This window comes from Pseudomonas sp. FA117 (assembly GCF_057370475.1).
This window is the reverse complement of the sequence record NZ_CM170675.1, coordinates 1,980,916-2,093,010: the sequence shown is the minus strand read 5'-3', so window position 1 is coordinate 2,093,010 and position 112,095 is coordinate 1,980,916. Positions and strand designations below refer to the sequence as shown.

Here is a 112,095-nt window from a genome sequence, read left to right as displayed (position 1 = left end):
TTCCAGTTGATCACTTCATGGTGAAAGCGCTTGCAGCCACGGCAGACGGTATCACCGTAGACAGTTGAGCAAAGGCCGACGCAAGGGGTCTTGATGGACTGGCTGGACATGGAAAAACAACGGCTTGGCGGTGGAACACGGCTTCATGTTAGCCCTTTGTCTAACCGCGGTCACTCGTTAAAGTCATCGTCGGCAACTTACCTTCCGTGTTTTTTTGCCGTAGAATCATTCGGCCTTTTCAAGGCAACAATGTCCGTTGGAAGCTGTTTTCAAAGCGTCACGAGCACAGTTCATCCGGTAGAACGGTGTTGGCCAAGGCCATGCTCCCCGCATGGCCCGCGCCAACCCCTCATCAACGCTCCGTTCTACAGGCGTAAAACTTTGAAAGCAGCTTCTGTAAGGATTCTCTGCGACCCTGGCTGGACGGCTCAAAAAGCCGTGATCCGCGCATGGGTGCAGGGAATGCTGGATGAGCGTCCCGGACTCCCTTTAGGGACCACTGATGAGGGTAATAACTGTGCTTGAAGCCTACCGCAAACACATCGAAGAGCGTGCCGCCCTGGGTATCGTGCCCCAGCCGCTGAACGCCGAACAAACTGCAGGCCTGGTCGAGCTGCTGAAAAACCCGCCGGCCGGCGAAGAAGCCTTCCTCGTAGACCTGATCACCAACCGCGTTCCGCCAGGGGTCGACGAAGCTGCCTACGTCAAGGCCGCTTTCCTCTCCGCCGTTGCCAAGGGCGAAACCAAGTCGCCGCTGATCGACCGCAAGCACGCCACCGAGCTGCTGGGCACCATGCAGGGCGGCTACAACATCGAGACGCTGGTCGCGCTGCTGGACGACGCCGAACTGGGCGCCGTCGCGGGCGAGCAACTCAAGCACACCCTGCTGATGTTCGACGCCTTCCACGACGTGGCTGAAAAAGCCAAGGCCGGCAACGTGCACGCCAAGGCCGTGCTGGAATCCTGGGCTGCCGGCGAGTGGTTCACCTCGCGTCCGGCCATCGCCGAGAAGTACACCCTGACCGTGTTCAAGGTGCCGGGCGAAACCAACACCGACGACCTGTCCCCTGCCCCGGACGCCTGGTCGCGCCCCGACATCCCGCTGCACGCCCTGGCCATGCTGAAGATGGCCCGCGATGGCATCGAGCCTTCGCAGCCTGGCTCGGTCGGCCCGCTGGCGCAGATCGAAGCGGTCAAGGCCAAGGGCTTCCCGGTCGCCTACGTCGGTGACGTGGTCGGTACCGGCTCCTCGCGCAAATCCGCGACCAACTCGGTGCTGTGGTTCTTCGGCGACGACATCCCGTACGTGCCGAACAAGCGCGCCGGTGGTTTCTGCTTCGGCACCAAGATCGCCCCGATCTTCTACAACACCATGGAAGACGCCGGCGCCCTGCCGATCGAATTCGACTGCACCAACCTGGCCATGGGCGATGTCATCGACGTCTACCCGTTCAAGGGTGAAGTCAAGCGTCACGACAGCGGCGAGCTGGTCACTACCTTCGCCCTGAAAACCGAAGTGCTGCTGGACGAAGTCCGCGCAGGCGGCCGTATCCCGCTGATCGTTGGCCGTGGCCTGACCGAAAAGGCCCGCGCCGAACTGGGCCTGGGTGCTTCTGACCTGTTCAAGAAGCCGGAGCAGCCTGCCGACACCGGCAAGGGCTTCACCCTGGCGCAGAAGATGGTCGGTCGTGCCTGCGGCCTGCCGGAAGGCCAGGGCGTGCGCCCGGGCGCCTACTGCGAACCGAAGATGACCACCGTCGGCTCCCAGGACACCACCGGCCCGATGACCCGCGACGAGCTGAAGGACCTGGCGTGCCTGGGCTTCTCCGCCGACCTGGTCATGCAGTCGTTCTGCCACACCGCCGCCTACCCGAAACCGATCGACGTCACCACCCACCACACCCTGCCGGATTTCATCCGCACCCGTGGCGGCGTGTCCCTGCGTCCAGGCGACGGCATCATCCACAGCTGGCTGAACCGCATGCTGCTGCCTGATACCGTCGGCACCGGCGGCGACTCGCACACCCGCTTCCCGATCGGCATCTCGTTCCCGGCCGGTTCCGGCCTGGTCGCCTTCGCCGCAGCCACCGGCGTCATGCCGCTGGACATGCCGGAGTCGGTACTGGTGCGCTTCAAGGGCAAGCTGCAGCCAGGCATCACCCTGCGTGACCTGGTCCACGCCATCCCTTACTACGCCATCCAGAAGGGCCTGCTGACCGTCGAGAAGAAGGGCAAGAAGAACGCCTTCTCCGGCCGCATCCTGGAAATCGAAGGCCTGGACGAGCTGACCGTCGAGCAGGCGTTCGAGCTGTCCGACGCCTCGGCCGAGCGTTCGGCTGCCGGTTGCACCATCAAGCTGCCGGAAAAGGCCATCGCCGAATACCTGCAGTCGAACATCACCCTGCTGCGCTGGATGATCAGCGAAGGCTACGGCGACGCCCGTACCATGGAGCGCCGTGCGCAAGCCATGGAAGCCTGGCTGGCCAACCCCGAGCTGCTGTCGGCCGACGCCGACGCCGAATACGCCGAGATCATCGAAATCGACCTGGCCGACGTCAAGGAGCCTGTGCTCTGCGCGCCGAACGACCCGGACGACGCCCGCCTGCTGTCGCAGGTACAAGGCGAGAAGATCGACGAAGTGTTCATCGGTTCGTGCATGACCAACATCGGCCACTTCCGCGCAGCTGGCAAGCTGCTGGACAAGGTCAAGGGTGGCATCCCAACCCGTCTGTGGCTGGCACCTCCAACCAAGATGGACGCCCACCAGCTGACCGAGGAAGGCTACTACGGCATCTACGGCAAGGCCGGCGCGCGCATGGAAATGCCAGGCTGCTCGCTGTGCATGGGTAACCAGGCACGTGTGCAGACCGGTTCGACCGTGGTCTCCACCTCGACCCGCAACTTCCCGAACCGCCTGGGCGATGCCACCAACGTCTACCTGGCGTCGGCGGAGCTGGCTGCAGTCGCGTCGATCCTCGGCAAGCTGCCGACCGTCGAAGAGTACCTGCAGTACGCCAAGGATATCGACAGCATGGCTGCCGACGTCTACCGCTACCTGAGCTTCGACCAGATCGCCGAGTTCCGCGAAGCAGCGGCCAACGCCAAGATCCCTGTGGTCCAAGCGTAAGTCGAGCAGTCGGTTGTAAATGAAAAGCCCCGGTAGAAATACCGGGGCTTTTTCATTTCCGAAAGGGTCTGCGTGCAGCAGCAGGTTTGGGTCTAGAAGCTGTCGCCAGGCACCCGCACCCACCCTTCCATCAATACCCGCGCGCTGCGGCTCATGATGGCCTTGGTCACGCTCCACTGCCCACCCGCCTGCTGCGCCTCGGCGCCCACACGCAGGGTGCCGGACGGATGCCCGAAACGCACCGCGCTACGCTCACCACCACCTGCGGCCAGGTTGACCAGCGTCCCGGGAATTGCCGCTGCCGTACCAATGGCCACCGCTGCGGTGCCCATCATGGCGTGGTGCAACTTGCCCATCGACAACGCCCGCACTACCAGGTCGATATCGCTGGCCGCCACGGCCTTGCCGCTGGACGCGGTGTACGAGGTCGCGGGAGCGACGAAGGCGACCTTCGGCGTATGCTGGCGACCAGCGGCCTGGTCGATGTGCTCGATCAGCCCCATACGGACGGCGCCATGGGCGCGAATGGTCTCGAAACGCGCCAATGCGGCGGCATCGCTGTTGATCGCGTCCTGGAGTTCGGTACCGGTGTAGCCGATGTCGGCTGCATTGACGAAGATGGTCGGGATGCCGGCATTGATCAGGGTCGCCTTGAACGTGCCGACACCCGGCACCTCGAGGTCGTCAACCAGGTTGCCGGTAGGAAACATCGCCCCGCCGCCATCACCGTCTTCATCCGCTGCAGGATCGAGGAACTCCAGCTGCACCTCGGCTGCCGGGAAGGTCACCCCATCGAGCTCGAAGTCGCCGGTTTCCTGCACCTCGCCTTCGCTGATCGGCACATGGGCGATGATGGTCTTGCCGATATTGGCCTGCCAGATGCGCACGGTCGCCATGCCATTGCGCGGAACGCGCGCCGGGTCCACCAGCCCGCTGGCGATGGCGAACGAGCCAACGGCCGCCGACAGGTTGCCGCAGTTGCCGCTCCAGTCGACGAAGGCCTTGTCGATGGCGACCTGGCCGAACAGGTAGTCGACGTCATGGTCGGCCTTGCTGCTCGACGACAGGATCACCGTCTTGCTGGTGCTGGACGTTGCACCGCCCATGCCGTCGATCTGCTTGGCGTAGGGGTCGGGGCTGCCGATCACCCGCAACAGCAGGGCATCGCGTGCAGGGCCTGGCACCTGGGCACGCTCGGGCAGGTCTTGCAGGCGGAAGAACACGCCTTTGCTGGTGCCACCGCGGATGTAGGTGGCGGGGATTTTCACTTGCGCTACAGATGCCATGGGGTATTTATCCTTCAAGGCCGACGCCCCTGTGGGAGCGGGCTTGCCCCGCGATAGTGCCAGAACAGACAGCGATGTCGCTCCTGCTGACGCCATCGCGGGGCAAGCCCGCTCCTACAGGCTAAAGGCGGGGTTCAGGTCATCAGGCCGTCGCTTCGAGGAAGTCCTGGGCAAAGCGCTGCAGCACTCCGCCCGCCTCGTAGATCGACACTTCTTCAGCGGTATCCAGGCGACAGGTCACCGGCACCTCCAGACGTTCACCGTTGCGACGGTTCACCACCAGCGTCAAGGTCGCCCGCGGCGTGCGCGCACCGACCACGTCGTAGGTCTCGCTGCCGTCCAGGCCCAGGGTCACCCGCGTGGTGCCCGGGTGGAACTCCAGCGGCAGCACACCCATGCCGATCAGGTTGGTGCGGTGGATACGCTCGAAACCCTCGGCGACGATCGCCTCGACACCGGCAAGGCGCACGCCCTTGGCCGCCCAATCCCGCGACGAGCCCTGGCCGTAGTCGGCCCCGGCGACGATGATCAGCGGCTGCTTGCGCTGCATGTAGGTCTCGATCGCTTCCCACATGCGCGTCACCTTGCCTTCCGGCTCGATGCGCGCCAGCGAACCCTGCTTCACGCTGCCGTCTTCCTTGCGCACCATCTCGTTGAACAGCTTGGGGTTGGCGAAGGTGGCGCGCTGGGCGGTGAGGTGATCGCCGCGATGGGTAGCGTAGGAGTTGAAGTCCTCCTCCGGCAGGCCCATCTTCGCCAGGTACTCGCCGGCAGCGCTGTCGAGCATGATGGCGTTCGATGGCGACAGGTGGTCGGTGGTGATGTTGTCCGGCAGTACCGCCAACGGGCGCATGCCGCGCAGGGTGCGCTCACCGGCCAGGGCGCCTTCCCAGTAAGGGGGGCGACGAATATAGGTGCTCATCGGGCGCCATTCGTACAGCGGCGCGACCTTCGGCCCCTTGTCTTCCTCGATGGTGAACATCGGGATGTAGACCTGGCGGAACTGCTCGGGCTTGACCGAGGCACGCACCACCGCGTCGATCTCCTCGTCGCTCGGCCAGATATCCTTCAGACGGATCTCCTTGCCATCGACCACGCCCAGCACATCCTTCTCGATATCGAAGCGGATGGTTCCGGCGATGGCGTAGGCCACCACCAGCGGCGGCGAGGCCAGGAACGCCTGTTTGGCGTAGGGATGGATACGCCCGTCGAAGTTGCGGTTGCCCGACAGCACGGCGGTGGCGTACAGGTCGCGGTCGATGATCTCCTGCTGGATCACCGGGTCCAGTGCGCCGGACATGCCGTTGCAGGTGGTGCAGGCGAAGGCGACGATACCGAAGCCCAGGTGCTCGAGTTCCTGCTCCAGGCCCGCTTCCTTGAGGTACAACTGCACCGCCTTGGAGCCGGGCGCCAGCGAGGACTTGACCCAGGGTTTGCGCATCAGGCCGAGCCGGTTGGCATTGCGCGCCAGCAGGCCGGCGGCGATCACGTTGCGCGGGTTGCTGGTGTTGGTGCAACTGGTGATGGCAGCAATGATCACCGCACCGTCGGGCATCTGCCCCGGCACTTCTTCCCAGGCCCCGGCAATCCCCTTGGCCGCCAGGTCGCTGGTCGCCACGCGGGCGTGCGGGTTGGAAGGCCCGGCCATGTTGCGCACCACGCTCGACAGGTCGAAGGTCAGCGTACGCTCGTATTCGGCCTTGACCAGGCTGTCGGCCCACAGGCCGGCGACCTTGGCGTAGGTCTCGACCAGTTGTACCTGTTGATCGTCGCGACCGGTCAGGCGCAGGTAATCGATGGTCTGCTGGTCGATGGCGAACATCGCCGCAGTGGCGCCGTATTCCGGGGCCATGTTGGAGATGGTCGCGCGGTCGCCGAGGGTCAGCGCACGGGCGCCTTGGCCATGGAATTCGAGGTAGGCACCGACCACTTTCTGCTTGCGCAGGAACTCGGTCAGGGCCAGCACCAGGTCGGTGGCGGTGATGTTCGGTGCCAGGCGACCCGTCAGCTCGACTCCGACGATTTCCGGCAAACGCATCCACGAAGCCCGACCGAGCATGACGTTCTCGGCCTCCAGGCCTCCCACGCCGATGGCGATCACGCCCAGGGCGTCGACGTGCGGGGTGTGGCTGTCGGTGCCGACGCAGGTGTCCGGGTAGGCCACGCCATGGTCGGCGTGGATCACCGGCGACATTTTCTCCAGGTTGATCTGGTGCATGATGCCGTTGCCCGGCTGGATCACGTCGACGTTCTTGAACGCCTGCTTGGTCCAGTTGATGAAGTGGAAACGGTCTTCGTTGCGACGGTCTTCGATGGCACGGTTCTTCTCGAACGCCTGCGGATCGAAACCGCCACACTCCACGGCCAGCGAGTGGTCGACGATCAACTGCACCGGCACCACTGGATTGACCTGGGCCGGATCGCCACCCTTGTCTGCGATGGCATCGCGCAGGCCGGCCAGGTCGACCAGGGCGGTCTGGCCGAGGATGTCATGGCACACCACGCGCGCCGGGAACCAGGGGAAGTCGAGGTCGCGCTTGCGCTCGATCAGCTGCGCCAGCGAGGCATCGAGGGTTGCAGGGTCGCAGCGGCGCACCAGGTTTTCGGCCAGCACGCGGGAGGTATAGGGCAGCCCGTCGTAGGCGCCGGGCTTGATCGCCTCGACGGCCGCACGGGTGTCGAAATAGTCCAGGGCAGTGCCTGGCAGGTTCTTGCGGTATGCGGTGTTCATCATGAGTCAGGCTCGCTCACAGGATTGGGAAGGTTTCACCGCCCCTGTGGGAGCGGGCTTGCCCGCGAATGCGTCAGCAGGTGCGAAGCGGTTACCCGCACGAACGCATTCGCGGGCAAGCCCGCTCCCACAGGGAAACGGGTTGCCTCTCTCTATTTCATTCAGCGCTGCTCGATCGGCACGAACTGGCGCTGCTCGACGCCGGTGTACTCGGCGCTCGGGCGGATGATGCGGTTGTTGGCGCGCTGCTCGAACACGTGCGCGGCCCAGCCGGTCAGGCGCGAGCAGACGAAGATCGGGGTGAACAGCTTGGTCGGGATGCCCATGAAGTGGTACGCCGAGGCGTGGTAGAAGTCGGCGTTGGGGAACAGGCGCTTCTGCTCCCACATGGTCTTGTCGATGGCTTCGGACACCGGATACAGCACAGTGTCGCCCACTTCGTCGGCCAGTTGCTTCGACCAGCCCTTGATCACCTCGTTGCGCGGGTCGGACTCCTTGTAGATCGCATGGCCGAAGCCCATGATCTTGTCCTTGCGCTCGAGCATGCGCAGCAGCTCGGCACTGGCTTCCTGCGGGCTCTGGAAGCGCTCGATCAGCTCCATCGCCGCCTCGTTGGCACCGCCGTGCAGCGGCCCGCGCAGCGAGCCGATGGCGGCGGTAACGCACGAGTACAGGTCCGACAGGGTCGAGGCGCAGACCCGCGCAGTGAAGGTCGAGGCGTTGAATTCGTGCTCGGCGTAGAGAATCAGCGAGACGTTCATCACCTTCACATGCAGCTCGCTCGGCTTCTTGCCGTGCAGCAGGTGCAGGAAGTGGCCACCGAGGGTGTCTTCGTCGCTGGAGCAGTCGATGCGCACGCCGTGATGGGTGAAGCGGTACCAGTAGCACATCACCGCCGGGAACAGCGCCAGCAGGCGATCGGTCTTGTCGCGCTGGGCTTCGAAGGTCAGCTCCGGTTCCAGGGTGCCGAGTACCGAGCAGCCGGTGCGCATAACGTCCATCGGGTGCGCATCACGCGGGATGCGTTCGAGCACTTCCTTGAGCGCTTGTGGCAGGTCGCGCAGGCCCTTGAGCTTGTGCTTGTAGTCGGCAAGCTCGGCCTTGCTCGGCAGCTCGCCGTAGAGCAGCAGGTAGGCGACTTCCTCGAACTCGGCAGCGGCGGCCAGGTCACGCACGTCGTAGCCGCGGTAGGTCAGGCCGGCGCCGGCCTGGCCGACGGTCGACAGCGCGGTCTGCCCGGCCACCTGGCCACGCAGGCCGGCGCCACTGAGTACTTTTGCTTCGGCCATGGTGTTTCTCCTTTCTTGAATTTGTTATGAAGTCGTTCTGGCTAATCTGCTGGGGCCGGCACCGCTGGAATGGCCTACCCCTTCTTCTGCGCAAACAACGCATCGAGGCTCTGCTCGAAGGCGTGATAACCAATGGCATCGTAGAGCTCCATGCGAGTCTGCATGGTGTCGATGACGTTCTTCTGCGTGCCGTCACGGCGCAGCGCGGTGTACACGTTCTCGGCCGCCTTGTTCATGGCGCGGAACGCCGACAGCGGGTACAGCACCAGCGACACGTCGACCGAGGCCAGCTCTTCGGTGGTGTACAGCGGCGTGGCACCGAACTCGGTGATGTTGGCCAGGATCGGTGCCTTCACCCGGTCGGCGAAGGTCTTGTACATCTGCAATTCGGTGATGGCTTCGGGGAAGATCATGTCGGCGCCGGCTTCGATGCACGCGGCGGCGCGGTCGAGGGCTGCGTTCAGCCCCTCCACCGCCAGCGCGTCGGTACGCGCCATGATCACGAAGCTGTCGTCGGTGCGGGCATCGACTGCCGCCTTGATGCGGTCGACCATCTCCTGCTGCGAGACGATCTCCTTGTTCGGCCGGTGACCGCAGCGCTTGGCGCCGACCTGGTCCTCGATGTGGATCGCCGCGGCGCCGAACTTGCACATCGAACGCACGGTACGAGCCACGTTGAACGCCGAGGCGCCGAAACCGGTGTCGACATCCACCAGCAACGGCAGGTCGCACACGTCGGTGATCCGGCGCACGTCGGTCAGCACATCGTCCAGCCCGCTGATGCCCAGGTCCGGCAGGCCCAGGGAGCCGGCAGCCACGCCACCACCGGACAGGTAGATGGCCTTGAAGCCGGCGCGCTTGGCCAGCAGCGCATGGTTGGCGTTGATGGCGCCGACCACTTGCAGCGGATGTTCGGCGGCAACGGCGTCGCGAAAACGCTGTCCGGGGGTGCTCTTCACAGTCATGACTCACCTCGTGGGCTATTGTTGTGGGCGTCCTGGTAGTGACGCTCGATATTGCGCTTGGATGCCCCGATATGACGGCGCATCAGGAGTTCGGCCAGCTCACCGTCACGGTCGGCGATGGCATCGAGAATGCGGTGGTGTTCGGCGAAGGCCTGGCGTGGTCGGTTGGGCGTGGCCGAGAACTGGATGCGGTACATGCGCACCAGCTGGTACAGCTCGCCGCAGAGCATCTTGACCAGGGTCTGGTTGCCGCTGCCCTGGATGATCCGGTAGTGAAAGTCGAAATCGCCTTCCTGCTGGTAGTAGCCCAGCCCGGCCTGAAACGCGGCATCGCGCTCGTGGGTGTCGAGCACCTGGCGCAGTTCGTCGATCTGGGCCAGGCTCATGCGCTCGGCAGCCAGCCTGCAGGCCATGCCTTCGAGCGACTCGCGGATTTCGTACAACTCGATCAGCTCTGCATGGTTCAGCGACACCACCCGTGCCCCGACATGCGGCACGCGCACCAGCAGGCGCTGGCCCTCCAGCCGATGGATCGCCTCGCGCAGCGGCCCGCGGCTGATGCCGTAGGTACGCGCCAGCTCAGGTTCGGAAATCTTGCTGCCCGGGGCGATATCACCCTTGACGATGGCCGCCTGGATGCGCCGGAAGACATTCTCTGAAAGGGTTTCGGATTCATCTGCAACCGGTGCGAGGGCCTGAGAGGCTTCCAGCATGATTGTCGACACCTCGTAAATGGATAGCGCCAAAACTAGCCAAGCAGAGGCGAATAGTCAAAGACAAAAACAATATTGTCGACAATTGTCTAATAACGAACTTACCCCACCGGGTTGCGGTCAGATCGCAGCGCGCTGGCGTCAAGACGTCGGCGTGATAGAATGCCGCGCTTCCCAAGGATTACGGATAGTGTGCCTGTCATCATTTCATGCTGTTGACAGATGAACGAGGCGCTTGCGCCCTGCCCCGAACACAGACAGCACCGCGCCAGGACTATGAAACCCACGTTTTCTTCACTGTTGTTCAGCCTCGCCTTGCTGCCGGCGTTTGGCCATGCGGCCGAAAAGACCGTGTACGGCCTGAACGAATACGCCCGCCTGGGCGATCTTGACCTGGAGGTGGCGGCCAAGCTCGACACCGGCGCCAAGACCGCCTCGCTCAGTGCCCGCGACATCAAGCGGTTCAAGCGCAACGGCGAAAGCTGGGTGCGCTTCTACCTGGCCATCGACGCCGCCCACCAGCACCCCATCGAACGCCCGCTGGCTCGCGTCAGCAAGATCAAGCGACGCGCCGGCGACTACGACCCGGACGAAGGCAAGGCCTACACCGCCCGCCCGGTGATCGAACTGGACATCTGCATGGGCCAGGCCCTGCGCACCATCGAAGTCAACCTCACCGACCGCAGCGCCTTCCAGTTCCCGCTGCTGATCGGTTCCGAGGCGCTCAAGCACTTCGACGCGCTGGTCGACCCCAGCCTCAAATACGCGGCCGGCAAACCTGCCTGTGCCACCGAAGCTCCCAAAGTAGAGTAATTCCGATGCGCTCTCTTACCCTGCACCTGAAAGTCCTGATCACCGTCCTGGTGCTGCTGGGCGTGACGGTCACCTGCTACCAGATCTTCATCCTCGGCATCCCGGTGACCGAAGACGAGACCGACGACCTGTGGAACATCGACGCCAAGGTCGAGTTCGTCGCCAGTCCCAAGGACCCGGTGAAGATCCAGATGTTCGTGCCGCCGCTGAACCGCGACTACGTGAGCCTGAACGAGAGCTTCATCTCCAACAACTACGGCGTCAGCGTCAACCGCGCCGACGGCAACCGCAAGGTGACCTGGTCGGCGCGTCGCGCCAGCGGCAACCAGACCCTGTACTACCGCCTGGTCCTGACCAAGCGCTACAGCACCGAAAAAGCCAAGATCAAGGGCCCGACCTTCCGCGACAGCCTGGCCGTCGAAGGCCCCGAGAAGATCGCCGCCGAAGCCCTGATGGCACCTATCCGCCAGCATTCGGCCGACGTCGAGACCTTCGTCAGCGAAACCATCAAGCGCGTCAACAACGCCAACGACGACAACGCCAAGCTGCTGCTGGCCGGCGACAACTCGCCGATGAAGAAAGCCCAGGTCATCGACCTGCTGCTGTCGATCGCCCACGTGCCGATGGAAAAGGTCCACACCATTCGCCTGGTGGCCGACACCCCGCAAAATCCCGAACTGTGGCTGCGCAGCTTCAACGGTAACGACTGGCTGTACTTCAACCCCGAAACCGGCGAACAGGGCCTGCCCAACGACCGCCTGCTGTGGTGGACCGGCGACGACAACCTGATCACCGTCGATGGCGGCAAGAAGGCCACCGTCACCTTCAGCATGAACAACAGCGAGATGAACGCCATCCGCCTGGCCAAGCTGACCGACGAGAACACCGACGCCGACTTCCTCGAATACTCGCTGTACAGCCTGCCGCTGCAGACCCAGCAGACCTTCATGATCATGGTCATGATCCCGATCGGGGTGCTGGTCATCCTGGTGCTGCGCAACCTGATCGGCATCCAGACCCTCGGCACCTTCACCCCGGTGCTGATCGCCCTGGCCTTCCGCGAGACGCAGCTGGGCTTCGGCATCATCCTGTTCACGGTGATCACCGCGCTGGGCCTGTCGCTGCGTTCCTACCTCGAGCACCTGAAGCTGCAGATGCTGCCGCGCCTGTCGGTGGTACTGACCTTCGTGGTGGTGCTGATCGCCGCGATCAGCCTGTTCAGCCACAAGCTTGGGCTCGAGCGCGGGCTGTCGGTGGCGCTGTTCCCGATGGTGATCCTGACCATGACCATCGAGCGCCTGTCGATCACCTGGGAAGAACGTGGCGGTGGCCATGCGATGAAAGTCGCCGTCGGCACCCTGTTCGCTGCCTCGCTGGCGCACCTGCTGATGACCGTGCCTGAAGCGGTGTACTTCGTCTTCACCTTCCCGGCCGTGCTGCTGATCCTGGTGGGCTTCATGCTGGCGATGGGTCGCTACCGCGGCTACCGCCTGACCGAGCTCGTGCGCTTCAAGGCATTCCTGAAGAAGGCTGACGCCTGATGTTCGGACTGATCAAGACGTGGAAAGCCCTGGAGGCCCGGGGCATCATGGGTATCAACCGGCGTAACGCGGACTACGTCCTGAAGTACAACAAGCGCCACCTGTACCCGATCGTCGACGACAAGATCATCACCAAGGAGCGCGCGCTGGCCGCCGGCATCCATGTGCCGGAGATGTACGGCATCATCGAGACCGAGAAAGAGATCGAGAAACTCGACGAGATCATCGGCGGGCGCAGCGACTTCGTCATCAAGCCGGCCCAGGGCGCCGGCGGCGACGGCATCCTGGTGGTCGCCGACCGCTTCGAGGACCGCTACCGCACCGTCTCGGGCAAGATCATCAGCCATGAGGAAATCGAGCACCAGGTCTCGAGCATCCTCACCGGCCTGTATTCGCTCGGCGGGCATCGCGACCGCGCGCTGATCGAGTACCGCGTCACCCCGGACCAGATCTTCAAGAGCATCAGCTACGAAGGCGTGCCCGACATCCGCATCATCGTGCTGATGGGCTACCCGGTAATGGCCATGCTGCGCCTGCCGACCCGCCAATCCGGCGGCAAGGCCAACCTGCACCAGGGCGCGATCGGCGTCGGCGTGGACCTCGCCACCGGCGTCACCCTGCGCGGTACCTGGCTCAACCGCATCATCAGCAAGCACCCGGACACCACCAACGCGGTGGACGGCGTGCAACTGCCGAACTGGGACGGCTTCATGAAGCTGGCCGCCAGTTGCTACGAGCTGTGCGGGCTGGGCTACATCGGCGTGGACATGGTCCTGGACCAGGACAAGGGCCCGCTGATCCTGGAGCTCAACGCCCGCCCCGGCCTGAACATCCAGATCGCCAACGACTGCGGGCTGACCCAGCGCACCCATGCCATCGAAGCGCACATCGAGGCACTGGCCAAGGACGGCATCAGCGAAGATGCCGAAACCCGCGTGCGCGTCACCCAAAGCCTGTTCGGCCACGTCGTCCAGCAGTGATTGCAACACAGGCCGCACCTTGCAGGGGCGGCCTGCTCCAACTGGTGCTAGGCACTTTTCCTACAGCGGCCTACAATCGCCGTCCTTGATTTTCATCGCCGTCCATTCCGATGCCGACCTGTACGCTGCACGCCCTGCCCTACCAGCCCGACCCTGCGCACTATTTCGACCGCCTGCGCCAGGCCCCCGGCGCCATCCTGCTCGACAGCGCCCGACCGGTTGCCGAACGCGGGCGCTTCGACCTGTTCAGCGCCTGGCCATTGCAGCAATTGCAGGCGCAGGACGGCGAAAGCGGTGAAGGCTATCTGCAGCGTCTGCGCCTGGCGCTGGCCGACCTGGGCGACGCCGCGCTGCCCGAGGGTAGCGAGCTGCCCTTCGCCGGCGGCCTGATCGGCTACCTGAGCTACGACTTCGGCCGACGCCTTGAGCAATTGGCGCAACTGGCTGTCGATGACCTGAAACTGCCCGATGCACAGCTGGGCCTGTATGCCTGGGCTGCGATCACCGATCATCAGTTGCGCACCTCCCAGTTGGTGTTCCACCCCGCCCTGGCGCCAGCCGAGCGCCAGCGCCTGATCCAGCTGTTCGAAGCCGAGCACGCGCCCTGCCGCCACGATTTCCGCTTGCTTGCGCCAATGCGCGGCGACCTGGCGCCCGAGCAGTACCGCAGCGCGTTCGACCGGGTGCAAAGCTATATCCAGGCCGGCGACTGCTACCAGATCAACCTCACCCAGCGCTTCCGCGCGCCGTGCCAGGGCGATCCGTGGCGAGCCTACCAGGCCCTGCGCGCGGCCTGTCCGACACCCTTCTCCGGGTTCCAGCAACTGGCCGATGGCAGCGCGCTGCTGAGCTTCTCGCCCGAGCGCTTCGTTCATGTCAGCCAGGGCCGCGTGGAAACCCGCCCGATCAAGGGCACCCGCCCGCGCGCTGCCGACCCGGCCGAGGATGCGCGCAATGCCGCCGAACTGCAGGCCAGCACGAAGGACCGCTCAGAGAACCTGATGATCGTCGACCTGCTGCGCAACGACCTGGGCCGCAGCTGCGAGACCGGCTCGGTGAAGGTGCCGGAGCTGTTCAGCCTGGAGAGCTATCCGAACGTGCACCACCTGGTCAGCAGCGTCACCGGTCTCCTGGCCCGCGGCAAGGATGCGCTGGACCTGGTCGCCGGCAGCTTTCCCGGAGGCTCGATCACCGGCGCCCCGAAGATCCGCGCCATGCAGATCATCGACGAGCTGGAACCGACCCGCCGCGCCCTGTATTGCGGCTCGCTGCTGTACCTCGACGTGCGCGGCGAGATGGACAGCTCCATCGCCATCCGCAGCCTGCTGGTCAAGGACGGTCAGGTCAGTTGCTGGGGCGGCGGCGCGGTGGTGGCCGACTCGCAGTGGGAAGCCGAATACGAGGAATCGATCGCCAAGGTGCGGGTGCTGATGGAAACCTTGCAGGGTTTGTAGCCGGTGAACCCTGCTTGCAGCCCGTCTACCCTGCCATTTTTTGTTACCATCGACCCACTACGAGCGCACAGCGCCATACACACGATGGAAACCGCCTGATGAGCCAACCCTTCGACGTCGCCGCCCTGGCCGCGACCTATGCCAGCAAGTCCCCGCAGGACATTCTCAAGCTCGCCTTCGAACACTTCGGCGACGACCTGTGGATTTCCTTCAGTGGTGCCGAGGACGTGGTGCTGGTGGACATGGCCTGGAAGCTGAACAAGCAGGTCAAGGTGTTCAGCCTCGACACCGGCCGCCTGCACCCGGAAACCTACCGCTTCATCGATCAGGTTCGCGAACAGTACAAGCTGCCGATCGAGATCCTCAGCCCGGATCGCGCCAAGCTCGACCCGTTCGTCAAGGACAAGGGTCTGTTCAGCTTCTACAAGGACGGCCACGGCGAGTGCTGCGGGATCCGCAAGATCGAGCCGCTGCGCCGCAAACTGGCCACCGTCAGCGCCTGGGCCACTGGCCAGCGCCGTGACCAGAGCCCCGGCACGCGCAGCCAGGTCGCGGCCCTGGAAATCGACTCGGCGTTCTCCACCCCCGAGCGCACCCTGTACAAGTTCAACCCCCTGGCGCAGATGACCAGCGCCGAAGTCTGGGGTTATATCCGCATGCTCGAACTGCCGTACAACAGCCTGCACGAGCGCGGCTTCATCAGCATCGGTTGCGAGCCCTGCACCCGCCCGGTGCTGCCGAACCAGCACGAGCGCGAGGGGCGCTGGTGGTGGGAAGAGTCGACGCAGAAGGAATGCGGGCTGCACGCTGGCAACCTGATCAGCAAGGCCTGAAAACAAACGGGGCAAGCCCGCGCCCACACAAGACCTGCAGGCGCGGGCTCGCCCCGCGATGGGCCGCAACGCGGCCCCTGTTTCATGCCAACTCAGTGCACGGGCAACTCAACCCCTTCGAACAGCTCTTCGAGCTCCTGCTTGTTGTGGCACTGAATGGCCTTGGCCATCACTTCGCGGGTCAGGTGCGGGGCGAACTTCTCGATGAAGTCGCACATGAAGCCGCGCAGGAAGGTACCGCGGCGGAAGCCGATCTTGGTGATGCTGGCTTCGAACAGCTCGCTCGCATCCAGACACACCAGGTCACTGTCGAGCCTGGTATCGACCGCCATCTTCGCGACGATGCCCACGCCCAGACCCAGGCGCACATAGGTCTTGATCACGTCGGCGTCTGCGGCAGTGAAGACCACTTTCGGGGTCAGGCCACGATGGTTGAAGGCCTCATCGAGCTTGGAGCGGCCGGTGAAGCCGAACACGTAGGTCACGATCGGGTATTCGGCGACCGCTTCCAGGGTCAGCTTCGGCAGCTTGGTCAGCGGATGGCCCTGGGGCACCACCACGCAGCGATTCCACTTGTAGCACGGCATCATGATCAGGTCGCCGAACAGCTCCAGCGCCTCGGTGGCGATGGCGAAGTCGACGGTGCCATCGGCGGCCATCTCGGCGATCTGCATCGGCGAGCCCTGGTGCATGTGCAGGGACACTTCCGGGTACTGCTTGATGAAGTTGCTGATCACCGGCGGCAGCGCATAGCGGGCCTGGGTGTGGGTGGTGGCGATGGACAGCGTGCCCTTCTTCTCGTTGGAGAATTCCTGGGCGATCTGCTTGATGCTCTCGACCTTGCGCAGGATCTCGCCTGCAGTGGTGATGATGCGCTCGCCGGCCGGGGTGACGCGGGTCAGGTGCTTGCCGCTGCGGGCGAAAACCTCGACGCCCAGTTCGTCTTCCAGAAGGCGGATCTGCTTGCTGATCCCCGGCTGGGAGGTGTACAGGCTCTGCGCAGTCGCGGAGACGTTGAGGTCATGGTGCGCTACTTCCCAGATATAGCGCAGTTGTTGAAGCTTCATAGGTTTCCCTCAAATCAGCGGTAGGTCACCGGCTGCTGGCAGCGACGATTTATAACTATATTAGTGGTTAGAGAAATAAATCTAGAACTATTTTGTTACGCATCAGGGAAAAGACCTACTGCCAGGTTCAGCCTTTCCTACGCCCTAAATGCTGCGCCAACGGCACCATGTACACCGGCACCGGCGATAGCTGCAGCAACCGCACCGCCGTGCGCCCAATCGGCACGTCGACCCCCGCCCCTTCGGCATGGCTGCCGAAAATCAGCAGGTCGACGGCAAGGCGCTGGGCCTGTTCGAGGATCACCTGCGCCGGATCGCCCTGGCGCACGCGCACGGCCTTGATCACCGCCAGGTCGGCCTCCTCGCCCAGTTCGTCGCGAAAGTTTTCCAGTACCTGCTGCTCGATGTTGGCCATCACCGTATTGACCCCCTGGGAGTGCAAGCGGTCGAGGGTCTGTTCGTCGAGGTAGCTCTGCAGCAGCGATTCGGCGAACTGACCCATGGGTTCGACGGCGTGGATGACATACAGCTCGGCATTGAAGGTGCGCGCCAGGGCCAGGGCGTGCTGCATGACGAAGGGCGCGTAGACGCCGAGATCGGTGGCGTACAGCATGGAACGGATCATTCGGCCTCCTCGACTGCCGCGGGGGCAGAGCAAGCTACAGCTTAGCAGCGCCTTGCAGCGCCGCTTCGCCGTCTGGCGCAGACCGTATCACTGCACGCGATTGTGCCGGTCGATGAACGACAGCGCCTGGTACAGCGCCTCGATCTTCGGCAACCGGCAACCGGCCTCACGGGCCTGTGCCAGCGGTTCGCCATAGATCGCCTGCAATTCGAGCGGCCTCCGATGCGCATGGTCGTGGTACATGCTCGGACAGTAGTCGGGCATCTGCTCGGTGATGCGCAACAGATGTTCGGCATAGCCCTCCGGCAGCTCATGCCCACAGGCACGCGCGCCCTCCACCACCTCGGCCATCAGCCCGCGAATCAGCTCGCGGCTGTCCGGGTCGGCCATCAGCGGTGTGGTGCTGGCCTGCAACAGCACCGACAAGCCGTTGTAAGGCACGTTCCAGACCAGCTTCTGCCAGCGCGCCTGGCCAAGGTTGTCCATCGCTTGCGAGTCCACGCCTGCGGCGTGGAACAACCCGGCGCCCTCGGCGACGATGGCCGCACCGCAGTCATCGGTCGGGCCGCTGTGATACCCCAGGTTGACCGCACCGAGCGCCTGGTGGCGGATCACCCCGGGCGCCTGGCGGTTCACGCAGATGAAGCACAGCCCGCCGAGCAAGTGCATGTCGTCACGCAGCGCAGGGCGCAGCTGCTCCTCGACGCCCAGGCCGTTCTGCAGCAACACCACCCGCGCGCCGGGCGCGGCGGCCTGGACGATGAGCGGGGCAAGTTCGGCGTTGCCGGTGGCCTTGGTGCCGATCAGCAACCAGTCGCACGGCGGCATGTCGCTGGCCGAGGCGTAGGCCTGCACCTTCATGTGCTGCGAGCCATGCACGGCGCTGTCTAGGGTCAGGCCGTGCTCCTGCACCACGGCATAGTCGCCGCGCAGCAGAAAGTGCACATCGAAGCCGGCGCGCGCCAGCATCAGCCCGTAGAAACCACCAATCGCACCGCTGCCGATGATACCGATGCGTGTGTTGCGAGGATCCATACCGCTCTCCTGTCGAAGCGATGACTGTCTGTCCGGTTTTTTAACAGCGAATCAGCCGGTTTGCGATCCTTCACTATACTCAGGCGAAGAAGGTCAAATAATCGACACGGAGTCGAGCATGTGCGGATTTCTGCCTCACCCCGACGGGATCCCGGTCGAACTCAACCTGCGCCCGTCTCCCAGCCTGTTTCGCCGCCTGCATACCCTGGGGCTTGGCGGCATCGCTTGCAACCATCCGCGCGCCTATCGTCGCGGAACCGCAGTGGACGTGCTGATGCCCTCGCTCGGTGCGCAGGCCCGCTACCCCGGCTATGTCGCCTGGTGCCAGCCTCTGGACGACGGCTACCGGATCGGCGTGGCGTTCACCGACGACCAGGCCCTGTTCGGTGCCCGCATGGGTGAACAGGTGTGCCACATCCATCACTACTGCCAGCTTCACCAGCAGAGCGACCTGCAGGGTGAGCAGGCGCAGCAGTTGGCCCGGCAGTGGATCACCCTGCACGGCGCCGAGTTTTCCCAGGCCGCGTTGCTGGGCGAAGACAGCGGCTTGCCCTGCCCGCTCCCCGGCATGCTGCGCGACCCCTGCCTGACCATCGGCCTGCAGGGCAAGGCGCGCACGCCCAGGGCAGCTTTTCAGCGCTGACGCGGCCCTGCCCATTGTCGCGCCCGGTGTAACGCGCTAAGGTTCGGCTCCCCCTGCGAACAATCTGCTGCTGGGCCGCACGGGGTTTGCTGGCGGCCGGCACCCGTGACCTGACGAGTAACACGATGGCTGATTTACCGATCGATGACCTCAACGTTGCCTCCAACGAGACCCTGATCACCCCCGATCAGCTGAAGAAAGAGATTCCCCTCAGCGCCAAGGCCCTGCAGACCGTGACTGCCGGCCGCGAAGTGGTGCGCAACATTCTCGACGGCAAGGACCATCGCCTGTTCGTCGTGATCGGCCCCTGTTCCATCCACGACATCAAGGCCGCCCACGAGTACGCCGAGCGCCTCAAGGTGCTGGCCGAAGAAGTCTCCGACACCCTCTACCTGGTCATGCGCGTGTACTTCGAGAAGCCGCGTACCACCGTAGGCTGGAAGGGCCTGATCAATGATCCGTACCTGGACGACTCGTTCAAGATCCAGGACGGCCTGCACATCGGCCGCCAACTGCTGCTGGACCTCGCGGAAAAAGGCCTGCCCACCGCCACCGAGGCCCTCGACCCGATCTCCCCGCAGTACCTGCAGGACCTGATCAGCTGGTCGGCCATCGGCGCACGCACCACCGAATCCCAGACCCACCGCGAAATGGCCTCGGGCCTGTCTTCGGCAGTCGGCTTCAAGAACGGTACCGACGGCGGCCTGACCGTGGCGATCAATGCCCTGCAGTCGGTGTCCAAGCCCCATCGCTTCCTGGGCATCAACCAGGAGGGCGGCGTGTCGATCGTCACCACCAAGGGTAACGCCTACGGCCACGTGGTACTGCGCGGTGGCAACGGCAAGCCCAACTACGACTCGGTCAGCGTTGCCCTGTGCGAACAGGACCTGGCCAAGGCCAGGATCAAGGCCAACATCATGGTCGACTGCAGCCACGCCAACTCCAACAAGGATCCGGCCCTGCAGCCACTGGTGATGGAGAACGTCGCCAACCAGATCCTCGAGGGCAACCAGTCGATCATCGGCCTGATGGTCGAAAGCCACCTGAACTGGGGCTGCCAGGCCATTCCGAAAAACCTCGAAGACCTGCAGTACGGGGTTTCGGTGACCGACGCCTGCATCGACTGGGCCGCCACCGAGAAAAGCCTGCGCAGCATGCACGCCAAGCTCAGGGACGTACTGCCCAAGCGCCAGCGCGGCTGATACGCACAGCAACGAAAACGCCGGGCAGATGCCCGGCGTTTTCGTTTGCAGGAAGGCGGATCAGGCCTTGGTCGAGTGGCGCTGCTGGCGCTCCATGTAGCGCTCGACGTAGGAGCACGACGCAATCACCGTGTAGCCCATCTGCTCGGCGTACTCCAGGGCCTTCTCGGTCAGGGCGGCGGCGATACCGCGGCCACGCAGGGCATTGGGGACGAAGGTGCGATAGATGTCCAGCGTCTGCTTGCCCAGGTCCATGTACGTCAGGTAGGCACGATGACCGTCCACGTTGGTCTCGAACTGATGACCGGCCTGGTCATGGTGGATGGTCAGCGCTTCACTCATCACTACTCCTCGCAGGTCTTCTGGCAGACCTTTGCCTTGACCGATGGTTTATCCGGCGCAGGATCCTCGAACGCCACTCATGCCCCTTGGACCTTGGCCCATCTGCAATCGTTCGACGCCCGGGACACCCAAATAGTAGGCGCGCGATGCGGGATTGCTCAAGGTGCACATGGCGAAAAACCATGAAAGCGGCGTGGGCAGCAGGTGTCGGCCGACACCAAACAGCCCGCCGGATGTTCTAGTGGTTAAGACGCCCGAAGACCCTGAAAGTCACCCTTAGTTCAACAAAAAGTTCCCTTTCCACAACCGCTTGCGTCCAGCCACCCGGGCGTTCACAGTTTCTTTACAAACCCCGCCACACGCGGGCCGTGGCAACATTTTTTTTGCAGTTCTTGCGCTCTGTCAGTTTACTTACTACAAGTAATGGGTACTATGTACGCCGGCCAGTTTCTCTTTTCCGAGAGATGGCTATTTAATAGAAAGTCCTTGAAGGGGAACACGATGAACAACGTTCTGAAATTCTCTGCTCTGGCTCTGGCCGCAGTTCTGGCTACCGGTTGCAGCAGCGTATCCAAAGAAACCGAAGCTCGTCTGACTGCGACTGAAGACGCAGCAGCTCGCGCTCAAGCCCGTGCTGACGAAGCCTACCGTAAGGCTGACGACGCTCTGGCAGCCGCTCAGAAGGCTCAGCAGACCGCTGACGAAGCCAACGAGCGCGCTCTGCGTATGCTGGACAAAGCCAGCCGCAAATAATAATCCTCACGGATTGTTATCGAGCCGACCCACTTGTGGGTCGGCTTTTTTATTGCCCGCAAACGCCCTGCCCCGCGTTTGAGCTGATGGCCAAAAGCAAAAGGCCTGCACGATGGCAGGCCTTGGCACTTGCACGGACAGCGGTTTACTGCAGTTCGGGCGGAATGCTCGAGACCATCGGCGCAGCGCCCTGGCCATTGACCGGCACGGCGATCTCGACCGGCATGCCATCTTCGGCTGCCACCACGTCACGCACCATGTCCCAGTTCATGCGCAGGTTGTTGGCCAGGTCTTCACGCTTGAGCAGCGCATTGATGACCGCAGTGTGCTTGTCGACCACCGACGGGTTGCCGTGGTCGTCCAGCGGGGTGTGCGCTTCGAGATAGACCTTGCCACCGCTCACGCCAAACTTGTACGGCTCGTTGATGATGCGCACCGGCGTGCCGACCGGAACCATCTTCGACAGTGCCACCACGTTGTTGTTGAGCATGCGGAAGCAGCCATGGCTGGTGCGCATGCCGATACCGAACTTCTTGTTCGAGCCGTGGATCAGGTAGCCCGGCAGGCCGAGCGTGAACTTGAACGGCCCCAGCGGGTTGTCCGGGCCTGCCGGCACCACGGTGGGCAGGATGTCGCCGTCGGCGGCATGTTCGGCGCGGATCGAGGCCGGCGGGGTCCAGGTCGGGTTCGGGGTCTTGGCGGTGACCTTGGTGTTGGCGATCGGCGAGCCCCAGCCTTCACGGCCGATGCCCAGCGGGAAGGTGTATACCACGCTCTCGCCTTTCGGGTAGTAGTAAAGGCGGTACTCGGCGAGGTTGATGACGATGCCCTCGCGCGGCCCCGGCGGCAGGATGTAGCGCGTGGGCAGGATGATCTCGGTACCGGCGCCCGGCAGCCAGGGGTCGACGCCCGGGTTGGCGGCGATCATCTCCAGGTAGCCCAGGTCGTTGGCGGTGCCGATGTCGGCGAAGGTGTCTTCGTACTTGGCCTTGATCGTCCGGACCTGGCCGACGACGTCTTCGCCGGGCGGTGGCAATGGCAGTTCCAGCGCGACGGCGGGACCGGTCAGCAGCAGGGCGGCCAGGGACAGGCAACGGGTGACGGCGGGAAAGCGCGGCAACATCCGGTAAATCCTTCGAAAGAGGGGTTCAAGACATACGATTGTACACCCGCCCGTCTACCAACGGGAGGCACCGGCAGGCGTTGCAAGCGTTTCAAATGATGAAAGGTGAGTTCAGAGTTCCGGCCACACCGGGCGGGTACCGCGACGCTGGGCATCGAGGATGGCCCGGCACAGCGGGCACAGGCGCTCGTCGCGGTATACTGCACGCTCGACCGACGACCAGCGCGGCTGCGCCGGCAGCAGGCCGCCGCACAGCGTGCGGTCGACCGGCGCGCCCAGTTCGAGCTGGCGCGCGGCAAGATGGACACGGACTTCCTGGCAGGCGAACAGGTCGAGCTGTTCATCGGGCTCGATCAGTTGATAGGCGTACAGGGACCAGGCGGGGCGCGGCATCGGGGGCACTCGAAACGGGGGGCGCAACATTAGCCGAAAGCGGCCCCCGATAAAAGCGTCAGAGCAAGGGTTTTATGGTCGGCCAGGCATTGTCGAGCAAGCGTTGCTGGGCACCCTGGGCCGGATGGATGCCATCGGCCTGCATCATTTCCGTCACCCCGCCGATGCCCTCGAGAAAGAACGGCACCAGCGCCACCTGCTTCTCGTGCGCCAGCTGCTCGTAGACCTGGGCGAACGCTGTGGTGTAGCGCACCCCGTAGTTCGGTGGCAGGCGCATGCCCAGCAACACCACCTTGGCCCCGGCCTCGCGGGAGCGGTCGATCATCGACGCAAGATTTTGTTGCAATTGCTGCGGAGGCTGCCCGCGCAGCCCGTCGTTGCCACCGAGTTCCAGTACCACCAGGTCGGGCTTGTGCGCTGCAAGCAGCGCCGGCAGCCGCGCCTGGCCGCCTGCACTGGTATCGCCGCTGATCGAGGCATTGACCACCTGGTCGGCGAAACCCTCGTCCTTCAGGCGCTGCTGCAGCAGTGTCACCCAACCCTGGCGGGTATCCAGGCCAAAACCGGCGCTGATACTATCGCCAACGACCAGCAATGTTCCCGCCGCCGCGCCCTGGGCCAGGCAACACAGGGCCAGACCGGCACTCAACCACCACATTCGCATCGGATTCTCCATGGGCCCCAGCATTCTCGTTGCGCAGAACCTTAGCAAAGTGGTCCCCAGCGCGGAAGGCGACCTCACCATCCTCCACCCGCTCTCCCTCGATCTCGACCAGGGCGACAGCCTGGCCATCGTCGGCGCCTCCGGCTCCGGCAAGTCGACCCTGCTCGGCCTGCTCGCCGGCCTCGACCGCCCCAGCGCCGGCAGCGTGGTGCTCGCCGGCCACGACCTCGGCCCGCTGGACGAAGACCAGCGCGCCCGGGTGCGGGCCGAGCACGTCGGCTTCGTGTTCCAGTCGTTCCAGCTGCTCGACAGCCTCAACGCCCTGGAAAACGTCATGCTGCCGCTGGAGCTCGACGGTCGCCGTGACGCCCGCGAACAGGCGCGCAACTTGCTGGAGCGCGTGGGCCTGGGCCAGCGCCTGAGCCATACCCCACGCCAGCTCTCCGGGGGCGAACAACAACGGGTGGCGATTGCCCGCGCCTTCGCCGCGCACCCGGCCGTGCTGTTCGCCGACGAACCCACCGGCAACCTCGACAGCCACACCGGCGAGCGCATCAGCGACTTGTTGTTCGAATTGAACAAGGAACGCGGCACCACCCTGGTGCTGGTGACCCATGACGAGCGGCTGGCCAAGCGCTGCCGTCGCCTGATCCGCCTGGACGCCGGACGCCTGGTGGCGCCCCTGGAGCCATGATGACCCGCCTGCCGTTCACGCGCCTGTGTGCCCTGGCCCTGCGCCAACTGCTGCGCGATGCCCGCGCCAGCGAAGTGCGGGTACTGTTCTTTGCCCTGCTGGTGGCGGTCGCCGCCAGCACCGCCATCGGTTACTTCGGCGCCCGCCTCAACGGCGCCATGCAACTGCGGGCCAGTGAATTCCTCGCCGCCGACCTGGTGCTGCAGGGCTCGTCCGCGGCGCAGCCGGCGCAGATCGACGCGGGCACCTCGCGCGGCCTGACCCACGCCCGCGCGGTGGAGTTCACCAGCGTGGTGGCCGCCGACGCCGGTATCCAGCTCTCGAGCATCAAGGCCGTCGACCCGGCCTACCCACTGCGCGGGCAACTGCGCAGCGCCGAAACCCCTTACGGCACTGAAACGCCCGGCGGCGGCCCTGCACCCGGCCAAGCCTGGGTCGAGCCGCGCCTGCTGGCGGCGTTGGGGCTCGCGCTGGGCGACAGCATCGACGTCGGCATGAAGACGCTGCGCATGACTCGCGTACTGACCTACGAACCGGACCGCGCCGGCAACTTCTACAGCCTCACCCCGCGGGTGCTGATGAACATCGCCGACCTGGACGCCACCGGGGTGATCCAGCCAGGCAGCCGGGTCACCTACCGCGACCTCTGGCGGGGCGAGCCCGATGCCCTGGCCCAGTACCGCCAGGCAGTGGAGAAGGACCTTGCCGCCAATCAGCGGCTGCTCGACACCCGCGACGGCAACCGCCAGATCGGCGGCGCACTGGGGCGCGCCGAACGCTACCTGAACATGGCCAGCCTGGTTGCGGTATTGCTGGCTGGGGTGGCCGTGGCGCTGTCGGCCAGCCGCTATGCCGCCCGTCGCCTGGACGCCAGCGCCCTGCTGCGCTGCCTGGGTTTGTCGCGCCACCAGGCGCTGGGCCTGTACTCGCTGCAACTGGCGATGCTGGGGCTGGTGGCGGCACTGGCCGGCGCCCTGCTTGGCTGGCTCGCGCAACTGGGGCTGTTCGCCCTGCTCGAAGGGCTGCTGCCGAGCACCGTGCCACCTGGCGGGATCGCCCCGGCGCTGGCCGGGATCGGCACCGGGCTGGTGGCGCTGGCCGGATTCGCCCTGCCGCCGCTGGCAGCGCTGGGCCGCGTGCCGCCCCTGCGCGTGCTGCGCCGCGACCTGCTGCCGGTGCCGCCGAGCAGTTGGCTGGTCTACGGCGCCGCGCTGTTCGCCCTGGGCCTGATCATGTGGCGGCTGAGCCTCGACCTGCTGCTGACCTTCGCCCTGCTGGGCGGCGGCCTGATCGCCGCACTGCTGCTCGGAGGCCTGCTGCTGCTCGGCCTGCGCAGCCTGCGCCGCCTGCTGGTGGGCTCACCGCTGCCGTGGCGCCTGGGGCTGGGCCAACTGCTGCGCCACCCGCTGGCCGCTGCCGGCCAGGCCCTGGCCTTCGGCCTGATCCTGCTGGCCATGGCGCTGGTCGCGTTGCTGCGCGCCGAACTGCTGGACAACTGGCAGGCACAGCTGCCCAAGGATGCGCCCAACCACTTCGCCCTGAACATCCTGCCAGACGAGCGCGAACCTTTTGCCCAGCGCCTGCGGGAGGTCAATGCCACCTCGGCACCGTTGTACCCGGTGATTCCCGGTCGCCTCACCCACATCAACGACCAGCCGGTGCAACAACTGGTGAGCAAGGAGTCTACCGGCGATCGCGCCGTACAGCGCGACCTGAGCCTGACCTGGGCCGCCGAACTGCCCCAGGGCAATGCCTTGAGCGAAGGCCAGTGGTGGCAGTCTGCGCCGCCAGCCGACGGGCCACCGGCGGTATCGGTAGAAGCGGAACTGGCCGCCAGCCTCAAGCTGAAGCTGGGCGACCTGCTGACCTTCGATATCGGCGGCGAGCACCGCCAGGCGCGGGTCAGCAGCCTGCGCAGCGTGCACTGGGACAGCTTCCAGCCGAACTTCTACATGATCTTCCAGCCCGGCACCTTGCAGGGCCTGCCGGCCACCTACCTGACCAGCTTCTACCTCGCACCCGGGCATGACACCGACGTCGTTGCCTTGTCCAGAGCGTTCCCGGCAGTGACCATCCTCCAGGTCGATGCGCTGCTGGGGCAACTGCGCAGCATCCTTGCCCAGGTCACCCTGGCGGTGGAGTACGTGCTGCTGTTCGTGCTCGCGGCGGGTCTTGCAGTGTTGTTCGCCGGCCTGCAGGCGACCCTGGACGAACGCATCCGCCAGGGCGCGTTACTGCGTGCCCTCGGTGCCGGCCGGGCGCTGCTGGTCAAGGCCCGGCGCATCGAGTTCGGCCTGCTCGGCGCGGCCAGCGGGCTGCTGGCTGCGCTGGGCTGCGAGCTGATCACCTGGGCGTTGTACCGCTATGCCTTCGACCTGCACTGGGCGCCGCACCCCTGGCTGCTGGCGCTGCCGTTGCTGGGGGCGATCCTGGTCGGCGGCGCCGGTGTGTTCGGCACCCGTCGAGCACTCAATGCGACGCCACTGAGCGTGCTGCGCGAGACCTGACCCGACGGCGCCAGCTCGCCGTGCCGACCAGCACGGTGAGCAGCACCATCGGCGCTCCCACCAGCGCGCCCAGTGCCGTCACATCCAGATGCGCCCAGTGACTGGCGAACAGGCCGTAGGCTGCACCACTGATCATCTGCACGAAGAAGAACTGCCCGGTAGACAACCCGATGTCCTGCTGCACACAGCGCAACAGCCCGGCCTGGGCCGCAGGAATGACCATGCCGGTGCTCAGCAGGATCGCCATCATCGGCACCACGAACGCTTGCGCCACCGGCCCTGCCAAGTGCAGCGCCAGCCACAGCCCCAGCCAGCCGGCAGTACCGACACCCGCGCCCACCGCCAGGATCAGTTCCAGGTCATGCCTGCGGCTCAGGCGTCGGGCGAGGAAACTGCCGGTGACATAACCCAGCGCACAGGTTGCGATCAGTGCGCCGTATTCGAATGGGCTGAAACCCAGCAGCACCTGGAAGGCATGGGACGATGAAGACAAAAAGCCGAAGTAGCTCATCCATACCAGGCTGATGCAGGCGGCATGAAAGACGAAGGCAGCGTTGCCCAGATTGCGCCCGTACACCCGCAACACCAGGCCTGGGGTAACGCCCTGCCCTGTGCCCGGCAGGCTGGGTACCAGACGCCAGAACAGCAGCAGCACGAGCAGGTTGAACAACCCCACCAGCCCCAGTATCCCGCGCCAGCCCAGCTGCGGCAGCAGTGCCCCGCCCAGCAACGGCGCCAGGCATGGGGTGACGGCAATGGCCGAGGCCAGGGTGGTGAGGATGCCCATTCGCTCGCGCTCGGCAAACACTTCGCGCACCACCAGGCGCGTCGTCACCGTGCCGACACAGCCGCCCAATGCCTGCAGCAGGCGGCCGATCATGAAGGGGGCGAACGAGGTCGCGCTGGCTGCAAGCCCGGTGCCGAACGCCGCCAGCAACAGACCGCCCAGTTGCACCGTCCGCGGGCCGAAGCGATCGCACAAGAGCCCGGCCAGCATCATCGACAGCGCATAGCCGAGCATGTACATCACCAGGGTGTTCTGCACCTGGTCCAGACCGACCTGCAACTGCTCGGCCAGTTGCGCCGAGGCCGGCACCATGATGCCAAGCCCGACCTGTGGCACCACTACGGCGGCCAGCAAGGCCGCAGACAATCCGCGCCGGGTCATGGCAGCACCCGCAAAAAAATGAAAAGCCCTCGGACAGGCGAACCCTGCCCCACCGCAACGCACATGATTCGATGTTCCTTTGAATGAAGGTCAACAAAGCCTGAAGACACGACGCAGAGGCCCTGCGTCATGCGATTGAGGTTAGGGACGGCGCTGCATAAGATGAAGGCCCATTAGGCCTTCCCGGGTATGGACCACTATGGCCAGAGGCAAACAAGCCATTGCCCTCGACCTCGCCCTGCCGTTCGAACTGTCCGCCGGCAGCGCCATCGGCAAGCACCGCCTGCTGCATGGTTTTCTCCAGGACCTGATGCTCGGCGGCCACCTGGCGCCCGGCAGCCTGCTGCCTTCGACCCGCACCCTGGCCCAGCGCTGGGGCGTGGCGCGCGGGACGCTGGAGGCGGTGTTCGAACAGCTCAAGCTGGAGGGTTTCATCGAGCGACGCCAGGGCGCAGGCTCGCAGGTCGCCCGGCAGTTGCCCGACACGCTGATCGCCGCCAGCACCGCCCCCGTGCCAGCACCTGCGCCTGGCCCCCTGGCCGACCCGCAGTCGGTGGAGGCACAGGTTCAGGCGCACGTGCCCTTCGTCGCCCGCGTTGCAGACCCCGCTCTGCTGGGGCAAGGCCTCTTCCCAATGCGCCTGGAAGGCCCGGACCTGCTCGAAAGCCTTCCCGCCCAGGGCGACCTGCGTCTGCGCCAGGCCATCGCCGCTCACCTGAGGCTCTACCGCGGCATCGATTGCGACGCCGACGATATCCTCGTGACCCACGGCATTCGCCACACCCTCGACCTGTTCAGCCGGGTACTGCCCAGGCACCTCGCAGTGGCCCTGGAAGACCCGGGCTACGCCTGGGCCAGGCGCATCTTCGAACGCTCGGGCCACAGGCTGTACAGCACGCCACTCGACGCCCAGGGTTTGCGGGTGGACCGCCTTGGCGACTGCCAGGCGCCCGGCGCCGTGCATGTGACCCCCGCCCACCAGGCCCCGCTGGGCATCTGCATGGGCGTCGAACGCCGCCAGGCCCTGCTCGACTGGGCCCAGGCCCAGGACGCGCTGATCATCGAGGACGACTACGACAGCGAGTACAACTATGCGAGCGCGCCGCTGCCGGCGATCAAGTCGATCGATCGCCATGACCGCGTGCTGTTCTGCGGCAGTTTCAACAAGACACTGTTCAGCAACCTGCGCCTGGGTTTCGCCGTGGTCCCGCGGCGGCTGCGCAGCGCCATGCTCGACACCTTGACGCTCTCCGGCCAGGCGCCCGGCGCCCTCGGCCAGCGGGCACTGCAGCAGATGCTCGACAACGGCCAGTATGCGCGACACCTGCGCATTGCCCGCCAGACCTACCAGCAGCGCCGCGACCTGCTGATCGAGCGGCTGCGCCGCGTCACCGAGGCGAGGATCAGCGGCGAACAGTCAGGGCTGCACTTCATGCTCTGGTTGCCGGCGGGCTGCGACGAAGGGCTTTTCTGTCAGCAGGCTCGTGAACACGGCCTGATGCTGCAGCCGCTTGGGCTGTTCAGCCGCGAACATGCCTGGCCGCCGGCGGTGCTGGTGGGTTACGCCTCGTTGACCGAGGCGCAGATCGCAGTGGCGGGTGACAAACTGGCGCGGCTGTACCAGGCAGCGGTTACTGGGCGCCGTAGTGAATGCGATTGATGTACCAGGTCGCTTCGCCGGTCGGCGTGTGCACCAGCACCTCGTCGCCCTCCTGTTTCTTCAGCAGCGCACGGGCCATGGGCGAGTCGATGGAAATGTAGTCGTTGCGACCGTAGATCTCGTCGTAGCCGACGATGCGAAACGTCAGCGTCTCGCCGTCATCGTTCTCGATCTCGACCCAGGCGCCGAAGAACACCTTGCCTTCCTGCTCCGGTGAATAGGCGACCACCTTCACGTCTTCGAGACGCTTGCGCAGGTAGCGGACACGGCGGTCGATCTCGCGCAGCAGCTTCTTGTTGTACTGGTAGTCGGCATTCTCGCTGCGATCCCCCAGCGACGCGGCCCAGGTCACCTTCTGAGTGATCTCGGGGCGATAGACGCGCCACAGGTGGTCGAGCTCCTTCTTCAGGGCCTCATGACCTTCGCTGGTGATGATGTTGGTACTCAAACCGCTCGCTCTCCTCGGTGCAGCCGCAGCAGGCACCTTGGGCCTGCCGGGTCACCGAGCTTAACCAAAAACACCCCGCTCAGCGACGAGTGATCAGGCCCTGGCGGGCGATGCGGGTCAACTGGCCGATGATTTCGCCGGCGTCCTCGCCGGTCGGAGCCTGGATCACCGCCAGATCGAAGCGATCGTTGGCGTACTGGGCAAGGTTGCAGGCCGCTTCGGTGAACTGGATGAGGAAGGCGCGGGCCTGGCCCTTGCGGCGGGAGAAACCGTCGAGATGGCGCAGGAGCGTGGGTTGATGCTGGCCACCGAGCAGGATGCGCGGGGTACGGGAGGCCTGGTCGGCAGGCAGTGGGGTCAGGCAGACACTGGTACGTGGGCAACTCATGGTGGTATCTCTGCGCCTCGCAAGTCCCGCTGGGCAGCGGTGGGAGGCGTCACCGAACCAGCGCTTTAGCGGTATTTCGGATTGCCCGGGGGCCTCTCCTGCGCCCCGCAAGTAGCTGTTTAAATCGGCGCAAGCGGTATCGTAGAGCGTCGAACGGCAAGCTGCAAGTGGCATTCACTTGCAGCTTGCCGCAGCGCGGTTGCAGTCAGATGTCAGCGGGCGATCAGGCGATCCAGCGACAGCCGCCCTGCCCCTTCGACCAGCACCGCCAGGGTGCCGGCCAGCAGCGCCAGGGCGAACTCGTAGCCGTTGTTGGACATGAACAGGCCGTTGCCGATGTGCACCGAGAAGATCGCCACCACCAGGGTCACGCTCAGTGCCAGCGCCGCAGGACGGGCCAGCAGACCGAGCACCAGGGCCAGGCCGCCGAAGAATTCGGCGCTGCCCGAGAGCAGGGCCATCAGGTAGCCCGGTGCCAGGCCGATGCTTTCCATCCACTGGCCAGTGCCTTCCAGGCCATAGCCGCCGAACAGGCCGAACAGTTTCTGCGAGCCATGGGCCATGAAGATCAGGCCGACCAGGATCCGGATGATGCTCAGGCCGAAACCGGCGCGGGTGGCGAACAGGGCGATGAGGGAGGGATTCATGTGGCGAACTTCCTTGAAGTGTTGGGTTGGGATGGGCGCCATCTTAATCAATCCATCAGATAAGAAAATCGCAAAAATCCCGCCAAACAAATCAACAAATTCGATCGATTATCGTTTTGCCACCCGCTCGAGCGTCGTGCGCTCGCGATTGAACGCCAGGAAGTACTTGTTGACGCTGTTGACGAAGTTCACTGGCCCCATGCCCACCTGCTCCATGGCGATGCGCTCGGTCTGGAAGAACCACTGGTTGCCGTTCAAGCCGCGCCGGCGCGCCTCGGCACGCATGGCCTGGACCCGCTCCGGGCCCAGGTTGTAGGCGGCGAGGATGAAGGCCATGCGTTCACGCTCGTTGAGCTGCGGGCTGGCGAAGAACTTGCGACGGATCAGCGCCAGGTAGCGCGCGCTGGCCTGGACATTGCCATCGACCGTGGCCGTGTTGCTCACCCCCACCCGTTGCGCGGCCGACGGGGTGATCTGCATCAGCCCGTGGGCGCCGCCGGTGCCACGGGCCTTGGGGTCGAGGGTCGACTCCTTGAACGCCAGCGCAGCGAGGTTCAGCCAGTCGATCTGCTGGTCGGCTGCATGCTTCTGCAGCACGGCACGCACCGACTCCAGGCGCTGGCGATCCTGGCGGGCCAGCGGGTTGTGCACGCGGTACTGGCGTCGATAGATGCGCTCGAAGGCGGCGTCCTGGTTGTCCGGTGCCCGGTAGCCGGCCAGAAAGCGGTCGACGCTGGCCAGCAGCTGCCCGGCATCCTTGCGCACGTACCAGCGCATCGCCTGCGGCTGGGCCAGGCGCAACTGGGTGTCCAGGCGCAACTTGGGCATCACCCGCGCCCAGCGCTGGGCGATGGGGCGCTCCACCACGGTCAGGTGATAGATACCGGCCTGGACCATCTCCAGCACATCCTCTATCGCCAGGGTCGGATCGACCCATTCGATCTTCACCAGCGGGCGCTTGCGCAGCGCCAGTTGCTGGTTGATCTGCTCGATCACCGCACCTGCCGCACTGGCCGTGGTCAGCGCGATGGTGCGTCCGGACAGTTGCTCGACCCGATTGAACGCCCGCTCCCCCTTGCGCCCGACCAGCAGCAGCGGCACCTGGTCGAGCACCGGGGCACTGACCCCGACGCCCTGCACCAGCCCGGCATCGAGCAATTCACCGGGGGCGGCAAGATCGCCCTCGCCGCGCTGCAGCGCACCGATCAGTTGCTCCTTGGCACGCGGCACGATCTGCAGGTCGATCTCCTGGCCATCGGCAACCCTGGCGTTGAGAAAGTGCTCCAGCGCCCGCAAGCGGTAGTACTCGACGCCGACCGGCTCACCCTTGACCTCGCCGGAGCTGTTGCGGCTCTGGTTGACCAGCACCCGCAACACCTTGCTGGCGCGGATCTGCGGCAGATCGCGGGTCTGGCTCGCAGGTACGTGCTGCAAGGGGCCGGCTTCGCGGGCGATGGCGGGGGTTGCGGCGATCAGCCCGAGCACCAGCAGGGTCGTCAGCAGGGTTCGCAGCATGAAAAGGGTCCGGAAGCGGTTGACGGTAACCACACACCGGAGGTGGCGTGTGACAAATGACGGCAAGAGACCATGGCAAACGTTTGAAGTTCTTGGATTTTTCGCGAACTTGCGGTTTTTGCTATGCTGGCCGCCCCGCGGCACGAGGTAGCACCATGCAACTGATCGATATCGGCGTCAACCTGACCAACAGCAGCTTCCACGACCAGCAGGCGGCAATCGTCGAACGCGCGCTGGACGCTGGCGTGGTGCAGATGGTGCTGACCGGCACCAGCCTTGGCGTCAGCGAGGACGCCCTTGCGTTGTGCCAGCGCCTGGATGAAGGTGGCCAGCACCTGTTCAGCACCGCCGGCGTGCACCCGCACGATGCCAGCAGTTGGCAATCGGCCAACGAGGCTGCCCTGCGCGACCTGCTGACCCAGCCCCGAGTGCTCGCCGTGGGCGAGTGCGGGCTGGACTTCAACCGCGACTTCTCCCCGCGCCCAGACCAGGAAAAGGCCCTCGAGGCCCAACTGGCCCTGGCCGTGGCACTGCAATTGCCGGTGTTCCTGCACGAACGTGACGCCAGCGATCGACTACTGGCGATCCTCAAGGACTACCGCGACCAACTGCCGGCCGCCGTGGTGCACTGCTTCACCGGCGAGCGCCAGGCGCTGTTCGCCTATCTCGACCTCGACCTGCACATCGGCATCACCGGCTGGATCTGCGACGAGCGACGTGGGACGCACTTGCACCCGCTGGTAGGCAATATCCCCAAGGGCCGACTGATGCTCGAAAGCGATGCGCCCTACTTGCTACCGCGCAGCCTGCGGCCAAAACCGAAGAGCGGACGCAACGAACCGGCGTTCCTGCTTGAAGTGCTGCGCGAAGTCGCCCTGCACCGGGGCGAAAGCCTCGAAGAATGCGCCCGGCACACGACGGCCACGGCCAGGGATTTCTTCAAGCTCCCTTGACCCATGTCATGAAGGCTTAGCGCGTGAGCGGACACAATGATGGCACCTTGCCAATAATGTTTCCGCTCAACTCAGAGAAGACCTACCATGGGTGCCTGGCTTAGCAATATTTCCCTGAAGTACAAGTTCTGGGCCGTCAATGCGGTGGCCTTCGTCACCACCTTGTTGCTGGTGCTCTACGCCGTCTACCTCGAACAGCAGGCCCGTGTCGAAGCGGCCCAGGCGCAGGCCGTGGCCCAGGCCGAACTGCTGGCGCAATGGCCCGCCACGCAAGCCGTCCCTCGCCTGCCACACATGATCACCTGGCAGGATGGCCAGACCCCGAGCTTTGCCGGTGAGCCGCTCGACGCCCTGCGCGAGGGCCAGGGCTGGATAACCCTGCCGGCGGCCTGGCTGCTGGGCAGCGACCCGCTGCGCGGCGCCCAGGTGCTGCGCCACGGCAACCAGCACATTGCCGTGCTGGCCCAGGCACCGAGCCTGCGCCAGGTGTTCATCGAGCGCTTCAGCAACTATGCGGTGTGCGTGCTGATCCTGATGCTGGCGATGCTCGGCGCCTCGCAGCTGTTGATCCGCTTCCTGCTCAGCCAACTCAACACCCTCAAGGATGTGATGCTGCACGTGGAGCGGACTGGCGACCTGTCGGCCCGCGTGCCACTGGCCTGCGGCGACGAGGTCGGGCAAATGGCCGGTGCGTTCAACGCCATGCAGACCACCTACCACCGGGTGGTCAGCACCGTGGCCCACACCGCTGCCCAGCTCGACTCGGGGGCCGCGCGCCTGGCGGCAAGCATGGACGAAGTGCGCCACGGCATGATCGGCCAGCAGAGCGAGACCGACCAGGCCGCCACGGCGATCAACGAGATGTCTGCCACAGTGCATCACATCGCCCAGCACGCCGGCGCCACCCGCGACCTGTCGCAGAGCGCCGACAGCCTTGCCGGCAGCGGCCAGGAGGTGGTCAGCCGGGTGCAGGACTCGATTGCCGGGCTGTCCACCGGCGTGCAGCAGACCGCCGAGATGATCCGCCAGCTGGCCGACGACAGCCAGAAGATCAACGGCGTGGTCGGGGTGATTCACAGCATCGCCGAGCAGACCAACCTGCTCGCCCTCAATGCCGCCATCGAAGCCGCCCGCGCCGGCGACCTGGGTCGCGGTTTCGCCGTGGTCGCCGACGAGGTGCGCAACCTGGCCAAGCGCGTGCAGAACTCCACCAACGAGATCACCACCATGGTTTCCGCGCTGCAGGACGGCACCCGTGACGCCGTGGAATACATGCAGGAGAGCTCGTACAAGGCCGACGACTGTGTCAGGCAGGCTCGCGAAGCCGGGGATGCACTGGCCGAGATCACCAGCGCGGTGGCGCAGATGCGCGAAAGCAACACACAGATCGCCGTGGCCGCCGAGCAGCAGAGCCAGGTCGCCGAAGAGATGAACCGCGCAGTGGTGAGTATCCGCGACGTCACCGAGCAAACCGTTCAGCAGACCGTGGGGTCGGCCACCACCAGCAACGAGCTGGCGACCCTGGCCGGCGAGCTGAACAAGGCCATCGGCCAGCTCAAGCTATAGTCGCCATTGACAGCCTCGATTGGCCCCCGCCCGGGGGCCGCACTAAGCTTTGCACATGACCGAGAGGAATCGTCCATGAGCAAACGTCTGCCGAACCTGCCCGCCTGGCAATGGCGCGGCTATCACCACAATCACCGGCACCCGGCCAACCTGGTGCTGCACCTGATCGCCGTACCGCTGTTCATCCTCGGCGCCCTGCTGGTGCTCTCGGGCCTGTTCTCGCTGGATATCACCCAACTGGCCGTGGGCGTGATCGCCCTGATCGCCGGGCTTGGCCTGCAGCGTCAGGGGCATCGACTGGAAGCCGAGCAGCCTGAACCGTTCAGCGACCGGCAGGACGCAGTGAAACGCCTACTGACCGAACAGTTCATCACCTTCCCGCGTTTCGTTCTGAGCGGTGGCTGGTGGCGGGCTTGGCGCGAGCGCCACAAGCACCGGCCCTGACGGCCTCAGGCAAATACCGTCACGGTCTGGCGGCTCAGCGCCAGCAAGTCCCCCTTGGCCGACCACAACCCCGCCGCTGCGTGCCCGTACCCATCGCGGGCGTGCTCGGTTTCGACACAGTACTGGCACCAATCCAGCGTGGTCAGGTCGGCCATCGGCTGAACGAACTCGATGGTCCAGGTCAGCGTACTGCCTGCCGCCGGCTGCCTGAGGAAAGGCATCAGGCTCGGCGGCCAGGCATCGACCAACGCCAGCAGATGCGTGACGTCCAGCGGTTGTTCCGGCACATCGCGCAGACGCACCCAGCCACCCATCAGCCGTGACTGGTTGCCACTGAAGGGCAGGCCACCGACAGCCCAGCGCAAGGCCACATGGCGCATGAATTCAGGCGTGACGCCGGGGATGTGCGGCAACTCCGGTTCTGAATCGTCCAGGGCCTTCAGCTCGGGCGCAGGCTTGGCCTGCACCTGCACCACCGATGAACGCCCGGCGCCAAAGCTACCCTGCACCAGCGTCACCACCTGCCCATCCTGTATCGCCCGCCCCAGCAAGGTGCTCACCGCCTTGCCCTCGCGCAGCACCTCGACTTCGAAGCGGATCGGCACATCCGGCGCCGCCGGGCCGACAAAGCTGATCGCCAGCGAGCGCACCGGGCGCCCGTCACTGATCTTCTGACGCATCGTCTCGTACACCAGCGCCGCCATCAGGCCACCAAACGAGGCGCGGCCCTGGGCCCAGCCAGGCGGAATACAGACCGATGCAGGGTTGCTGCGCACGGCCTCGAGCAGTTGGTTGAAAGTCATGGGAATCCTTGGCCTCTGTCTGCAACGGGGGACAAGGCGCATGGTAACCAGCGGGCTGCACCAGGGCAGCCCGCATATCGGTCATTTGCAGGGGTTATCGGCGCGACAGGGCCTTGCGCAGCGCTTCCAGGGTGATGTCGGCCTGGCCTTCGGCTCGCTGCAGCTCGGCTTCCCAGGCGTGCTTGCACGGCGCCAGGTCGGCTTGCGACGGCACCTGCAGCAGCCACTGCAGGCGGTCGTGCCAGTCGCCCAGGTCGCCCTGGGCCTTCTTCAGCAGGCGCTGCAGCTTCTTGCAGGCATGGCCGAGCTGCGGATAGGCCTCATCACCGTAACGCACGCGCTTGATCAGCAAGCGCAGGCGATGACGATCGTGGGCCGGGTCGTCGATGGCCGCTTCCAGCTTGCGCCACTGCTTGTGCAGGCGCTTGTCGATACGCGCATCGAGGTCGTGGGCCAGGCCTTCACGGTGGGAGGCGCGCAGGAACAATGGGAAGGAATCGAGAATCGCCAGCACACGTGTCAGCTGCGCGCTTACGGCGACGCCGGCGAAAGTCGCCGCCCTGCCCTGCAGCCGGCGCTGGCCGGCTTCTTCGTAACCGGCCTGGATCAGTTGCGCGGCCAGCACCTCGCGGTCACGCAAGGGGGTGGTCAGAGTACCGAGCGACTTCGCCGCCTCCTCCAGTTGCCCGACACCGGGTAGATCGCGCAGGGGCCGCAACAGGCTGCGCAGGCGTCGCAGGCTGGTGCGCAGGTCATGCAGGGCTTCGCTGTCGGTGTCGGCAGCGAGCCGCTCCCGACAGGCCAGCAGACGCACCTGCAGGCCGAGCACCTGGGCTATTACATGATCGAGCATCGCGGACATTTCACCCTCCTTGGTCAACGACCGGCGCGCGATTCACGGATATAGAAACGCGCGCGCTCGGCCTTGCTGCTGCAACCTTCGAACGCTTCGAACTGCTGCTGGGTCTTGGCGCCGGTCAGCAACGACAGCGCCTTGGAATAGCTCACGGTGCCGGCGAATCCTTCAGCCTTGGCGAGGTCGAGTTCCTTCCATGCGGCATCCAGCTGGGTCGCGCAGCTGTCGCGGTAGGCCGTCTTGCCTGCGCAGCCCGCCAGGGCCAGGGCAATCAGGGGAAGGCAGATCCAGGCTTTCATCGGGTATTACCTCAAGAAGGGAAAACAGTCGCTGATTCGACGAGCGGCAACGGGAAAAGTGCCATCCTCAGGGTAGCCCAGCGCGCTCCGACATTGAAGCACAGGCCTCGATGGGTGCATTGTTGCAGCAAGCGCGAAATACCCTGGGGGAAAAGTATGAGCAAGCGTGTCGCACTGGTGCTGGGTTCGGGCGGTGCCCGGGGGTATGCGCACATTGGCGTGATCGAGGAAATCGAGCGGCGCGGCTATGAGATCGCCTGCATCGCCGGCTGCTCGATGGGCGCGGTGATCGGTGGCATCTATGCGGCCGGCAAGCTGGACGAATACCGGCGCTGGATCGAAAGCCTGGACTACCTCGACGTGCTGCGCCTGGTGGATGTGAGCTTCCGCCTGGGGGCCATCCGCGGCGACAAGGTGTTCGGGCAGATCCGCAAGATCGTCGGCGAAATCAACATCGAGCAGTTGCGCATCCCCTACACCGCCGTTGCGACCGACCTCACCAACCAGCAGGAGATCTGGTTCCAGGAAGGCTGCCTGCACCAGGCCATGCGCGCCTCGGCAGCCATCCCCAGCCTGTTCACCCCGGTGATGCAGGGCAACCGCATGCTGGTCGATGGCGGCATCCTCAACCCCTTGCCGATCGTTCCTGTGGTGTCGAGCCACTGCGACATGATCATCGCGGTCAACCTCAACGCCACCAACCAGAAGCAGTACCAGCTACCGGTGATCGAACGCCCGGCGGCGTTCAGGATGCGCTTCGAGTCGGTGATCAGTTCACTGGGTTCGCGCATGCCGTTTCGTCGCAAGCCGGCCGAGCAGCTGATGCGTATCGAGCAGGAAATCGTTGCCGAACGCATGAGCCAGAGCAACCCCTGGCTGGCCGAACCGGCCGACCCCGAGAGCCAGCAGCCCGCTGCGGCGCCGGAGCGCGAGGGTGCGCCGAAGTCGGCGACCGGCTCGTTCATCGTCGACAACGTCGGGCCGGCGTCATTGCTCGACCTGATCAACCAGAGCTTCGAGGTGATGCAGACTTCGCTGGCGCAGTACAAGATCGCCGGGTATCCGCCGGATGTGCTGATCAACGTTCCCAAGCGGGTGTGCCGGTTCTTCGAGTTCTACAAGGCACCGGAGCTGATCGCGCTAGGGCGGGAGATTGCCCGCGACACGCTGGACAGCCATGAAGGAGAGCGGCGTTAGGCAGGGGCATCGGTGGTGACTTCTTCGCGGGCAAGCCTGCTCCCGCTGGGAGTTGGCTGGCGAAAAAGACCTGGAGATATGTCGGAAACGAAACAGGCCGCATGAGCGGCCTGTTTCGTCACGATCACAGCACTCAGTAGCGAGTGATGTCAGCGCTGGCTTCCAGTTGCTTGCGCAAGGCCGCGAAGTCCTGCTGGCCGGCACGCGAAGCGAGGTAGCGGCGAATCTGCACCTTCTCTTCGTCGGAGGCGGCAGCGCCTTCGTTGACGCCCTTGAGCTGCAGCACCACCAGGCTACCGTCGCCCAGGACCACGCTGGAGTACACCGGCTTGTCCTTGGACTCGGGCTTGGTCATGCGGAACGCCGCCTGCAGTTCAGCCGGGTCGATGCCTTCCTGGCTGCGGGTCACCGCTTCCTGCACCTTCCACTTCTGCCCTTCTTGATCGGCACCCTTGGCGACCGAACCGTCGCGCAGGCCAGCGATCAGCTTGTCAGCCTTGACCTTGAGTTCGGCAGTCGCCTTCTCCTTGGCCAGGTGCTCGCTGATGTTCTTCGAGACGGTCTCGAGCGCCAGTTGCTCAGGCTTGCGGTGCTCCTTGACGCGCAGTACCACCACGGTCTCGGGGTCCAGCTCCAGTGCGGTGCTGTTGGCCCCTTCGTCCATGACTTCCTCGCTGAACGCGGCCTGGATCACCGAACGGTTGGCGGTGATGCCTTCGCCACCTTCGCGACCGAACGGTGCCGAGGTCTGCACCTTCAGGCCCAGTTCCTGGGCAGGCTGCGCCAGGTCGGAGGCTTCGAAGGCGGAGTCTTCCAGCTGCTTGGTGACTTCGACGAACTTCTGCTCCACCTGCTGGGTTTTCAGCTCGTGGGTCAGCTTGTCCTTCAGGCTGGCGAAGGTCGGTACCTCAGGGGCCTCGACGCCCAGCAGCTTGATCAGGTGATAGCCGTACTCGGTACGCACCGGTGCCGAGACCTGGTCCTTGTTCAGCTTGTACAGGGCATCCTCGAAGGCCGGGTCGTAGACGCCGGGCCCTGCGAAGCCCAGGTCGCCGCCACTGGCAGCCGAACCCGGATCCTGGGAGAACTCCTTGGCCAGCTTGGCGAAGTCTTCACCCTTGGCCAGGCGCTGCTGGATTTCCTCGATGCGGGCCTTGGCCTGCGCATCGTCGGTCTTGCCGTTGACTTCGATCAGGATGTGCGCGGCACGACGCTGTTCGGCGAGGTTGGCGATTTCCTTCTCGTACAGGGCCTTGAGCTCGTCTTCGTTGACCGACACCTGGTCGAAGAACGACGCTTTCTTCAGCTCGATGTAATCGATGACCACCTGGTCGGGGGTCATGAATTCCTTGGCGTGCTGGTCGTAGTGGGCCTTGATCTCTTCGTCGCTCACCTTGACTGCCGCCGGGTTGGCCTTGAAGGTCAGCGAAGCGAAGTCACGGGTCTGGTTTTCCAGACGGGCGAAAGCGTCGACCTGTTTGTCGGTGACGAAGCTGCTGCCGGCCAGGCCCGTGCGCAGTTGGCCAATGAGCATTTCCTGGGCGAGCATCTCGCGGAATTGCATGCGGCCGTAGCCCATCTGGCGAATGACGGCATCGAAGCGCTCGGCGCTGAACTTGCCGTCGACCTGGAATTCCGGAGTCTGCAGGATCAGCTGATCCAGCGCGGCCTCGGAGAATGCGAACTTGGCGTCTTCGGCGCCCTGCAACAGCAGCTTGCGATCGATCAGCCCCTTGAGCGCGGCTTCACGCAGCATCTTCTCGTCCAGCATTGCCGGATCGAAATCCTTGCCCAGCTGTTGCATCAGCTGGCGGCGCTGCATGTCGACGGCCTGGCTCAGCTCGTTCTGGCTGATGGTCTGGCCGTTGACCTTGGCGGCATCCTGGCTATGGGTGGCGGCCTGGAAGATGGCCTCGAACCCGGTCAGTGCCATCAGCACGACGATGAGGCCAATGATGGTCTTGGCAATCCAACCCTGTGAATTGTCCCTGATATTCTGCAGCATGCGTCCCCCAGAAACGGTCGTACCACTGCATCGACAACCGCGGAGAGTGGGTAGAATCCTGATAAAAGAAAGGCGCATCCGAGGATGCGCCTTTTCTTAGCAAACGTGGCAGGCGGGAACGTTTGCGGCCCCCGCCGCTACGTGCTCGGACCTGGCCAGGCCGGGTCCGGCTGAAAGAGACGACTTAGTTGACGGCGTCTTTCAGGCCTTTGCCAGCTTTGAAGCCTGGAACCTTGGCAGCAGCGATCTTGATCGCCTTGCCGGTTTGCGGGTTACGGCCGGTGCGCTCTGCACGCTCCTTGACGGAGAAGGTACCGAAGCCAACCAGAACGACGTCGTCGCCTGCTTTCAGGGCGCCGGTCACGGAGTCGATCACAGCGTCCAGAGCCTTGCCGGCGGCAGCCTTGGAAATGTCAGCCGATACAGCGATAGCGTCAATCAGTTCCGACTTGTTCACTCTAAGTCCCCTTATATCTCTATTGAGTTTGTTTCTAAGTATGTAATGAAGCTTATGAAACGATCATTGGGAGGCCTGTTGACACTGGCGTGCCGCTTTATAGCAAGGCCCCGAAAAATCTGTCAACCAACGGCCCCCAATGAGATACGAACTAGTGCGTGCTAATTCTTTCCTTAGCATCGCCGTCGCGCTTCTCTTCTTTCGCGACAATCTCCGGAGCCACATCTGGCAAGGGCTCCGGGGCGTATTGCAGCGCAATTTGCAGGACCTCGTCAATCCATTTAACCGGTTTGATCTGCAGATCCTGTTTTATATTTTCAGGAATCTCCTTGAGGTCACGCACATTTTCCTCGGGAATGATCACCGTCTTGATCCCGCCACGGTGCGCTGCCAGCAGTTTTTCCTTCAGCCCGCCGATGGCCAGCACCTGCCCGCGCAGGGTGATCTCGCCGGTCATCGCCACGTCGGCGCGTACCGGAATCTGCGTCAGGGCCGAGACCAGCGCGGTGCACATGCCGATACCGGCGCTCGGGCCATCCTTGGGCGTGGCGCCCTCGGGCATGTGGATGTGCACGTCGTGCTTCTCGTGGAAGTCGGCGGCGATCCCCAGGCTGCGCGCGCGGCTGCGCACCACGGTTTGCGCGGCGGTGATCGACTCGACCATGACGTCGCCGAGCGACCCGGTCTTGATCAACTGGCCCTTGCCCGGAATGACCACCGCCTCGATGGTCAGCAGCTCGCCGCCCACCTGGGTCCAGGCAAGGCCGGTAACCTGGCCGATCTGGTCCTGGGTCTCGGCCAGGCCGTAGCGGAACTTGCGCACGCCCAGCAGGTGCTCGAGCTGCTCGCCGGTGACCTTGACCTTCACCTGTTTCTGGCCAGCGTGCTCCTTGACCACCTTGCGGCAGACCTTGGCGATCTGGCGCTCCAGGCCACGCACACCGGCTTCGCGGGTGTAGTAGCGGATGATGTCGCGGATCGCCGTGACATCGACTTCCAGCTCGTCTTTCTTCAGGCCGTTGGCCTTGACCTGCTTGGGCACCAGGTACTTGACCGCGATGTTGACCTTCTCGTCCTCGGTGTAGCCCGGCAGGCGGATGATTTCCATCCGGTCGAGCAGCGCCGGCGGGATGTTCATCGAGTTCGAGGTGCACAGGAACATCACGTCCGAGAGGTCGTAGTCGACTTCCAGGTAGTGATCGTTGAAGTTGTGGTTCTGTTCGGGGTCGAGCACCTCGAGCAGCGCCGAAGCCGGATCGCCACGCATGTCGCTGCCCATCTTGTCGATCTCGTCGAGCAGGAACAGTGGGTTGCGCACGCCGACCTTGGTCATCTTCTGGATCAGGCGACCCGGCATCGAACCGATGTAGGTGCGCCGGTGGCCGCGGATCTCGGCCTCGTCACGCACGCCACCGAGGGCCATGCGCACGAACTTGCGGTTGGTGGCCGCGGCGATCGACTCGGCCAGCGAGGTCTTGCCCACGCCGGGTGGACCGACCAGGCACAGCACCGGGCCGCGAATCTTCTTCACGCGCTTCTGCACGGCGAGGTATTCGAGGATGCGCTCTTTCACCTCTTCCAGGCCGTAGTGGTCCGAATCGAGGATTTCCTCGGCCTTGGCCAGATCCAGGCGCACCTTGCTCTGGGCTTTCCAGGGCACCTGCACGAGCCAGTCGAGGTAGGAGCGGACCACGGTGGCCTCGGCCGACATCGGCGACATCTGCTTGAGCTTGTTCAGCTCGGCCTGGGCCTTGGTCAACGCATCCTTCGGCAGGCCGGCGGCATCGATGCGCTTTTTCAGCTCCTCGACTTCGTTGTGCCCTTCGTCGCCGTCGCCCAGTTCTTTCTGAATGGCCTTCATCTGCTCATTCAGGTAGTACTCGCGCTGGCTGCGCTCCATCTGCTTCTTGACCCGACCACGGATACGCTTCTCGACCTGCAGCAGGTCGATTTCGGCGTCCAGCAGCGCCAGCACGTGCTCGACACGTGCCGACAGCTCGATGATCTCGAGGATTTCCTGCTTCTGCTCGATCTTCAGCGCCATGTGCGCGGCCATGGTGTCGACCAGACGACCCGGCTCCTCGATGCTGTTGAGCGACGACAGGACCTCGGCAGGCACCTTCTTGCCCAACTGCACGTACTGCTCGAATTGCGAGAGCAGGCTGCGCACGAACACTTCGGACTCGCGCTCGGCGGCATCGACTTCGTCGATCAGGCTGACTTCGGCACGGACGTGGCCATCGACGTCGCTGAAACGCTCGACCGCACCGCGCTGCTCGCCCTCGACCAGCACCTTGACGGTGCCATCGGGCAGCTTGAGCAGTTGCAGGACGGTGGCAACGGTACCGACACGGTACAGGGCGTCTTCGCCCGGATCATCGTCGGCGGGGTTTTTCTGGGCGAGCAGGAGAATCTGCTTTTCGCCCGTCATCGCAGCTTCGAGCGCTTCGATGGACTTCTCGCGCCCCACGAACAGTGGGATGACCATGTGCGGATAGACGACGACATCGCGCAATGGCAAAAGAGGCAAGTCGAGGGTGGTCTTCATGATTTCGCCTCTACAGCGGCCCTGTGGCCGGAAACCGGTGGAAATAGTGCTTGGGGCTAATGTGGGGGCAGGTCTGCAAAATTACAAGCGCTGAGGCCAGAAAAGCAGAAAGGGGCCCGCGGGCCCCTTCCTGTTCAACGCTGCACGCACCCGACTCAGGCGTCAGGCGCGGCCTTGGCTTGCGGCTCGCTGTTCTCGTAGATCAGCAGCGGCTGCGAAGTCCCGTCGATGACGCTCTCGTCGATCACCACCTTGCTGACTTCCTTCTGCGAAGGAATCTCGTACATGGTGTCGAGCAGCACGCCTTCGAGGATCGAACGCAGGCCACGGGCGCCGGTCTTGCGCTCCAGAGCCTTGCGTGCGACGGCCTTGAGGGCGTCGCTGCGGAACTCGAGGTCCACGCTTTCCATCTCGAACAGCTTGGCGTACTGCTTGGTGAGGGCGTTCTTCGGCTCGGTGAGGATCTGCATCAGCGCAGCCTCGTCGAGCTCGTCGAGCGTCGCCAGCACGGGCAGACGGCCAACGAATTCCGGGATCAAGCCGAACTTGACCAGATCGTCCGGCTCGACCTCACGCAGCGACTCGCCGACCTTCTTGCCTTCCTGCTTGCTGCGCACTTCGGCACCGAAACCGATACCACCCTTGGTGGAACGGTTCTGGATGACCTTCTCGAGACCCGAGAATGCGCCGCCGCAGATGAACAGGATGTTACGCGTGTCGACCTGCAGGAATTCCTGCTGCGGGTGCTTGCGGCCACCCTGGGGCGGCACGGAGGCCACGGTGCCTTCGATCAGTTTCAACAGCGCCTGCTGCACGCCTTCGCCCGAAACGTCACGGGTGATGGACGGGTTGTCCGACTTGCGCGAGATCTTGTCGATCTCGTCGATGTAGACGATGCCCATCTGGGCCTTTTCCACGTCGTAGTCGCACTTCTGCAGCAGTTTCTGAATGATGTTCTCGACGTCCTCACCCACGTAACCGGCTTCGGTCAGGGTGGTGGCGTCGGCGATGGTGAACGGCACGTTCAACAGGCGCGCAAGGGTTTCGGCGAGCAGGGTCTTGCCCGAGCCGGTCGGCCCGATCAGGAGGATGTTGCTCTTGCCGAGTTCGACCTCGTCGCCCTTCTTGTCACGCTGGTTCAGGCGCTTGTAGTGGTTGTACACCGCTACGGCAAGCACCTTCTTGGCGCGCTCCTGACCAATGACGTACTGGTCCAGGATGCCGCTGATTTCTTTCGGCGAAGGTAGTTTGTGCGCGCTGCTCTCGGCCTGGGCTTCCTGCACCTCCTCACGGATGATGTCATTGCACAGGTCGACGCACTCGTCGCAGATAAATACCGAGGGCCCGGCAATCAATTTGCGCACTTCGTGCTGGCTTTTGCCGCAGAAGGAGCAATAGAGCAATTTGCCGTTGTCCTCGCCGTTACGGGTGTCAGTCATTCGATCGATCCAATCCGGTAGGCTTGCAACACAAGATGAAGGCAATTGCGGGCTTTTTCAAGTCCGCAGGCGGGCGCTTTCGGCGCCCGCCCGCTCTGGCGCCTGGGCTCAGGATACCAGTTGCCGCTTGTCGTAGACCGAGTCGACCAGGCCGTACTCGGCCGCGCGCGAGGCGCTCATGAAGTTGTCACGCTCGGTGTCGCGCTTGATGGTCTCGAGGTCCTGGCCGGTGTGATGGGCCAGCAGCTCGTTCAGGCGCGCCTTGATGCTGAGGATTTCCTGGGCATGGATCTCGATGTCGGTCGCCTGGCCCTGGAAGCCGCCCAGCGGCTGGTGAATCATCACGCGAGAGTTCGGCAGGCAGTGGCGCTTGCCGGCGGCACCGGCCGCGAGCAGGAAGGCGCCCATGCTGCAGGCCTGACCGATGCAGATGGTCGAGACGTCTGGCTTGATGAACTGCATGGTGTCGTAGATCGACATGCCGGCAGTGACCGAGCCACCCGGCGAGTTGATGTACAGATGGATATCCTTGTCCGGGTTTTCCGCTTCAAGGAACAGCAGCTGCGCCACAACCAGGTTGGCCATGTAGTCCTCTACAGGACCGACCAGGAAGATCACACGCTCCTTCAACAGGCGCGAGTAGATGTCGTAGGCACGTTCGCCACGGGCGGACTGCTCGATAACCATCGGGACCAGGCCGCCTGCGGCCTGGATGTCAGAGCTCTGCTGAATATAAGAATTGCGGGACATGTCCTGCACTCACTCCCAAATAGTCATGGCTTTAATAACGCACAAGCCAGCCCGAAGGCTGGCTTGTGGGGTTTCCTACGAGAGTAGCAAATCACTCAGCTTCGGCAGGTGCCTGTGCTGGCTTGACAGCCTCTTCGTACGAGACCGACTTGTCGGTCACAGTCGCTTTCTGCAGGACAGTATCTACAACTTGTTCTTCCAGCACAACCGAACGCACTTCGTTCAGTTGCTGGTCGTTCTTGTAGTACCAAGCGATGACCTGCTCAGGCTCCTGGTAGGCCGAGGCCATTTCCTCGATCATCTCGCGAACCTTGGCGTCGTCCGGCTTGAGCTCGAACTGCTTGACCACTTCGGCGACGATCAGACCCAGGACCACACGGCGCTTGGCCTGCTCTTCGAACAGCTCGGCCGGCAGTTGCTCAGGCTTGATGTTGCCACCGAACTGCTGGACGGCCTGCACGCGCAGACGGTTGACTTCGTTTTCCAGCAGGGCTTTCGGTACGTCGACCGGGTTGGCGGCCAGCAGACCGTCCATGACCTGGTTCTTGACCTTGGCCTTGATGGCCTGGCGCAGTTCGCGCTCCATGTTCTTGCGAACTTCGGTGCGGAAGCCTTCCAGGGTCGATTCCTTGATACCGAACTGGGCGAAGAACTCTTCGTTCAGCTCAGGCAGCACAGGGGCCGAGACGCTGTTGACGGTGATGGTGAACTCGGCGGCCTTGTTGGCCAGGTCCAGGTTCTGGTAGTCCTCGGGGAAGGTCACGTTGACCACGCGCTCTTCACCGGCCTTGGCACCGACCAGACCATCTTCGAAGCCCGGGATCATGCGGCCGGAACCCAGTACCAGCTGGGTGCCCTTGGCCGAACCACCGGCGAACACTTCACCGTCGACCTTGCCGACGAAATCGATGTTGACCTGGTCGTCGTTCTGCGCGGCGCGCTCGACGGCCTCGAAGCGGGTGTTCTGCTTGCGCAGCACTTCCAGCATGTTGTCCAGGTCGGCGTCGGCCACTTCGGCGCTCAGGCGCTCGACGTTGATCGAGTCGAAGCCGGCAACGGTGAACTCAGGGAACACTTCGAAGATGGCGACGAATTCCAGGTCCTTGCCCTTTTCGAAGGACTTAGGCTCGACGGCTGGAGCACCGGCCGGGTTCAGCTTCTGCTCGACGATGGCCTCGTAGAAGGAAGCCTGGACCAGGTCACCGAAAGCCTCTTGGCGGGCATCGGCTTCAAAACGCTGACGGATCACGCTCATCGGCACCTTGCCTGGGCGGAAGCCCGCGACCTTGGCGCGCTTGGCAGTCTGCTGCAGACGCTTGTTGACTTCGTTCTCGACGCGCTCGGCCGGAACGGCGATGGTCATGCGGCGCTCGAGAGCGGAAGTGTTTTCAACAGAAACTTGCATGGATATTCCTCGTTGCACAGACGTTAGCCGGCGATAGCCCGACTCCAGAATCAAGGGCGAATATTCTAGTGACTCACGCACCAGAAGTCACCCCACCCGGGACGACGGACAACCACGCCGGTCGATTTCGTTTACAGGCCCGCGCCAAACCGCGCCAGACCAGGTTACCCAAGGGCTGCGCGCCAGCTTCGATGGCACGCGCCGAAAAAACTTGTCAAACAGTCACAACGGCGAAATCGACACCCTACTGCGGGTCGATTTCGTTGAACTGGCAATACTCTTCCCACGACATGCCCAGCGCCTCGGCCACCTCGCGGTGGGTCTCCAGGCGCATGGCCTGCAACTGCTCCGGGGACTCGGCGATCAACTGCAGGGCCAGCTCCCAGGGCTCGATGCCCTGCTCCTGCGCCGCATCCTCGAACGCCCACTCGACCTGCTGGGCCTGCTCGCGCGCGTCAAGCTCGCGGATTTCCTCGAGCAATTGCGGGTTGGCTTCGCGGAATCGCTGCAACGCCAGTGCCTGGCGTGCTTCTCTGGCAATCATCGGTCATTCCCCTGCCGGCCTCGGGCCGGTACTTCAACCGGCTGAAATCTATCAGCTTTTATAGCGCCGCCACCAGTGGCAAAGCCCCTCAATCGCCACCCTCGACCGGCGCGCACGTCAAGGGCCGCTGTCGCCAGTCAGCCCAGGCCTGCTGCCAGCCCTGGTCATGACTCACGCCAGGCAGCGAAACCCACTCCAGACAGCGCGCGCCTTCCAGATGCTGCGCATAAAAAGCCGCCACCCCGGCGGGCACCTGACGATCCTCCCCGCCCAGCAGATGCCGCTGGGCAATGCGCATCAGGCGCGCGCGATACTGCAAGGGCTCGAGCGAACCCTCCAGCGGCGTGAGCCCAAGCTCGCGCGCCCACTGCGCCGGGCTGAGATTGCCGGCCAGGGTCTGGACGCCCAGCACATCCTCGCGCCGCCCCGCCAGCAGCAAGGCCAGCGCACCACCACCGGAATACCCGACAAGCTCGAAGCCCTGGTTGCCATGGCGCGCCTTGAGTCGGTCGAGCGCCTCGCCCAGGCTGTCCAGCACCTCGGGCGAGAAGCGTCGGCTCGTCCACAGCGCCGGGGTGCAGCCTGGGGCACGCACGAACTGGCAGGGTCGCGCCATATATATAGAAGGCGTCGGATCCTGCATCGCCAGTTCGGCCAGCATCGAATGGCGCGGCGTAGGGTCCAGGCTCGGCTGCGAGGGCGTGACCCAGGCATAGCCATCGCCTTCCAGATAGACCCGCAGCACGGCCACCCCAGGCATCTGCACCGGGGTCACGACCAGCAGCGGATAGCGCTCCAGCGCCAGCACCTGCACTTCACGCCCATGCTCGGCAGCGCGGCGCTCCAGCGCTTCGCGCGGCGACTGGCATGCTGCGAGCAGCATGACGCTCGCAGCCACCAGCACCGCCCTGCCCCACGCCGGAATCAGACGAAGCTCAGGTTATGACGCTGGGCGCCATATACCACGCGGGCCGCGGTGATCAGCTGATGGGGTATTTCGACATAGGAGACATCGGCATTGCTCAGCGCCATGTCGAACAGCTGCACCAGCACGGAGTTGCGCCGCACCAGGATGACGTCCGACCAATCGGTGTTGGTCATGGCCACCGGAATGAAGTCCGAGCGCTTCATGAAGCTGCCCAGCGCTTCGAGCACCCCAAGGTTCTGCTTGGTGCCGTTGGCGCTGAAGCAGCAGTCGTTGAGCATCATGATGCCGTCCGGACCGAGCAGCTCCTGGTAGTACATCATGTCGCGCAGCACATACTCGTACTGGTGGTTGGCATCCACATAGACGAAATCGAACTGCTCGATGCCGGTCTGCTGGCGAATCTTGTCGATCGCACCGATGGTATCGGAGCGAATGACCGTGACCTCGGGCATGTCGACGAACTTGGACACGCACTCCTGGTACAAACGATCCCAGGTCGCGTCATCGTGCAACGAGCCGCCATAGTAGTACTCGTAGTCTTCGACCGGCGACACCCAGGGCGGCAGTTGATCGAACGGACTGTAGGCCTTGTTCGATTCCTTGCTCCAACTGTCGGCCAGCACCATCCGCTCCGGCGACAGCGCTGCACGCAGCTTGAGGGCGTTTTCGCCACGCAGGACACCCAGCTCGGCCACCAGCGGCCGTTTTTCCAGCGCATTGAAGACCGCGCCGACCACGTAATACAGACTTTCCCTATGCGTGCTGCAGACTTTCATGCTCTTTCCTTTTTATTCACCAGGAGGAACGCGCCCCACATCCCATCCATGGGTAGACGCCAATCCTGTGCAGCAAGCAAGAATCCGACCAATCGGCAAACGGCCCGGGACGCCCCGGTTTCATTGGGCTCGACAGGGATAGAGAGGGGTTGTGGATACAGGCGCCGTCAGTGAAATGGCGCAGACGTCGGAAATCCGCTGACCGGCAGAAACGAAAAATGCCGCTTCAGGCGGCATTTTTTCGATGTTTCAGGGTTACTCGCCCAGTAAGACTGGCCAGCCCAAATGCCTGGGGACGCCACCCGCATTGTGTCAGGGCCTCTCCGTCCGCTGGAGACAGAAACACAACCCCAGCCACATATTACCTCTCGCAACTCATACGCCTGGAGTTATAATTATCTCATCAACCACACAAGGAGACGGAGGTGCAAAGCAGGCAGTTGATCAAGGAGCTTGAAGCTGCTGGATGGGTTCTGAAACGAGTCACAGGGAGCCACCACATCTTCAAACACCCCGACAACCCAAACTCAATACCAGTGCCCCACCCTAAGAAAGACCTACCGATCGGCACGGTAAAGAGCATCAAGGAACGAGCCGGGTTGAAATAGTCCAGCCTCACCCTCTGCATCCCCCGAGGAGACAACCATGAAATACCCAATCTGCATCGAGTGGGGCGACAACAACACCGCCATCGGCATTCAGATTCCCGACATTCCTGGCGCAGTGACCGCTGGCGATACTTTCGAAGAGGCCTACGCAGCTGCTGTCGAGGTAGCCCACATAATGCTCGAGGAAATAGCCAGTAATGGCCAGGCCATACCGTTGCCGACCAGCGCAGCAGCTCACCGGGACAATCCCGACTTTGCCGATATGGGCTGGGGCATGCTGGAAATCGATATCACGCCCTACCTGGGCAAGACCGAGAAGGTCAACGTCACTCTGCCGGGCTTCGTCATCCAGCAAATCGACCGGTACGTGCGTGACCACAACGTGAAAAGCCGGTCGTCTTTCCTGGCCGACGCCGCCATGGAAAAACTCGGCCGGTAGGCTGATAACCTACTACTCCGGCAAGCTTCTGAATCCGACCCTCCAGACACGAAAAAGGCAGCCCAAGTGGCTGCCTTTTTTTCGTGCTGCGGTTCCCAAAGGGCTCCCAAATCGCTCCCAATCCGAAGATTTACGCGATAAAACCCTCTGAAAACAGCAACTTAGATGGTGCGGACGAAGAGACTCGAACTCTTACAGCTTGCGCCGCTGGAACCTAAATCCAGTGTGTCTACCAATTTCACCACGTCCGCGTGATGCACTTAAAACAAAGGCGCCCGATTATACAATCAAGGCGCCTTCGAAGAATATGGGGTGGACGATGGGAATCGAACCCACGACAACTGGAATCACAATCCAGCGCTCTACCAACTGAGCTACGCCCACCATATTGCGGTGTTACGTTACCTACTTGCTTGCCTAAGCTGCCTTATGGCGCACCCGGCAGGACTCGAACCTGCGACCATCCGCTTAGAAGGCGGATGCTCTATCCAGCTGAGCTACGGGCGCATATTCAATCTGCTTTCTGTTACGATTGCAAATCAACTTTCAGTCTTACCGAACGAGCCAGCAAATCCGCTCATTCTGCCTGACCTTGCTAACCAGTGCTAGGTTGTGCCCGACAAGTGCGACGAATGTTATAGACGAGCCGAAAGGTCGTCAACACTTTTTTCAAAAAAATTTAAATTATTTAAGGGGTTAGGGGATTTGCCCGACCACGCGCCTTTGCCCTCGGCGCGGCTCGTGCGAGAATGTGCCCTCTTTATTGTTCCCTTCTCGATGGTTAATCACGCGTCTATGACTGCACACCTTATCGATGGCAAGGCGATCGCCGCCAACCTGCGCAAGCAGATCGCCCAACGTGTCGCCGAGCGCCGCCAGCAAGGCCTGCGCACACCGGGCCTGGCGGTGATCCTGGTCGGTACCGACCCGGCCTCCCAAGTCTACGTATCGCACAAGCGCAAGGACTGTGAAGAAGTCGGCTTCATCTCCCAGGCATTCGACCTGCCCAGCGATACCACGCAGCACGCCCTGACCGACCTGATCGACCGCCTCAATGACGACCCGGCGGTCGACGGCATCCTGCTGCAACTGCCCCTGCCCGCCCACCTGGACGCCTCGCTGCTGCTCGAGCGCATTCGTCCGGACAAGGACGTCGACGGTTTCCACCCCTACAACATCGGGCGCCTGGCCCAGCGGATCCCGCTGCTGCGCCCGTGCACCCCGAAAGGCATCATGACCTTGCTCGAAAGCACCGGTCAGGACCTCTACGGCATGAATGCCGTGATCGTCGGCGCCTCGAACATCGTCGGCCGCCCGATGGCCATGGAACTGCTGCTGGCCGGCTGCACCGTGACCGTCTGCCACCGCTTCACCCAGGACCTGCCCGGCCATGTCGGCCGCGCCGACCTGGTGGTGGTGGCTGCCGGCAAGCCCGGCCTGGTCAAGGGTGAGTGGATCAAGGAAGGCGCGATCGTCATCGACGTCGGCATCAACCGCCAGGACGACGGCAAGCTGGTGGGCGATGTGGTCTACGAGACCGCCCTGCCGCGCGCGGGCTGGATCACCCCGGTGCCGGGCGGCGTCGGGCCGATGACCCGGGCGTGCCTGCTGGAGAACACCTTGTATGCGGCTGAAGAGCTGCACAAGTAAGGTTCTCGCCACACTGGATTCAGCTTCCAGCGGCGCAGCAATGGAAAACGGCATCCCAAGGATGCCGTTTTCATTTCAAGCGGTAAATCTCCAGGCCCCGTCGCAGGACAAGCCGCAGCGGCGAATCGCCGCTCCCGCAGGGGTATCACTGTCCTGGCGGGAGCGCAGTGATCACTTGCGCGCCTCCTCCCACGACTTGAGCAGCTCGGTGTAGCTGACCGTCTCGCCCTTGGGCTTCTCGTTGGCCAGCTTGGGCTTGGGTGCGCCAGGTTGATCGAACCAGTACTGCGCATCACGCTCCGGGTTGAGCTTGGGCGCACAGGTGGCCTGGGCATTGGAACGCTGCAGCCGCTCCATCATGCGGTCCTGGTCGCGGGCCAGGCCATCGAGGGCCTCCTGCGGGGTCTTCTCGCCACTGGCGACCTCGGCGATGTGGCTCCACCACAGCTGCGCCAGGCGCGGATAGTCCGGTACGTTGGTGCCGGTCGGGGTCCACTGCACCCGCGCCGGGCTGCGGTAGAACTCCACCAGCCCACCCAGCTTGGGCGCCATGTCGGTCATGGCCTGGGAGTTGATGTCCGACTCGCGGATCGGCGTCAGACCGACGATGGTCTTCTTCAGCGACACGGTTTTCGAGGTCACGAACTGCGCGTAAAGCCAGGCAGCCAGGCGCTGCTTCTCAGGCGTCGACTTGAAGAAGGTCCAGGAGCCGGTATCCTGGTAGCCGAGCTTCATGCCCTCCTCCCAGTACGGCCCTTTCGGCGACGGCGCCATGCGCCATTTCGGCGTGCCATCGGCGTTGACCACCGGCAACCCGGGCTTGACCATGTCGGCGGTAAAGGCGGTGTACCAGAAGATCTGCTGGGCGATATTGCCCTGGGCGGGCACCGGGCCCGACTCGGAGAAGGTCATGCCCTGCGCTTCCTTCGGCGCATAGGCGCGCAGCCAGTCCACGTACTTCTGCGTCGCGAACACCGCTGCCGGGCCGTTGGTGTCGCCACCACGGGTCACGCTGGAGCCCACCGGGTGGCAGTCCTCCACGCGAATGCCCCACTCGTCCACGGGCAAGCCATTGGGCAGGCCTTTGTCGCCGCCACCGGCCATGGAGAACCAGGCATCGGTGAAACGCCAGCCGAGCGAAGGATCTTTCTTGCCGTAGTCCATATGGCCGTAGACGCGCTTGCCATCGATCTCCTTGACGTCTTCGGTGAAGAACTTGGCGATGTCTTCATAGGCCGACCAGTTCACCGGCACGCCCAACTCGTAGCCGTACTTCTCCTTGAACCTGGCCTTCAGATCAGGGCGCTCGAACCAGTCGGCACGGAACCAGTAGAGGTTGGCGAACTGCTGGTCAGGCAACTGGTAGACCTTGCCATCTGGCGCGGTGGTGAAGGAAATGCCGATGAAATCCTTCAGATCGAGCGTGGGCGAGGTGTAGTCCTTGCCTTCGTTGGCCATCAGGTCGGTGATCGACTGCACCTTGCCATAGCGAAAGTGTGTACCGATCAGGTCGGAATCGTTGACCCAGCCGTCGTAGATGTTCTTGTCCGACTGCATTTGCGTCTGCAGCTTCTCCACCACATCGCCTTCCTGCAGCAGGTCATGGGTGAGCTGGATACCGGTGATCTCGCTGAAGGCCTTGGCCAGCACCTTGGACTCGTACTCGTGGGTGGTGAGGGTTTCCGACACCACGTTGATCTTCATCCCGCGAAACGGCTGGGCCGCCTTGATGAACCACTGCAGCTCGGCCATCTGCTGCTCGGCGCTCAGGGTCGAGGGCTTGAACTCGCTGCCGATCCATTTTTTCGCCGCGTCCTCGTACTGATCGGCCCAGGCCGTACCCTGCAGGCCACCAAGCAGCAGTGCCGCGGCCAGAGTCAAATGTCGCCGCTTGTTGTCGTTATCGAACATTGTGATCTCCCGATTGAAATGATCCGCCGCGCAGGGCTAGCCCCAGCGCAGCACCACCACGAGCCAGGCCAGCGACAGCAGCGAGGCCACCCACAGCGGCCAGTCGCTGGCGCCGATCACCGCAAGGTGCAGGTAGGCACTGGCCAGCAGGCCGATGAACAACCGATCGCCACGGCTGGTGACGAGCGGAAGAAAGCCGCGACGCTCCACGCAAGGGCGACGCAACTCGAACACAGTCATGCACGACAGCAGCACACCGACGGCGGCGAAGAACAGCCCCGTCGGCAGGGTCCAGGCCATCCATTCCATCGTTGCGCCCTCCTACACCCGGCCCAGGGCAAAGCCCTTGGCCACATGGTTGCGGACAAACCAGATCACCAGCATCCCGGGCAGGATGGTCAACACCCCGGCGGCAGCCAGCACCCCCCAGTCGATGCCCGACGCCGATACGGTGCGGGTCATCACCGCAGCGATCGGCTTGGCGTCAACCGAAGTCAGGGTGCGCGCCAGCAGCAGCTCGACCCAGGAGAACATGAAGCAGAAGAACGCCGTCACGCCGATCCCGGAGCCGATCAGCGGCACGAAGATCTTCACGAAGAAGCGCGGGAAGCTGTAGCCGTCGATGTAGGCGGTTTCGTCGATTTCCTTCGGTACGCCCGACATGAAACCCTCGAGGATCCACACGGCCAGCGGCACGTTGAACAGGCAGTGGGCCAGGGCCACGGCAATGTGGGTGTCGAACAGGCCAATGGACGAATACAGCTGGAAGAACGGCAGCAGGAACACCGCCGGCGGCGCCATGCGATTGGTCAGCAGCCAGAAGAACAGATGACGGTCGCCGAGGAAGCGATAGCGCGAGAAGGCATACGCCGCCGGCAAGGCCACCGCCAGCGAGATCAGCGTGTTCAGGCACACGTAGTACAGAGAGTTGAGATAGCCGTTGTACCAGCTCGGGTCGGTGAAGATGACCCGGTAATTGTCGAAGGTGAACGCCTGCGGCCACAGGGTCAGCCCGCCGAGGATCTCGGTGTTGCTCTTGAACGACATGTTCAGCAGCCAGTAGATCGGCACCAGCAGGAAGAAGAAGTACAGCAGCAGCGGCACCACCTTGCGCAGGGTCATGGCCTAGTCCTTGTCGGCGTGGGTCATGGCGGTATAGAACAGCCACGACACCAGCAGGATGATCAGGAAGTACACCAGCGAGAATGCCGCCGCCGGGCCGAGGTCGAACTGCCCCACCGCCATGCGCGTGAGGGTCTGGCTGAGGAAGGTGGTGGCGTTGCCAGGCCCGCCGCCGGTGAGCACGAACGGCTCGGTGTAGATCATGAAGCTGTCCATGAAGCGCAGCATCACCGCGATCAGCAGCACGTTCTTCAGCTTCGGCAACTGGATGTGGCGAAACACCGCCCAGCCCGAGGCGCGATCGATGCGCGCCGCCTGGTAATACACGTCGGGAATGGCGCGCAGCCCCGAGTAGCACAGCAGCGCCACCAGCGAGGTCCAGTGCCAGACGTCCATCACCAGCACGGTGACCCAGGCGTCGAAGGGATCGCCGGCGTAGTTGTAGCTGACCCCGAGCTTGGCCAGGGTGGCCCCCAGCAGGCCGATGTCGGCACGGCCGAAGATCTGCCAGATGGTGCCGACCACGTTCCACGGGATCAGCAACGGAATGGCCATGACGATCAGGCAGACCGAGGCCATCCGCCCCCTGGTCGGCATGGTCAGGGCGATGGCGATGCCCAGCGGGATCTCGATCAGCAGCACACAGCCCGAATAGATGAACTGGCGCAGCAGCGCGTCGTGCAGCGCGGGATCGCGCAACACCTGGCGATACCAGTCGGCGCCGACGAAATAGCGGTTGGAGGCGTCGAAGATGTCCTGCACCGAATAGTTGACCACCGTCATCATCGGTATCACGGCGCTGAAGGCCACCAGCAGGAACACCGGCAGCACCAGCCACCAGGCCTTGTTGTTCGGCACCTTGTTCATGGCGCAGCCTCCAGCAGCAGGTCATCGACGTAGAGCATCAGCCATTGCGTCGGCAAACCGACCCAGGCACGCCCCTGCGGCACCGGGCGATCCTCGCCCAGGCGCGCCTTGAGGATGACGCCGGCCAGCTCCAGAGTGACGATGCGGTAGGTACCCAGGTCCTCGACGTCGCGCACCTGGGCCTCGAAGCCGTCCTCGAACGGGCGGTCCCAGACCTGCACGAATTCCGGACGAATCCCCACCTGCAGGCGCTCGCCCGGCTGCTCGGCGAGGCGCTCGCGCAAGCCGTCGGGCAACGCCAGGTGCAGGCCGCCGAAGCTCACGCCATCGGCTTCGGCACGCACGTCGATCAGGTTCATGCCGGGGCTGCCGATGAAGTAGCCGACGAAGGTGTGGCGCGGCCGCTCGAACAGCTCGCGTGGCGTACCGAACTGGACGATGCGCCCACCGTGCATCACCGCGATCTTGTCGGCGAAGGTCGAGGCCTCCAGCTGATCGTGGGTGACGTAGATCATGGTGATGTTGAACTGCTCATGGATCTGCTTGAGCTTGCGCCGCAGCTTCCACTTCAGGTGCGGGTCGATCACCGTCAGCGGCTCGTCGAAAAGGATCGCCGACACGTCGTCGCGCACCAGGCCACGGCCCATCGAGACTTTCTGCTTCTCGTCGGCGCTGAGGTTGCGCGCCTTTTTCTTCAGCACCGCCCCCAGGTCGAGCACCTCGGCGATCTCTTCGACGCGCGCCTTGACCCGCAGCTCGTCCAGGCCCTGGTTGCGCAGGGGAAAGGCCAGGTTGTCGAACACGCTCATGGTGTCGTACACCACCGGGAACTGGAACACCTGGGCGATGTTGCGCTGCTGCGGCGACAGCGCATTGACCGGCTGGCCATCGAACTGCACCTCGCCCTGCGACGGGCTGAGCAGGCCGGAGATGATGTTGAGCAAGGTCGACTTGCCGCAACCTGATGGCCCGAGCAAGGCGTAGGCACCGCCCTGTTCCCAGACATGCTCGAGCTCGTGCAGGGCATAGTCGGCCGGGCTGGAGGGCTGGCGGCTGTAGCTGTGGGCCAGGCGGTGCAGGCGGATCTCGGCCATCAGCGGCTCCTCGCCTGGCGCAGGCCGGGAGCCTGCACCAGGTGCCCGGTGCTGTCGAAGACAAACAGCTTGTGGGTGGGAATGAACACCGGGACCTGGGTGTCCACCTGGTACTCATGCACGCCTGGCAGGTGCAGGATCATGCGCCAGTGTTCGTTGCGCACATGCAGGAAGGTTTCCGAACCGCTGATCTCGGCCAGTTCCACCAGCACTGTCAGTTCCAGGTCGTCGTCATGCGATGGCACCAGGGTGATATGGCTGGGGCGTACGCCGAAGCGGTAGTCGCCATCGGCCAGGGCGCGCAGGTCGTCGGTGCGGGCGAAGTGCACGGCACCGGCCAGGCTCACCTCGTTGCCGGCGATCCGTCCGCTGACCAGATTGATCGGCGGCTCGCAGAACAGCTCGGCGGCCAGCACGTTGCAGGGGCGGTGATACACCTCGGCGGTCGGCCCGCTCTGGATGATCCGTCCCTCGTGCAGGAGGGTGGTGGTGCCACCCAGGGCCAGGGCCTCGTTCGGTTCGGTGGTGGCATACACGGCGATGCAGTTGCGCGCGGCGAACAGCTCGCGCAGCTCCTGGCGCAAGCCTTCGCGCAGCTTGTAGTCGAGGTTGACCAAAGGTTCGTCGAACAGAATCAGCGACGCATCCTTGACCAGCGCGCGCGCCATCGCCGTGCGCTGCTGCTGGCCGCCGGATAGCTCCAGCGGCAGGCGCTGCAGGTAGGGCTCGATGCGCAGCATTTCGGCAGTCTGGCACACCCGCTCGCGGATCTGCGCCTCGGGCAGACGCGCCTGGCGCAGCGGCGAGGCGATGTTCTCGAACACGCTCAGCGTGGGGTAGTTGATGAACTGCTGATAGACCATCGACACGTTACGCTCGCGCACCGGGCGCCCGGTGACATCCTCGCCGTCCATCAGCACCCGCCCGCTGTCAGGGCGATCCAGCCCGGCCATCAGGCGCATCAGGCTGGTCTTGCCGGCCAGGGTGCGGCCGAGCAGCACATTGAACGAGCCCGGTTCGAACCGCAGGCTGGCCTCGGCGATCCAGGCCTGGTTGTCGACGTGGCGGCTGACCTGTTCCAGCACCAGGGTCATGGCGGAGCCTTCTTGTGGTTGTTGTCCGCCGAACGGAGCCAGAAGCGTGCCAGAAACCGCCAGAGGCTCTGGCGCCGGCCCGGGCAGAGGTCAGGCCGTTCGCCTGCGAACATGAATGAACAGTTTCGCTGGACAGTTGAACAGCTGCGGCATTGACAATGAACAATCCTGAACGACACTCAAGGGCGGTCGCCGACAACAACAATCACACAGGGACAGGCCCATGGCCGCTGACACCCCGACCCACGCCCAGCTGATCCAGGCCTCCTGGGCACGCTGCCGCGATTACGGCCTGCAGCCGCACAGCGCGCCGGACTTCGACTGCCTGACCGGCGCGCAGCTGAACGCGCTGCTCGAACGCCGCCAGGCCTTGTTACAGCTGACCCGCGACCATGTCCTGCCGCAGTACGCGCACCTGCTGGGCAACTCCAGCTACCTGGTGATGCTCGCCGATGCCGGTGGTTGCCTGCTCGATGCCTGGGGCACGCGGCGCTTCGTCGAGCCGCGCCAGCAGCACGCCTTCACTGCGGGTGCGCACTGGCAGGAACGCGGCGTCGGCACCAACGCCCTGGGCACGGCGCTGGCTTGCGGCCAAGCCATCCACGTCGGCCAGGACGAACACTTCCTGCGCCAGAACCGCTACATGGCCAGCGCCGCCACACCCTTGTTCGATGCCGAGCGCCGCCTGGTGGGTGTGCTGGATGTGTCCAGCGACGGCTACCTGCCCGTTACCCAGACCCTCGGCCTGGTACGCATGCTCGGCCAGAACCTGGAAAACCGCCTGATACTGGCCGCGCACGGCGAACAGCACGGGCAACTGCTGTTCAACACCGCGCCCGACAACCTCGACAGCCCCTGGGCAGGGCTGCTGCTGTTCGACGACGACGGGCGGGTGCTGGCCGCCAACCACCGCGCCGACAGCCTGCTCGGCCAGACGCCGCTGCAGTGCACCCTGGAGCAGCTGTTCCGCACGTCGCTGCATGAAATCCTCGATCACCCGCAGGACAGCGCCTTCGCCTTGCAGGTCAGCGGGCGCCATCGCTTTCACTGCCAATGGCGGGCCGCGCAACGCCCTGTGCGCAGAGCGGCGTCGGGCAGCGACCCGCGGGTGAGCAAGGCCCTGGTCCAGGCCGGTCTGTTGCTGGAGAAGGATATTCCGGTACTGATCCAGGGCGAGACCGGGGTCGGCAAGGAGGTCTTCGTCAGCGCCTTGCACCAGGCCAGCAGCCGCGCCGCAGGCCCGCTGATTGCGGTGAACTGCGCGGCGATCCCGGCAGAGCTGGTCGAATCGGAGCTGTTCGGTTATGAAAAGGGCGCGTTCACCGGTGCCCACCACAAAGGCAACAGCGGGCTGATCCGCAAGGCGCACGGCGGCATCCTGTTTCTCGACGAGATCGGCGACATGCCGCTGCCGACCCAGGCCCGGCTGCTGCGGGTGTTGCAGTCGCGCTGCATCCAGCCGCTGGGCAGCGGCGAGCCGGTGGCAGTGGACATCCGCGTGGTCTCGGCGAGCAACCTGGACCTGGCCGCCGAAGTGCACGCCGGACGTTTTCGCCAGGACCTCTACTACCGCATCGCCGGGCTGGCCCTGGCACTGCCCCCATTGCGCGAGCGCAGCGATCGGCGGGCGCTGATCGAGCAGGTGCATGCACGCTACCGCGAAGCCGGGCAGGTACAGCGTTTATCGCCACGGATGCTGGCGCTGTTCGAACAGCACCCCTGGCCGGGAAACCTGCGCGAACTGGTGAGCGTGATGCAGGTTGCCCTGGCGTTGGCCGGGCCGGATGTCATCGGCGAGGAGCACCTGCCAGAGGCGTTCCTGGCGGAAGCCTCGACTCCCCTGCCTGCGCTTGAACTGCCCGACAGCGGGCACGACCTCAACACGCTGCTGCGCGAAGCCAACGGTAATCTTTCCTCGGTGGCGCGGGCGCTGGGGATCAGCCGTACGACACTGTACAAGCGGCTGCGCTCGACGGCCGCAGGCTGAGCCAGCCTGTGCCGGGGCGTCACAGCCGATTCCGCTGCAACGCCCACCATTTCAGCTGGTGCCGCTGCCCGCCACCTGCCGTTCAGCAGGCTTTTCCCACTGCCTCGCCGGAAAATGGACACACAGCCACCCGTGGATGCGTGCCCAATGCAAACAACAAATACCGTCCTCATGATTCGCCCGGCGCGGTTCGCCTTCAACCCTGACACCGCCCTGAACAACCACTTCCAGCAGGCACCGCCGGACCCGGACAACGCCGGCGCCAAGGCGCTCGAAGAGTTCGACGGCTATGTCCGCACCCTGCGCCAGCATGGCGTCGAGGTACTGGTGGTGCAGGACACCCCCGAGCCCCACACACCCGATTCGATCTTTCCCAACAACTGGTGGAGCAGCCACGCCGACGGCAGCATGGTGCTCTACCCGATGCAAGGCCACAACCGTCGCCTGGAGCGCGACAAGGGCGTGTTGCAGGTGATCGAGGAGCGTTTCGCCATCGAGCGCACCATCGACCTCAGCCCCCTGGAACAGCAGGATCTGTTCCTCGAAGGCACCGGCAGCATGGTCCTGGATCGTGAGCACCGCATCAGCTATGCCTGCCATTCCGGCCGCACCCATGAACATGCCCTGCGCCAGTTCGCCGAACGCCTGGACTATCGCCTGTGCCTGTTCCACGCCCTCGACCGCCACCAGGCGCCGATCTATCACAGCAACGTGATGATGAATGTCGGCCGCAGCCTGGCCGTGGCCTGTCTCGAGGCCCTGCCCCATGCCGACGAACGCCGTGCCCTCGAGCACTCCCTGCGCGACACCGGCAAGGAGCTGCTGGCGCTGGGCTTCGACCAGTTGGAGCGCTTCGCCGGCAACATGCTCGAAGTGCACGACCGCGACGGCCACTCGCTGCTGGTGATGTCGCGCAGCGCCTGGCACTCGCTGGATACCGGCCAGCGCCGGCAGGTCGAGCGGCACAGCCAGCCCCTGGTGGTCGACATCGACCACATCGAACGCATCGGCGGTGGCAGCGCGCGCTGCATGCTCGCCGAAGTCCACCTGCCTTCGCGCCACTGATCATCAAAGGAGCATTCCATGACCCGCTATATCGACGTGCAAGACCTCGCCCGCCTGGTCAACCGCAAGGGCCTGGCCACCTGCCTGGCCGAGATGGCCGACTACATCCGCGACGACTACCTGCGCTGGCACGACTTCGAAAAATGCCCGCGCCTGGCCAACCATTCGCCCGATGGCGTGATCGAGCTGATGCCGGTGTCCGACGCCAGCCTGTACGCTTTCAAGTACGTCAACGGCCACCCGAAGAACACCCACGACGGCCTGCTCACGGTGATGGCCTTCGGTGCGCTGGGCGATGTCGACACCGGCGCGCCGGTGCTGCTCAGCGAAATGACCCTGACCACCGCCATCCGCACCGCTGCCACCTCGGCCCTGGCGGCGCGCTACCTGGCACGCACCGACAGCCGCAGCATGGCGCTGATCGGCAACGGCTCGCAGAGCGAGTTCCAGGCCATCGCCTTCCACACCCTGCTGGGCATCGAAGAGATCCGCCTGTTCGACATCGACCGCGCAGCCTCGCGCAAGCTTGCCGCCAACCTGGCGGGCTACCCGAAGCTGAAGCTGGTCATTGCAGGCTCGGTGGCCGAGGCGGTGCGCGGTGCCGATATCGTCACCACGGTCACTGCCGACAAGGCCTACGCCACCATCCTCACCCCCGAGATGATCGAGCCGGGCATGCACCTGAACGCCGTGGGCGGCGACTGCCCCGGCAAGACCGAGCTGCACCGCGACATCGTCGAGCGTGCGCGGGTGATCGTCGAGTACGAACCGCAGAGCCGCATCGAGGGGGAAATCCAGCAGATGCCGGCAGATTCGCCAACCACCGAATTCTGGCAGGTGGTCGAAGGGATCGCGGCCGCACGCGAGAGCGCCGAGCAGGTGACCCTGTTCGATTCGGTGGGCTTCGCCCTGGAGGACTATTCGGCGCTGCGCTACGTGCTGGACGTGGCCAGGGCCCTGGATATCGGCCATGACATCGCCCTGGTGCCGACACTCGACAACCCCAAGGACCTGTTCGCCCTGCTGCAACCGCAGGCTGCCGTGCGCAAGGCGAGCGCGGCCTGAAACCGCGGGGGCTGGATCACCCGGCCCCCGCCGCTTCGATCAGTTGGCCGCCACCGCCGCCTGAACGGCGCGGGCGAAGCGGTCGGCCACTTCGTCGACCTGCTCCGCGCTGATGATCAGCGGCGGCAGGAAGCGCACGACTGCGCCATGGCGGCCACCAAGCTCGAGAATCAGCCCGCGCTTGAGGCACTCACGCTGGACCTTCGGTGCCAGGCTGCGCGATGCCGGCGGATGGCCGAGGGCGTCGAGCGGGCCGTCGGGATCGACCAGTTCGACCCCGAGCATCAGGCCGCGCCCGCGGATGTCGCCCAGTTGCGGGTAGTCGCGCTGCAGATGCTGCAGGTGCCCGCGCAGGCGCTGGCCCATGGCCGCAGCGTGCTCGTCCAGGCGATGCTCGACCAGGTAGTCGATCACCGCCGAACCTGCAGCCATGGCCATCTGGTTGCCACGGAAAGTGCCGGCGTGGGCGCCCGGCGCCCAGGTGTCGAGCCACTCCCGGTAGACCACCACCGCCAGCGGCAGGCTGCCGCCGATGGCCTTGGACAGGGTGACCACATCCGGCACGATGCCGGCGTGCTCGAACGCGAACATCCGCCCGGTACGGGCAAAGCCGCTCTGGATCTCGTCGACGACCAGTGCCACCCCGGCCTGCTCGGTGATGCGCCGTACGCCGCGCAACCACTCGATATCGGCCGGAATCACCCCGCCCTCGCCCTGCACCACCTCGAGGATCACCGCAGCGGGTAGCTGCACCCCGGCCTCGGGATCGAGCAGCAGGTTCTCCAGGTAATGCAGGTTGGCGCGCACGCCCGCTTCACCGCCCAGGCCGAACGGGCAGCGGTAGTCGTAGGGATAGGGCATGAACTGCACGCCACTGTTGAGCAGCGCACCGAGCGGTTTCTTCGGCCCCAGGCTGCCCATCAGGCTCAGCGCACCCTGGGTCATGCCGTGGTAGGCGCCCTGGAAAGCCAGCACGGTGCTGCGCCCGGTGGCCGTGCGCACAAGCTTCAGCGCCGCCTCCACCGCGTCGGTGCCGGTCGGGCCGCAGAACTGGATCTTCGCTTCGCGGCGCAGGGCCTGGGGCAATACGCCGAACAGGTCCTGGACGAACTGGTCCTTGACCGGCGTGGTCAGGTCGAGAGTGTGCAGCGGCAGTTCATCGGCCAGCACGCGCTGGATCGCCTCGACCACCACCGGGTGGTTGTGCCCCAGTGCCAGGGTGCCGGCACCGGCCAGGCAGTCGATGAACTGGCGGCCTTCGACGTCCTCGACATGGATGCCACGGGCACGCTTGAGCGCCAGCGGGATGCGCCGCGGGTAGCTGCGGGCGTTGGACTCCTGTTGCTGCTGGCGCAGCAGCAGGGCCGAATCCTCGAAATGGTACAGCGGCTCCGGCGCAACGGCCGGCAGGACCTGGGCAAGGCTGGAAGCGGTAGACATCGGCGAACCCTCGCAAGCAAGTAGGAATGCCCGCCACGTCCCTGTAACCGGATGTGTGTCGGGAAGTCATCGCTTGGGAGACGCTTGAGTGGGGTGCGGATTTAGCGGAATTCAGGACCAGCGTGGTCTTTTCGCGGGCAGCGCTGGGCGCGAAAGGACTGCATTGGCCGATCCTGTCAGGCCCGCGCCTCCCGCGCCGGCACCTGCAGCCACACCCGCAAGCCATCGCTGCGGCTGTCGAAGCGCAAGCTGCCCGCGCAGCGCTGGACGATGGCCTGGACGATCGCCAGGCCCAGCCCGCTGCCGATGCTCTTGCTGTTGCGCCAGAAACGCTCGGTCAGATGCTTGAGGTCTTCGTCGGCGATCCCCGGCCCGTGATCGCGGACCAGGAAGCCCACCTGGCCATCGGCCATCTGCACTTCCAGCTCCACCGCCTCGTTGCCGCCATGGCGCAGGGCGTTGTCCAGCAGGTTGCGCAGCGCCGCCACGGCCAGTGGCGCGGGCATGCCCAGGTAGATACGGGTCGCCTCCTCGGGCAGGCGCAGCACGATACGCCGGTTGTCACCGCCGCCGGCATCCTGCACCGCCTGGCGTGCCACCTGCTCGGCGCTGCACAGCACGCCGTCCTCGAACGACAGGCTGCCCTCGACCCGCGCCAGCATCAGCAGTTGCTCCAGGGTCCGGTGCATACGGTCGGCGCCCTGCTCGGCGTGCTCGAGGGCCTGCTCGCGCACGTTGCCGTCGGTCATCCGCGCCACTTGCAGGTGGGTCTTGATCGCGGTCAACGGGCTGCGCAGTTCATGGGCGGCGTCGTCGGTCAGGCGCCGCTCGCGCTCGATTGTCTGGGCGATGCGCAGGAACAACTGGTTCTGGGTTTCCAGCAAGGGTTGCAACTCGCTGGGCATGCCGGTTACCTTCAGGGGTTCGACACTGTCGGCACGGCGCCTGCGCAGGGCATCGCGCATCCGGTTGAGCGGCTCCAGCCCCTTGCCCAGACCGATCCACAACAGCCCCAGGCTGCCGAGCAGGGCCATCAGCACCGGGGCCGAAGCGGCCAGCAGGATCGACTGGTTGAGCGCCTCGCGCTCCTGATGACGATCGGCGGTGGTGATCCGCACATCACCGTGGTGGTAGGTGAAGGTGCGCCAGGAACTGCCATCGATGGTCTGGTCGCGGAAGCCGCTGCGCTGGTCGTCCATGCCGCTGTCATGCTTGTGGTTGCTGGCGAGGATCTCGCCACGCAGCGAGCTGACCTGGCAGGCCATGCCGTCCGGCACGCTGAACTGGTCGGCGGAGAAATGCGCCTCGCGGCCCTTGCCGCTCAGCGGCTGCGGCAACTGGTCGACCAAACCGGCGACCATCCGTGCCGAGGCGACCAGGCGTTGGTCGAGGGAAAACATCATCTGCTGGCGCAGGTCACGCAGCATCCAGGCCGCGGCCAGGATCCAGATCAGGATGAAGGCGCTGCCCAGGATCAGCGACAGACGGACCCGCAGGCTCACGGCGCTGCCTCCTCGGGTGCCTGCGCCGCACCCAGTCGATAGCCCAGGCCGCGCACGGTCTCGACGATGCTGTTGCCCAGCTTGCGCCGCAGGTGGTGGATATGAACGTTGAGGGCGTTGCTCTCGACTTCGTCGCTGAAACCGTACACGCAGTCCTTGAGCTGCTCGCTGGACAGCACCCGTCCGGGATTCTGCAGCAGGGCCTGGAGCAGCGCCTGCTCACGCCGCGACAGATCGACCGGACGACCGCCCAGGGTCGCCTCGCAACTGCTGGGGTTGTACTGCAAGGGACCGTGCTCGATGACATTCACCGCGCGCCCGGCCACCCGGCGCAGCAGGGTGTGCAGCCGTGCTGCCAGTTCGCGCAGGTCGAACGGCTTGAGCAGGTAGTCGTCGGCACCGGCCTGCAGGCCATCGACGCGGTCGGTCACCGCATCACGTGCCGTCAGCACCAGCACCGGCAACACCTCGCCCTGCTGGCGCAGGCGCCGCAGCAGCTTGAGACCGTCTTCGTCGGGCAGGCCCAGGTCGAGGATCATCACGTCGAACTGCGCGGCCTGGAGCAATGCACGGGCTGCCGAGGCGCTGGCGACGCGGTCGACGGTCAGGCCCTGGGCCGTGAGGCCGGCGCAGATGCCGCTGGCGATCAGATCGTCGTCCTCGCAGAGCAGTACGTGCATGGGGAATCTCCGGGTGGTTGAATGCGCAGTGCAACAAAACGGGATTAAGCGCCGATTATGAACCCCGCGCGCCGTTTCGTCGCCTGCACTACCGATGCTTCATTCCAGCACCTCGACCGACATGCCCAGCTCCAGCCGCCCACTGCCATCGACCGCCAGGTTCTGGCCGAACAGCACATCGCCTTCGCGCTCGCGGAAGGTCTTGAGCGTGGTCAACGGCTCGCGGTCGGCGCTGCGCTCGCCGGTATCCGGGTCGAGCGTGGTGAAGATGCAGCGAACACTGGGCTTGAGCACGCGCAGGGTCATGCCGCCGATGCGGATGCGCTTCCAGCGGTCTTCAGCGAAGGGCTCGGCACCTTCGACCACCAGGTTGGGACGAAAACGCAGCATCTGCATCGGCCGACCGATCCGCCGGTTGAGCTCATCGAGCGAGCCCTGGCCGATCAGCAATAAAGGAAAGCCGTCGGGAAACGCCGCACGGTCGCTGTTCAGCCCATAGCCACTGGGCAGGTAACGCGCACGCTGCTCGGGGCAATGCACCAGGCGCACCGCCTTGCCGAGCATCCGGCTGAGCCACTCGGCGGCCGCGTCCCCGGCATCAGGCACGCGCAGGGTGTCGCGCCAGATGGTCACGCCGCGCAGGTCGTCATCGGCGCCAGGCACCTCGACCGTCAGCGGCGCCTGCCCGGCGGTTTCCAGCAGCAGGCGGCCATCGTCGCCATGGCTGGCCTGCAGGCGGCCCAGTTGCGGCCAGGCGCGCTGGGTGAGAAAGCGCCCGCTGTCCTGCTCGACCACCATCCAGCGCCGATCACCCGCCAACCCCATGGCACCCACCGTCGATTCGACCAGGCTCTGCGCCTGGCCCGACTTCACCGGATACCGATACAACGCACTCAGAAACATCCCCGCCCGCCCTGTACCCGTCAAAACCCCAAGCTTATACCGCTCACGCGGCGCGCGCAGGCCTCAGACCGTGGCGTGATCGAGCGACAGGCGTTCGCGCACCACATCCACCAGCCGATCAGGCTGGAACTTGGAGAGGAAATTGTCGCAGCCGACCTTCTTCACCATCGATTCGTTGAAGCTGCCCGACAGCGAGGTGTGCAGCACCACGTACAGCCCGCGCAGGCGCGGGTCGTTGCGAATCTCGGTGGTCAGGCGGTAGCCGTCCATCTCGGGCATTTCGGCGTCGGTGAAGATCATCAGCAGTTTTTCGCAGACATCCTCGCCGGCGTCGGCCCAGCCCTTGAGCATGCGCAGGGCCTTGAGGCCGTCGCTGGCGACATGCAGCTTCACCCCCAGCTGCGACAAGGTATCGCGCAATTGCGCCAGGGCCACGCTGGAGTCGTCCACCAGCAGCACTTCACGGCCACGGGCACGGGCCAGCACCGGGTCCTCGAGCTTGTCACGCGAGACCTTGGCGCTGTATGGCACGATCTCGGCCAGCACCTTCTCCACGTCGATGATCTCGACCAGCTGTTCGTCTACCTTGGTGATCGCGGTCAGGTAGTGCTGACGGCCGGCGCTGGAGGGCGGCGGCATGATGGCTTCCCAGTTCATGTTGACGATGCGGTCGACGCCACCGACCAGGAAGGCCTGCACCGAACGGTTGTATTCGGTGACGATGATGGTGCTGTCGGGCCCCGGTTGCAGCGGCCGCATGCCGATTGCCTGGGACAGGTCGATCACCGGCAGGGTCTGGCCGCGCAGGTTGACCACGCCACAGACGAAGGCATGACGCTGCGGCATCAGGGTCAGCTTGGGCAATTGCAGGACTTCCTGCACCTTGAACACGTTGATCGCGAACAGCTGCCGGCCCGCCAGGCGGAACATCAGGATTTCCAGGCGGTTCTCACCCACCAATTGCGTGCGTTGGTCTACCGTGTCGAGAATGCCAGCCATTGCACAACCCCTGAGTCGGAAAAAGTGGATACGTCTGCCCTGTATCGGCACAATCGGCAGGAGCTTGACCCCTGAAGAAAAATGCTTTTTGGGTAATTGATATCACTTTACCATCATGCTTTACTGCTGCCACATCCCTCCCCGTGCGCTGTCCTGCGCATGCACATCCTCACCTGATAGCGCCTCAGGGAAACCCCTAGGAGCAATCGGGAGCAACCTGATATTCGCGATATCCATTAGCCATTAATGTGACGCCATTCTCACTGCATGAACGGAGTCAGGCTTTGTCAGCGAATATCTCGATGTGGCCAACCCCTGCTCCAGCCCAAGGTGTTGGAGCCTCATGATGAACCGGCCGCCCTTGAATACCGAGGCGCTGCAGGCGTTTCTCGAGGATGCCCAGGCACTGCTGGGGGCCTCGCAGGAATGCCTGCTGCACCTGGAACTGATCAGCGACGACGCCGATGCCTGCCAGTGCCTGGGGGAAAGCCTGACGACGCTGGCCGATCGTGCCGACGCCGCAGGCATCACCGAAGTCGCCCACTACGCCTGCAGCCTGCAGCACCTGCTGGAACCGGTCTGCCTGGGCCGCAACCTGCCCCGGGGTGCATTGCCGGCGCTGGCCGAATGCCTCACCCTGCTGGCCTGGCAACTGGAGCTGGTCGACCCGCAGACCGGGCACCTGAACCTGGACACCAGCGAGCAGCACCTGTTGCTGCTGACCCTGGCCGAGGCACTGGGGCAACCCCTGCCCCAGCGCTGCGCACGCTGCACGGAGCACGACCAGCACTGCATGCACCCGATCCTGCTGCAGGGCCAGCTCGGGCAGCGCCATCTGGCATTGCCGGGTAAAGATGGGTGATATGGCCGGCGACTGTCTGGCATCAAAGCCACAGCAACTAGCGAAGTTGTACAAGTTCTGTCTAGTTCATCGACATTCGCTACGCTAGTTGCATCCGGAAGTTCCTGCTCGCTGAAAAAATAATGGCTCATTGCCACGCAGGCAGGCCTTCCGCCCCCCGTCCAGCGCCCGGAAATACCTTGATTTCAGGCAACTAACCAGTCGGGACCAAACCAACTCGAAGTGATACCATGCGCGCAAGTGAACGGATGTCCAACAGTTATTCAGCGATTGCACCGGTGTTCGTTCTTGATTGAAAGGCAGGCTACACACGGCTCCGTAGAGAGATTCGCGACCTGCGTCGGCAATAATCCAGTGGCTTTCCTATCTATGCTCCCACGCTTGAAGATTCCCCTGCGTTGTCGCTCTCGCACCGCCTTGCTGCGGGGAGCGACCGTAGTGCTGTGCGTGGCATCGCTGCTGGCCAACCTGGTGCTCTATGTCCACGGGCAGCCGCTGCCCGCTGTGGCGTTGGCGCTGCAGATGCTTGCACTGCTCGGCGCCGGCTGGCACCTGCGGCGTCGGGCCAGGTCGATCAACCTGCTGCCGGCCGAACTCGCCGACCGCATGCTCAAGGTCCAGGAAAGCGAACGACAGCGCCTGAGCCGCGAACTGCATGACGATATCGGCCAACTGCTGACCGCCGCCAAGCTGCAGCTCGACTGGTTGCAGCGGCGAGTGCCGACGCCCCTCCAGGCGCATTGCGACACCCTGCGCAAGACCCTCGACGACACCCTCGGCAACGTGCGCGACGTCTCGGCCCTGCTCAACCCCCGGCAACTGGCCAGCCTGGGCCTGGAAGCGAGCCTGCGTGCACACTTGCTGCGCGCGCTGGAGAACAGCGAACTGCACTGGAGTCTGGAGTGCAATCAGCGCCTGGGCGGGATTTCCGAAGAAGTGACCATGGCGGCCTTTCGCATTACCCAGGAAGCCGTCACCAATGTGCTGCGCCATGCCAGGGCGCGCAACCTGCTGATCAGCCTGCAACGCACCCCCGCCGGCTTGCTGCTGACCATCCAGGACGATGGCCTGGGCTTCGTGCCGGCCAGCCGGCCTGGCGAGGCCGGGCAGCGCGGCATGGCCGGGATGCAGGAGCGCGCCACCGCCTTGCAGGGCAACCTGAGCGTGACCAGCCGACCGGGTGAAGGCACCCGTATCGAAGCCTTGTTCCCGTGGCCCGCACGCAGCCAGGAACGTGCCAGGACCCCCGCCACCGATGATTAGACTGCTGTTGATCGACGACCACTCGCTGATCCGGGCCGGCGTGCGCGCGCTGGTGTCCGACATTCCCGGCTATACCGTGGTGGGGGAAGCCGACGACGGTCATCATCTGCTGGAGATGGTCCAGCGCCTGAACCCGGACATCGTCCTGCTGGACATCTCCATGCGCTCGACCAATGGCCTGGATGCCCTGGCGCAATTGCGCGCAAACGGTTGCCTGTGCAAGGTGCTGATCCTGTCGATGCACACCGACCCCGAGCAGATCATGCGCGCGCTGGAAAGCGGCGCCCACGGCTACCTGCTCAAGGACACCACCGCCACCGAACTGGAACACGCACTGGCCGCACTGCGCAGCGGCGAACGCTACCTGAGCCCGGCCATCGCCCACACCGTGATCAACCAGGCGCTGCTGCGCGCCCAGAGCAGCAAGCAGCCCGGCGCCGACCGCCACAACCTCACGGCGAGGCAACTGGAAATCCTGCGCTTGATCGTGCGCGGCAAATCCACCCGCGAGATCGCAGCAGGCCTCGGGCTGTCGATCAAGACCGTGGAAACCCACCGCTCGCAGATCATGAAGCGCCTGCAGATCTACGACGTGGCAGGCCTGGTGCTGTTCGCCGTGCGCGAGAAGATCATCAGCCTGGACGACTGAGCAGCGGCGAGTCGTCTGGCAGGTGCACGCGCAAGGCGCCTGGCAGCGCCTCGAAACGCAGGCTGCCGGCCTTGAGCGGTTCACCGTCGAGGTTGATGTCCAGGCCCTCGGCCTCGGCAATCTCCACCCACGGCAGCCGCGCCCGCACGAACAGCTCTTCACCGCTCAGCAGGTCACGCAGCGTGCCGACCATACCCTCGGGCGCCGGCAGGATGGCAACCTCGAGCATGCCGTCGTCGGCCAGCGCCTGCGGGCACAGGACATGCCCGCCCCCGGCCTGGCGGCCATTGCCGATGGCCAGTGCCAGCAACTGCCCCTGCCAGTGGAAATCCGGCCCGCGCAGGGTCGCCGAGGCGGCCTGCAATTCACTGAAGCGCGACAGCCCGGTGAACAGGTAGGCGGCGCCACCCAGGACTTTCTTCAGGTCTTCGGAGGTGTTGGCGGTCACCTGGCTGCCGAAGCCTCCCGTGGCCATGTTGAGGAACATCTGCTCACCCACCCGCCCCAGGTCGACGCGCCGTGCGGGCACTTCGAGCAACGCCAGGGCAGCGGCCGGCTCCAGCGCCACCCCGGCAGCACGAGCAAAGTCGTTGGCCGTGCCCAGCGGCAGCAAGGCAAGACTGGCCTGGGCGCTGCTGTCGAGTTGCGCCATGGCTTCGGCAACATCGCGCAAGGTGCCATCGCCACCACCGGCCACCACCTGCGTGTAACCGGCCGCCAGCGCCTCCTCGACCAGGCGCCGGGCGTCGCCGCCCTCCCAGGTCAGGCGCACATCCAGGCTACGGCCACGCTCGCGCAACGCGTTGACGGCGCTGCGCACTTCTTCGTTCATCGCCTGCTTGCCATGCAGGATCAGCATTGCCTTGGGCCCGTGCATCCGAAATTCTCCGTAAAAGACGCCAACCCCAATCTCGACCATCGCCAGCGCCGGATTGCTGCATGCCGTCGGCAAATTCCGCCGGCGCCCTCATCCGCCAAATACTTGTCTACGCTTAAGAGACTCCCGCAACGCAGTCAGTTTCTTGACCCTTGTGCAGCCCTACCTGACAGGAGCGGTCATGCGTATTCTCTGGACTCTACCCTACCTGCCCTGGCCAACCACCAGCGGCAGCAAGACCCGCCAGTACCATTTGCTGCGCGAGCTGGCCCGTCGCGGCCACCGCATCACCCTGCTGGTGCAGTCCAAGGTGCCGTTGTCCGACCCTGCGCGCGAAGCACTCGAGCCGCTGCTCGAACGCCTGGTGGTGCTGCCCAGGCGGGCCGTGCACAGCCCGCTCAACCTGCTCGCCTCGCCGATCATCGACTACCCGATGCGGGCGATCATCAACGGCCTGGCGCCGTGCCTGCGCCACCGCTTCGAGCAGTTGCTGGACGAGCCCTGGGACGTGATCCAGATCGAGCACAGCTATGCCTTCCAGCCCTTCGAGAAAGCCCTGCAGAGCCGCGGCCTGCCCTACATGCTCAGCGAGCATACCCTCGAATCGGTGATGGGCGCCGCCTGCCACGACCGCCTGCCACTGTGGCTGCGCCCGCTCAATGCCTTCGACCGCTGGCGCTACCGGCGCTGGGAACAGCGCGTGCTGCGCCAGCCCAGCGAAGTGGTGGCGGTGAGCGCGCACGACGCCGAGCTGATCGGGCAGATCAGCGGACGGGCGGTGAACCTGGTGGTCAACGGCGTCGACTGCGACTACTACGCGCCCGTGCGTCCGGCCCTGCACAGCCAGCGCCTGCTGTTCGTCGGCAACTTCGAATACGGGGCCAACCTCGAAGCCATCGAGTGGGCCCTGGAAGACATCCTGCCGCAGGTCTGGCAGAGCAACCCGGCAGTGCGCCTGGCAATTGCCGGACACGCCCTGCCCGCCCACTGGAAGCTGCACTGGAACGATCCGCGTATCGAATGGCTCGGCTATCGTCCCGACCTGCGCGAGGTGCAACGGCGCTCGGCGCTGTTCTTCGCGCCACTGCGCTATGCCGGAGGGTCGAAGGTCAAGATTCTCGAGGCGATGGCCGCAGGCCTGCCGGTGATCACCACCGCCAAGGGCGCTTCAGGCCTGGCGGTGAACAACGGCGAGCACTACCTGGGCAGTGATGACGGCAGCCAACTGGCCTTGCTGCTTACCCAACTGCTCAACCAGCCGGGGCGCATGGCCCAGCTGGGAGAGGCCGGGCGCCAGTTTGCCCGGCAACGCCACGACTGGAGCGTCGCCGCCCAGCAACTGGAGACTGTGCACATGCGCCTGACCCAGCTGGCTCCGGCACAGGCCGGCCCACTGCACGGGATGCTAGCCAAGTAGCTCGCTGAACGGGATGAACGGCACGCAGTCGCCCAGGCTCACGGTGCTGCCTTCGCGCACCTCGACCAAGCCCTCGGCCCAGGCCGCGCTGCGCAGTACACCCGAGCTCTGGTTGCGGTAGATGCGCACCTTGCCGTCCTCGATCCGCGCCCGCAGGTACTCGCGGCGGTTGCCCGGCTTGGGCCAGTCGAAACCTGCCGGCACCTCGAAACGCAGCGGCGTGATGGCACTGACACCCAGGCGCCGCAGCAGGTAGGGCCGCGTCAGCAAGGCGAAGGTCACCAGCGTGGAAGCCGGGTTGCCCGGCAGGCCGATCACCGGCACGCCACGAAAATGCCCGCAGGTCAGCGGCTTGCCCGGCTTGATCGCCAGCTTCCACAGCGCCAGCTCGCCAGCCTCGCGCAGGGCCATGCCGAGGTAATCGGCCTCGCCCACCGAGACCCCGCCGGTGGACAGGATCAGGTCGACGTCACCCAGACCCGCCAGGCACTGGCGGGTCAGCGCCAGGTCATCGGCAAGAATGCCGGCATCGATCACCTCGCAGCCCATGCGCTGCAACCAGCTGACCAGCAGACGACGGTTGCTGTTGTAGATCTGCCCCGGACCCAGCGGCAGGCCCGGCTCGACCAGCTCGTCGCCGGTCGACAGCACCGCCACTCGCGCCCGGCGCCGCACCTGCAGGCGGCCATGCCCGAGCGTGGCGGCCAGGCCCAGCTCGATCGGGCCCAACTGCGTGCCGGCATTCATCACCTGCTCGCCAGCGCGGGTTTCCTGGCCTTGGGGGCGCACATTCTGTTGCGGCGCCAGGGCTTCGACAAAGCGCACGCGGCCATCGTCGAGCACCTCGGCGTTTTCCTGCATCTCGACGCAGTCGGCGCCTTCGGGCAGCGGCGCGCCAGTGAAGATCCGCGCGCAGGTACCAGGTTGCAGCGGTGCCGGAGCGTGACCGGCAAAGATGCGCTGGCTCACCGGCAGCGGTTCGCCCTGCCAGTCGGCAAGGCGCAGGGCGTAGCCGTCCATGGCGCTGTTCGGCCAGGGCGGCAGGTCGACGCTGGCGAACAGGTCCTGCGCCAGTACACGGCCTTCGGCATCGGCCAGCGCGACCTCTTCGGTGTCACTGATCGGCGCCGCCTCTGCCAGCGCCAGCAGGCGCTCCAGCGCTTCTTCCACCGGCATCAGGGGCCGGGCGGGTGCCGCCTCAACCACGGCTTTCACAGGGCTGCGCCTGCTTCAGGTGGGCGACGAAGTTGCAGGGACGATGACGGGCGTCGAGCTGCTCGGCGAGGATGCCGTCCCAGCCGGTGCGCACGGCGTTGGTCGAGCCAGGCAGGCAGCACACCAGGGTGCCGTTGGCCAGCCCGGCCAGGGCACGGGACTGCACGGTCGAGGTGCCGATATCCGGGACCGAGATCTGCCGGAACAGCTCGCCGAAGCCGTCGACCTGCTTGTCCAGCAGGCAGGCGACCGCCTCGGGCGTGCTGTCACGGCCGGTGAAGCCGGTACCACCGGTGATCAGCACCACCTGCACGCGCTCGTCGGCGATCCAGGTCGCCACCTGGGCGCGGATCTTGTACAGGTCGTCCTTGAGCAGCACCCGCTCGGCCAGGTGATGGCCCGCGGCGCTGAGCCGATCGACGAACATCTGCCCGGAGGTGTCGTTGTCGAAGGTGCGGGTGTCGCTGACCGTCAGCACGGCGATGTTCAAGGGAACGAAGGGGGTATCTGCCTTGGCTTTCATGGGAGTCCGTCGCAGGGAAAGAATGCGCCAGTTATATCACAGGGCAGCCTTGTTCTTGGTCAATGCCCGCAGATTGCCGCTATGCTCGACTGTGCGAGGAACTTTGCAAGGACGCCTCGCGTCATAACGTAATCAAGCACCATCGCACTGGAGAAACACGATGATTCAACGGACCCTTCCCGCCTTCCTGCTCGCCCTGGGCCTGGCCACCCTCGCCGGTTGTGCTTCGCCGACCGTCATCACCCTGAACGACGGTCGCGAGATCCAGGCCGTGGACAAGCCTTCCTATGACGAAGACTCCGGCTTCTATGAATTCGAACAGCTCGACGGCAAGCGCACGCGCATCAACAAGGACCAGATCCGCACCGTGAAAGAGCTCTGATCGGCACCGGGTTTTGAGCAAACGCCCTTTTAACAACAAGGGCTTGCGTTCAAAAATACGATGCAGTAGGATTTTCGAAATCGGAGTGTAGCGCAGCCAGGTAGCGCGTCTCGTTCGGGACGAGAAGGCCGCAGGTTCGAATCCTGTCTCTCCGACCAGATCCTTCGTGAAAGCCCGCCAAGTGCGGGCTTTTTCGTGCCTGTCCGTCAGCCCTCGGCCACCGTGAACTGCAGCGCCGCCAGGCGCGCATACAGTGGGTTTTCCTCGATCAGTTGCCGATGCGTCCCGACCGCCACCACCTTCCCCTGGTCGATCACGGCAATGCGATCGGCGTGCTGCACGGTCGCCAGGCGGTGGGCGATCACCAGCGTGGTACGTCCGGCCATCAACTGCGGCAAGGCCTGCTGGATCAAGTGCTCGCTCTGTGCATCGAGCGCGCTGGTGGCCTCGTCCAGCAACAACACCGGCGCATCCACCAGCAGTGCGCGGGCAATTGCCAGGCGCTGGCGCTGGCCGCCAGACAGGCCGATACCGCCCTCGCCCAGTGACGTCTGGTAGCCCTGGGGCAGTTGCTGGATGAACTCATGGGCATGCGCGCTGCGCGCCGCCGCCTCGACCTGCGCTGCGCTCGCCTGGGGCCGGCCATAGCGGATGTTGGCCTCGACGGTGCCGCGAAACAGCGCTGGATTCTGCGCCACCAGGGCGAACTGGCGCCGCAGCTCGTCCGGGTCCAGCGTCATGATCGGCTGACCATCCAGCACGATGCTGCCCGACTGCGGGTCGTGAAAGCGCAGCAGCAGGTCGAACAGGGTCGACTTGCCGGCCCCCGACGGCCCCACCAGCGCCACCGTCTGCCCAGGCTCGATGACCAGGCTGAGGCCATCGATGGCCGCCACGCTCGGGCGCGACGGGTAGGCGAAACGCACTTCGCGCAATTCGATGCGGCCGCTGGCCCGCCCGGCCGGCAGCACCGAAGGCTGCGACGGCGGCACGATCACACTGCTCGCCGCCAGCAGCTCGGCGATGCGCTCGGCCGCGCCGGCAGCGCGCTGCAGCTCGCCGATCACCTCGCTGAGGGTGCCGACGGCACTGCCGACGATCAGGCTGTAGAACACGAAGGCGGCCAGTTCGCCACCGGAGATGCGCCCGGCGATCACGTCCATGCCACCGACCCAGAGCATCACCGCCACCGCGCCCAGCACCAGGACGATGACCACGGTGATCAGCCAGGCGCGCTGGGCGATGCGTCGCCGTGCCACATCGAAGGCCGCTTCCACGGTCCCGGCAAACAGCTGGCGATCATGGGCCTGATGGTTGTAGGCCTGCACCGTCTTGATCTGCCCGAGGGTTTCGGCGACATAGCTGCCGACATCGGCGACCCGGTCCTGGCTCTGGCGCGACAGGCTGCGCACCCGGCGCCCGAACAGCAGGATCGGTGACAGCACCAGCGGCAGGGCCAGCACCACGATGCTGGTCAGCTTGGGGTTGGTGACGAACAGCAATATCACCCCGCCCAGCACCATCAGTGCATTGCGCAGGAACATCGACAGCGACGAGCCGATCACCGATTGCAGCAGCGTGGTGTCGGCGGTCAGCCGCGACTGGATTTCCGAGCTGCGGTTATCTTCGAAGAACCCCGGATGCAGGCCGACCAGATGATCGAACACCGCACGCCGGATATCGGCGACGCAACGCTCGCCGATCCACGACACCAGGTAGAAGCGGCTGAAGGTGCCCACCGCCAGGGCCAACACCAGGACCATGAACAGCCCGATCGTCTGGTTGAGCTGGTGCGCCGAGCCGGTCATGAAGCCCTGATCCACAAGCAGGCGGATGCCCTGCCCCATCGACAGGGTAATGGCTGCGGTGACGATCAGCGCCAGCAGGGCGAGCAGTGCCTGACGGCGGTAGGGGCGGACGAACTGCCAAGCCAGGCGCAGGGCGCGGCGTTGACGGGAGGAAAGCGGCTCGGACATGGCGCGGACCAAAAGGCAGGGAGTCTGCAGACTACCACTCATCCACGGCAGCGGAACTCCTTGCGCCGTGAAGGGATCGCATTGCGGGTGGGGCCAGTGGCTATAGCGTATCGGTCTAACCTGTCACTGGAGCTTTACCGCGCTTTCTGTTGGACTGTAGTTGTCGTGATGCCACAGGAGCTGTCACAGGGCAGTCACGGCAAAGGTCTACCCTGAGCTTGCAACCTGAAGAGGAGACAGGAAATGAGCTTGCAACATACCAGCGACACCGTGAAGAACGTGCAGAAATCGAACGCCCAGGTGTGCGGTTCGATCATCGACGCCCAAGGCCGCGAGATTCCGATCACCGAGCAGATGATCCAGCAGGCCTGCGAAAACCTCGAGAAAAGTCGGGTCGAGAAAGCCCGCAAAGGCTGACCAGCCAGCGAATTCCTTACAGCCCGGCGCATGCGCCGGGCTTTTCATTTCTTCAGAACAATCATTTGTTTTTTTGTACACGAAATATGCGCTAAAGATTTGCCGGGACTAGGCCGAAACAGGATAAATAGCATATGGCCACCATCTGGATGGGCGTGCCATCGCTTTTCACTCCCACGAATGGTTCGTCCCGATGAAGATAAAAAATAAGCTGGTGCTTGCGTTCGTCCTGGTGGCTTTCATCCCGGTAGCCCTTGTCGGTGTGATTTCCGTCCTGAACATTCGCGCCGAGGCAGTCGACCAGTTCCTCGACGGCAGCACCCGCGAGATTCGCCAGATCGACGGCAACATGCGCCAGTTCTTCGATGGCACCTTGCAAAACGTAGAACAAATGGCCACCGATCCTGTATACACCTCGGTGAGTACACTCAAGGACTATACCGCCGCCGACGCCGCCAGCCACCCGCTGCCCGCCGCCACGCAGCAGGTCATCGACGCCTTCGCCCGCTACGGCGCAACGCATCCGGCAGCGGCCATCATCTCCATCGGCCTTGAAGACGGCACCTACGCCAAATGGCCGGACGATCCGAAACTGGCCAGCTACGATCCACGCACCCGCCCCTGGTACAAGGCGGCCATGGCCACGCCCGGCAAGACCGTGCGCACCGCCGCCTACTACTACGACAAGGACGATGTCGCATTGGTCGGCACCGCGCGCACACTCGCCGATGGCGCAGGCAAAGCCAAGGGTGTATTCGTGGTCAGCGTGTCGCTGAAGAATCTCACCGAACTGGTCAAGAGCATCAAGCTGGGCAAGAGCGGCTACGTGATGCTGATCGAGAACGGCACCGTACTGGTCGACCCGCGCGATGCCAGCCATGGCTTCAAGCAACTCAAGGACCTTGGCGAACCCTATGCGCAACTGGCCGCCACCGAGCAAGGCTCCACCGAGGTGGTGATCGACGGCGTGCGCTACATGGCCAACGTCTGGACTTCGCCCGACCTGGGCTGGCGCTTCGTCGGCCTGATCGAATACAGCGAGGTGATGGGCGCCGCCACCCACATGACCTACCTCACGGCAATCATCGTGCTGGTACTGGCGCTGGTTTTCGCCCTGGTCGCAGCAGCCTTCTCGCGGGTCATCGTCAAACCCATCGGCCAGGTCAGTACCGGCCTGCAGCAGATCGCCCAGGGCGAAGGCGACCTACGCCAGGACCTGGTGATCCAGGGCAAGGACGAGACCGCCGAGCTCGCCGGCTGGTTCAACAAGTTCCTCGCCGCGATCCGCCAGCTCATCCAGCACATCGGCGCGGCCTCCGGCAACCTGCACGAGGCCTCGCGGGCCAACAGCGAGCTGGCCGGCAACATGAACGAAGCCGCCGGGCGCCAGCGTGAAGCCGTGGAGTTGGTGTCCACCGCCTTCAACGAGATGGTGGCCACGGCCAACGAGGTGGCGCGCTCCTGCAGCAGCGCCGCGAACGCCGCGGAAAACGGCCACCGCCGCGTCGCCGAAGGCAAGCAGCAGATCGAGCTGACCACCGACAACGTCAACCGCCTGGGCAGCCGCCTGAGCGAGTCGTCGCAGGCGATGGTCGAGCTCGAGGAAGGCAGCCGCAACATCAACCAGATCCTCGGCACCATCCGCGCCATCGCCGAGCAGACCAACCTGCTGGCACTGAACGCGGCCATCGAGGCCGCCCGCGCCGGCGACCAGGGCCGCGGCTTTGCGGTGGTTGCCGACGAGGTGCGGGCGCTGGCCAAACGCACCGCTGATTCCACCGGTGAGATCGACCAGTTGCTGAACAGCCTCGGCAACAAGACCCAGGAAGTGTCGCAGAAGATGGAGAGCTGCCTGGACCTGTCACGGGCCAGCGTGTCGTCGATCGAGAATGCCCGCGACAGCTTCGAGGGGATCCAGCTGTCGGTGAACGAGATCCGCGACCAGAACCTGCAGATCTCGGCGGCCGCCGAGGAGCAGCACAGCGTCGCCGAGGAGATCAACCGGCATATCCAGCAGATCTACGACGAGGCGCGACTGGTCGAAGGCCTGGCCAGTTCGGCGCAGTCGGACTCGGGCAGGCTCTCGCAGCTCTCGGAAGAGCTGAACGGGCTGGTCGGACGCTTCAAGTCCTGAGCCTGCTGGTGGGCGCAACTGTCTCGTTCAAGGTCCAGAGGTCAGCCCACGACCACACGCTCCTCGACACACAGGGGCGTGGCCTGGGCGTAGACGACACTGGTCAGCGCGCCGACCACGCCCATGATCAGGCAGAACCCTACGCACACCCAGGGGCTCCACGGCATCAGGGCAATCAGTGCCAGCGGCGTGGTGCTGGCCCACAGCGCATAAGCCACGTTGTAGGTGAAGGAGATTCCCGACACGCGGATCTGTGCCGGGAACAACCCGACCATCACCGACGGCACCACCCCCACCACGCCACAGGATAACCCGGCCACGGCGTAGGCCGCCCAGATCCAGCCCCACTGCCCGACCAGGCTTGCGTACAGCGCGCCGATGCCCAGCGGCAGCACCAGGCTGTAGACCGTCAGTGCCCGCCAGGCACCGATGCGGTCGACCAGCAGCCCGGCCAGCACGCAACCGATGTTCAGGAACACGATCCCCACGCTGCTCAGGGCAAAGGTACGTCCGGCATCGATACCGAAGCGCTGCTGCATCACTGTCGGGGTGATGACCACCAGCACCACCACCGCCGAGGTCAGCACGCAGGTCAGCAGCGCTGCGGGAATCAGTGAGCGCCGGTGCTCGGCCAGGACGGTGCGCAGCGGGAAGGCTACCGGCCTGGCCTGACGCTCGCGCAAGGCGAGGAACACCGGGGTCTCGCTCAGCCAGCGACGCAACCAGACGCCGAACACGCCGAACACGCCACCAAGCACGAAGGGGTAGCGCCAGGCGAAATCGAGGATTTCCTGCGGGCTGTAGAGCCGCGCCAACAGGGTCGCGACCAGCGCCCCGAGCAGGTAGCCGAAGGTCAGCCCTGCCTGCAGGAAGCCCAGCGCATAGCCGCGCCGCCCGGGCGGTGCGTGCTCGGCGACGAAGGTCCAGGCGCTCGGTACCTCGCCCCCCACCGCCGCCCCCTGCAGGATGCGCAAGGCCAGCAGCAGCAACGGCGCGGCGTAGCCGATGTCGGCGTAGGTCGGCATCACGCCGATCAGCAGGCACGGCAAGGCCATCATCAGGATGCTCAGGCTGAATACCCGCTTGCGCCCCAGGTGATCGGCGAAGTGGGCCATGAGGATACCGCCCAGCGGACGCGCCAGGTAGCCGGTGACGAAGATCCCGAAACTCTGCAGCAGGCGCAGCCATTCCGGCATCTGCGGCGGGAAGAACAGCTGGCTCAGGGTCAGGGCGAAGAACACGAAGATGATGAAGTCGTAGATCTCCAGCGCACCACCCAGGGCTGCCAGGCCCAGGGTTCGGTGGTCGCCGCGGCTGAAACGGGGCGCGCGGGCGGTATCGATGGCAGTCATTTCCGGGGTCCACAGATCGGCAAAGGGCAAGAGGATAGCAAATGCCGCCGGGTCTCAGCTGGAACGGCTGAAGGCGTTGTGCGAGAACCCCGCACGCCGCCAGGGATAACCCGCGCCACCCGACAACCCGGCTGGCAAGGCGACCTGCCCGAGCAACTGCGGGGTGTCGATGATCGCCATGAACGACTGCAGTGCCTCGCTGTCAGGCACCCGGGGCAGGTTCACCGCCACTGCCTGGCGCTCGCTCTGGGCGATAGTGGGGACCTTCAGGTGCTGGGAGTGATACAGCAGCACATGCTGGATCTGCGGGCTGACCCGACAGAACCGCGCCAGGTCGACGCCGGCATGGCTGCCCAGTTCGATATTGCCCACCAGCAGCTGGAAGGGTTGCAACGCGCTCTGTACCAGGCGCTGCAGGTCGTCGAAGTGCTCCACCGGAGCGATCCGGTAATAGCCCAGGCCATTGAGCAGGCGCTCCAGTTGCAGGCGCTGGCCGGGGTGCTCGTCGGCGATGAGGATGCGCATGGACTTGTTCGGCATGGTCCGGACCCTGGCAGCAAGGGGTGAGAGACACTTCCTGGCCTTACTGCGCCCGTGGGGGCAATGACGGGTCTCTTTGTTGATAGTTGCCGGGAACCGGCGATAAATCAAGGCGGCCCTCAGGGAATTTTCACCCCTGTTTCACCGGCTTTTCACTGCTCCCATTGGCGCATGCGCAAGCGGCAGTGCTTCATGGCATTGACGATGTGCTTCTCCACCACGCTCTGGGACACCCCCAGGCGCTCGGCGATCTGCGGATGCGACAGGCCCTCGAGCTTGCGCAGCAGGAAACTCTCGCGGCATGGCGGACTCAGTTCCTCCAGCGCGCGCCGGACCATGTCCAGACGCTGATCCAGGTGCAGCAACTGCGAAGGCGCCGGGCTGTGCCAGCGCTCGTCGCTGTCGAGCACTTCCAGCGGTTCGCACTGGCGTACCTGCTGGCGGCGGTGGCGGTCGATCACCAGGTTCAGCGCCGTGCGATAGAGAAAGGAGCGTGGCCGTTCGATAGGCGGCTGCTCGCCGCGCTCGAGCAGGCGCAGGCAGGCATCATGGGCGACATCCTCCGCCGCGTGCCGGCTGCCCAGGCGCGAGGAGAGAAAGCTCACCAGTTCGCGATAGTAGTGTTCCACCACGGCCCCTTGCCCCTGCCTCAGGCACTGTCGATGCAGTCGAGAATGCGCATCAGTGATATCAGCGTGTCATCTTACAAATTACAACCATTCTCAGCAACATGGCCCTGACCCCGCGCTAAATCCGCTCTTGCTGCGTTCGTCTAACTGTGACCTCCGTGCGTGCCTTCGACAGGCCCGACACGCCTCCCCATCCCTGGCTGGAAGTCTGCATGAGACGTACATCCACACTCCGCCGCCGCGTCGTTCTCGGCGGCCTGGGCCTGCTCGCAGCGGGCAGCCTGCTGGCCTGGAAGGCCCTGCCCTTCGGCACCCTCCCGGTCAGTACCGTGCAAGTCACCCGCGCCGACATCGAAAGCAGCGTCACCGCCCTGGGCACCCTGCAGCCTCGTCGCTACGTGGATGTCGGCGCGCAGGCCTCCGGGCAGATCCGCAAGCTGCACGTCGAAGCCGGCGACGAGGTGCACAAGGGCCAGTTGCTGGTGGAGATCGACCCCTCCACCCAGCAGGCCCGGCTGGACGCCGGTCGCTACTCGATCGAGAACCTCAAGGCCCAGCTTGCCGAACAGCGCGCCCAGTACCTGCTGGCCCAGCAGCAACTCAAGCGCCAGCGTGACCTGGCCAGCGCCGGCGCCACCCGCGAGGAAGACGTGCAGCAGGCCCAGGCCCAGCTCAAGGTGACCCAGGCCCGCATCGACATGTACCAGGCGCAGATTCTCCAGGCACAGGCCAGCCTGCGCAGCGACGAGGCGGAACTGGGCTACACGCGGATCTACGCGCCGATGGACGGCACCGTGGTGGCCGTCGACGCCCGCGAGGGCCAGACCCTCAACGCCCAGCAGCAGACCCCGTTGATCCTGCGCATCGCGCGCCTGTCGCCGATGACCGTCTGGGCGCAGGTTTCCGAAGCCGACATCGGCCAGGTCAAGCCCGGCATGAGCGCCTACTTCACCACGCTGGCCGGCGGCAAGCGCCGCTGGACCAGCACCGTGCGCCAGATCCTGCCGATCCCGCCCAAGCCGCTGGACCAGACCAGCCAGGGCGGTGGCAGCCCGGCCAGTGCCAGCAGCGGTACCACTGGCAGCAAGGTGGTGCAGTACACCGTGCTGCTGGACGTGGACAACCCTGATGGCGCGCTGATGGCCGAGATGACCACCCAGGTGTTCTTCGTTGCCGGCAGCGCCAGCCAGGTGCTCACTGCACCGCTCGCGGCGCTGGACGACGCCCCCAGCGACGGCCTGCGCCTGGCCCAGGTGCTGACCCGCGACGGCAAGGTCGAGCAGCGCCAGGTGCGCACCGGCCTGAGTGATCGCCTGCGGGTGCAGATCCTCGACGGCCTGAGCGAAGGCGAGCAACTGGTCATCGGCGCACCACGCGCCAGCGGAGGCTGAATGAACGCACCGCTGATCGAGCTCGACGACATCCACAAGGTCTACGGCGGTATCGATTCGCCCGAGGTCCAGGTGCTGCGTGGCATCAGCCTGAGCATCCAGCCCGGCGAATTCGTCGCCATCGTCGGCGCTTCCGGCTCCGGCAAGTCCACCCTGATGAACATCCTCGGCTGCCTCGACCGCCCCTCCCGGGGCAGCTACCGCTTCGCCGGCCGTGACGTCGCCGAACTCGACACCGACGAACTGGCCTGGCTGCGCCGCGAGGCCTTCGGCTTCGTGTTCCAGGGGTATCACCTGATCCCCTCGGGCTCGGCCCAGGAGAACGTCGAAATGCCGGCGATCTACGCCGGCACGCCCGCTGCCGAACGCCACGCCCGCGCCGCCGCGTTGCTCGAGCGCCTGGGCCTGGCCAGCCGCACCGGCAACCGCCCGCACCAGCTGTCCGGCGGCCAGCAGCAGCGGGTGTCGATCGCCCGTGCGTTGATGAACGGCGGCCACATCATTCTCGCCGACGAACCGACCGGCGCCCTCGACAGCCACAGCGGCGCCGAGGTCATGACCCTGCTCGACGAGCTGGCCAACCAGGGCCATGTGATCATCCTCATCACCCACGACCGCGAAGTGGCGGCGCGTGCGCGGCGAGTCATCGAGATCCGCGACGGCGAGATCATCAGCGATTCAGCGGCCGAACAACCCCCGGCCAAGCCCGCCCCCGGGCTGCAGGCCGACGACCTGCGCCAGCGCCTGGACCGCGGTGCCAGCCTGCGTGGTGCCTGGAAAGGCGAACTGGTCGAATCGCTGCAGGCAGCCTGGCGGGTGATGTGGATCAACCGCTTCCGTACCGCCCTGACCCTGCTCGGCATCGTCATCGGCGTGGCCTCGGTGGTGGTGATGCTGGCGGTGGGCGAAGGCAGCAAACGCCAGGTGATGGCGCAGATGGCCGCCTTCGGCTCGAACATCCTCTACCTCAGCGCCAAGCACGCCACCTCCCGCGAAGCCGCCGGCCTGGTGACCCTCGACGACGTCGCCGCCATTGCCGGGCTGCCCCAGGTGCAACGGATCATGCCGGTGATCGGCGGCGAACTGATGGTGCGCCACGGCAACAACAACCAGTCGTTCTACGTGGGCGGCAACAACACCGAGTTTCCGCACATCCTCAACTGGCCAGTGGTCGAGGGCAGCATGTTCACTGCAGCCGACGAGCGCAGCGGCGCGGCCGTGGCGGTGATCGGCCAGAAGGTCAGGGAAAAGCTCCTGGCCCCCGGCAGCAACCCGCTGGGGCAGTACGTGCTGATCGAGAACGTGCCCTTCCAGGTGGTCGGCCTGCTCGCCGCCAAGGGCGCCAGCTCCGGCAACCAGGACAGCGACGAGCGCATCGTGGTGCCCTACTCCGCGGCCTCCACGCGCCTGTTCGGCAAGCACGACCCGGAGTACGTGATCATCACCGCCAAGGATTCCAGCAGGGTCTCGGAAACCGAAGCGGCGATCGCCCACCTGATGCGCAAGCGGCACCAGGGCAAGGAGGATTTCGACCTGACCAACGATGCCGCACTGATCCAGGCCGAGGCGCGCACCCAGAACAGCCTGTCGCTGATGCTCGGCGCGATCGCCGCGATCTCGCTGCTGGTCGGCGGCATCGGGGTGATGAACATCATGCTCATGACCGTGCGCGAACGCACCCGCGAGATCGGCATCCGCATGGCCACCGGCGCACGCCAGCGCGACATCCTGCGCCAGTTCCTCACCGAGGCGGTGATGCTGTCGATGGTCGGTGGCGTGACCGGCATCGCCCTGGCGCTGAGCATCGGCGGCGGCCTGCTGCTGGCCGATATCGCCGTGGCCTTCGCCCTGCCAGCCATCCTCGGCGCCTTCGCCTGCGCCGTGATCACCGGTGTCGTGTTCGGCTTCATGCCGGCGCGCAAAGCCGCCCGACTCGACCCGGTCAAAGCCCTTACCAGCGTGTAGCCCATGACATTGCCAAGCCGCATCAGCCTGCTGACCCTGAGCCTCTGCCTCGCCGCCTGCAACAGCACACCCCCACCGCAGGCCGACATCACCCCTCCGCCGGCCTGGCAAGGCGCCGGCGACACCACCCGGGCGCTGCCGGACAGCGCCTGGTGGAAAGCCTTCTCCAGCGCCGAACTGGACCGCCTGATCGAACGCGCGCGCAGCAACAGCCACGACCTGGCCGCCGCCACCGCGCGCGTACGCCAGGCCCAGGCCAGCGCCGTGATTGCCGGAGCGCCGTTGCTGCCGGAAGTGCAACTGGGCGTGGACGGCAGCCGTCAGCGCCTGCTGCGCGGCGACGGCAACGACCAGCTCGACGCGACCAGCAGCGAGCGCACCAGCACGGCGTTCGCCACGCGCCTGAGCGCCAGCTACGAACTCGATTTCTGGGGCGGCCTGCGTGCCGCCCGCGACAGCGCGCAGCGCAACCTGCAGGCCAGCCGCTTCGACCGCCAGACGGTCGAACTGACCCTGTTCAGCGCCGTCGCCGACAGCTACCTGCAGGGCCTGACCCTGGAAGAACAGTTGCGCATCGCCCGCCTCAATCTGGACAACGCACGCAGCGTATTGCGCCTGGTCGAAGCGCGGCAGACTTCAGGCTCGGCGACGCGCCTGGAGCTGGCCCAGCAACGCAGCCTGGTCGCCGCCCAGGAACGTCAGCTGCCGCTGCTGGAGCAACAATGGCAGGATAACCGCGTCACCCTCGCCACCTTGCTCGGCGACCCGGTGCAGACGCTGCGCACCGGCCAGGAGTCGATCTCCGGGCTGCGCTGGCCGGGCATCGGCAGCGGTGTCCCCAGCGAACTGCTGAGCCGCCGCCCCGACATTGCCGCCGCCGAGGCCCGCCTGGCGGCGGCCAGCGCCGACGTGCAGGTGGCCCGCGCCGCCATGTTGCCACGAGTGGTGCTGGGCGCCGACCTGGGCAGCGGCGCACGAACCTTCAGCCACGTGCTCGACAGCCCGTTCTACACCCTCACCACCGCCCTCACCGCGCCGATTTTCGACCGCGGCCGACGCGGTGCCGAGCGTGACAGGGCCAAGGCGCGCGAGGAGGAGTTGCTGGAGGATTACCGCACGCAGATCGTGGCCGGCTTTGCCGACGTGGAAAAAGCCCTGAACGCGATCAATGGCGTCGACCGCCAGCGCCAGTGGCAGGATGAGGAAGTCGAGCAGGCGCGCATCGCCTTCGACCTCGCCCAGCAGCGCTACGCCTCAGGTGCCGAGACCCTGCTGACGGTGCTGGAGACCCAGCGCACCCTGTACCTGGCCGAAGACCAGCAGGCGCAGTTGCGCCTGGCCAGGCTGCAGGGCAGCGTGGCGCTGTACAAGGCATTGGGCGGGGGGTGGAGGCTTTGAGCAGAAACCGTCGGAACCCGTAGCGCCTTTCGCGGGCAAGCCCGCCCCCACAGCTGAACCCAGCCTTCAGGGTTGGCGAGGATCCTGTGGGAGCGGGTTCACCCGCGAAAAGCGCGACGCGGTGTCGCTCAGGAAAGAATATTCTTCATCGACAGGTTGCGTGCATACCAGGGCCGACGTGGCACGCGCCGCAGCAGGTCGGCAATGCCGCCTTCCTCGCCGAAGGTGATCCGCAGCGCAAGCTTCATCACCTCGACATCCATCTCCACCGTCTTGCCCGGACGCATGCCGGGGGTGGTGCTGCAACCGTGGGTGTCCGGCCCCAGCCAGGGGTCGGCGACTTCCACCCATGGGCCCGGCGCGAACCATTTCACGCCATTGACCTCCAGGCGTCGTACCTGGCCGGGGTGATAGCGCTCGTGGGCGCGGTACCAGTCCTCGATGCGGTCGTCGATCCAGCCATGGAACCCCCAGAACACCGGGTGTACGTGCGAGGAAAACGGGTCGCCGAGAAAATCGTTCTCGCGCCCGAACCAGCGCCCGGCGAAGTCCGAGGGCTCGCGGGCAAAGGGCACCGGCGCACCATTCGACGGGTCGCGCGGCACCGACGCCCAGCACATGTGCAGCCAGTCGTGCAGGTTCATCTCCACTTCCGAACCAAAGGCGCCCAGGCTCAGCTTCGACAGGTACTGCGGGTCCTGGTACTGCGATTCCCAGACCTGGAAATTGCTGCAGAAGGTCTCGCCGGCCTTGATCGCCGAGACCCACTGGCCATAGTCCTCGTCATCCGCTGCCTGCCAGGGCGGCGGCACACAGCAGCCGTCATGGTTGTCGAAATAGCGGGCAAAGCCCTGGCGGTCGTATTCGACATTGGGCTGGGGCAGCGGGAAGTGCTGCCAGGACGGCAGCTCCTGCAGCCCGCGCGCGGTACCGAGCATGTGCCGGTGCATGAACAGAAAGTCCACGCCCGAGCCATTGCGGTGCTTGCGCGGCCCCCGGGCATCGCGCTCGTGATCGCGCGGCCCGGGTTGCCAGCCAAGGCCGCGCAGGGCATTGCGCTTGTCTTCGGGGATCTTGTGCCACTGGTCGCGGGTCGCGTGCCAGAGCTGGTGGAACAGGCGGTGCTCGGGGCTGATGACCCAGGCCTGCATCGCAGGAGTGTAGGGCAGGCGCTCGCGGGCTTCCGGGAACAGGCGCTTGACCGCGACGAAACGGCTGTCCTGCACCGGCAGGGTCAGCGGGCGATCCAGACGCTGCAGGCGCCCGCTCAGGGTGCCGCTGCCGGCGTTGGCGAACTCGCCCCAGACCTCGTCCAGGCTGGCCACGCACTCGTAGGTCGGTCGGCCATCCTGGCCAATCAGGCGCCAGCGCACCTGGGCCGACGAGGCGCCGACCAGATCGCCCAGCACCCGATAGGCGACCGGGCCATCACCGCGCAGGCGCTCGCCGGTATCGACGAAGCCACGCAGGCCACGGCCCTTGGTAGCGATGTCGAAGAACACTTCGACACCGTCATGCGCCAGGCCCTCCAGGCCGCCATCGACCCCGTCGAAACGGATATCCCAGACGCCGCGCAACTGGTCGGCGAGCAACTGCCCGGCAAGGTCGGCAAGCTCGACGCTGGCCTCGCCCGGGGTGACGATATCGTCTTCAGGGTCGTGGGTCAGTTCCTTGTGCGCATAGTAGGCGGCGGTACCCGCGGCCCCCGCCACTGCCAGGCCTGCGATGAATCCTCGTCGGGAAATGGTCATTGCGCCTCTATTCCGTTCCAGCCGTGCTGCGGCCTCTATCCAAGCTAGAACGTACGCTGCCGGGCAAAATTTACCGCTGCTAATTCAGCGTTGACGACGCTCGTTCCTTCACAAGACCCCCTGCCGACAGAGGCTGCCGATGACCTCCCTGCTCTCGCGCCTGATCCGCCCGAACCGGGCCAGCGCCTACCGCCTGTTCGATGTCGAACTCAAGGCCATGATGCCCCTGAGCCCTTCGCTGTGCCGCTTCGTCTTCACCGGCGACGACATCGCGCAGATGACCACGGTCGGGCCTGACCAGCGCATCAAGCTGTTCTTCCCCTCCCCCGACGGACAGCCGCCGCAACTGCCCCGGCACGACAAATGGCAGCAGGCGCGCCGCGACCTGCCGCCGCAACAGACGCCGCCCATGCGCACCTACACCCTGCGCGCCCTGCGCCGCGAGCAGCGGGAGGTGGATGTGGACTTCGTCCTGCATGGCCTCAACGGCCCCGCTTCGACCTGGGCCACCCAGGCCCGGCCAGGCGATCGGCTGCAGATGGTGGCGCCGAACCTGGCCTACGGCGGCGACCATGGCGGCTATGAATGGAACCCGCCGCGCGGGGTACGACAGATCCTGCTGGTCGGCGACGAAACCGCCCTGCCGGCAATCACCGGAGTGCTCGAACAGCTGGCCGACAACCGCCCGCACCTGACGGTCGAAGCGTTCATCGAAGTGCCCCTGGAGCTCGACTGCCTGGACCTGCGCCACGGCCCGGCCACCCGGCTGCACTGGCTGCCGCGCGACCTGCTCGGCTGCGAGCATGGCCAGGGCATGCTGCATGCGGTGCGCGAGCTGGCCACGCTGCCGAGCGCGACGACCGGCAAGACCGGCAGGCTCGAGGAGATCGACGTCGACCAGCGTATTCTCTGGGAACTCGCCAGCGACAAGGCCGGAGACTTCCACGCCTGGATCGCCGGTGAGTCGGCCACGGTGATGGAGATCCGCCGCCACCTGATCAAGGACCGCGGGCTGGCCCGCGACAGCCTGACGCTGATGGGTTACTGGCGCGCCGGTCGCTCGCTGGAATAACCCCCGGGCATCTGCGAGGGGCAGGCTCGCCCCTCGCCTCCAACACCGAAACCGCTGTCGCACATCTGTAAATCGATGTCATGACAGCCGATTCCGCCGCAACCCTGCCCTCAACGACCGAATCCGGCCCCCGCCGCCTGCACAAACGACACAAAAAATCCCTCTGTCTCGCGCATCCTGAGCCCGACTCCCGAGTCACGGACAGACCTGCGCATTGCACCGTCCTGCAATCAATAACAACATCAGGGACCTCACCTATGCTCTCCATGCGAAAACGCTTCGGCGTCCTGCTGCTCTCGCTGTGTGCCACTGCCGTCCAGGCCAGGGAATGGACCGAAATCCGCTTCGGCGTCTTTCCCGAATACCCACCTTTCGAGTCCGTCGCGGCCGACGGCAGCCTGCAGGGCTTCGACATCGAGCTGGGCAACGCCATCTGCGCCAAGTTGCAGGTCAAGTGCACCTGGGTGCACAACGAGTTCGACGGCATGATCCCGGCACTGCGGGCGCGCAAGTTCGACGCCATCATGTCGTCGATGGCGGTCACCCCGGCACGCCTGAAGCAGATCGACTTCACCAACCGCCTGTTCCTCAGCCCCACCGCAGTGGTGGTGCGCAAGTCCGCCGACTTCGGCGACCGCCCCGAATCGCTCAAGGGCAAGCAGGTCGGGGTGCTGCAGGGCTCGCTGCAGGAGGCCTACGCCCGCGCCGTGCTGACGCCGCTGGGTGCGCAGGTCAAGGCCTACCAGTCGCAGGACCAGAACTACGCCGACCTGCAGAACGGCCGACTCGACGCCACCGTCACCGACCGCCTCGAGGCACAGCTGAACTTCCTCTCCAGGCCTGAAGGCGCCGACTTCAAGAGTGGCCCGGCGATCAAGGACCCGAGCCTGCCGCTGGACATCGCCATGGGCCTGCGCAAGACCGACCCGGAGCTCAAGGTCCTGCTCGACAAGGGCATCGCGGCGATCCACGCCGATGGCACCTACGCCGAAATCCAGAAGAAGTACGTGGGCGACCTGGACATCTACAACGAGTGATCGACGCGGTCGGCGCTGCCAGCAGAGCCCGGCGCCGACCCGACGACCCCCAAGCATCCCGTCGCACGAGACCCCTCCCATGAACGACTTGCTCTCCCTGCAAGGCTTCGGCCCGCTGCTGGCCCAAGGCACCTGGATGACCCTGAAGCTGGCCTTCCTGTCGTTGCTGCTCAGCCTGCTGCTCGGCCTGCTCGGCGCCAGCGCCAAGCTGTCGCGCTCCAGGCTGCTGCGCATCCCGGCAACCCTCTACACCACGTTGATCCGCAGCGTCCCGGACCTGGTGCTGATCCTGCTGCTGTTCTACAGCATGCAGATCTGGCTCAACGACTTCACCGAAGCCCTGGGCTGGGACTACGTTGAAATCGACCCGTTCGGTGCCGGCGTACTCACCCTGGGCTTCATCTACGGCGCGTACTTCACCGAGAACTTTCGCGGCGCCATTCTCAGCGTGCCGGCTGGCCAGCTGGAGGCGGCTACCGCCTATGGCCTGAGCCGCGCCCAGCGTTTTCGCCTGGTGCTGTTCCCGCAACTGATGCGCTTCGCCCTGCCGGGCCTGGGCAACAACTGGTTGGTGCTGCTCAAGTCCACTGCGCTGGTGTCGATCATCGGCCTTGCCGACCTGGTCAAGGCGGCGCAGAACGCCGGCAAGACCACCAACGACATGCTGTTCTTCCTGTGCCTGGCCGGGCTGGTCTACCTGCTCATCACCAGCCTTTCCAACCGTCTGCTCAGGCACCTCGAGCGGCGCTACAACACCGGTGTACGAGGGCTGGCGCAATGATCGACCTTCTCGAGCAATACGGCATCGCCTACCTGTACCACGATGGCAGCGGCCTGTCGGGCCTGGCCATGACCCTGTGGCTGTTCCTGGCCAGCATGGTCCTGGGCTTGCTGCTCTCGCTGCCCCTGGCCCTGGCCCGGGTCTCGCGCCGCGCCTGGCTGCGCCTGCCGGTGCAGTTGTACACCTTCGTGTTCCGCGGCACACCGCTCTATATCCAGTTGCTGATCTGCTACACCGGCCTCTACAGCCTGGAAGTGGTGCGCGAGCACGCGCTGCTCGACCAGTTTTTCCGCAACGCGCTCAACTGCACCCTGCTGGCGTTCGTGCTCAACACCTGCGCCTACACCGTGGAAATCTTCGCCGGGGCGATCCGCAACCTGCCGGCCGGCGAGCTCGAGGCAGCCCAGGCCTATGGTCTGCGCAGCTGGAAGCTGAACCTGTTCCTGGTCCTGCCGGCCGCCCTGCGCCGCGCGCTGCCGGCCTACAGCAACGAACTGATCCTGATGCTGCATGCCACCTCGCTGGCCTTCACCGCAACCGTCGCCGACATCCTCAAGGTGGCGCGCGACGCCAACGCTGCGACCTTCCTCACCTTCCAGGCCTTCGGCGTGGCTGCGCTGCTGTACATGCTGCTGTCCTTCGCCCTGGTCGGCCTGTTCCGACTCGCCGAGCGCCGCTGGATGCGCTTCCTTGATCCCGTACGAGGCTGATCCCATGACTGCCACCGCACTGCCTTTGAACTTCGAACACGCGCCCCGCGCCCAGGCCCATGCGAGCACGATCAAGCTCAGCGTCGACGGCCTGCACAAGCACTACGGCGAGCACCAGGTGCTCAAGGGGGTATCGCTGCAGGCGCGCAAGGGCGACGTGATCAGCCTGATCGGCGCCAGCGGCTCGGGCAAGAGCACTTTCCTGCGCTGCATCAACTTCCTCGAACAGCCCGATGCCGGCAGCATCACCCTCGACGACCAGACCCTGCAGGTCAGCCCCGGCACGCGCACGCCGCCAGCGGCGCAACTGCAGAACCTGCGCACGCGCCTGGCGATGGTGTTCCAGCATTTCAACCTGTGGAGCCACCTGACCGTGCTGGAAAACATCTGCCTGGCGCCACGCAAGGTGCTGGGCATCAGCGCCGCCGAAGCCCAGGCGCGGGCACGCACCTACCTGGACAAGGTCGGCCTGCCCGCACGCGTTGCCGAACAGTACCCCTCGTTTCTCTCCGGCGGCCAGCAACAGCGGGTGGCGATCGCCCGTGCGCTGGCCATGGAGCCGGAGATCATCCTGTTCGACGAACCGACTTCGGCGCTCGACCCGGAACTGGTCGGCGAGGTGCTCAAGGTGATACAGACGCTTGCCGAGGAAGGACGTACCATGCTCATGGTCACCCACGAGATGGGCTTTGCCCGCCAGGTGTCCAGCCAGGTGCTGTTCCTGCACCAGGGATTGGTCGAGGAGCGTGGCAGCGCCGACATCCTCGATCATCCGCAGAGCCCGCGCCTGCAACAGTTTCTCTCAAACCGTTTGAAGTGAAGTCACGCCGTATGGATAGCAAGGCCACCCGTTCACCCGCCCACCCGCCGCTGGACCGCATCGATGAAGCGATCATCGATGTGCTGCGCCATCACGGCAGGATCACCTACGAGAAGCTCTCGACCCTCGTGCACCTCACCCCCAGGCCGTGCCTGGAGCGGGTGCGCAAGCTGGAGCGACGTGGCGTGATCCGCGGCTATGGCGCGATCATCGACCTGCAGCAAGTGTCGCCCGGCCTGTCGCTGCTGGTGCTGGTGGCCTTGTCCAACCAGAGCGGACGCTCGGCCCAGCGTGCCTTCGAAGCGACCGTGCGGGCCTGCCCGCAGGTCTACGAATGCCAGCTGATCAGCGGCCATTTCGACTACAGCCTGCGCATGCGCTGTCGCGACATGGAGCACTACCGGGTGCTCACCGAGGCCTGGATGAACGACGACGAACTGCACATCGACAAGCTGGTGGCGCACCCGGAACTGGCCGCGGTCAAGAGCCTCGCACCACAAGCCTGAACGACCTCTGCGGGCCGCCTGGCGGCCCCTTCATAGTGCCCGCCTGCGCCTCGCCCTCTTCCCTGCGCCAACGTTTGCACCAGAGCCCCTGCGCCCGATGACTCGCCAACTGGTCAGACCGGTAAGTCCAAAAAGCCTTGCCATCTTCTGAAATTCGCGCTTACATTCATCCCGCACTGGACAAACCGGTAAGACCACAATAATTAAGTCCCGCGCTCTTTCGCCCCGCCTTCTGCGGCGGTGCATCGAAGCAGGGACACCGAATCAGAGATCCCTCCCATGCTCAAATGGTGCTCGCGTTCGATCTTCCTCCAAGTTGTCCTGGGCCTCGCCCTGGGCGTCATCTGCGGTCTGAGCTTTCCCGAAGTTTCCCTGCAACTCAAACCCCTGGGCGACGGCTTCATCAAGCTGATCAAGATGCTCATCGGCATCATCGTGTTCTGCGTCGTGGTCAGCGGCATCTCCGGCGCGGGCGACCTGAAGAAGGTCGGGCGCATCGGCCTGAAGTCGGTGATCTACTTCGAAATCCTCACCACCATCGCCCTGGTCATCGGCCTGGTGCTGGCCTTCTCCACCGGCATCGGCCAAGGTGCCAACATCCACCTCGACCAGCTCTCCACCGCCGATGCCGGCGCCCTGGCCGATCGCGGCGCACACATCCACGGCGCCACGGCGTTCTTCATGGAGCTGATCCCGACCTCGGTGATCGGTGCCTTCGCCGACAACAACATCCTCCAGGTCCTGCTGTTCGCCGTGCTGTTCGGCAGCGCGCTGAACCTGGTGGGGGAGTCGGCCTCGGGCATCTCGCGCCTGATCAACGAACTGAGCCACGTGATCTTCCGCATCATGGGCATGATCGTGCGCCTGGCCCCGATCGGCGTGTTCGGCGCCATCGCCTTCACCACCAGCAAGTACGGCCTGGAATCGCTGCAGCACCTGGGCGGTCTGGTGGCGCTGTTCTACATCACCTGCGCAGGCTTCGTGCTGCTGGTCCTGGGCACGGTGATGCGGGTTTCCGGGCTCAAGCTGATTCCGTTCATCAAGTACCTGCGCGAGGAACTGACCATCGTCCTGGGCACGGCCTCCTCCGACGCGGTGCTGCCACAGGTGATGCGCAAGCTCGAACACCTGGGCATCGGCAGCTCCACCGTCGGCCTGGTGATTCCCACCGGTTACTCGTTCAACCTCGACGGCTTCTCGATCTACCTGACCCTGGCCATCGTGTTCATCGCCAACGCCACCGGCACGCCACTGGCGATGACCGACCTGCTGACCATCCTGCTGGTGTCGCTGGTCACCTCCAAGGGTGCCCACGGCATTCCCGGTTCGGCGCTGGTGATCCTCGCCGCGACCCTGACCGCGGTACCGGCGATCCCGGTGGTCGGCCTGGTGCTGGTGCTGGCCGTGGACTGGTTCATGGGCATTGGCCGGGCGCTGACCAACCTGATCGGCAACTGTGTCGCCACCGTGGCCATCGCCCGTTGGGAGAAGGATATCGACATGGAACGCGCCAACAACGTGCTGGCCGGCAAACCGGGCTTCGCCCCGGCGCCACGCAAGCCGGGCCAGGCCCATCAGCAGGAATTCTGACCGCGCCGGGGCCGGCGCCAGGCGCCGGCCCACTGGCCGCAAGACACAGGCTTCAATCAGGGAGCGAACCGTGATCAGCTCATCGACCGTCGTCAACTCCGTGGTGGAAAAACTGCGCAAGGCCCTGGCCCGTGGCCAATGGCGTAGCGGCGAAATGCTGCCCGGCCAACGCGAGCTCGCCGAACAACTGGGCATCAGCCGCCCCAGCCTGCGCGAAGCGGTGACCGTCCTGGAAACCCTCGGGCTGGTACGCTCGATGCCCGGCAAGGGCGTGCTGGTACTGGAAGCCGATGCCAGCCTGGTACCCAGCGCCGACAGCGTCGGCGCCGCCAGCCTGGCCGACGTGCTGGAACTGCGCTACACCCTCGAACCCTTCATCGCCGGCCTGGTCGCGCAATCGGCAGGCAACCAGGACATCGGCCAGTTGCGCCTGACCCTGATGGACCTGCGCGAAGCCGTCGACGCCAGCGACAGCGAGGCAGGTGTGGCCGCCTACATCGCCTTCCACGAGGCCTTGTTCGCACTGACCACCAACCCGATCTTCCAGAGCGTGGTGCAACAGACCGGCAACGCCCTCAAGCAAAGCGCCGCGATGTTGCGCGACTCCCCCGAACACCTGGCCGCACGGCTCGAGGAAAACGAGGCGGTGGTGCGCGCCATCCGGTCGCGCAACAGCGCCCAGGCCAGTGCCCAGATGCGCCGGCACATCCTCGCCGAGGGCCAGCGCATGGGCATCGAACTGAACATCCCGGACGACCATCCGGCCCCGCAGCCTTGACCCTGCTTTTTTTCACCACAGGAGAGCGACCATGACCGCCTTCGCCCACGCCGAACCGCGCCTGCCCCAGCTGATCAAGACCGGTGAAGGTCGCCTGGGCGCAGATCAGGTCTACCCGCGCCTGTTCGATGCCATCCTCGAACAGCGCCTGCCACCGGGCAGCGCCCTGCCCGAGCAGGCCCTGGGCAATGCCTTCGGCGTCAGCCGCACAGTGATCCGCCGGGTGCTCGGGCGCCTGGCCGACCAGCAGGTGGTGGTGCAGCGCCCCAGCCACACCGCACACCTGGCCGCGCCCGATCCGCAACAGGCGCGCCAGGTGCTCAGTGCCCGGCGCCTGGCCGAAACCACGCTGATCGGCCTGGCCACCCAGCGCGCCCGCCCAGGGCAGATTCGTCAGTTGCGCCAGCTGGTGGAACGCGAGCGCCTGCACCACGAGCGCGGCGAACGCTGCACAGCGATCCGCCTGGGCGGCGAATTCCACCTGAAACTTGCGCAGATGGCCAACAACGCACCGCTGGCGCGCTTTCTCAACGGCCTGGTACCGATGACCTCGCTGATCATCGCCCGCTACGAAGCGCCCTGCTGCGAGCACTGCGCCTGGGAGGAACACGCCGCGATCATCGATGCGGTGGAAAAAGGCGACAGCCGCGCGGCGCTGGAACTGATGCACCAGCACCTGGACCGCCTCGAAGCCAAGCTCGACCTCGATCAGAGCGTGCGCACGTAACGTTTGCGGTAGTCGGCCGGGGTCACCCCGACATGGCGCACGAAAGCACGGCGCAGGGTGTCGACATTGGCAAAACCACAGAGCGCCGCCACCTGCTTGGGTGGCTCGCGGCCGCCTTCGAGGCGTTCGCGTGCGGCATTGACCCGTGCCAGCTCCACCCAGGCCGCCGGGGTCATGCCCACATCGGCCTGGAACAGCCGGGCGAAGTGCCGCGGGCTGAGCCCGGCCCGCTGCGCCAGGCTGGCGATGCTGTGATCCTCCGCCGGGTTGGCCGCCACATAGCGCTGCAACCCCTGCAGCACCGAACGGCCGACCGGTGACGAAGCCCCCTGGCGGCTGAACTGCAACTGCCCGCCTGGGCGCTTGAAGTACATCACCAACTGCCCGGCCACCTGCTTGGCCACCTCCCGGCCCAGGTCCTCTTCCACCAGGCTCAACGCCAGGTCCAGCCCCGAAGTCACACCCGCCGCAGTACGCACCTTGCCGTCGTGGACCTGGATCGCATCCGCATCGACCTGCACCTGGGGATAGCGCTCGGCCAAGGCCTCGGCAACCGCCCAGTGGGTGGTGATGCGCCGGCCATCGAGCAGGCCGGCAGCGGCCAGGGCGAAGGCGCCGGTGCAGACCGACCCATAGCGTCGGCAACTGGCCGCGCGCCCGCGCAGCCAGTCGAGAATGCCACTGCGCAGATGCTGGCTGGCGGCCTGGGGCGTACCGGCAATCAGCAGGGTGTCGATGGCCTCGTGGCTGTCGCCGATCCAACCATCCGGCAGCAGCCGCGCGCCGGACGAACTGACCAGCGGGCCAGGCTCACAGGCCAGCAGGCGCAGCCGATAGACCTCACGACCGGCCTGGCGGTTGGCTTCGGCGAAGACATCGAGCGGGCCGCTGGCGTCGAGCAACTGGACGCCGGGCATGGCAAGGATGGCAAGGGTCAGTGGAGGCATCTGGAGATCCTGTGGAAGCGGCGGTTTGCCGCTGCGGCATGTCCGCGAAAAGGCTGGTGGCACCAGCATAAAACCCCAGCCTGCCTCCCGCGCAGGTCATGTCTGTCGCAGACCGACAATGGCAGAATATGGCGTATAACGTCAATTGAGGACAAACCCTCTCCCCGACACACTGGCTCCATCATCCACACCACCCCAGGAGTCACCCATGTCCACCTCCATCGCCGGTATCCAGGTACCCGACAGCGCCATGGCCCGCGAGATCACCGAACTGGTCCGCGACACGGCCTCGCCGCTGCTGTTCCACCATTCCAGCCGGGTGTTCTACTTCGCCGCCCTGGCCGGCAAGCGCCTGGGCCTGAAGTTCGACAGCGAACTGCTGTACTGCGGCTGCATGTTCCACGACATGGGCCTGACCCATCAGCACAGCAGCGACTGCTGCCGCTTCGAGGTCGACGGCGCCAACGCCGCGCGCGATTTCCTCAAGAGCCACAGCATCGCCGAACGCGACATCGAGCGCGTCTGGACCGCCATCGCCCTGCACACCACACCGGGCATTCCCGAGTTCATGCACCCGCTGATCGCACTGGTCACCGCCGGGGTCGAGACCGACGTGCTCGGCCTGCACCATGAAGGCCTGAGCACTGCCGAGCGCGACGCCGTGGTCCAGGCTCACCCACGCGGCGAGCAGTTCAAGGAAGCAATCATCCAGGCCTTCTACGACGGTATCCGCCACAAGCCGCAGACCACCTTCGGCAACGTCAAGGGCGACGTCATCGCCGACAAGGAACCGGGCTTCCATCCTGGCAACTTCTGCAGCGTGATCCGCCAGTCCTGCTGGCCGAGCTGAGGCCTCGCTGGCCAAGGGTTGCCGGGCGCCTTACCATGCGCCCGGCACATCACACGCCAGGAGGCCTTATGCAACACACCATCGCGCCAGTGGGCGCAGAACAGTTCGAGCGCCTGACCGAACTGTGGGAAGCGTCGGTGCGGGCGACGCACGATTTTCTTCCCGAAGGTTACATCGAACGCCTGCGTCCGCTGGTGCGCGACCAGTACCTGGGCTTCGTCCAGTTGCGCGCCTGGTACGACGCACACGGCAAGATCCATGGCTTCGCCGGGGTACACGACGGCAAGCTGGAGATGCTGTTCGTCGACCCGGCCAGCCGCGGCCAGGGCATCGGCAAGGCCTTGCTGGCCGAGGCTGTCACCGGGCTTGGGGTACGCGAAGTCGACGTCAACGAACAGAACCCGCAAGCGGTGGGGTTCTACCTCAAGCAGGGATTCATCCAGACCGGGCGCAGCGAAGTCGATGGACAGGGCGACCCCTATCCCCTGCTGCACCTCAGACGCGAGGGCTGAAACATGCTTTCCCAGCACCAGGAGGGGCCGCACTGCGGCCCCTTTTCATTGCCCTGAAGCCTGTACCTGCGTTCAGGCCGGGACCATGGCCGAAGCCGGCAGGCCAAAGAGGCGGTCGAACGCCCAGTTGTAGACGAAGGTGTAGCACGGCACCAGCAGGATGAACGCCAGGTCGACCACGAACGCCTCGACCAGGCTCATGTCCAGCCACCAGGCGATCAGCGGGATCAGATACACGACCAAGGTCAGCTGGAAGCCCACAGCATGCCCCACCCGGCGCGCCAGGCTGCGCCCGCGCTTGGCCTGACGGCTTTCCCAGCGTTCGAACAGGCTGTTGTAGATCAGGTTCCAGAGCATGGCGATGGTGGTGATCATCACGGCCAGCGGCCCGGTGTGCGAAGCCTGGGTGTCGGACAGATAGGCCAGGCCCAGGGTCGACATGGCCAATCCGATCAGTTCATAGAAGGTCACATAGACCAGTTTGCGTTTGACACCCTGCACCGTGAATACCTCGGCTACCCATGAATGAAGGCGGCGAGGATGAATCAATATTCTTGACAGAAAAAGTCAGCACCTTTCAGATTGACTGAAAGGAGGCCTGCATGAACTTTTCCAGCGACAACATCCAGCTGTTTCTCGCCGTGCTCGACCGCGGCTCGTTCTCGGCGGCCGCACGCGTGCTGGGCCGTGTGCCGTCGGCGGTCAGCATGGCCATCGGCAACCTCGAGGCGGAACTCGGCTACCCCTTGTTCGAGCGCGGCGCGCGCGAAGTGCGAGCCACCGACCGGGCCCGAGCGCTGGAGCCCCATGCGCGGCTGATCGCCGAGCAACTCGGGTTATTGCAGGTGCATGCCCTGGAGCTGTCACGCGGGCTGGAAAGCAGCCTCACGATCGCCGTGGTGCCGGACATCGACCCTCGCCCGCTGCTGGCGGCCATCGCCCGCCTGGGCGAGCGCTACCCATTGCTGGACATCGAGTTGCTCAGTGCGCCGCAGGAAGATGCCCTGCACCTGCTCGACAGCGGCCGCGCCGGACTGTGCCTGGCCTTCGCCGGGCTGCAGGTCGATCCGCGGCGCAGCTTCCAGCACCTGGGCAGCGAATCGCTGGTAGCGACCCTGTCGCCCAGCCATCCGGCCTTGCGCCAGGGACGCATCCGCGACCTCGAAGACCTGGTCAACATCCGCCAGATCCTGGTGCACAGCCGCGATTTACCGCTGAGCGACACCCGTTCGCTGATCGGCACCGCACACTGGCGCACCGACAGCGTCGACCTGGCCTTGCAGATGGTCGAAGCCGGCCTGGGCTGGGGCGACCTGCCGGCGACGCGGGTGGCCGCGTTGGTGGAAGCCGGTCGGCTGGTCCGCCTGGCGTTTCGCAATACCCGCAACGAACTGCAACTGCCCGTGCACCTGCTGTGGCTCAGGCAGCAGCCACTGGGGCAGGCAGCGCGGGCACTGGTGGAGCTGCTGGCAGCCGGCCATGACCGTCCGTCGGCAGGTTGAAGCCAGCGCTCAACCTTTTGACCTGCAGGTCGATATCGATGCCGACAGGTATCGCCCGGCGCCACAAGCACCGGGTGGCCTCCCCAGCATACGGCTCAAGGTCTCGAAACATGAACCTGAAGTTCCGCCACAAGATCCTTCTCAGCGCCTGCGGTGTCGTGGTCCTGGCATTCGCATTGTTCACCCTCTACAACGACTACCTGCAACGCAATACCATCCGCCAGAACATCGAATCCTCCGTGCAGCAGGCCGGTGCGCTCACCGCCAGCAGCGTGCAGAACTGGATGGGCGGGCGCATCCTGGTCCTGGAAAACCTCGCCCAGGACATCGCCCAGCAAGGCACCGGCAACCACGTCGCCGGCCTGGTCGACCAGCCCTCCTACACCAGCAACTTCCAGTTCACCTACTTCGGCCAGAACACCGGCCTGTTCACCCAGCGCCCCGATGCGCAGATGCCCGAAGGCTACGACCCGCGCAAACGGCCCTGGTACAGCGCCGCCGTCAGCGCCAACCAGACCCTGCTGACGCCGCCCTACCAGGCGTCGGTCGGCGGTCTGGTGGTGACCATCGCCATCCCGGTCAAGGCGCGCAGCAATGGCGAACTGCTGGGCGTGGTCGGCGGTGACCTGAGCCTGGACAGCCTGGTCGACATCATCAATGCCGTGGACTTCGGCGGCATCGGCCATGCCTTCCTGGTCGATCGCGAAGGCCAGGTGATCGTCAGCCCCGACAAGGGCCAGCTGATGAAGAACCTCAAGGACCTCTACCCCGACAGCGGCCTGCGCGTTGAACCGGGCATGCAGGACGTGACCCTCGGGGGTGAGGAGCGGATCGTCTCCTTCACCCAGGTCAAAGGGCTGCCGTCGGCGCAGTGGTACATCGGCCTGTCCATCGACAAGGACAAAGCCTACGCCGCGCTCGGCCAGTTCCGCAGCTCGGCCATCGTCGCCATGCTCATCGCCGTGGCTGCCATCGCCGGCGTGCTCGGCCTGCTGATTCCGCTGCTGATGCGCCCGCTGACCACCATGGGCCGCGCCATGCACGACATCGCCGAAGGCGAAGGCGACCTGACCCGCCGCCTGCAGGTGCAGAACAAGGACGAGTTCGGCGAGCTGGCCACCGCCTTCAACCGCTTCGTCGAGCGTATCCATGCCTCGATCAGCGAAGTGGCTTCGGCCACGCGACTGGTGCACGACCTTTCCGAGCAGGTGATGAGCGCCTCCAATGCCTCGATCAACGGCTCCGAGGAACAGAGCCTGCGCACCAACAGCGTGGCGGCGGCGATCAACGAGCTGGGCGCTGCCACCCAGGAGATCGCGCGCAACGCCGCCGACGCCTCGCAACACGCCAGCGGCGCCAGCGACCAGGCCAACGACGGGCGCCAGGTGGTGGAGGATGCGATCAGCGCCATGACCGCGCTGTCGCAGAAGATCAGCGAGTCGTGCGAGCAGATCGAAACCCTCAACGCCAGCACCGATGAAATCGGCAAGATCCTCGATGTGATCAAGGGCATCTCGCAGCAGACCAACCTGCTGGCGCTCAACGCCGCCATCGAGGCCGCGCGTGCCGGTGAAGCCGGGCGTGGTTTCGCCGTGGTGGCCGATGAGGTGCGCAACCTGGCACACCGTACCCAGGAGTCGGCCGAGGAGATCCACCGCATGATCACCAGCCTGCAGGTCGGCTCGCGCGAAGCGGTGCACACCATGAATGCCAGCCAGGTGTCCAGCGAACAGACCGTGCAGGTGGCCAACCAGGCCGGCGAGCGCCTGGCCAGCGTGACCGTGCGCATCGGCGAGATCGATGGCATGAACCAATCGGTGGCCACGGCGACCGAGGAACAGAGCGCGGTGGTCGAGAGCCTGAACCTGGACATCACCCAGATCAACGCACTGAACCAGCAAGGGGTGCAGAACCTCAACGAAACCCTGCGCCACTGCGATGCCCTCAGCCAGCAGGCCGGACGCCTGAAACAGCTGGTGGGCAGTTTCAGGATCTGAAACCGCTTCACTGCACCTGCAGGAGCAACTGTCTTGTTCAAAATCTGACAGCCAGCTCAATCCCTGTGGGAGTAACTGTCTTGTTCAAAATCTAAAGGTCAGCCCAATCCCCTGTGGGAGCGGGCTTGCCCCGCGATCACCGGCGCAGCCGGTGCCATGCTCCGCGGTGTTCTTTTCGCGGGCAAGCCCGCTCCTACACGAGACCTGTGGCGCCGCTGCGTTATAATCTAATAACGAACAATTCTATTTGGCTATAAAGAACAATCTATATCCTGCTCGCATCCGACAACGGGCCAGCGGGCAGATTGAGTAGCGTATGGATGTAGGTTCTTTCGGTTTCACCATTGCCGGACTGGTCGTGGGTTTCATCGTCGGCATGACCGGCGTCGGCGGCGGTTCGCTGATGACTCCGATCCTGCTGTGGTTCGGCATCAACCCGGCCACTGCCGTGGGCACCGACCTGCTCTATGCCGCCATCACCAAGGCCAGTGGCGTCTGGGTGCACGCCCGCAACAAGAACATCGACTGGAAGATCACCGGCTGGCTGAGCCTGGGCAGTGTGCCTGCGGCCGCGCTGACCCTGTGGTTCCTCAGCACCCTGCACGCCGACACCTCGGCGCTCAACGCCATCATCAAGCAGGGCCTGGCGGTCGTGCTGATCCTCACCGCCCTGGCGATCCTGTTCAAGTCGCGCCTGCAGGCCTTCGCCAGCAAGCATGCGGGCGACCACTACCACCTCAGCGACCGCAGCCTGAACATCCTCACCGTGGCCACCGGCGTGGTGCTCGGGGTGATGGTCACCCTGACCTCCATCGGCGCCGGCGCCCTGGGCACCGTGGCGCTGTTCCTGCTCTACCCGTTCCTGGTCACCCGCCGCCTGGTCGGCACCGAGATCGCCCACGCCGTGCCGCTGACCCTGGTCGCCGGCCTGGGCCACGCCGGCATGGGCAACATGGACTGGTCATTGCTCGGCTACCTGCTGTTGGGGTCGCTGCCGGGCATCTACCTGGGCAGCCACCTCACCGGGCGCATCTCCGATCGCGTACTGCGCCCTTGCCTGGCCGGCATGCTGCTGTTGATCGGCTACAAGCTGGCATTCTGAGCCTGCCCCTCAGGCCGCGCCCAGGCGCAGGCGCCAGACCTCGGTTCGGCTGAGTTCGAGCCGTGAGCACGGCGGCACATCGATGCACCGGTGTGCCCCGAGCGAACTGCCAAGCACTTCGAGCATCACGGCGCGCATCACCATGGGGTGCGTGACCGCCCACCAGTCGCCGGGTGTGTCGAACGCCTCCAGCCAATCCGCCACGCGCCGATGCAGTGCGCTGAAGGGCTCTCCACGGTGAGGAGCGGCGTCCACGTCCAGTTGCCACCAGGCCAACGCTTCGCGCTGTTCGCGCTGCAACTGCTTGAGCGCAAGCCCCTGCCAGCCTCCCATGTCGCAGTCGGCCAACGCCGTCTCGATGCGTACATCGCGGGCAAGCCAGGCAGCCGTCTGACGAGCGCGCAACTCAGGTGCACTGAGCACCTGCACACCCTGCGGGGCAGCCGGCAGCGGCGCGGCATCGGCCAGTACGCTGTCGTCGGCAAGCGCGAAGCGCCCGGTTTTCTGGGCGTGGGTCAGGGCATGGCTGATCAGGGTCAGGCGGACGGCTTTCAACGTGGGGTGCTCGGGCAATGAGGATTAGGGCATCGAGGAACGCTGCGTTAGGATCGTCAGTCTAACCCAGGCACATAGCCATCAGAGTCGATTCGATGTCCACTTCCTCCCGCCCTCCCCCCGGCCCGCTCCTGCAGGCGCTGCGCGACGGCACGCAAACCTGTCACAAGACCCTGGAGGTACGCCTGCCGTTCTTCAGCGAGCGCTTCGACCACAGCGCCTACCGTCGCCTGATCGAGGCGTACTACGGCTTCCACGCCCCGCTCGAAGCACTGCTGAGCGCTTACCAGGGCAGCGAACGCAACAAGGCCCCGGCCCTGTGCCGCGACCTGCTGGCCATGGGACTGAGCGCCGAGCAGATCGACGCCCTGCCGCTGTGCCGGGCGCTGCCGGCGATCAGCGACGAGGCCGGCGCACTGGGTGTGATGTACGTGCTCGAGGGCTCGACCCTTGGCGGCCAGGTTCTCAAGCGCGCCATGGCCCAGCGCCTGGGCATCGAAGCCGACAGTGGCGGTAGCTTTCTCGATGTGTATGGCAGCGCCACGGCCAGTCGCTGGCGCAGCTTTCTCGAGCGCCTGGAGCGCATCCCACTGCCTGCCCAGACCCAGGCGCGCACGGTGGCTGCAGCCGTGGCCACCTTCGAGTGCTTTGGCCAGTGGCTGGAGCGGCGCAATGTACTGCTGCCGATGCATGAACTGAATTGCCACCATTAATTGACCCGTCTGCGCTTCGTCTTCTGAAACAACCAGTAACAACAAGGAAGTCGAAGCATGATCGATATGTCGCGTCGCTCGCTGGTCGGCCTGGGCCTTGCCCTGCCTTTTCTCGGTACGCTCAATACCGCGCAGGCAGCACCTGCAGGGCTTGATCCGGTCCAGATCAATTTCAACGAGAGCCCGTGGGGCCCCAGCGCCGCAGCCCGCCAGGCCATGGCCGAAGGCATCGCCCAGTGCGGGCGCTATCCGTACAAGGCGCAGTATCGTCTGATCGACCAGTTCGCGGCGCAGCATGGGCTCGAGTCGGATCAGGTCCAGGTGTTCTGCGGCTCCAAGCTGGCATTGCAGCATGCGGTGATGGCGTTCACCCAGGGCGGTAGCCTGGTGATCGCCGAGCCCTCCTACGAGGCGCCCGTGGAGGCCGCCCGCGGCCGTGACGCCAAGGTGCATGCGGTGGCGCTCGACAAGCGGCATGCCCATGACATCGATGCCATGCTCGCTGCCGATCGCACGCCGGGGATGTTCTACCTGTGCAACCCCAACAACCCCACCGGCACGCTGACGCCGCGTCGCGACATCGAGCGCCTGCTGGCGAACAAGCCAGCCGGCAGCGTGGTGGTGGTGGACGAAGCCTACATCCACTTCAGCGATGCGCAGAGCTGCATCGACCTGGTGGCCCGGCATCCCGACCTGCTGGTGCTGCAGACCTTTTCCAAGCTCTACGGCATGGCCGGTGCGCGGTTGGGCCTGGCGATCGGCCAGGCGTCGTTGCTGCAGCGGCTGGAGGTGTACGACGGCGAGAACGTCGCCGCCGCCCCGACCCTGCTGGCGGGCTTGGCCAGCCTTGCCGACCGTCAACTGGTGCCGACGCGCAAGGCGCACAACACCCGGCTTCGCGAGGCGACCATCGCCTGGCTTGGCGAGCGCGGCTGGCACTGCACGGCAAGCCAGGCCAACTGTTTCATGGTCGATCTGCGCGAGCCTGCCCAGCCTGTTGTCGAACGTCTGGCCAAGCAGGGTGTGCTGGTGGGACGGGTCTGGCAGAGCTGGCCGAACTGGATGCGGGTCAGCGTGGGCAACGAGGCAGACATGCAGCGGTTTCGTGAGGCGTTTGCCAAGGTGGTGGCCTGAAGAAAGTCACACACCCTGCAGGAGCGGGCTCGTACCGCTCCTGCAGGGGCCGCCTGTTTCTTGATATCAGAACGAAATGTTCAACGCCGCAAACAGCGCACGACCCGGCTGGTTGTAGGTGTTGGCACCGGCGCTGCTGGCATTGCCGCCGCGCAGGATCTGCTTGTCGAAAACGTTGTTCACCCCGACCCGCACGTCGTAGTTGGCGTTGAACCTGTATCCGGCACTCACGTCCACCAGGCCGTAGGCCTCGACATCCTGCTGCGCCGACGCGTCATAACGCTCCTGGGTGCGGTAGTTCCAGGTCGGCGACTTCTGCTTGCCGAACCAGGTACCGGCCAGTTGCAGCGACAGCTTGTCGGTCGCGCGCCAGTCCAGGCTGGTGTTGACCGTGTACTCGGGGATCACCGACAGCGGCTCGCCGGTCTCGCGGTTGTCGTTGTCGAGCATCCAGGTCAGGTTGGTGTTCCAGTCCAGGCGCGGGGTGAGCTCGATGAACAGGTTGCCTTCGATGCCTTCCACCCGTGCCTTGCCGGCGTTTTCCCATTGGGTCACGCGGCTGCCGCCATTGATCGCGTAGACGACATCGGTGCCACCGATGATCTTGTTCTGGTAGTCGTTGCGGAAGTAGGTCGCGCTGGTGCGCCAGGTGCCGCGGTCATACAGCAGGCCGATCTCCTTGTTGACGCTGATCTCGGGCTTGAGGTCGGCGTTGCCCTGCAGGTAGCAGCCACCGGAGTTGGTCTGCTGCACGCTGCAGCCGTTGCCACGGCTGTAGAGCAGGTAGTTGGGGTTGGACTGGTACAGGTTCGGAGTCTTGTAGGCGCGGGCAATGCCGCCCTTGAAGGTCAGCGCGTCGGTGATCCGGTGCGAGAGGTTCAGGCTCGGGCTGAAGTTGTCGCCGAAGGTCTCGTGGTGATCGAAGCGCAATCCCGGCGTGACGGTAGTGGCGCCAAGGATGATGTTGTCCTCGACGAACAGCGCATGGCTGCGCGCCTGCATCTTCGAATCACTGCGGTCGAAGCCTGCGATCACGTTGTTGCCGGTGCCCGTGGGGTCGGAGCTTTGCGGACGGAACGAGCCCTGGTCATTGAGGGTTTCATGGAGGTACTCGCCGCCGAGTGTCAGCACATGCTCGGTGGTGCCCATGACGAACGGCAGGTTGACCTCGCTCGACAGCCGCGTGTTGCGCAAGCGCGAGAAGGCCGCATCGTTGCCGTCGATCGCGCCTTCGGTGCGCCCGGCCATGCCCTCGTTCAAACGCCAGTTGCGCACGTACTCGTAGGCCAGCACCGTCTTGCTCGTGCCCCAGCTGAAATCGCCCAGGTGGGTCAGATCGTAGGTGCTGCGCTGCATCACGTTGGTCTCGTGGCCATACAGGCTGGAGATCAGTTGCGGGTTGCCGCCACCATTGCTGTTCATGGTGTCGCCGGCGTAGATGTTGCCCTGGCGGCTGTAGCCGGCGCTCATCTCCAGGCGATGCTCGTCGTTGAGCCTCCAGCTCAGCAGGCCGTTGATATCCTTGTTGCGCACGCCCTCACGCCCCGCCACGCTCGAACTGCCGGCGTGCCCGGCGTTGATGTCCAGATCGTCGGCGTCGGTCTTGGCCAGGCCGCCGTAGAGACGAAAACCCAGGGAGTCGGTCAGGCCGCCACCCAGGTTGAAGTTGGTCCGCCGGCTGGCGCCCTCGGCGCTGTCTTCGGGCATCAGGGTATACAGGCTGACGCTGCCCTTGAGTTCATCGCTGGGGCGCTTGGTGATGATGTTGACCACCCCGCCCATGGCACCCGAGCCGTAGCGTGCCGCAGCCGGGCCACGCAGGATCTCGATGCGCTCGACGGCCTCGGCCGGCACCCAGTTGGTCTCGCCGCGGCTGTCGCGGTCGCCGTTCCAGCCATAGCGCACCGAGTTTCGCGCGCTCGACGGCTTGCCGTCGATCAGGATCAGGGTGTTTTCCGGGCCCATGCCGCGCAGGTCGATCTGCCGGTTGTTGCCGCGTGCGCCGCTGGCGCTGTTGCCGGTGAGGTTGACCCCCGGCTCGCGGCGGATGATGTCCGACAGGTCATTGGCCGGTGGACGGCGCTTGATATCCTCCTCGGTGATGACCGACGAACCCAGCGCCTGGCGGGCCTCACGCTCGGCGGTGACCAGTGTGTCCTCGATCACCAGCGCCTGCTCGGCGAAGACTGCAGTGCTTGCCACCGGCGCGGCCAGGGCGACGATGGCCAAGGCCAGGCGGTGGGGGGAAGGTCGGGTGTGCATCGGTACATCTCCTGAGGTCGTGTGCGAAGAGCAGGCCGCGCGCCGGTCGGCAGGCCCCTCGCCCACCGGCCCGGCCAAAGGCGGGTCCGTCAGGGATGGTGAATATAATGATTCTCAAATAGCTTTAAATCTTATTTACGAAATTTACAGATTACTCGGAAGCATCCTTCAGCCACGTCTGAGGCCAGACCGCAGGTTTCACACCTGCACGGCCCCCAGGGCATCGATCAGTTGCGCCAGTTGCGGCGCCTCCCCCTGTAGCCGTACCGCCAACCCTTCGATCTCGCGCCGCACCGGGTAGTGCTTGCGCAGCAGGTCGAACGCCGCGCGCTGCTCGGCGACGTCCTCGCTCAGGCTACGGCGAAAATCCGCATCGTCGCGGCGCGGGTCATAGACCGCACGGCACAGGGTCGCCAGCACCCAGGACGGATCGGCACTGGCATCGAACTCCAGGCGTGCCAGGGGCGGTGGCGGCAGCAAGTCGGCCAGGTGCACCTGCTCCGGCAGGCCCTGCGATCGGCAGAACGCCTGGTAGATCTGCGCGGTGCCGCGCTGCTTGCCATCGAGGCTGTAGCCGGCGATATGCGGGGTGGCCAGGGTGCACAGGTCGGCCAGGGCCAGGTCGACCTGCGGCTCGCTCTCCCAGACATCGAGCACGGCGTGGACATCCTCGCGGTCGAGCAGCAGCTCACGCAGGGCGGCGTTGTCCACCACCGGGCCGCGGCTGGCGTTGATCAGCCAGGCGCCGGGGCGCAGGCGGGCCAGTTGCCGCTCGCCCAGCAAGTGCCAGGTCGGGTGCTCGCCATCGCGCTGCAGCGGGGTGTGCAGGCTGATGGTGTCGCAGCGCTCGAGCAGGGTATCGAGGCTGACGAACTCGCCCTCCTCGCGGACTGCGCGCAGCGGATCGCACACCAGCACCTGCCAGCCCAGGCCACGCAGCACACGGACCAGCCGCCCACCCACCTCGCCGGCACCGACCACGCCATAGACCCGCTCGGGCAGCGCAACGCCGTCCAGTTCGGCCAGGGTCAGCAGGCTGCCCAGCACGTAGTCCACCACGCCCCGGGCATTGCAGCCGGGAGCGCTGCTCCAGTGAATGCCGGCCTGGGCGAAATAGTCGAGATCGAGGTGGTCGGTGCCGATGGTGCAGGTGCCGACGAAGCGCACCTGGCTGCCTTCGAGCAGTTGCCGATCGACCTGGGTGACCGAGCGCACCAGCAGCAGGTCGGCATCCCTGACACAGGCTGCGTCGATGGCCCGGCCGGGGTAACGACGGATTTCACCGAATCCGGCGAAGAAGGCATCGAGCAGCGGGATATTTTCGTCGGCAACGATCAGCATGGGCGCTCTCCTGTCAGGGCAGCGCAGTGTAGGCGCTGTCGCCGGTGCGATCCAGCCCGGCTCAGTCGGCCTTCTTGCGGATCCAGTACAGGTAGGTGCCGGCGTCTTCCTGCTGCTGCACCAGTTCGTGGCCGAGGAAGGTGCAGAACTTGGGAATGTCGCGGCGGGTCGAGGGGTCGGTGGCGATGACCTTGAGCAGGCCGCCGGCCGCCAGGTTGCGCACGTGCTGGTGCAGCATCATCACCGGCTCCGGACAGTTCAGGCCGGTGGCGTCGAGGGTCGCGTCTGGGGTGAAGTCGGTCATGGTGGGCTCCGCAGATAGAGGGGTATTGTCGCGCAAACCGGGGTTGGGTCAAACAGGGACCGCACAGCGGCCCCGGTCGGCTCAGCGCGGCTTGAGATCGAGCCGGCGCAGGTGGCAGGTCACCTCTTCGCGGTCGTGGTACAGCTGCTTGCAGGCGATGGACACGCGGATCTTGCGCGCCTTGAACGTGGCCTCCATGCGATCGAGCAGCTTGCGCACCTCGGCATATCGCTGCTTCATCGGCAGCTTGAGGTTGACCACTGCCTCGCGGCACAACCCCTCGCCCAGCCAGGTTTCGATCAGCGACGCGGTGCGCGCAGGCTTCTCGACGATGTCACAGACCATCCAGTCCACCGTCTGCCTGGGCTTCCAGGTGAAACCGTCGGCCATCAGGTGCTGCACCAGGCCGGTTTCCATGAGGCTTTCGGCCATCGGCCCGTTGTCGATGGCGGTGACCAGCATGCCGCGTTTGACTAGCTGGTAGGTCCAGCCGCCCGGCGAGGCACCGAGGTCGACCCCGGTCATGTCGTCGTGCAGACGCTGGTCCCACTGCTCACGCGGGATGAACTGGTGCCAGGCTTCCTCGAGCTTCAAGGTCGAGCGGCTCGGCGCCTCGCGCGGAAACTTCAGGCGCGGGATGCCCATCGGCCACAGCGCCGAGTTGCCGGCCTCGGCCAGGCCGAGAAACACCCGCCGACCACTGATGAAGCTCAGCAGCAGGCGCGGCTTGCCGGCGTCATCGACCAGGCGTCCGGCTTTCTCCAGCGCCTTGCGCAGCGGCACCTCGAACTTGCGGCAAAACGTCGACAGCTCCTTGCCGTCGTTGCTGTCGAGCACCTCCAGCCACAGGCTGCCGCACACCGGCAGATCGGCCAGTTGTTCGAGCAGCACGCTGATCCGGTCGGTTTCCGGCAGCTCGACGAAGTCGCCGCGCGCCCATTGCCGCGGGAAGATCAACCGGTCGAAGCGCAGCTCACGCATCAGGCGTTCGGCCCCACCTTCTTCGAGGCAGACGAACTCGGCGCTGGCGCTCTGCGCCTTGCCCTTGGCATAGCCGGCAACGCCCAGGTGCGCGGCGTGCTCGCTGATTTCGGCGCAGACCTCGCCCTCGAAGCCGGGCCGGCAGTGCATGAACAGGGTTTTCATCTCTTACTCCACATCACTGGCACAGACAGCGCCAGGGCGGCGAATGATAAAGGAAGTTCGGAACCTGCGACACGCCCCGCAGGTCCAGAACAAGGTCAGTACCGCCAAAGCGGTCTACCCTGACTGTTCAGCCTGGCCCGTGCCGTGCGGGCCGATACAGAGCGGTGATACCGGCATCCACGACTGCCGGGCACCGGAGCACAAGGAGTTGGCAATGCCCTCGCTCGATAGCCTGAAAACCCTCAAGACCCTCCAGGTCGCCGACCGCGCCTACCACTATTTCAGCCTCACCGAGGCCGCCCGCCAGCTGGGCGACCTGCAACGCCTGCCCATGTCGCTCAAGGTGCTGCTGGAGAACCTGCTGCGCTGGGAAGACGGCAAGACCGTCACCGGTGACGACCTGCACGCCCTGGCCCAATGGCTGCAGGAACGGCGCTCGGACCGCGAGATCCAGTACCGCCCGGCACGGGTGCTGATGCAGGATTTCACCGGCGTACCGGCCGTGGTCGACCTCGCCGCCATGCGCGCGGCCATGGCCAAGGCCGGCGGCGATCCGCAGCGGATCAACCCGCTGTCGCCGGTGGACCTGGTGATCGACCACTCGGTGATGGTCGACCGCTACGCCACAGCGCAAGCCTTCGAGCAGAACGTCGACATCGAGATGCAGCGCAACGGCGAACGCTATGCCTTCCTGCGCTGGGGCCAGAGCGCCTTCGACAACTTCCGCGTGGTGCCGCCGGGCACCGGCATCTGTCACCAGGTCAACCTGGAATACCTCGGCCGTACGGTGTGGACCCGCGAAGAAGACGGGCGCACCTATGCCTTCCCCGACACCCTGGTCGGCACCGATTCGCACACCACCATGATCAACGGCCTGGGAGTGCTGGGCTGGGGTGTCGGCGGCATCGAGGCGGAGGCGGCAATGCTTGGCCAGCCGGTGTCGATGCTGATTCCCGAGGTGATCGG

Annotated in this window: 104 protein-coding genes, 4 tRNA genes and 2 pseudogenes (2 of these 110 cut by a window edge); 51 read left to right on the top strand and 59 right to left on the bottom strand. The window is 65.1% G+C overall.

From position 1 onward, the window contains the following. Positions 1-110, bottom strand: partial view of a DUF1289 domain-containing protein gene (locus AC1TXO_RS09785; protein ID WP_486406113.1) — the beginning only. The gene continues 358 nt to the left of window position 1, outside the view; 110 of the gene's 468 nt are visible here — the first part of the coding sequence; it begins with the start codon at positions 108-110; the stop codon falls past the left edge of the window. Between the two features lie 407 nt (positions 111-517). Between AC1TXO_RS09785 and acnB the strand changes: the two genes are divergently transcribed. Continuing rightward, positions 518-3,127 carry a bifunctional aconitate hydratase 2/2-methylisocitrate dehydratase gene (gene acnB / locus AC1TXO_RS09780; RefSeq protein ID WP_486406822.1) on the top strand — a complete coding sequence of 870 codons (2,610 nt, stop codon included), beginning with the start codon at positions 518-520 and terminating at the stop codon, positions 3,125-3,127. 92 nt (positions 3,128-3,219) lie between these two features. Here the strand turns inward: acnB and prpF are convergent, their stop codons facing one another. The 5 genes from prpF to AC1TXO_RS09755 all read right to left on the bottom strand — a co-directional run bounded on the left by prpF (position 3,220) and on the right by AC1TXO_RS09755 (position 10,111). Further along, entirely contained in the window at positions 3,220-4,413 is a 1,194-nt protein-coding gene (gene prpF, locus AC1TXO_RS09775; RefSeq protein WP_486406112.1) for a 2-methylaconitate cis-trans isomerase PrpF, read from the bottom strand. Positions 4,414-4,555: 142 nt separating this feature from the next. Next, the gene (gene acnD / locus AC1TXO_RS09770) at positions 4,556-7,144 is read right to left on the bottom strand and encodes a Fe/S-dependent 2-methylisocitrate dehydratase AcnD (protein ID WP_486406821.1); all 2,589 of its coding nucleotides are present in this window, start codon (positions 7,142-7,144) and stop codon (positions 4,556-4,558) included. A gap of 161 nt (positions 7,145-7,305) precedes the next feature. Then, positions 7,306-8,433, bottom strand: a complete 1,128-nt coding sequence (gene prpC / locus AC1TXO_RS09765) for a bifunctional 2-methylcitrate synthase/citrate synthase (RefSeq protein ID WP_486406111.1) — start codon at positions 8,431-8,433, stop codon at positions 7,306-7,308. Between the two features lie 74 nt (positions 8,434-8,507). Further along, on the bottom strand, positions 8,508-9,398 hold the full coding sequence (prpB, locus tag AC1TXO_RS09760) for a methylisocitrate lyase (protein WP_486406110.1): 891 nt from the start codon (positions 9,396-9,398) through the stop codon (positions 8,508-8,510). Continuing rightward, positions 9,395-10,111, bottom strand: coding sequence for a GntR family transcriptional regulator (locus tag AC1TXO_RS09755; RefSeq protein ID WP_486406109.1), 717 nt, complete (start codon positions 10,109-10,111; stop codon positions 9,395-9,397). Before AC1TXO_RS09755 ends, prpB begins: the two co-directional genes overlap by 4 nt. A gap of 276 nt (positions 10,112-10,387) precedes the next feature. Here AC1TXO_RS09755 and rloA point away from each other — a divergent pair, with 276 nt between their 5' ends. The 5 genes from rloA to AC1TXO_RS09730 all read left to right on the top strand — a co-directional run bounded on the left by rloA (position 10,388) and on the right by AC1TXO_RS09730 (position 15,732). Further along, positions 10,388-10,924 (top strand): retropepsin-like aspartic peptidase RloA, encoded by a 537-nt coding sequence (gene rloA, locus AC1TXO_RS09750; protein ID WP_486406108.1) that lies wholly within the window; start codon positions 10,388-10,390, stop codon positions 10,922-10,924. Positions 10,925-10,929: 5 nt separating this feature from the next. After that, the gene (rloB, locus tag AC1TXO_RS09745) at positions 10,930-12,465 is read left to right on the top strand and encodes an osmotic stress tolerance membrane protein RloB (RefSeq protein WP_486406107.1); all 1,536 of its coding nucleotides are present in this window, start codon (positions 10,930-10,932) and stop codon (positions 12,463-12,465) included. Continuing rightward, complete coding sequence (locus AC1TXO_RS09740; RefSeq protein WP_486406106.1) at positions 12,465-13,445, top strand: alpha-L-glutamate ligase-like protein; 981 nt, start codon at positions 12,465-12,467, stop codon at positions 13,443-13,445. The genes rloB and AC1TXO_RS09740 overlap by 1 nt, the downstream gene beginning before the upstream one ends. A gap of 110 nt (positions 13,446-13,555) precedes the next feature. Then, complete coding sequence (pabB, locus tag AC1TXO_RS09735; RefSeq protein WP_486406105.1) at positions 13,556-14,899, top strand: aminodeoxychorismate synthase component I; 1,344 nt, start codon at positions 13,556-13,558, stop codon at positions 14,897-14,899. A gap of 98 nt (positions 14,900-14,997) precedes the next feature. Beyond that, the gene (locus AC1TXO_RS09730; RefSeq protein WP_486406104.1) at positions 14,998-15,732 is read left to right on the top strand and encodes a phosphoadenylyl-sulfate reductase; all 735 of its coding nucleotides are present in this window, start codon (positions 14,998-15,000) and stop codon (positions 15,730-15,732) included. A gap of 92 nt (positions 15,733-15,824) precedes the next feature. On the opposite strand, the gene cysB is transcribed toward AC1TXO_RS09730, so the two are convergent. The 3 genes from cysB to AC1TXO_RS09715 form a co-directional block, all read right to left on the bottom strand. Continuing rightward, positions 15,825-16,799: an HTH-type transcriptional regulator CysB gene (cysB, locus tag AC1TXO_RS09725; RefSeq protein WP_486406103.1), complete on the bottom strand. Its 975-nt coding sequence runs from the start codon at positions 16,797-16,799 to the stop codon at positions 15,825-15,827. A 127-nt stretch (positions 16,800-16,926) separates the two neighbouring features. Then, positions 16,927-17,424: a universal stress protein gene (locus AC1TXO_RS09720; RefSeq protein WP_486406102.1), complete on the bottom strand. Its 498-nt coding sequence runs from the start codon at positions 17,422-17,424 to the stop codon at positions 16,927-16,929. 87 nt (positions 17,425-17,511) lie between these two features. Beyond that, on the bottom strand, positions 17,512-18,459 hold the full coding sequence (locus AC1TXO_RS09715; protein WP_486406101.1) for a putative 2-dehydropantoate 2-reductase: 948 nt from the start codon (positions 18,457-18,459) through the stop codon (positions 17,512-17,514). 118 nt (positions 18,460-18,577) lie between these two features. Here AC1TXO_RS09715 and AC1TXO_RS09710 point away from each other — a divergent pair. Together AC1TXO_RS09710 and AC1TXO_RS09705 are read left to right on the top strand one after the other, a co-directional pair. Further along, positions 18,578-18,985, top strand: a pseudogene (locus AC1TXO_RS09710) (PilZ domain-containing protein); the annotation flags it as partial. A gap of 242 nt (positions 18,986-19,227) precedes the next feature. Continuing rightward, positions 19,228-20,304 carry a 3-deoxy-7-phosphoheptulonate synthase gene (locus AC1TXO_RS09705; protein ID WP_486406100.1) on the top strand — a complete coding sequence of 359 codons (1,077 nt, stop codon included), beginning with the start codon at positions 19,228-19,230 and terminating at the stop codon, positions 20,302-20,304. Between the two features lie 60 nt (positions 20,305-20,364). On the opposite strand, the gene AC1TXO_RS09700 is transcribed toward AC1TXO_RS09705, so the two are convergent. Next, a complete protein-coding gene (locus AC1TXO_RS09700; protein ID WP_486406099.1) occupies positions 20,365-20,646 on the bottom strand; it encodes a GNAT family N-acetyltransferase in 282 nt (93 codons plus the stop codon). A 501-nt stretch (positions 20,647-21,147) separates the two neighbouring features. Here AC1TXO_RS09700 and oprI point away from each other — a divergent pair. Then, positions 21,148-21,399 (top strand): outer membrane lipoprotei OprI, encoded by a 252-nt coding sequence (gene oprI, locus AC1TXO_RS09695; RefSeq protein WP_003259780.1) that lies wholly within the window; start codon positions 21,148-21,150, stop codon positions 21,397-21,399. Between the two features lie 145 nt (positions 21,400-21,544). On the opposite strand, the gene AC1TXO_RS09690 is transcribed toward oprI, so the two are convergent. The 3 genes from AC1TXO_RS09690 to AC1TXO_RS09680 form a co-directional block, all read right to left on the bottom strand. Continuing rightward, positions 21,545-22,522 (bottom strand): L,D-transpeptidase family protein, encoded by a 978-nt coding sequence (locus AC1TXO_RS09690; protein WP_486406098.1) that lies wholly within the window; start codon positions 22,520-22,522, stop codon positions 21,545-21,547. A gap of 111 nt (positions 22,523-22,633) precedes the next feature. Next, on the bottom strand, positions 22,634-22,915 hold the full coding sequence (locus AC1TXO_RS09685; RefSeq protein ID WP_054895440.1) for a hypothetical protein: 282 nt from the start codon (positions 22,913-22,915) through the stop codon (positions 22,634-22,636). Between the two features lie 58 nt (positions 22,916-22,973). After that, entirely contained in the window at positions 22,974-23,579 is a 606-nt protein-coding gene (locus AC1TXO_RS09680; RefSeq protein WP_486406097.1) for an arylesterase, read from the bottom strand. A 10-nt stretch (positions 23,580-23,589) separates the two neighbouring features. Between AC1TXO_RS09680 and AC1TXO_RS09675 the strand changes: the two genes are divergently transcribed. Beyond that, positions 23,590-24,273, top strand: coding sequence for an ABC transporter ATP-binding protein (locus AC1TXO_RS09675; protein WP_486406096.1), 684 nt, complete (start codon positions 23,590-23,592; stop codon positions 24,271-24,273). Beyond that, positions 24,273-26,780 carry an ABC transporter permease gene (locus tag AC1TXO_RS09670; RefSeq protein ID WP_486406095.1) on the top strand — a complete coding sequence of 836 codons (2,508 nt, stop codon included), beginning with the start codon at positions 24,273-24,275 and terminating at the stop codon, positions 26,778-26,780. Before AC1TXO_RS09675 ends, AC1TXO_RS09670 begins: the two co-directional genes overlap by 1 nt. Here the strand turns inward: AC1TXO_RS09670 and AC1TXO_RS09665 are convergent. After that, positions 26,743-27,948 (bottom strand): MFS transporter, encoded by a 1,206-nt coding sequence (locus tag AC1TXO_RS09665; protein ID WP_486406094.1) that lies wholly within the window; start codon positions 27,946-27,948, stop codon positions 26,743-26,745. The two genes, AC1TXO_RS09670 and AC1TXO_RS09665, sit on opposite strands and share 38 nt — an antisense overlap. 199 nt (positions 27,949-28,147) lie before the next feature. On the opposite strand from AC1TXO_RS09665, the gene pdxR reads away from it, so the two are divergent. After that, entirely contained in the window at positions 28,148-29,608 is a 1,461-nt protein-coding gene (gene pdxR, locus AC1TXO_RS09660; RefSeq protein ID WP_486406093.1) for a MocR-like pyridoxine biosynthesis transcription factor PdxR, read from the top strand. On the opposite strand, the gene greB is transcribed toward pdxR, so the two are convergent. The 4 genes from greB to AC1TXO_RS09640 all read right to left on the bottom strand — a co-directional run bounded on the left by greB (position 29,580) and on the right by AC1TXO_RS09640 (position 32,606). Then, on the bottom strand, positions 29,580-30,056 hold the full coding sequence (gene greB, locus AC1TXO_RS09655) for a transcription elongation factor GreB (protein ID WP_486406092.1): 477 nt from the start codon (positions 30,054-30,056) through the stop codon (positions 29,580-29,582). The genes pdxR and greB overlap by 29 nt on opposite strands. 79 nt (positions 30,057-30,135) lie before the next feature. Beyond that, positions 30,136-30,444 (bottom strand): hypothetical protein, encoded by a 309-nt coding sequence (locus tag AC1TXO_RS09650; RefSeq protein ID WP_486406091.1) that lies wholly within the window; start codon positions 30,442-30,444, stop codon positions 30,136-30,138. A gap of 212 nt (positions 30,445-30,656) precedes the next feature. Then, positions 30,657-31,091, bottom strand: a complete 435-nt coding sequence (locus AC1TXO_RS09645) for a DoxX family protein (protein WP_486406090.1) — start codon at positions 31,089-31,091, stop codon at positions 30,657-30,659. 108 nt (positions 31,092-31,199) lie between these two features. Then, complete coding sequence (locus AC1TXO_RS09640; protein WP_486406089.1) at positions 31,200-32,606, bottom strand: MltF family protein; 1,407 nt, start codon at positions 32,604-32,606, stop codon at positions 31,200-31,202. Positions 32,607-32,761: 155 nt separating this feature from the next. Here AC1TXO_RS09640 and AC1TXO_RS09635 point away from each other — a divergent pair, with 155 nt between their 5' ends. The 3 genes from AC1TXO_RS09635 to AC1TXO_RS09625 all read left to right on the top strand — a co-directional run bounded on the left by AC1TXO_RS09635 (position 32,762) and on the right by AC1TXO_RS09625 (position 35,569). Continuing rightward, entirely contained in the window at positions 32,762-33,559 is a 798-nt protein-coding gene (locus AC1TXO_RS09635; protein ID WP_486406088.1) for a TatD family hydrolase, read from the top strand. An 87-nt stretch (positions 33,560-33,646) separates the two neighbouring features. Next, positions 33,647-35,125 carry a methyl-accepting chemotaxis protein gene (locus AC1TXO_RS09630; RefSeq protein WP_486406087.1) on the top strand — a complete coding sequence of 493 codons (1,479 nt, stop codon included), beginning with the start codon at positions 33,647-33,649 and terminating at the stop codon, positions 35,123-35,125. A gap of 75 nt (positions 35,126-35,200) precedes the next feature. After that, positions 35,201-35,569, top strand: a complete 369-nt coding sequence (locus AC1TXO_RS09625) for an Mpo1-like protein (RefSeq protein WP_486406086.1) — start codon at positions 35,201-35,203, stop codon at positions 35,567-35,569. A gap of 5 nt (positions 35,570-35,574) precedes the next feature. On the opposite strand, the gene AC1TXO_RS09620 is transcribed toward AC1TXO_RS09625, so the two are convergent. The 3 genes from AC1TXO_RS09620 to AC1TXO_RS09610 all read right to left on the bottom strand — a co-directional run bounded on the left by AC1TXO_RS09620 (position 35,575) and on the right by AC1TXO_RS09610 (position 37,527). Then, positions 35,575-36,372 (bottom strand): acyl-CoA thioesterase, encoded by a 798-nt coding sequence (locus AC1TXO_RS09620; RefSeq protein WP_486406085.1) that lies wholly within the window; start codon positions 36,370-36,372, stop codon positions 35,575-35,577. Positions 36,373-36,466: 94 nt separating this feature from the next. After that, positions 36,467-37,234 (bottom strand): CHAD domain-containing protein, encoded by a 768-nt coding sequence (locus tag AC1TXO_RS09615; protein ID WP_486406084.1) that lies wholly within the window; start codon positions 37,232-37,234, stop codon positions 36,467-36,469. Between the two features lie 14 nt (positions 37,235-37,248). Beyond that, entirely contained in the window at positions 37,249-37,527 is a 279-nt protein-coding gene (locus AC1TXO_RS09610; protein WP_054892384.1) for a hypothetical protein, read from the bottom strand. 156 nt (positions 37,528-37,683) lie between these two features. Here AC1TXO_RS09610 and AC1TXO_RS09605 point away from each other — a divergent pair, with 156 nt between their 5' ends. Then, on the top strand, positions 37,684-38,724 hold the full coding sequence (locus AC1TXO_RS09605; protein ID WP_486406083.1) for a patatin-like phospholipase family protein: 1,041 nt from the start codon (positions 37,684-37,686) through the stop codon (positions 38,722-38,724). Positions 38,725-38,857: 133 nt separating this feature from the next. Here the strand turns inward: AC1TXO_RS09605 and AC1TXO_RS09600 are convergent, their stop codons facing one another. The 9 genes from AC1TXO_RS09600 to AC1TXO_RS09560 form a co-directional block, all read right to left on the bottom strand. After that, positions 38,858-40,729, bottom strand: coding sequence for a SurA N-terminal domain-containing protein (locus tag AC1TXO_RS09600; protein ID WP_486406082.1), 1,872 nt, complete (start codon positions 40,727-40,729; stop codon positions 38,858-38,860). A 184-nt stretch (positions 40,730-40,913) separates the two neighbouring features. Next, complete coding sequence (gene hupB / locus AC1TXO_RS09595; RefSeq protein ID WP_054883552.1) at positions 40,914-41,186, bottom strand: nucleoid-associated protein HU-beta; 273 nt, start codon at positions 41,184-41,186, stop codon at positions 40,914-40,916. A gap of 151 nt (positions 41,187-41,337) precedes the next feature. After that, positions 41,338-43,734 (bottom strand): endopeptidase La, encoded by a 2,397-nt coding sequence (lon, locus tag AC1TXO_RS09590; RefSeq protein ID WP_486406081.1) that lies wholly within the window; start codon positions 43,732-43,734, stop codon positions 41,338-41,340. Positions 43,735-43,889: 155 nt separating this feature from the next. Then, positions 43,890-45,173, bottom strand: coding sequence for an ATP-dependent Clp protease ATP-binding subunit ClpX (gene clpX, locus AC1TXO_RS09585; RefSeq protein ID WP_486406080.1), 1,284 nt, complete (start codon positions 45,171-45,173; stop codon positions 43,890-43,892). Positions 45,174-45,281: 108 nt separating this feature from the next. Further along, positions 45,282-45,923: an ATP-dependent Clp endopeptidase proteolytic subunit ClpP gene (gene clpP, locus AC1TXO_RS09580; RefSeq protein ID WP_486406079.1), complete on the bottom strand. Its 642-nt coding sequence runs from the start codon at positions 45,921-45,923 to the stop codon at positions 45,282-45,284. Positions 45,924-46,014: 91 nt separating this feature from the next. Beyond that, positions 46,015-47,328, bottom strand: coding sequence for a trigger factor (gene tig / locus AC1TXO_RS09575; RefSeq protein WP_486406078.1), 1,314 nt, complete (start codon positions 47,326-47,328; stop codon positions 46,015-46,017). A gap of 244 nt (positions 47,329-47,572) precedes the next feature. Further along, complete coding sequence (locus AC1TXO_RS09570) at positions 47,573-47,872, bottom strand: DUF6388 family protein (protein WP_486406077.1); 300 nt, start codon at positions 47,870-47,872, stop codon at positions 47,573-47,575. Between the two features lie 88 nt (positions 47,873-47,960). After that, entirely contained in the window at positions 47,961-48,755 is a 795-nt protein-coding gene (locus AC1TXO_RS09565; protein WP_486406076.1) for an alpha/beta hydrolase, read from the bottom strand. A 41-nt stretch (positions 48,756-48,796) separates the two neighbouring features. Further along, positions 48,797-49,576: a class I SAM-dependent methyltransferase gene (locus tag AC1TXO_RS09560; RefSeq protein WP_486406075.1), complete on the bottom strand. Its 780-nt coding sequence runs from the start codon at positions 49,574-49,576 to the stop codon at positions 48,797-48,799. A gap of 425 nt (positions 49,577-50,001) precedes the next feature. Here AC1TXO_RS09560 and AC1TXO_RS09555 point away from each other — a divergent pair, with 425 nt between their 5' ends. Then, positions 50,002-50,184: a type II toxin-antitoxin system HicA family toxin gene (locus tag AC1TXO_RS09555; protein WP_486406074.1), complete on the top strand. Its 183-nt coding sequence runs from the start codon at positions 50,002-50,004 to the stop codon at positions 50,182-50,184. A gap of 37 nt (positions 50,185-50,221) precedes the next feature. Further along, on the top strand, positions 50,222-50,623 hold the full coding sequence (locus AC1TXO_RS09550) for a type II toxin-antitoxin system HicB family antitoxin (RefSeq protein ID WP_486406073.1): 402 nt from the start codon (positions 50,222-50,224) through the stop codon (positions 50,621-50,623). Positions 50,624-50,789: 166 nt separating this feature from the next. Here AC1TXO_RS09550 and AC1TXO_RS09545 read toward each other — a convergent pair. From AC1TXO_RS09545 to AC1TXO_RS09535, 3 genes are all read right to left on the bottom strand, one after another. Beyond that, a tRNA-Leu gene (locus AC1TXO_RS09545) sits at positions 50,790-50,874 on the bottom strand. 57 nt (positions 50,875-50,931) lie between these two features. Beyond that, positions 50,932-51,007, bottom strand: a tRNA-His gene (locus AC1TXO_RS09540). 46 nt (positions 51,008-51,053) lie between these two features. Further along, a tRNA-Arg gene (locus AC1TXO_RS09535) sits at positions 51,054-51,130 on the bottom strand. A 288-nt stretch (positions 51,131-51,418) separates the two neighbouring features. Here AC1TXO_RS09535 and folD point away from each other — a divergent pair. Then, on the top strand, positions 51,419-52,273 hold the full coding sequence (gene folD / locus AC1TXO_RS09530) for a bifunctional methylenetetrahydrofolate dehydrogenase/methenyltetrahydrofolate cyclohydrolase FolD (RefSeq protein WP_486406072.1): 855 nt from the start codon (positions 51,419-51,421) through the stop codon (positions 52,271-52,273). A 171-nt stretch (positions 52,274-52,444) separates the two neighbouring features. Here the strand turns inward: folD and AC1TXO_RS09525 are convergent, their stop codons facing one another. Genes AC1TXO_RS09525 through AC1TXO_RS09500 form a run of 6 tightly spaced genes read right to left on the bottom strand, consistent with a single transcriptional unit; the run spans position 52,445 to position 58,361 of the window. Beyond that, entirely contained in the window at positions 52,445-54,184 is a 1,740-nt protein-coding gene (locus AC1TXO_RS09525) for an ABC transporter substrate-binding protein (protein ID WP_486406071.1), read from the bottom strand. Between the two features lie 36 nt (positions 54,185-54,220). Continuing rightward, positions 54,221-54,493 (bottom strand): DUF2160 domain-containing protein, encoded by a 273-nt coding sequence (locus tag AC1TXO_RS09520; RefSeq protein WP_486406070.1) that lies wholly within the window; start codon positions 54,491-54,493, stop codon positions 54,221-54,223. A 12-nt stretch (positions 54,494-54,505) separates the two neighbouring features. Next, positions 54,506-55,306: a carbohydrate ABC transporter permease gene (locus AC1TXO_RS09515; RefSeq protein WP_486406069.1), complete on the bottom strand. Its 801-nt coding sequence runs from the start codon at positions 55,304-55,306 to the stop codon at positions 54,506-54,508. 3 nt (positions 55,307-55,309) lie between these two features. After that, positions 55,310-56,173: a carbohydrate ABC transporter permease gene (locus AC1TXO_RS09510; RefSeq protein WP_486406068.1), complete on the bottom strand. Its 864-nt coding sequence runs from the start codon at positions 56,171-56,173 to the stop codon at positions 55,310-55,312. Continuing rightward, on the bottom strand, positions 56,170-57,267 hold the full coding sequence (locus tag AC1TXO_RS09505; protein WP_486406067.1) for an ABC transporter ATP-binding protein: 1,098 nt from the start codon (positions 57,265-57,267) through the stop codon (positions 56,170-56,172). Before AC1TXO_RS09505 ends, AC1TXO_RS09510 begins: the two co-directional genes overlap by 4 nt. Further along, on the bottom strand, positions 57,267-58,361 hold the full coding sequence (locus tag AC1TXO_RS09500; protein WP_486406066.1) for an ABC transporter ATP-binding protein: 1,095 nt from the start codon (positions 58,359-58,361) through the stop codon (positions 57,267-57,269). The genes AC1TXO_RS09505 and AC1TXO_RS09500 overlap by 1 nt, the downstream gene beginning before the upstream one ends. Before the next feature lie 223 nt (positions 58,362-58,584). Here AC1TXO_RS09500 and AC1TXO_RS09495 point away from each other — a divergent pair, with 223 nt between their 5' ends. The 3 genes from AC1TXO_RS09495 (at position 58,585) to AC1TXO_RS09485 (ending at position 62,478) form a co-directional block, all read left to right on the top strand. Continuing rightward, complete coding sequence (locus AC1TXO_RS09495; protein ID WP_486406065.1) at positions 58,585-60,348, top strand: sigma-54-dependent Fis family transcriptional regulator; 1,764 nt, start codon at positions 58,585-58,587, stop codon at positions 60,346-60,348. Between the two features lie 147 nt (positions 60,349-60,495). After that, complete coding sequence (gene ctlX, locus AC1TXO_RS09490; RefSeq protein ID WP_486406064.1) at positions 60,496-61,413, top strand: citrulline utilization hydrolase CtlX; 918 nt, start codon at positions 60,496-60,498, stop codon at positions 61,411-61,413. Positions 61,414-61,431: 18 nt separating this feature from the next. Continuing rightward, positions 61,432-62,478 (top strand): ornithine cyclodeaminase, encoded by a 1,047-nt coding sequence (locus AC1TXO_RS09485; RefSeq protein ID WP_486406063.1) that lies wholly within the window; start codon positions 61,432-61,434, stop codon positions 62,476-62,478. A 39-nt stretch (positions 62,479-62,517) separates the two neighbouring features. On the opposite strand, the gene AC1TXO_RS09480 is transcribed toward AC1TXO_RS09485, so the two are convergent. The 5 genes from AC1TXO_RS09480 to AC1TXO_RS09460 all read right to left on the bottom strand — a co-directional run bounded on the left by AC1TXO_RS09480 (position 62,518) and on the right by AC1TXO_RS09460 (position 68,002). Further along, complete coding sequence (locus AC1TXO_RS09480; protein ID WP_486406062.1) at positions 62,518-63,918, bottom strand: diaminobutyrate--2-oxoglutarate transaminase; 1,401 nt, start codon at positions 63,916-63,918, stop codon at positions 62,518-62,520. A gap of 176 nt (positions 63,919-64,094) precedes the next feature. After that, entirely contained in the window at positions 64,095-65,420 is a 1,326-nt protein-coding gene (locus tag AC1TXO_RS09475; RefSeq protein ID WP_486406061.1) for an ATP-binding protein, read from the bottom strand. Next, positions 65,417-66,100, bottom strand: a complete 684-nt coding sequence (locus tag AC1TXO_RS09470; RefSeq protein WP_486406060.1) for a response regulator — start codon at positions 66,098-66,100, stop codon at positions 65,417-65,419. The genes AC1TXO_RS09475 and AC1TXO_RS09470 overlap by 4 nt, the downstream gene beginning before the upstream one ends. Before the next feature lie 99 nt (positions 66,101-66,199). Continuing rightward, positions 66,200-67,003: an MOSC domain-containing protein gene (locus AC1TXO_RS09465; RefSeq protein ID WP_486406059.1), complete on the bottom strand. Its 804-nt coding sequence runs from the start codon at positions 67,001-67,003 to the stop codon at positions 66,200-66,202. A gap of 63 nt (positions 67,004-67,066) precedes the next feature. Beyond that, positions 67,067-68,002 carry a chemotaxis protein CheV gene (locus tag AC1TXO_RS09460; protein ID WP_486406058.1) on the bottom strand — a complete coding sequence of 312 codons (936 nt, stop codon included), beginning with the start codon at positions 68,000-68,002 and terminating at the stop codon, positions 67,067-67,069. Between the two features lie 343 nt (positions 68,003-68,345). On the opposite strand from AC1TXO_RS09460, the gene AC1TXO_RS09455 reads away from it, so the two are divergent. From AC1TXO_RS09455 to AC1TXO_RS09445, 3 genes are all read left to right on the top strand, one after another. Continuing rightward, positions 68,346-68,864, top strand: a complete 519-nt coding sequence (locus tag AC1TXO_RS09455; protein WP_486406057.1) for a histidine kinase — start codon at positions 68,346-68,348, stop codon at positions 68,862-68,864. A gap of 369 nt (positions 68,865-69,233) precedes the next feature. Continuing rightward, the gene (locus AC1TXO_RS09450) at positions 69,234-70,127 is read left to right on the top strand and encodes a sensor histidine kinase (protein ID WP_486406056.1); all 894 of its coding nucleotides are present in this window, start codon (positions 69,234-69,236) and stop codon (positions 70,125-70,127) included. Next, entirely contained in the window at positions 70,120-70,776 is a 657-nt protein-coding gene (locus AC1TXO_RS09445; protein ID WP_486406055.1) for a response regulator, read from the top strand. Before AC1TXO_RS09450 ends, AC1TXO_RS09445 begins: the two co-directional genes overlap by 8 nt. Here AC1TXO_RS09445 and yegS read toward each other — a convergent pair. Further along, the gene (gene yegS, locus AC1TXO_RS09440; RefSeq protein ID WP_486406054.1) at positions 70,760-71,653 is read right to left on the bottom strand and encodes a lipid kinase YegS; all 894 of its coding nucleotides are present in this window, start codon (positions 71,651-71,653) and stop codon (positions 70,760-70,762) included. The two genes, AC1TXO_RS09445 and yegS, sit on opposite strands and share 17 nt — an antisense overlap. Before the next feature lie 181 nt (positions 71,654-71,834). On the opposite strand from yegS, the gene AC1TXO_RS09435 reads away from it, so the two are divergent. Next, positions 71,835-73,070, top strand: coding sequence for a glycosyltransferase family 4 protein (locus AC1TXO_RS09435; protein WP_486406053.1), 1,236 nt, complete (start codon positions 71,835-71,837; stop codon positions 73,068-73,070). Here the strand turns inward: AC1TXO_RS09435 and AC1TXO_RS09430 are convergent. Then, the gene (locus AC1TXO_RS09430; RefSeq protein WP_486406820.1) at positions 73,059-74,246 is read right to left on the bottom strand and encodes a molybdopterin molybdotransferase MoeA; all 1,188 of its coding nucleotides are present in this window, start codon (positions 74,244-74,246) and stop codon (positions 73,059-73,061) included. The genes AC1TXO_RS09435 and AC1TXO_RS09430 overlap by 12 nt on opposite strands. A 22-nt stretch (positions 74,247-74,268) precedes the next feature. Further along, entirely contained in the window at positions 74,269-74,808 is a 540-nt protein-coding gene (gene moaB / locus AC1TXO_RS09425; RefSeq protein WP_486406052.1) for a molybdenum cofactor biosynthesis protein B, read from the bottom strand. A 160-nt stretch (positions 74,809-74,968) separates the two neighbouring features. Between moaB and AC1TXO_RS09420 the strand changes: the two genes are divergently transcribed. Further along, a complete protein-coding gene (locus AC1TXO_RS09420) occupies positions 74,969-75,190 on the top strand; it encodes a YgdI/YgdR family lipoprotein (protein WP_486406051.1) in 222 nt (73 codons plus the stop codon). 81 nt (positions 75,191-75,271) lie between these two features. Next, positions 75,272-75,348, top strand: a tRNA-Pro gene (locus AC1TXO_RS09415). Positions 75,349-75,396: 48 nt separating this feature from the next. Here AC1TXO_RS09415 and AC1TXO_RS09410 read toward each other — a convergent pair. Then, positions 75,397-77,166, bottom strand: a complete 1,770-nt coding sequence (locus AC1TXO_RS09410; RefSeq protein WP_486406050.1) for an ABC transporter transmembrane domain-containing protein — start codon at positions 77,164-77,166, stop codon at positions 75,397-75,399. A gap of 243 nt (positions 77,167-77,409) precedes the next feature. Here AC1TXO_RS09410 and AC1TXO_RS09405 point away from each other — a divergent pair, with 243 nt between their 5' ends. After that, positions 77,410-77,583 carry a PA1571 family protein gene (locus AC1TXO_RS09405; RefSeq protein WP_486406049.1) on the top strand — a complete coding sequence of 58 codons (174 nt, stop codon included), beginning with the start codon at positions 77,410-77,412 and terminating at the stop codon, positions 77,581-77,583. A gap of 193 nt (positions 77,584-77,776) precedes the next feature. Next, positions 77,777-79,717, top strand: a complete 1,941-nt coding sequence (locus AC1TXO_RS09400) for a methyl-accepting chemotaxis protein (protein WP_486406048.1) — start codon at positions 77,777-77,779, stop codon at positions 79,715-79,717. Positions 79,718-79,758: 41 nt separating this feature from the next. Here AC1TXO_RS09400 and AC1TXO_RS09395 read toward each other — a convergent pair whose 3' ends face one another. From AC1TXO_RS09395 to AC1TXO_RS09385, 3 genes are all read right to left on the bottom strand, one after another. Next, positions 79,759-81,069 carry an MFS transporter gene (locus AC1TXO_RS09395; RefSeq protein WP_486406047.1) on the bottom strand — a complete coding sequence of 437 codons (1,311 nt, stop codon included), beginning with the start codon at positions 81,067-81,069 and terminating at the stop codon, positions 79,759-79,761. Positions 81,070-81,123: 54 nt separating this feature from the next. Continuing rightward, positions 81,124-81,609, bottom strand: a complete 486-nt coding sequence (locus AC1TXO_RS09390; protein ID WP_486406046.1) for a histidine kinase — start codon at positions 81,607-81,609, stop codon at positions 81,124-81,126. 152 nt (positions 81,610-81,761) lie between these two features. Then, positions 81,762-82,238, bottom strand: coding sequence for a sigma-70 family RNA polymerase sigma factor (locus tag AC1TXO_RS09385; RefSeq protein ID WP_486406045.1), 477 nt, complete (start codon positions 82,236-82,238; stop codon positions 81,762-81,764). Between the two features lie 212 nt (positions 82,239-82,450). On the opposite strand from AC1TXO_RS09385, the gene AC1TXO_RS09380 reads away from it, so the two are divergent. Genes AC1TXO_RS09380 through AC1TXO_RS09370 form a run of 3 tightly spaced genes read left to right on the top strand, consistent with a single transcriptional unit; the run spans position 82,451 to position 86,992 of the window. After that, a complete protein-coding gene (locus AC1TXO_RS09380) occupies positions 82,451-83,629 on the top strand; it encodes an efflux RND transporter periplasmic adaptor subunit (RefSeq protein WP_486406044.1) in 1,179 nt (392 codons plus the stop codon). Continuing rightward, positions 83,630-85,594 (top strand): MacB family efflux pump subunit, encoded by a 1,965-nt coding sequence (locus tag AC1TXO_RS09375; protein ID WP_486406043.1) that lies wholly within the window; start codon positions 83,630-83,632, stop codon positions 85,592-85,594. Between the two features lie 3 nt (positions 85,595-85,597). Next, positions 85,598-86,992 carry an efflux transporter outer membrane subunit gene (locus AC1TXO_RS09370; RefSeq protein WP_486406042.1) on the top strand — a complete coding sequence of 465 codons (1,395 nt, stop codon included), beginning with the start codon at positions 85,598-85,600 and terminating at the stop codon, positions 86,990-86,992. A 128-nt stretch (positions 86,993-87,120) separates the two neighbouring features. Here AC1TXO_RS09370 and pvdP read toward each other — a convergent pair whose 3' ends face one another. Beyond that, positions 87,121-88,743 carry a pyoverdine maturation tyrosinase PvdP gene (gene pvdP, locus AC1TXO_RS09365; protein ID WP_486406041.1) on the bottom strand — a complete coding sequence of 541 codons (1,623 nt, stop codon included), beginning with the start codon at positions 88,741-88,743 and terminating at the stop codon, positions 87,121-87,123. A gap of 139 nt (positions 88,744-88,882) precedes the next feature. Between pvdP and AC1TXO_RS09360 the strand changes: the two genes are divergently transcribed. From AC1TXO_RS09360 to AC1TXO_RS09320, 9 genes are all read left to right on the top strand, one after another. Continuing rightward, on the top strand, positions 88,883-89,815 hold the full coding sequence (locus AC1TXO_RS09360; protein ID WP_486406040.1) for a siderophore-interacting protein: 933 nt from the start codon (positions 88,883-88,885) through the stop codon (positions 89,813-89,815). A gap of 257 nt (positions 89,816-90,072) precedes the next feature. Then, the gene (locus tag AC1TXO_RS09355; protein ID WP_486406039.1) at positions 90,073-90,852 is read left to right on the top strand and encodes an ABC transporter substrate-binding protein; all 780 of its coding nucleotides are present in this window, start codon (positions 90,073-90,075) and stop codon (positions 90,850-90,852) included. A 79-nt stretch (positions 90,853-90,931) separates the two neighbouring features. Continuing rightward, complete coding sequence (locus tag AC1TXO_RS09350) at positions 90,932-91,633, top strand: ABC transporter permease (protein ID WP_486406038.1); 702 nt, start codon at positions 90,932-90,934, stop codon at positions 91,631-91,633. Continuing rightward, a complete protein-coding gene (gene hisM / locus AC1TXO_RS09345) occupies positions 91,630-92,343 on the top strand; it encodes a histidine ABC transporter permease HisM (RefSeq protein WP_486406037.1) in 714 nt (237 codons plus the stop codon). The genes AC1TXO_RS09350 and hisM overlap by 4 nt, the downstream gene beginning before the upstream one ends. A 4-nt stretch (positions 92,344-92,347) precedes the next feature. Beyond that, positions 92,348-93,163, top strand: a complete 816-nt coding sequence (locus tag AC1TXO_RS09340) for an ABC transporter ATP-binding protein (RefSeq protein WP_486406036.1) — start codon at positions 92,348-92,350, stop codon at positions 93,161-93,163. A gap of 11 nt (positions 93,164-93,174) precedes the next feature. Continuing rightward, on the top strand, positions 93,175-93,669 hold the full coding sequence (locus AC1TXO_RS09335) for an Lrp/AsnC family transcriptional regulator (RefSeq protein ID WP_486406035.1): 495 nt from the start codon (positions 93,175-93,177) through the stop codon (positions 93,667-93,669). A gap of 279 nt (positions 93,670-93,948) precedes the next feature. Then, the gene (locus AC1TXO_RS09330; protein WP_486406034.1) at positions 93,949-95,259 is read left to right on the top strand and encodes a C4-dicarboxylate transporter DctA; all 1,311 of its coding nucleotides are present in this window, start codon (positions 93,949-93,951) and stop codon (positions 95,257-95,259) included. A gap of 70 nt (positions 95,260-95,329) precedes the next feature. Next, entirely contained in the window at positions 95,330-96,037 is a 708-nt protein-coding gene (locus AC1TXO_RS09325) for a FadR/GntR family transcriptional regulator (protein ID WP_486406033.1), read from the top strand. 31 nt (positions 96,038-96,068) lie between these two features. Beyond that, the gene (locus AC1TXO_RS09320) at positions 96,069-96,764 is read left to right on the top strand and encodes a GntR family transcriptional regulator (protein WP_486406032.1); all 696 of its coding nucleotides are present in this window, start codon (positions 96,069-96,071) and stop codon (positions 96,762-96,764) included. Here the strand turns inward: AC1TXO_RS09320 and AC1TXO_RS09315 are convergent. Continuing rightward, on the bottom strand, positions 96,746-97,711 hold the full coding sequence (locus AC1TXO_RS09315) for a GlxA family transcriptional regulator (RefSeq protein ID WP_486406031.1): 966 nt from the start codon (positions 97,709-97,711) through the stop codon (positions 96,746-96,748). The genes AC1TXO_RS09320 and AC1TXO_RS09315 overlap by 19 nt on opposite strands. A 208-nt stretch (positions 97,712-97,919) precedes the next feature. On the opposite strand from AC1TXO_RS09315, the gene AC1TXO_RS09310 reads away from it, so the two are divergent. Further along, positions 97,920-98,561 carry an HD domain-containing protein gene (locus tag AC1TXO_RS09310; RefSeq protein ID WP_486406030.1) on the top strand — a complete coding sequence of 214 codons (642 nt, stop codon included), beginning with the start codon at positions 97,920-97,922 and terminating at the stop codon, positions 98,559-98,561. 68 nt (positions 98,562-98,629) lie between these two features. Continuing rightward, positions 98,630-99,073 carry a GNAT family N-acetyltransferase gene (locus AC1TXO_RS09305; RefSeq protein ID WP_486406029.1) on the top strand — a complete coding sequence of 148 codons (444 nt, stop codon included), beginning with the start codon at positions 98,630-98,632 and terminating at the stop codon, positions 99,071-99,073. 72 nt (positions 99,074-99,145) lie between these two features. Here AC1TXO_RS09305 and AC1TXO_RS09300 read toward each other — a convergent pair whose 3' ends face one another. Continuing rightward, positions 99,146-99,574 (bottom strand): PACE efflux transporter, encoded by a 429-nt coding sequence (locus tag AC1TXO_RS09300; RefSeq protein WP_486406028.1) that lies wholly within the window; start codon positions 99,572-99,574, stop codon positions 99,146-99,148. Positions 99,575-99,675: 101 nt separating this feature from the next. On the opposite strand from AC1TXO_RS09300, the gene AC1TXO_RS09295 reads away from it, so the two are divergent. The 4 genes and pseudogenes from AC1TXO_RS09295 to AC1TXO_RS09280 all read left to right on the top strand — a co-directional run bounded on the left by AC1TXO_RS09295 (position 99,676) and on the right by AC1TXO_RS09280 (position 103,674). Beyond that, entirely contained in the window at positions 99,676-100,575 is a 900-nt protein-coding gene (locus AC1TXO_RS09295; protein ID WP_486406027.1) for a LysR family transcriptional regulator, read from the top strand. A 38-nt stretch (positions 100,576-100,613) separates the two neighbouring features. Beyond that, positions 100,614-101,669 (top strand): annotated as a pseudogene (locus AC1TXO_RS09290) (cache domain-containing protein); the annotation flags it as partial. 117 nt (positions 101,670-101,786) lie between these two features. After that, a complete protein-coding gene (locus AC1TXO_RS09285; RefSeq protein ID WP_486406819.1) occupies positions 101,787-102,572 on the top strand; it encodes a methyl-accepting chemotaxis protein in 786 nt (261 codons plus the stop codon). 316 nt (positions 102,573-102,888) lie between these two features. Next, positions 102,889-103,674: a sulfite exporter TauE/SafE family protein gene (locus AC1TXO_RS09280; protein ID WP_486406026.1), complete on the top strand. Its 786-nt coding sequence runs from the start codon at positions 102,889-102,891 to the stop codon at positions 103,672-103,674. Positions 103,675-103,683: 9 nt separating this feature from the next. On the opposite strand, the gene AC1TXO_RS09275 is transcribed toward AC1TXO_RS09280, so the two are convergent. Continuing rightward, the gene (locus AC1TXO_RS09275; protein WP_486406025.1) at positions 103,684-104,229 is read right to left on the bottom strand and encodes a histidine phosphatase family protein; all 546 of its coding nucleotides are present in this window, start codon (positions 104,227-104,229) and stop codon (positions 103,684-103,686) included. Between the two features lie 95 nt (positions 104,230-104,324). Here AC1TXO_RS09275 and AC1TXO_RS09270 point away from each other — a divergent pair, with 95 nt between their 5' ends. Further along, positions 104,325-104,942 (top strand): biliverdin-producing heme oxygenase, encoded by a 618-nt coding sequence (locus AC1TXO_RS09270; protein WP_486406024.1) that lies wholly within the window; start codon positions 104,325-104,327, stop codon positions 104,940-104,942. A 57-nt stretch (positions 104,943-104,999) separates the two neighbouring features. Beyond that, positions 105,000-106,076 (top strand): pyoverdine biosynthesis transaminase PtaA, encoded by a 1,077-nt coding sequence (ptaA, locus tag AC1TXO_RS09265; RefSeq protein WP_486406023.1) that lies wholly within the window; start codon positions 105,000-105,002, stop codon positions 106,074-106,076. A gap of 66 nt (positions 106,077-106,142) precedes the next feature. Here the strand turns inward: ptaA and AC1TXO_RS09260 are convergent, their stop codons facing one another. The 4 genes from AC1TXO_RS09260 to rlmM form a co-directional block, all read right to left on the bottom strand. Next, on the bottom strand, positions 106,143-108,338 hold the full coding sequence (locus tag AC1TXO_RS09260) for a TonB-dependent siderophore receptor (RefSeq protein ID WP_486406022.1): 2,196 nt from the start codon (positions 108,336-108,338) through the stop codon (positions 106,143-106,145). 198 nt (positions 108,339-108,536) lie between these two features. Next, complete coding sequence (gene pdxB / locus AC1TXO_RS09255) at positions 108,537-109,679, bottom strand: 4-phosphoerythronate dehydrogenase PdxB (RefSeq protein ID WP_486406021.1); 1,143 nt, start codon at positions 109,677-109,679, stop codon at positions 108,537-108,539. Between the two features lie 61 nt (positions 109,680-109,740). Then, a complete protein-coding gene (tusA, locus tag AC1TXO_RS09250; RefSeq protein WP_054892445.1) occupies positions 109,741-109,983 on the bottom strand; it encodes a sulfurtransferase TusA in 243 nt (80 codons plus the stop codon). Between the two features lie 81 nt (positions 109,984-110,064). Beyond that, positions 110,065-111,129, bottom strand: coding sequence for a 23S rRNA (cytidine(2498)-2'-O)-methyltransferase RlmM (rlmM, locus tag AC1TXO_RS09245; RefSeq protein ID WP_486406020.1), 1,065 nt, complete (start codon positions 111,127-111,129; stop codon positions 110,065-110,067). Between the two features lie 214 nt (positions 111,130-111,343). Between rlmM and acnA the strand changes: the two genes are divergently transcribed. Continuing rightward, on the top strand, positions 111,344-112,095 hold the 5' end (the start) of the coding sequence (gene acnA / locus AC1TXO_RS09240) for an aconitate hydratase AcnA (RefSeq protein ID WP_486406019.1). Its footprint extends 1,990 nt past the window's final position; only the first 752 of its 2,742 coding nucleotides appear in the window; it begins with the start codon at positions 111,344-111,346; the stop codon falls past the right edge of the window.

Bases quoted from the DNA above. Each gene is read 5' to 3' on its own strand.
- AC1TXO_RS09285 (WP_486406819.1), top strand. From the start codon at position 101,787: ATGAGCGCCTCCAATGCCTCGATCAACGGCTCCGAGGAACAGAGCCTG.
- rloA (WP_486406108.1), top strand. From the start codon at position 10,388: ATGAAACCCACGTTTTCTTCACTGTTGTTCAGCCTCGCCTTGCTGCCG.
- AC1TXO_RS09355 (WP_486406039.1), top strand. From the start codon at position 90,073: ATGCTCTCCATGCGAAAACGCTTCGGCGTCCTGCTGCTCTCGCTGTGT.
- AC1TXO_RS09685 (WP_054895440.1), bottom strand. From the start codon at position 22,915: ATGCCGCGCCCCGCCTGGTCCCTGTACGCCTATCAACTGATCGAGCCC.
- AC1TXO_RS09330 (WP_486406034.1), top strand. From the start codon at position 93,949: ATGCTCAAATGGTGCTCGCGTTCGATCTTCCTCCAAGTTGTCCTGGGC.
- AC1TXO_RS09450 (WP_486406056.1), top strand. From the start codon at position 69,234: ATGCTCCCACGCTTGAAGATTCCCCTGCGTTGTCGCTCTCGCACCGCC.
- AC1TXO_RS09615 (WP_486406084.1), bottom strand. From the start codon at position 37,234: ATGTCCGCGATGCTCGATCATGTAATAGCCCAGGTGCTCGGCCTGCAG.
- AC1TXO_RS09705 (WP_486406100.1), top strand. From the start codon at position 19,228: ATGGCTGATTTACCGATCGATGACCTCAACGTTGCCTCCAACGAGACC.
- yegS (WP_486406054.1), bottom strand. From the start codon at position 71,653: ATGCACGGGCCCAAGGCAATGCTGATCCTGCATGGCAAGCAGGCGATG.
- AC1TXO_RS09690 (WP_486406098.1), bottom strand. From the start codon at position 22,522: ATGTTGCCGCGCTTTCCCGCCGTCACCCGTTGCCTGTCCCTGGCCGCC.
- pdxB (WP_486406021.1), bottom strand. From the start codon at position 109,679: ATGCTGATCGTTGCCGACGAAAATATCCCGCTGCTCGATGCCTTCTTC.
- oprI (WP_003259780.1), top strand. From the start codon at position 21,148: ATGAACAACGTTCTGAAATTCTCTGCTCTGGCTCTGGCCGCAGTTCTG.
- AC1TXO_RS09320 (WP_486406032.1), top strand. From the start codon at position 96,069: ATGACCGCCTTCGCCCACGCCGAACCGCGCCTGCCCCAGCTGATCAAG.
- ptaA (WP_486406023.1), top strand. From the start codon at position 105,000: ATGATCGATATGTCGCGTCGCTCGCTGGTCGGCCTGGGCCTTGCCCTG.
- clpX (WP_486406080.1), bottom strand. From the start codon at position 45,173: ATGACTGACACCCGTAACGGCGAGGACAACGGCAAATTGCTCTATTGC.
- moaB (WP_486406052.1), bottom strand. From the start codon at position 74,808: ATGAAAGCCAAGGCAGATACCCCCTTCGTTCCCTTGAACATCGCCGTG.
- AC1TXO_RS09420 (WP_486406051.1), top strand. From the start codon at position 74,969: ATGATTCAACGGACCCTTCCCGCCTTCCTGCTCGCCCTGGGCCTGGCC.
- AC1TXO_RS09270 (WP_486406024.1), top strand. From the start codon at position 104,325: ATGTCCACTTCCTCCCGCCCTCCCCCCGGCCCGCTCCTGCAGGCGCTG.
- folD (WP_486406072.1), top strand. From the start codon at position 51,419: ATGACTGCACACCTTATCGATGGCAAGGCGATCGCCGCCAACCTGCGC.
- pabB (WP_486406105.1), top strand. From the start codon at position 13,556: ATGCCGACCTGTACGCTGCACGCCCTGCCCTACCAGCCCGACCCTGCG.
- AC1TXO_RS09445 (WP_486406055.1), top strand. From the start codon at position 70,120: ATGATTAGACTGCTGTTGATCGACGACCACTCGCTGATCCGGGCCGGC.
- AC1TXO_RS09600 (WP_486406082.1), bottom strand. From the start codon at position 40,729: ATGCTGCAGAATATCAGGGACAATTCACAGGGTTGGATTGCCAAGACC.
- pvdP (WP_486406041.1), bottom strand. From the start codon at position 88,743: ATGACCATTTCCCGACGAGGATTCATCGCAGGCCTGGCAGTGGCGGGG.
- AC1TXO_RS09280 (WP_486406026.1), top strand. From the start codon at position 102,889: ATGGATGTAGGTTCTTTCGGTTTCACCATTGCCGGACTGGTCGTGGGT.
- AC1TXO_RS09570 (WP_486406077.1), bottom strand. From the start codon at position 47,872: ATGATTGCCAGAGAAGCACGCCAGGCACTGGCGTTGCAGCGATTCCGC.
- AC1TXO_RS09400 (WP_486406048.1), top strand. From the start codon at position 77,777: ATGAAGATAAAAAATAAGCTGGTGCTTGCGTTCGTCCTGGTGGCTTTC.
- AC1TXO_RS09515 (WP_486406069.1), bottom strand. From the start codon at position 55,306: ATGACCCTGCGCAAGGTGGTGCCGCTGCTGCTGTACTTCTTCTTCCTG.
- AC1TXO_RS09470 (WP_486406060.1), bottom strand. From the start codon at position 66,100: ATGCACGTACTGCTCTGCGAGGACGACGATCTGATCGCCAGCGGCATC.
- prpB (WP_486406110.1), bottom strand. From the start codon at position 9,398: ATGACTGTGAAGAGCACCCCCGGACAGCGTTTTCGCGACGCCGTTGCC.
- AC1TXO_RS09360 (WP_486406040.1), top strand. From the start codon at position 88,883: ATGACCTCCCTGCTCTCGCGCCTGATCCGCCCGAACCGGGCCAGCGCC.
- AC1TXO_RS09340 (WP_486406036.1), top strand. From the start codon at position 92,348: ATGACTGCCACCGCACTGCCTTTGAACTTCGAACACGCGCCCCGCGCC.
- AC1TXO_RS09315 (WP_486406031.1), bottom strand. From the start codon at position 97,711: ATGCCTCCACTGACCCTTGCCATCCTTGCCATGCCCGGCGTCCAGTTG.
- AC1TXO_RS09435 (WP_486406053.1), top strand. From the start codon at position 71,835: ATGCGTATTCTCTGGACTCTACCCTACCTGCCCTGGCCAACCACCAGC.
- AC1TXO_RS09405 (WP_486406049.1), top strand. From the start codon at position 77,410: ATGAGCTTGCAACATACCAGCGACACCGTGAAGAACGTGCAGAAATCG.
- AC1TXO_RS09410 (WP_486406050.1), bottom strand. From the start codon at position 77,166: ATGTCCGAGCCGCTTTCCTCCCGTCAACGCCGCGCCCTGCGCCTGGCT.
- AC1TXO_RS09430 (WP_486406820.1), bottom strand. From the start codon at position 74,246: ATGCCGGTGGAAGAAGCGCTGGAGCGCCTGCTGGCGCTGGCAGAGGCG.
- AC1TXO_RS09605 (WP_486406083.1), top strand. From the start codon at position 37,684: ATGAGCAAGCGTGTCGCACTGGTGCTGGGTTCGGGCGGTGCCCGGGGG.
- AC1TXO_RS09650 (WP_486406091.1), bottom strand. From the start codon at position 30,444: ATGAGTTGCCCACGTACCAGTGTCTGCCTGACCCCACTGCCTGCCGAC.
- AC1TXO_RS09730 (WP_486406104.1), top strand. From the start codon at position 14,998: ATGAGCCAACCCTTCGACGTCGCCGCCCTGGCCGCGACCTATGCCAGC.
- clpP (WP_486406079.1), bottom strand. From the start codon at position 45,923: ATGTCCCGCAATTCTTATATTCAGCAGAGCTCTGACATCCAGGCCGCA.
- AC1TXO_RS09480 (WP_486406062.1), bottom strand. From the start codon at position 63,918: ATGTCTACCGCTTCCAGCCTTGCCCAGGTCCTGCCGGCCGTTGCGCCG.
- AC1TXO_RS09755 (WP_486406109.1), bottom strand. From the start codon at position 10,111: ATGCTGGAAGCCTCTCAGGCCCTCGCACCGGTTGCAGATGAATCCGAA.
- AC1TXO_RS09680 (WP_486406097.1), bottom strand. From the start codon at position 23,579: ATGCGAATGTGGTGGTTGAGTGCCGGTCTGGCCCTGTGTTGCCTGGCC.
- tusA (WP_054892445.1), bottom strand. From the start codon at position 109,983: ATGACCGACTTCACCCCAGACGCGACCCTCGACGCCACCGGCCTGAAC.
- AC1TXO_RS09455 (WP_486406057.1), top strand. From the start codon at position 68,346: ATGATGAACCGGCCGCCCTTGAATACCGAGGCGCTGCAGGCGTTTCTC.
- prpF (WP_486406112.1), bottom strand. From the start codon at position 4,413: ATGGCATCTGTAGCGCAAGTGAAAATCCCCGCCACCTACATCCGCGGT.
- AC1TXO_RS09670 (WP_486406095.1), top strand. From the start codon at position 24,273: ATGACCCGCCTGCCGTTCACGCGCCTGTGTGCCCTGGCCCTGCGCCAA.
- ctlX (WP_486406064.1), top strand. From the start codon at position 60,496: ATGCAAACAACAAATACCGTCCTCATGATTCGCCCGGCGCGGTTCGCC.
- AC1TXO_RS09335 (WP_486406035.1), top strand. From the start codon at position 93,175: ATGGATAGCAAGGCCACCCGTTCACCCGCCCACCCGCCGCTGGACCGC.
- acnD (WP_486406821.1), bottom strand. From the start codon at position 7,144: ATGAACACCGCATACCGCAAGAACCTGCCAGGCACTGCCCTGGACTAT.
- AC1TXO_RS09715 (WP_486406101.1), bottom strand. From the start codon at position 18,459: ATGGATCCTCGCAACACACGCATCGGTATCATCGGCAGCGGTGCGATT.
- rloB (WP_486406107.1), top strand. From the start codon at position 10,930: ATGCGCTCTCTTACCCTGCACCTGAAAGTCCTGATCACCGTCCTGGTG.
- AC1TXO_RS09500 (WP_486406066.1), bottom strand. From the start codon at position 58,361: ATGACCCTGGTGCTGGAACAGGTCAGCCGCCACGTCGACAACCAGGCC.
- AC1TXO_RS09505 (WP_486406067.1), bottom strand. From the start codon at position 57,267: ATGGCCGAGATCCGCCTGCACCGCCTGGCCCACAGCTACAGCCGCCAG.
- AC1TXO_RS09665 (WP_486406094.1), bottom strand. From the start codon at position 27,948: ATGACCCGGCGCGGATTGTCTGCGGCCTTGCTGGCCGCCGTAGTGGTG.
- AC1TXO_RS09635 (WP_486406088.1), top strand. From the start codon at position 32,762: ATGCAACTGATCGATATCGGCGTCAACCTGACCAACAGCAGCTTCCAC.
- AC1TXO_RS09485 (WP_486406063.1), top strand. From the start codon at position 61,432: ATGACCCGCTATATCGACGTGCAAGACCTCGCCCGCCTGGTCAACCGC.
- AC1TXO_RS09510 (WP_486406068.1), bottom strand. From the start codon at position 56,173: ATGAACAAGGTGCCGAACAACAAGGCCTGGTGGCTGGTGCTGCCGGTG.
- AC1TXO_RS09460 (WP_486406058.1), bottom strand. From the start codon at position 68,002: ATGGCTGGCATTCTCGACACGGTAGACCAACGCACGCAATTGGTGGGT.
- AC1TXO_RS09740 (WP_486406106.1), top strand. From the start codon at position 12,465: ATGTTCGGACTGATCAAGACGTGGAAAGCCCTGGAGGCCCGGGGCATC.
- AC1TXO_RS09675 (WP_486406096.1), top strand. From the start codon at position 23,590: ATGGGCCCCAGCATTCTCGTTGCGCAGAACCTTAGCAAAGTGGTCCCC.
- AC1TXO_RS09700 (WP_486406099.1), bottom strand. From the start codon at position 20,646: ATGAGTGAAGCGCTGACCATCCACCATGACCAGGCCGGTCATCAGTTC.
- AC1TXO_RS09630 (WP_486406087.1), top strand. From the start codon at position 33,647: ATGGGTGCCTGGCTTAGCAATATTTCCCTGAAGTACAAGTTCTGGGCC.
- AC1TXO_RS09310 (WP_486406030.1), top strand. From the start codon at position 97,920: ATGTCCACCTCCATCGCCGGTATCCAGGTACCCGACAGCGCCATGGCC.
- AC1TXO_RS09305 (WP_486406029.1), top strand. From the start codon at position 98,630: ATGCAACACACCATCGCGCCAGTGGGCGCAGAACAGTTCGAGCGCCTG.
- AC1TXO_RS09520 (WP_486406070.1), bottom strand. From the start codon at position 54,493: ATGGAATGGATGGCCTGGACCCTGCCGACGGGGCTGTTCTTCGCCGCC.
- AC1TXO_RS09645 (WP_486406090.1), bottom strand. From the start codon at position 31,091: ATGAATCCCTCCCTCATCGCCCTGTTCGCCACCCGCGCCGGTTTCGGC.
- hisM (WP_486406037.1), top strand. From the start codon at position 91,630: ATGATCGACCTTCTCGAGCAATACGGCATCGCCTACCTGTACCACGAT.
- cysB (WP_486406103.1), bottom strand. From the start codon at position 16,799: ATGAAGCTTCAACAACTGCGCTATATCTGGGAAGTAGCGCACCATGAC.
- AC1TXO_RS09495 (WP_486406065.1), top strand. From the start codon at position 58,585: ATGGCCGCTGACACCCCGACCCACGCCCAGCTGATCCAGGCCTCCTGG.
- AC1TXO_RS09565 (WP_486406076.1), bottom strand. From the start codon at position 48,755: ATGCTGCTCGCAGCATGCCAGTCGCCGCGCGAAGCGCTGGAGCGCCGC.
- prpC (WP_486406111.1), bottom strand. From the start codon at position 8,433: ATGGCCGAAGCAAAAGTACTCAGTGGCGCCGGCCTGCGTGGCCAGGTG.
- AC1TXO_RS09560 (WP_486406075.1), bottom strand. From the start codon at position 49,576: ATGAAAGTCTGCAGCACGCATAGGGAAAGTCTGTATTACGTGGTCGGC.
- AC1TXO_RS09720 (WP_486406102.1), bottom strand. From the start codon at position 17,424: ATGATCCGTTCCATGCTGTACGCCACCGATCTCGGCGTCTACGCGCCC.
- AC1TXO_RS09610 (WP_054892384.1), bottom strand. From the start codon at position 37,527: ATGAAAGCCTGGATCTGCCTTCCCCTGATTGCCCTGGCCCTGGCGGGC.
- AC1TXO_RS09350 (WP_486406038.1), top strand. From the start codon at position 90,932: ATGAACGACTTGCTCTCCCTGCAAGGCTTCGGCCCGCTGCTGGCCCAA.
- pdxR (WP_486406093.1), top strand. From the start codon at position 28,148: ATGGCCAGAGGCAAACAAGCCATTGCCCTCGACCTCGCCCTGCCGTTC.
- AC1TXO_RS09260 (WP_486406022.1), bottom strand. From the start codon at position 108,338: ATGCACACCCGACCTTCCCCCCACCGCCTGGCCTTGGCCATCGTCGCC.
- tig (WP_486406078.1), bottom strand. From the start codon at position 47,328: ATGCAAGTTTCTGTTGAAAACACTTCCGCTCTCGAGCGCCGCATGACC.
- lon (WP_486406081.1), bottom strand. From the start codon at position 43,734: ATGAAGACCACCCTCGACTTGCCTCTTTTGCCATTGCGCGATGTCGTC.
- AC1TXO_RS09640 (WP_486406089.1), bottom strand. From the start codon at position 32,606: ATGCTGCGAACCCTGCTGACGACCCTGCTGGTGCTCGGGCTGATCGCC.
- AC1TXO_RS09295 (WP_486406027.1), top strand. From the start codon at position 99,676: ATGAACTTTTCCAGCGACAACATCCAGCTGTTTCTCGCCGTGCTCGAC.
- AC1TXO_RS09375 (WP_486406043.1), top strand. From the start codon at position 83,630: ATGAACGCACCGCTGATCGAGCTCGACGACATCCACAAGGTCTACGGC.
- AC1TXO_RS09620 (WP_486406085.1), bottom strand. From the start codon at position 36,372: ATGACTTTCAACCAACTGCTCGAGGCCGTGCGCAGCAACCCTGCATCG.
- AC1TXO_RS09395 (WP_486406047.1), bottom strand. From the start codon at position 81,069: ATGACTGCCATCGATACCGCCCGCGCGCCCCGTTTCAGCCGCGGCGAC.
- AC1TXO_RS09625 (WP_486406086.1), top strand. From the start codon at position 35,201: ATGAGCAAACGTCTGCCGAACCTGCCCGCCTGGCAATGGCGCGGCTAT.
- AC1TXO_RS09390 (WP_486406046.1), bottom strand. From the start codon at position 81,609: ATGCCGAACAAGTCCATGCGCATCCTCATCGCCGACGAGCACCCCGGC.
- rlmM (WP_486406020.1), bottom strand. From the start codon at position 111,129: ATGAAAACCCTGTTCATGCACTGCCGGCCCGGCTTCGAGGGCGAGGTC.
- AC1TXO_RS09525 (WP_486406071.1), bottom strand. From the start codon at position 54,184: ATGTTCGATAACGACAACAAGCGGCGACATTTGACTCTGGCCGCGGCA.
- AC1TXO_RS09380 (WP_486406044.1), top strand. From the start codon at position 82,451: ATGAGACGTACATCCACACTCCGCCGCCGCGTCGTTCTCGGCGGCCTG.
- AC1TXO_RS09370 (WP_486406042.1), top strand. From the start codon at position 85,598: ATGACATTGCCAAGCCGCATCAGCCTGCTGACCCTGAGCCTCTGCCTC.
- AC1TXO_RS09465 (WP_486406059.1), bottom strand. From the start codon at position 67,003: ATGTTTCTGAGTGCGTTGTATCGGTATCCGGTGAAGTCGGGCCAGGCG.
- AC1TXO_RS09550 (WP_486406073.1), top strand. From the start codon at position 50,222: ATGAAATACCCAATCTGCATCGAGTGGGGCGACAACAACACCGCCATC.